Below are 115343 nucleotides of genomic sequence, written 5' to 3' on the forward strand. Positions count from 1 at the left end.
CGAGCGCTGTCTGTTCGGGGGCCGGTGTCTTCAACATGACCCAGTGAATCAAAAACCCCCGGCAAATGCCAGGGGTTTGTCAGCAGTCTGAGGGCGGGTTACCCCGCCCCATCGCCATCGTGATTAAACGCGTTCCATCGCCAGTGCGATGCCCTGGCCAACGCCGATGCACATGGTGGCAAGCGCAAGCTTGCCGCCACCCGCCTGCAACTCAAGCGCAGCCGTGCCAGAAATGCGCGCGCCCGACATGCCGAGCGGATGGCCAAGCGCGATTGCGCCGCCATTCGGGTTCACCTGCGGCGCATCTTCTGCAATCCCAAGATCGCGCAAAACGGCGATGCCCTGGGAGGCGAAAGCCTCGTTGAGCTCGATCACGTCGAAATCCGAAGGCTTCAGGCCAAGCCGCGCACAAAGGCGCTGCGTCGCCGGAGCCGGGCCGATGCCCATGATGCGCGGCGGAACGCCAGCCGTCGCACCGCCGAGAATGCGGGCAATCGGCGTCAGGCCGTATTTCTTCGCCGCTTCTTCCGAAGCGATGATGAGCGCAGCCGCACCGTCGTTGACGCCGGAGGCGTTGCCGGCGGTCACGCTGCCGCCCTCGCGGAAAGGCGTCGGCAGCTTGCCGAGCTTTTCAACCGTGGTGCCCGGACGCGGATGCTCGTCCTTGTCGACCACCACCGGGTCGCCCTTGCGCTGGGGAATGGTGACAGGGATGATTTCCTTTGCGAGACGCCCGTTCTCCTGTGCTGCGACAGCCTTGTTCTGGCTGCGCACGGCAAAGGCGTCCTGATCGGCGCGGCTGACGGAGAAATCCGCCGCCACGTTCTCGCCCGTCTCCGGCATGGAATCGATGCCATACTGTTTCTTGAGCACCCTGTTGACGAAGCGCCAGCCAATCGTGGTGTCGTAGATTTCCGCATGACGCGAGAAGGCCGTTTCGGCCTTCGGCATGACGAAGGGGGCGCGGCTCATGGATTCCACGCCGCCGGCGATCATGATCTCCGCCTCGCCCGCCTTGATGGCGCGCGCGGCAATGGTGATCGCATCCATGCCCGAACCGCACAGGCGGTTCACCGTGGAGCCCGGCACCTCAATGGGCAGGCCCGCAAGAAGCACGGCCATGCGCGCCACGTTGCGGTTGTCCTCACCGGCCTGGTTGGCGCAGCCATAGAACACATCGTCCAGCGCCGCCCAGTCGACCTTCGGGTTGCGCTCCATCAGCGCCTTGATGGGCAGGGCTGCCAGATCGTCTGCGCGAACGGAGGAAAGCGCGCCGCCGAAACGGCCGATCGGCGTGCGGATGTAATCGCAGATGAAAGCTTCAGCCATGAGTGAGGTCTCCTAACCATCAATGCCGGGCAGCGCCCGGCCGCCGCGTGCGCCACGCGGGCCAAAAAGATCATGCGCCCTTATGGGCCGCTTCAGTACGGGCTTTCAAGTCGCGCAATGTCGCAAGCTCGAGTTCGGTGGGCGGCGGCGTCTCTTCGACACCGTCTGAAAACGTCACGGTCCAGCCGCAGGTCTCCTGCACCTGATCGCGCGTGACGCCCGGATGCAGCGACACGACGGTGAACTCCTTCGTCACCGGGTCGGGCTTCCAGATCGCAAGATCGGTGATGAGCAGCGTCGGCCCCCTGGTGTCGATGCCGAGCTTCTGACGGTGGTCGCCGCCATCGCCATGTCCAAAGGAAGTGTAGAAGTCGATCTTCTCCACCATGCCCCGCTTCGACTGGGCGAGCGTGATGTAGACCTCCTGCGAGGAGGTGGCGATTTCCGGAGCGCCACCGCCGCCGGGAAGCCGCGTCTTCGGGCTGTCATAATCGCCGATGACGGTGGTGTTGATGTTGCCGTATTTGTCGATCTGGGCCGCGCCCAGAAAGCCGATGGTGATGCGCCCGCCCTGCAGCCAGTAGCGGAACATTTCCGGCACCGGCACCGTGGTCAGCGCGGTGTCGCACAGCTCGCCATCGCCAATCGAGAGCGGCAGCACATCCGGCGCGGTGCCGATGGTGCCGGATTCATAGATCAGCGTGATGTCGGGCGCATGCGTCAGGCGCGCGATGTTGCAGGCAGCCGAGGGCGCGCCGATGCCGACGAAACACACATCGTCATTCTTCAGCGCGCGCGAGGCGGCAATCGTCATCATTTCATTGGGAGTGAATTCGGGCTTGCTCATCCTGCGTCCCTCAGCTTCTCGACGCGGCCTGCGAAATCCTCGGGCGTCGCATCAAGCACATTCTTCTGCATCCAGTCGCAGAACAGCTCGCGGTCTGCGGCGATCTTGTCCCATTTCAGATATTCGGCGTTGTCACGCGCGTAATAGCCATGCGTGTAGGAGGGATGCGCGCCACCCGGCACCACGGCGATGTCGGTCACCGTCCAGTGGGGCAGAATGGTCAGATTGGGGTGCAGGTCGGAGAAATCGTCGACGACTTCTTCGACGGTCACGACAGCGCGTTTCGCTGCAAGCACCGCCTCTTTCTGAATGCCGACAATGCCCTCGACCAGAACATTGCCCTTCCGGTCCGCCTTCTGCGCATGAATGAAGACGACATCGGGCCGAAGCGCCGGCACTGCGGCCAGGCTCTCGCCCGTGAAGGGGCACTCGATGAACTTGATGTTCGGGTTCACGCGGGCAAGCTCCGCGCCGCGATAGCCACGGAAGATCGCACAGGGAAGCCCGGCCGCGCCCGCCTCATAGGCGTTGGCCATGGCGGCGTGCGAATGTTCCTCGATCTCGAGCTTGTGCGGGAAGCCGTTTTCCACCGCATCGCGCAGGCGGCGCAGAAGCCCCACCCCCGGATTGCCGGCATAGGAAAAGACCAGTTTGCGGGCGAGGCCCATGCCGATCATCTGGTCATAGACCACATCGGGGGTCATGCGGATCAGCGTGAGATCACGGAAACCCTGGCGGATCGCCTCATGGGCGGCGGCGGTGGGGATGAGGTGCGTGAACCCCTCGAAAGCGACGCTGTCGCCATTGCAGAGATTCTCCGCGACCGCTTGCGACAGCGGAACAAAACGCGCCATGGCCTTCCTCGAAAGTTCGCATTGCGAACATAAGTTTTACATGCGATACTTCTTAAATGGAGAATGAAATCAAGTCAAACAACAGTGAGACCCGCGACATCGTCGGATCATTGCAGAAGGGGCTTGGCGTTGTGGAAATTCTGGCCAATGCGCCGGACGGCATGACGCTGACGGAGGTGGCAAGCGAAGCCGGGTTGACGCGTGCAGGTGCACGGCGCCTGCTGCTCACCCTGGTGGCCAGTGGCTATGCGCGCCAGGAAGAACGTCGTTTTTTGCTGTCCGCCAGACTGCTCGGGCTGGCACGGACCTGGATGGGCGGCGCCGCGCTCTGGCATTATGCCGAGCCAATCATGCGCCGCATCTCGGAAACCCTCGGCGAATCCTGCTCCGCGGCCGTCCTTGAGGGAGAAGAAGTGGTCTATGTGGCGCGGGTGGCCGGCCGGCGCATCGTTTCGGTGGCGCTCAATGTCGGCACGCGTCTGCCTGCCTACTGCACGTCGATGGGCCGGGTTCTTCTGTCAGATCTGGACGCGTCCGAACTCACCCGTTTTCTCGCGCAGACGGCGATCAGCGCCAAGACCGAAAGAACGATGACGGACCGGGCCCGGATCACCGAAGCCGTGATGCTGGCCGGCGCGCGCGGCTACGCGATTGTCGACCAGGAACTGGAACTCGGCCTGCGGTCGATTGCGGTGCCCATTCGCAACAAGACGGGACGCATCGCGGCCGCGCTCAATGTCTCCACCCAGTCGGCGCGCTTCACTTGCGCCGAGATGGAGCAGACAATCCTGCCTCTTCTCCAGACGGGTGCGCGGGAAATCGAGGACTTTCTCGCACTGCAATAGCCCCTTGCCGTCAACAGTAGAGACATCTTTCAAGGGAAGAGCGTGGCGTGTCATGCCGCACTCCTTGATGATCCGGTTGGATGATCGGGAGATTTTTCGATGGTCTGGCGCATGCGGCGCGCAAGGCGGGCTTCCAGCCGCGCTTCGAGAACGCGTTCAAGCACGTCGCGTGTCCCCGGGGCCGCATGCCCTTTCGACATTGCAAAAAGTGAATCGACGATGGAAACCTCATCCTGTGGCGACAGGAGAGCCTCGATTTGCGCATCGGTCTGCGCGTCCGAACGGGCGTTGTGGATCGATCTGCTCATGGTCTGGAATCTTGCGCGCCGAACCTGACGGCAAAGCGGCGGCTGGGTGAAATTTTGACGACAGTTTCTAGGCATAACCACGCCGCGCAGCGAGCTGCGCGGCGTCAGGTCTGAGCGGGGGTTTATTGACGGGCCAGGCTGTGGCCCGGATAGGCGGCGGCTGGCGGCGTAAGACGGCGCAGCTCGCCTTGCAGAAGCTCGAAAATATCCATCGCCAGCCGCAGATTGAAGCGCTTGTCATCGAAGAACATGCCGTAGCGGATATCAAGACCGCCAGGGATAATCTCAATGCAATCTTCCAGCGATGAAGAATTGCCTTCGAAGACGAAACCAGGCAACGGAGAAGCGGCGACGCCGCCGACCACGAGCTTCATGGCACTGGTGATATCGTCCACTTCACCAATCACCTCGTAGGATACATTGCGCTGGCGAAGCCACTCTCTCGCCACTATCCCGAGCGGAGACTGCGGATTGGCCAGAACCACGGGTATCGTCGTCGAGCTACGCTTAATCTGCTCACCGAACTCACGCGAACCCATCCATCGCATGTTGTGATCGCAGATCAGATCAGGCCCCATTTCATTGGGATAAAGCGCGCGGAAGGCCGCATCCACCTGCCCAAGGTCGTACATCTCCTCCAGCCGTCTTGAATCAGAGATGCGCCAGCTTACGGTCTCCCTGATTTTGCCCAGACGCCCAAGACCGCCCAGAAGAAGCGGGGCCGTATAGGTGCAGATCCCGACTTTGAGTTTGGAAACGTTTTTCTCGTAACCGACTGTACGAAGGCGGCGTTCCAGGTCGAGCATCTGCCGTATCAGCCCCGAGATCTCTTCCTTGACGATAATCCGGTTGCCGAGTTTCTTGATGAGCGGCGTCCCGATTGCCCGCTCCAGACGCCCCAGATGCATACTGACCGCCGGCTGGCTGATGCCCAGCTTCTGCGCCGCGCCGGTCAGGCTGCGTGTGTCGATGACCGCTTCTGCGGCCCGCAAAGTTGCAAATGAAAGTCCATCCTGTTTGTGCATGCCCATATGCTCTACGCCTCGCTTGATAAGAGGTGGAAATCTGACCCGAAGGACGCCGCCGCGAACGCGGCACGCAACACTTTTGAAAGACGGCAATAACCGTCTGCCCGCACAACGCGTTTCATTCGCGCCATGCAGCTTTGCGGCACTTTCGGCACCGCCATGCATCAGCCGCGCAACGCGCTGCCAATGCGACGCCAACTCATCGCTTCCGAAGCCTTAATGGCGTCGGATCGCGACCTCTGCGGCGCTAAACACCTGTCCGCTGAAACACACGTTCCCCCACAACCCTCACGCCCCCCTCTGATCCATACAATGCATGAACGATAGCGGATTCTGATTACATATACAACCTATAGTAGATTATGTGGATATCTTCTCACCTTACGCGCATAATCTCGTCTGATTTTCGAGAATTATCCATATTTTTCAAATAGATATTATAATATCTCGCCAACATGCGAGCAAACAGGGAATACGGATTTTTCGATAAAATCAGCGTATCTATATACGTATACAACCATGTAAAACGCCGACCCGAAGGGCCGGCGTCCATGTGCTCCGAGGGTGTAACTGTATCGCGCGGGTCAGCGCTCCAGGCGAAAACCGAGAAGTCGCAACGCGTTCAGCGTCACAAGCACCGTAGCGCCAGTGTCGGCAAGGATGGCGATCCACAACCCCGTGATACCAAGCACCGTTGTGACCAGGAACACGGCCTTTAGACCGAGGGCGATCGTGATGTTCTGGCGGATATTGGCCATCGTCGCCCGCGCCAGACGCAGCAGTCCCGCCACATCGCCCACACGATTGCGCAACAGCGCCCCGTCTGCTGACTCCAGCGCCACGTCGGTGCCTGACCCCATCGCCACCCCCACATCGGCCGTGGCCAGCGCCGGTGCATCGTTGATCCCGTCGCCGATCATCATCACCGTATGCCCGGCAGTCAGTTCGCGAATGGCAGACACTTTGTCGTCAGGCAGAAGTTCGGCACGGTATTCCATCGACAGGCTCCCTGCGATGGCTTCGGCGGTACGGGCATTGTCTCCGGTGAGCATCACCGAGCGCACGCCAAGTTCCCTGAGATCACGCATTGCAGCAGCAGCATCCCCTCGGGGTTCGTCGCGCAGGGCGATCACGCCGGAAAGCGCACTGGCCCGGAAGACAGCCGCGACAGTCTTCCCCTCTGCTTCGAGCGCTTCAATGCGCGCTTTCGCGTCCGGGGTCATCGCTCCCCGCTCTTCGGCATACCGTGGCGAGCCGACAAATACGGTCACCCCGCCAAGCTGCGCCTCCACACCCCGACCGGGGATGGCACGCGCATCGCGCCCCGCCTCGAAAGCTATGCCCTGCCCTTCGGCATGGGCGAGCACCGCCTCCGCCAGGGGATGACTTGAACCGGCTTCGACACCGGCAGCCAGCGCCAACACCGCCTTTTCATCCCCCTCAGGCGACCACACATCCGTAACCACCGGGCGGCCGACCGTCAGCGTGCCAGTCTTGTCGAACGTCACCAGATTGACCCGCGCGGCGGCCTCGATCACCGCACCGCCTTTCAACAGCAGGCCGCGGCGCGCACCCGCCGAAAGGGAGGAAGCGATGGAAGCCGGTACGGAGATCACCAGCGCACACGGACACCCGATCAAAAGCAGCGCCAGCGCGCGGTATACCCAGACATCCCAGGCTGCACCTGCAGCCAGTGGCGGCACGATTGCAACCAGAATGGCGAGGGCCACGATTGCGGGCATATAATAGCGGCTGAACCGGTCGATAAAGCGCTCGGTGGGCGCACGCGCCTCCTGCGCCTCTTCGACAAGGCGGATGATGCGCGCGATGGTGTTGTCTTCTGGCGCGCGCGTTACACGCACCTTGATCGCCGCGTCGGTGCTGATCGATCCGGCAAAGACCTCGTCGCCTTCACCTTTTGTTTTTGGCACGGATTCACCCGTCACGGGGGCCTCATCAATACCGGCCATCCCGTCGACGATCGCGCCATCAGCGGGTATCCGGTCACCCGGGCGCACAACGACAATCTGTCCGATGGCGAGTTCCGACGCCTGCACCTTCCGGGTCTTGCCGTTTTCCTCGAGCCGCGCCGTCTTGGGAACCAGGTCCCCCAGCGCCCGGATACCCGCCCGCGCACGGTTTGCAGCCACACCCTCCAGAAGCTCGCCGACGGCAAAGAGGAAAACCACCAGCGCGGCTTCCTCGGCCGCACCGATAAAGAGCGCGCCGGCCGCCGCCACCGTCATCAGCATTTCGATTGTAAAGGGCATACCGGCACGCAGAGCGGCGAAAGCCCGGCGCGCGACCGGCGCGACGCCGATCAGACAGGCCGCCACAAATGCCCACATGCCCAGTTCACCCGGCAGCACGAACTCCGCTCCCCACGCAGCCGCCAGCAAAAGGCCGGTGAAGATGACGAGACGTCCCTTTCCGGTCCGGTACCAGCTCTTGCCACCATCGTCCGCACCATGAACGTGACCGGCTGCACCATGCCCCGGATCGGACGGTGTTGCATCGTGATCCTGCCGGCTCCCATGACCGCCACAGCACGCACCCGCAGTGGGGCCGTCGCTGTCGGACGCGCCGGGATTCTGCCGCGTGGAAACCGTATAGCCGAGCTTCTCGACCGTCCGCTCAACTTTTCCGCGTTCGGTCCTGCCCTCATCGAGCGCCAGCGCCAGCGTTTCGGACATAACCGAAACCCTCACGTCGCTCACACCGGGCAGGCGCTCAAGCGCTGTCCGGATCTTGTTCGCGCAACTTGCGCAATCCATGCCGCCCACGGTCCAGGAATGGGTGTTTGCGGCGCGATCATCCTGTTTCAAGGACACGATGATTCTCCTTGCAGTCTATCAACGACCGCAAGATAGGACCTCTAGTCACTAGAGCTTCAAGAGGGAAAAAGATGTTTTTGGTTAGACAGACGAATACACCACTTCGCCGCCGATCCAGGTCGAAACGACCCCCAGATCGTCATCGAGCACGACAAAATCGGCGTCCATGCCCGCCGCCAGACACCCCTTGGCGTGATCCAGCCCGACGGCCTGTGCAGGATAGAGGCTCACCATGCGCAACGCTTCGCCCAGTGACAGACCGACAGTACGGTGGAGGTAAGCCACGGTGGAGATCATATCGATATCCGCACCGGCCAGTGTCCCATCCTCCAGCGTCAGGCGTCCGTTCTCCCGCCTGATGGTCCGCCCGTTCAACTCGAACGACTTCATGTCCGTTCCGATGGTCGACATGGCATCCGTCACGGCAAAAATGCGCGCCGGGCCACTCTTGGCCCGCAATGCAACCCCAATCGCCACCGGATCGACATGAACACCGTCGGCAATAATACCCACCCAGAGCTGTCCGCTATCAAGCGCCGCCCCCACGACACCCGGCTCACGGTGTCCCAGCGGGCTCATCGCATTAAAAAGGTGCGTAACAAGCGACGCGCCAGCCTCCGCATAGGCGAGCGCGGTATGGCAGGTCGTGTTCGTATGACCAAGGCTGACCTTCACCCCGCCATCAACGAGCGCGCGCACCTGATCTACCGTTACGTTTTCCGGAGCAAGCGTCACCATCAACGCCGGGAGACCGCCATGCGCCTCGATCAGGGCGGCAAGGTCCGCGTCCTCCATCGGGCGGATCAGAGCCGGATCGTGTGCGCCCTTGCGCTCGATGGAAAGATGCGGGCCCTCAAGGTGCAGGCCGAGAAAGCCAGGCATCCCCGCACGCGCAGCTTCCTGCCCGGCGGCAACCGAAGTCGCAGTCGATTCGCGCGTGTCGGTAATGAGAGTGGGCAAAAGACCGGTGGTGCCGAACATTGCGTGCGCCCGGCAGATTCTCTCAAGACCCTCGACGCCACAGTCACCGTCGAACATCACACCGCCGCCGCCATTCACCTGAAGGTCTATGAACCCCGGCACGATCATGGCGCCGCCCGCTTCGCGCACTGGAAGATCGCGAGCCATTTTTCCGCGCGCTTCGAGCCCGGCGATCTTTCCGTTCTCGACAGTCAGTACATGATTGTCCAGCCAGGTCTGACCGTCAAAAATACGCGCGCCGGCGAGGGCAAAAGAAGACATGGTGCGTTCCGGTGTTTGAGAGTCTGTCAGCGTTCGGGAATTTTCAGCTCGGCAACGAAATCATAGGCATCACCGCGATAGACCGAGCGGGTGAATTCGATTACCCGCCCATTGGGCAGATAGGAAACACGTTCGATGTAGAGAGCAGCCTCCCCGGAAGCGACCTTGAGGAGCGAAGCTTCACGCTCGTCCACATTGCGGGCCGAGATGCGCTGCGTGGCACGGCAGGGCCGGGCCGAACGCCTGTCGAGGGCATCATAGAGAGAATCCGTCACCGAGGCCGGGTCGGGCAGGAAGCTGCCGATGATTGAAGCCCGCTCGATGGCCATGGGCACATCGTCAGCAATCCGCAGACGCTCAAGCCTCGAAACCGTATCCCCCACCGAAAGGCCCAGCACCATCATCTCGTCCGGTGACGGGGCAGCGACAATGCGCTCCAGCCATTCCGAACGCGACGTGAGACCCCGTCGGGCCATATCCTCGGTGAACGAGGTCAGAAGTGACAGCGATTGTTCGACGCGCGAAACCGAAGGCGCCACGAACGTTCCCGAACCGTGACGGCGGATAAGCCGCCCCTGCTTTACAAGATCGTCCACCGCACGGCGCACGGTGACACGGCTTAGTTCCGTCAGTTCGGCAATGTCGCGCTCAGTCGGAAGGGCCTCCCCTTCACCCAGAACACCGCCGGCAATCGCGTCTTCCAGCAGACGACGCAAGCGCAGATAGAGCGGCCCGGACCCCATGGCCGCGACCCTATCTGCGGTAAAGAGGCCCGGCGCGGTCATCGTCGCTCCTCCCCCGCCATTTCATGCGCAAACGCGCGCAGCGCGAGCTGAACCGCGCCTGAAAGGGCATCTCCCTGCGGCTCTTTAAGAATCGCCCGGTGTCGCGGCGCAAGCCGCCTGGCATATTCCTGCGCCAGCCCACCAAGAAGGCAAAGCCTGTCACACCCCTTAAAAACCACAGTGTCCAGCGCCATGGTGATGTCGCGCACGGCATCGAGCAGGATATCTCTGGCGATGAGATCGCCCTTGCCGTCGTGTTCGAAGATCAACGGCGCGAAGGCACCATAGTCGGCGGGCCGTGCGCTCTGCTGGGCAAATTCCACCATCGCCTCGGGATCATCGTCAAACCGCGCCATGACCGCACGGCTTAGCGGCGTGTGCTCACGAATACCGTCATGGGCGAGCAGGGTCTGCTGCAGCAATGCCCGGCCAATTACGGCGCCGCTCGCCTGATCGCCAATGGCAAATCCCCAGCCACCCACATTGCGCAGCGCGCCATTTGAACGCGACACATACACCGAGCCGGTACCGAGTATGGCCATCACGCCATCCTCGTCGCCCAGTGCGCCCTGAAGAGCAATCAGACCGTCATGAACGAAGCGGGTATCTGCGAAGGGGAGTGCTTTTGCGAGTTCCTGCTGGCGCTCGCCAACATTGATCCCCGCAAGGCCGAGAAAGGCGGGAATTTCCGACAGCCTGGCGGCATCAACCCCCGCGTCCTTCAGGGCTTCGCCAGCGGCTGCAACAATGTTTTTGCCGATTGCATCCGATGTGGTGAAGATGTTGGCGGAGCCGCGCTTGCCGCGCCCGACAACCCGGCCGTGACGGTCAGCCAACGCCGCCCTGCAACTGGTTCCTCCACCATCTATCGCTATGACGTATTCGCTCATGATTGCTCCTCCACCCAATAATACCAAAAAGATACCTCCAGGGAACAATAAAAAATCATCAACCCCAGAAATCGGCATAACTATTTGATAAAAAATAATATTTAGCGCAGCTCTCAGGAATTTGCCCCGAAAGTGGTGAAATCAGGCTGGACAAATGGTATCTTTTTGGCCTTTAATTTCCGCATTGGAGGAGGCAGAGGGGTCCGGGGAGCCGCGCGTACAAGGGACACAGAAGAACGTTCCCAGCCGCGCAGGGCAATCCGGAAACGCTGACAACGCTTCGTGGGGCTCACGAAACACATCGAATTACCTCCATGGGAAATTCAGCAGCGCCCCGGGGCGCGCTCCAGGCTTGCGCGTCAGGCCACGGAGACACCTCCCGGGCACAACAGGGAGAAGATCATGATGAAATCCACCAGACTGGCATTGCTTGCCGCGACCATGCTGGGTGCGACCGACACGGCGATGGCGCAGGATGCCGAACTCACCATCGAAAGCTGGCGCAATGACGACCTGACAATCTGGCAGGAAAAGCTCATCCCAGCCTTCGAAGCCAAGCACCCCGGCATCAAGGTGACCTTCGCGCCGAGCGCTCCGACCGAGTACAATGCGGTTCTCAACTCCAAGCTCGATGCAGGCACGGCCGGCGACCTCATCACCTGCCGCCCGTTCGACGCCTCGCTCAGCCTTTATGAAAAGGGCCACCTGACGGATCTCAAGGATCTCGAGAACATGTCGAACTTCTCCGACGTGGCAAAGGCCGCGTGGAGCACGGATGATGGTTCTGCGACGTTCTGCGTGCCCATGGCATCCGTGATCCACGGCTTCATCTACAATGCCGACGCCTTCGAAGAGCTCGGCATCGAGCCGCCGAAGACCAATGAGGAGTTCTACGCGGTCCTCGAAAAGATCAAGGAAGACGGCACCTACATTCCCATGGCCATGGGTGCCAAGGACCAGTGGGAAGCCGCCACAATGGGCTACACCAATATCGGTCCGAACTACTGGAAAGGCGAAGAAGGCCGTCTGGCGCTGATCAGCGGCGAACAGAAGCTTACGGATGAGCAGTGGGTCAAGCCACTCGGCGAGATCGCCAAATGGGCTCCGTATCTGGGCGACGGCTTTGAGGCACAGGCCTATCCCGACAGCCAGAACCTTTTCACGCTCGGCCGCGCCGCGATCTTCCCGGCCGGCTCCTGGGAAATCGCCATCTTCAACGACCAGGCGGACTTCAAGCTGGGCGCATTCCCCCCTCCGGTGCAGAATGCAGGCGACGAATGCTACATTTCCGATCACACGGATATCGGTATCGGCATGAACGCCAAGACGGAGAATGCGGAAGCCGCCCGCACCTTCCTGAACTGGGTCGGCTCGGCCGAATTCGCTTCGCTCTACGCCAACTCGCTGCCGGGCTTCTTCTCGCTTTCCAACGAGACCGTCGAGATGGAAGACCCGCTCGCCAGGGAATTCGTCTCCTGGCGTGAAAACTGCAAGTCTACCATCCGCCCCGCGCACCAGATCCTCTCGCGCGGCACGCCGAACCTGTGGAACGAGATGTGGAATGTCTCGGCCAATGTCCTGCGCGGCGCACAGACGCCGGAAGACGGTGCAAAGCAGCTTCAGGACGGTCTGGCCGGCTGGTACGAGCCCCAGCAGTAAATCCTGATCCCTGAACAGGAAGCCGGGTCCGCCCCATATGCGGGCCCGGCACCATAGAGAGACGCTCCATGGCCCAAGCGACAAAGAAGCCCCGACGCTGGCACATTGCCGTGTTTCTGGCGCCCGCCGTGCTGATCTATACGGCGATCATGATCATTCCGCTGTTCAGCACACTCCAGCTCGCCCTCTATAGCGAGGTGGAGAACAGCCAGGTCTTTGTCGGCCTTCAGAACTTCCGGGCCCTGTTCGGCGATCCGCAATGGTCGGATCAGTTCTGGAACGCACTCAGGAACAACACCTGGTTCTTCATCGTGCACATGATCGTGCAGAACCCGATCGGCATTCTACTTGCGGCCCTTCTGTCGAGCCCGCGATTGAGACTGCGTTCCTTCTATCGCACGGCCATCTTCATTCCGACGATCCTCTCCTTCGTGATTGCAGGCTTTGCCTGGAAGCTGATCCTAAGTCCGCTTTGGGGCGTGGCGCCCAACCTGCTTGATCTCGTTGGCCTCAAAAGCCTGTTCCAGCCGTGGCTTGGCAAGGAAGCCTATGCATTGACCACGCTGGCGCTGATTTCTGTCTGGCAGTTCGTCGGCATTCCGATGATGCTGATCTATGCTGCGCTTCTTTCCATTCCCGACGAGCTTCTCGAAGCCGCTGAGTGCGACGGCATCACCGGCATGTCGCAGTTCTGGAAGGTCAAGCTGCCACTGATCCTGCCCGCCATCGGCATCATCTCGATCCTGACCTTTGTCGGCAATTTCAACGCCTTCGACCTGATCTACGCCACGCAGGGCGCGCTGGCGGGACCGGATTTCTCGACCGATATTCTCGGCACTTTCATGTTCCGCACCTTCTTCGGCTTCCAGCTTCAGCTCGGCGATCCGAACCTGGGCGCGGCCATCGCAACAGCCATGTTCGCCATCATTCTCATCGGCGTGTCGATCTACCTCTTCGGCATCCAGCGGCGGCTGCGCCGCTACCAGTTCTGAGCAGGAGGCAGAAACCATGAGCACAGCCAGACACTCCCCTGCCCGCTCCATCGCCGCCCACGCGGTGCTGGCGACCTACACGATCATCGCGCTCTTTCCGGTGTTCGTGATCGTCATCAATGCCTTCAAGTCGCGCAAGGCGATCTTCCGCACGCCACTGGAGCTTCCCAATGCGGAAACCTTCAGCCTGGTCGGCTTCGAAACGGTTCTGAAACAGGGCGATTTTCTGCTCTATTTCCAGAACAGCTTCGTGGTCACCGTCGTGTCGCTGTTCATGGTGCTTCTGTTCGGCGCAATGGCTGCCTTCGCGCTTGCCGAATACCGCTTCAAGGGCAATTCTCTGATGGGCCTTTACCTGGCGCTCGGCATCATGATCCCGATCCGGCTCGGCACGGTGGCGATCCTGCAGATGATGGCCGCCTCCGGCCTCGTCAACACGCTCACCTCGCTGATCCTCGTCTACACGGCGCAGGGCCTGCCGCTCGCTGTCTTCATTCTGTCGGAGTTCATGCGGCAGGTCTCCGATGACCTGAAGAACGCCGGCCGCATCGACGGGCTCAGCGAATACCGCATCTTCTTCCGCCTCGTCCTGCCGCTGGTGCGGCCGGCCATGGCCACCGTTGCGGTCTTCACGATGATCCCGATCTGGAACGATCTCTGGTTCCCGCTGATCCTGGCGCCGGCCGAGGCAACGAAGACCATCACGCTCGGCGCGCAAGTCTTCATCGGCCAGTTCGTCACCAACTGGAACGCGGTTCTGGCGGCCCTGTCGCTCGCCATCCTGCCGGTGCTGATCCTCTATCTGATCTTCTCGCGCCAGCTGATCCGCGGCATCACTTCTGGAGCCGTGAAATGAGTGCGCAGGAGACCCCGGTGCGGGTGCTGGTCGCCGGGCTCGGCAATATGGGCATGAGCCATGCGCTCGCCTATCACGCCAATCCCGGCTTCGAGATTGTCGGCCTCGTCTCGCGCTCGAAGCCGGATCTGCCGGATGCACTGAAAGACTATCCGCATTTCACCAGCTTCGACGAAGCACTGACCGAGACAAAACCGGACCTGGCCTCGATCAACACCTATTCGGACAGCCATGCGCCCTATGCCATCGCGGCTATGGAAGCGGGCGCACATGTCTTCGTTGAGAAGCCTCTGGCGACGACTGTCGCCGATGCACGGCGCGTCGTGGAGACGGCGAAAACGCACAATCGCAAGCTCGTGGTGGGCTACATCCTGCGCCACCACCCCTCCTGGGTGAAGCTGATCGAGGAAGCGCGCCAGCTTGGCGGACCCTATGTCTTCCGGCTGAACCTGAACCAGCAGTCCTCCGGCCCCACCTGGCTGACACACAGGCAATTGATGCAGACGACGCCCCCTATCGTGGACTGCGGTGTTCACTATGTGGACGTGATGTGCCAGATCACCGACGCCAGACCGGTGAAGGTTCGCGGCATGGGCGTTCGGCTCTCAGACGAGATCGCTCCGGACATGTACAATTACGGGCATTTCCAGGTCATGTTCGAAGATGGCTCGGTCGGCTGGTACGAAGCCGGCTGGGGTCCGATGATGTCGGAGACCGCCTTCTTCGTAAAAGACATCGTCTCGCCGAAGGGTTCCGTTTCCATCGTGATGGACGACGGCGCGAAGTCGGACGATATCGACGCGCACACGCAGACCTCACGCATCCGTATCCACCGGGCCGAGACCGACGCCGGGGGCCGGTTCGCCAATGAGGATACGCTCCTCTCGATGGAAGGCGAGCCGGGGCACCAAGAGCTGTGCGACCGCGAACAGGCCTTCGTTCTGAAGGCCATTCGCGAAGACCTCGATCTCACACGGCACATGAACGATGCCGTGCAATCCCTCAACATCTGCCTCGCCGCCGACGAAAGTGTGCGAAGCGGCAAGGAAATAGAACTGTAGGACGAAACCGTGGGCTCACTCGCACTCAAGAACATCACCAAGTCGTTCGGCCAGGTCGACGTCATCAAAGGCGTGGATCTGGAGGTTGAAGACGGCGAACTCGTCATCTTTGTCGGCCCATCGGGCTGCGGAAAATCCACCCTTCTGCGCATCATCGCCGGCCTGGAAGACGCCAGTGGCGGCAGCATTGCCATCGACAGCGCCGATGTGAGCTCAACGCCCCCCTCCAGGCGCGGCATCGCCATGGTGTTCCAGACCTATGCGCTCTATCCGCACCTCACCGTACGCGACAATATGAGCCTCGGCCTGAAACAGGCAAAGCATCCTGCCGCGCACATTGCCGAGCGGGTGGATTTTGCCTCGAAAATGCTGTCGCTCGAGCCCTATCTCGACCGCCGGCCGGCCGAACTTTCAGGCGGCCAGCGCCAGCGCGTCGCGATCGGTCGCGCCGTGGTTCGCAAGCCCAAGCTCTTCCTGTTCGACGAACCGCTCTCCAATCTGGATGCTGCGCTACGCGTCAACACGCGTCTTGAGATTGCGCGCCTCCACCGCGAGCTGGGGGCGACCATGGTCTACGTTACCCATGATCAGACCGAAGCCATGACACTCGCTGACCGCATCGTGGTTCTGAATGGCGGCAGGATCGAGCAGGTCGGTACCCCGATGGAGCTCTACAACGACCCGGCCAATCTTTTCGTCGCCGGCTTCATCGGCTCTCCGCAAATGAACTTCATTGACGCCGGGCTGCTCGGCCGCGAAGACGCAAAGACCATTGGCATCCGCCCGGAGCACATCTCGATCGTTCCCGCCAACGGCGACATCAAGGGGCGCGTATCCCACATCGAGCATCTGGGCGCGGACACGAACCTCTATCTCGACTGCGGCGATGCGGGCCTTCTGTGCGCACGCCTGTTCGGCGAACACCAGTTTGAGATCGACAGTGAGTTATACGCAAAGTTCGATGAAACCCGGGTGTTCCGGTTCGATGATCAGGGCAAGGCTATCCCCCGGACAGCCTGACACGCCGGATTGAGATTTCAGCCAGCGACCCGGACCGCTGCCTCTATGCAACACTGTGCCATTTTGTAACGGAATCATGTGACATAAAGCTTCTCCTCGCCTGAAAACCTTGCATCCCAAGAAAAGCGCGCTTAGTCGATCGTTAACGGTACGCACGGAAGCTGTGCCGGTGACGGCGAGATGGACCAGGGGTGGCTCGGCAATGGAAAGTGAATTCGTTCCAGTATCCAGGCGCGTCACCATACAGGATGGTGTGTACCAGCAGCTTCGTCATGCACTCATGGTCGGTCGCTTTGACCCGGGCCAGACGCTGACCATAGCTTCGCTCGCCGACTCCTTCGGCACCAGCCACATGCCGGTGCGCGAAGCTCTGCGTCGGCTGGCGGCTGAAAACGCGCTTGAAATTGCGCCGAACGGGTCTGCCCGCGTTCCCGCCATCAGCAAGGCGCGGCTCGACGACCTGTGTCGCGCACGCATTGCCATCGAAGGTCTCGCTGCAGAGCTCGCCGTCCCCACCACCGGCGACGCGGATATCAACGCGCTTGAGGACCTGGTGAAGGCACACGAAACCTCCAGTCACGAAGAGAGCATCTACACCATGCTGGTGAAGAACCAGGAGTTTCACTTCACCCTTTATCAGGGCTCCGGTTCTGAAGTGCTGTTGCAACTGGCCGAGTCGCTCTGGCTGCGCTTCGGCCCCTACATGCGCATGCTGACGCGCCATCTGGAGCCTACGCTGCGCTCGCGCGAGGGCGAAACATACACCCGCCATCATCACGATGCGATCGCAGCGTTACGCCGACGCGACGGAGCCGGTGTGCGCCAGGCAATCAGCGAGGACATCAAATCCACACAGACCCTGCTTCGCCCTCTTTGCGACTGAAGTCGCATTTTTTTGACTGGCCCGCGCCGAAGAGCGCTCTGGAGCAAGCGCCCGGAGCTGGAACGTGAAAAACTGACGACAAATCCATTCTGCCAGAGCATTTTGCAATCAGGTGGAGGCACCTGACATCCGCACAAATGCGGAAAAACAGACAGATCGAACGGAGCGACATTTCCGTGAAACGGTGAACCGCACCAGCCGGAGATTTGCCATGAACCAGAATGACAAGGCCAGCACCTTCCACGCCCTGCATGTGAAGGGAGACCCCCTCGTTCTCTACAACATCTGGGATGCAGGTTCGGCAGCAGCGGTGGCGAGCGCGGGCGCGCAGGCTCTGGCCACGGGAAGCTGGTCGGTCGCTGCGGCCCATGGCTATGGCGACGGCGAGAAAATCCCGCTAGCGTATCTCGCCCAGGTGGCCGGGCGCATCGTGGAAACGGTGAACCTGCCCCTCTCGGTGGATTTCGAAGGCGCCTATGCCACGGACCCGAAAGGTGCGGCTGACAATGTCTCACGCATTCTCGACGCAGGCGCGGTGGGCATCAATTTCGAAGATCAGATCGTCGGTGGCGACGGTCTGCACGCGATTGCCGATCAGGCGAAACGCATCTCTGCCATCCGCGCCATGGCGGAGAAGCGGGGGATACCGCTCTTCATCAATGCCCGCACCGATCTGTTCCTCAAGGAAAGCGACCGTGGCCGGCATCCAGCGCTGCTCGCCGAGGCGAAGGAGCGCGCCAGGGCCTTTGCCGATGCCGGTGCCAGCGGCTTCTTTGCCCCCGCACTGGTGGATGAAGCTCTGATCGAAGACCTTTGCGGCGCTTCCAGCCTGCCCGTCAACATCATGGCCATGAAGACTGCGCCGGATGCCGCGACACTCGGGCGGCTCGGCGTTGCCCGCATCAGCCACGGTCCCGCCCCCTACCGCGCAGCCATGGCGTGGCTCAAAGAGGCGGCGAGCGGGATTTACGGATAGCGGACGGGTTTGCACCGGGCGCTCTGGCGCCTGGTGGTACCAGAAGGTCCAGACCGGTCAGTCGGCGGCAGGCGGCTTGTTCCAGTGGATGTGCTCCAGCGCCTGGATACGGCCACGCGCGGAATCCCAGTCCCTGTGCGTCACACGATCAACAATCGCCTCCACGAGCGCCATCAGCACCACACCGGAATCCCAGGTGCGTCCCGAATCGATGGCGCAAGGCAGAACCACCTTGGCGTAGCGTGAGATCGGTGACAGCCAGCTATCGGTGATCAATACGATACGTGCCTTGCGCTCGCACAGAAGCTCGCTCAGATGGACAAGGTCGCGCTGGTAGCGGCGAATATCGAAGAGCACCACCACATCGCCCGCCTTAACATCAAGCAACTGATCATCCCATGTGGAGGTCTGGTCCTGAAATCGGCGCACATTGGGCCGCACAATCCGCAGATGCGCCGCCATGTAGCGCGCGATGGCATCGCTGAAACGCCCTCCGAGCGTGTAGCAGGAGGCCTTCGGATCGGAGAGCAGCGCGCAGGCCGCCTCGAACTCGCTTTCGGGTATGGCCTCGAGGGTCGCCTGAATGTTGGCGGTTGCGCGCGAAAAATAAGCGCCGAGCGCAGAACCATCCAGGCTGCGCGCCGCCGAGCTATCCCCCTTCTCAAGCGGAGAAAGCAGTTCTGCCTGGATTTCGGCGCGCAGCGCCCGCTGAAATTCCGGATACCCGGAAAAGCCCAGCCGCGACACGAAACGCAGAACGGTTGGGGCACTGGTGCCGGCACGGCCGGCAAATTCGGCAACGGTCGACAGGCCACTGCTTGGATAATTGGCAAGAAACGTATGTGCCACCTTGCGCTCGGCATCGGTCATCTGACCGAGTGCCCCGTGAACCTGCTCTTTCGTGCCCAAACGCGTCTCTCCAACCACTCCGGATTTCGGTCCGTAATAAAAATTACACGATTGACAAAATCGCGGCAATGCTAATCATTATTACAAATCTGCTGCATGGTGACGTTTCACCCGGAAAATCAAAGGGGCAAGCAGATCTACAGGGAGGTTTGATGGCCAGCGCGCTGCTTGTTCCATCCGATGGAGAGCCGTTCCAGATCGAACGCATCGACGGGCAATCGCCCGTCATTCTGGTATGCGAACACGCATCGCGCATCATTCCCCGTTCGCTTTCGACACTCGGTGCGAAGCCGGACACGCTGACAAGTCATGCCGCCTGGGACATCGGCGCGCTGGCGACGGCACAAAAACTCTCGGCCCTACTCGACGCTCCGCTCATCCACCAGCGTTTCTCGCGCCTTGTCTACGATTGCAATCGACCGCCAGAGGCGCCGGATGCCATTCCGGAGATGAGCGAAGTCCATGCGATTCCCGGCAATCGCAATCTGCCGGACGAAGCGCGGCAACAGCGTATCGCGGAAATCTACGAACCCTTTCGCCAGGCGCTCGCGGACCTTGTCGCAGCGCGCACCGGTCCGCTGAATCAGCCGGTTATCGTCACGATCCACTCTTTCACACGGGTCTATTTCGGCATTGCCCGCCATCGCGCAATCGGCCTTCTGCACGATCGCGACCGGCGGCTGGCGGACGCCATGCTGCAGCTTGCCGAAAATGAGGGCATCACCAACGCGATGCGCAATTATCCCTATGGGCCCGATGACGGCGTCACGCACACGCTGCGCCTTCATGCCGTTCAGCACGGTCTGCTCAACGTCATGATCGAATACTGCAGCGACCTGATCGACACCGAACCGGGGCAGGACGAATGGGCCGGGCGCACGGCAAGACTGCTTGAAGCAGCGCTGCAGCGCTTTCACATCGACATACACGCAGCCGGACCGGAACAAGCCTGACAAGAAAAGGCCGGCGCAGAACCAGAGCGGGAAAACAGGGGAACAAAAATGGGAGACGGGAAGCGATGCCGAACGCCATAAGGCGCTATGTGCGCCTGATCGATCGAACAAACCATTATGTCGGCCTGGTGGTCATGTATATGATCTTCCTGATGATCGGCATATTGCTCTATTCGTCGATCATGAAGACCGTGGCCATTCCGCCTCTGTGGACACTGGAAATGGCACAGTTCGCCATGGTTGCCTATTACATGGTCGGCGGCGGCTGGGCATTGCAGAACGACGCGCACGTGCGCATGGATCTGATCTATGCACGCTGGTCGCCCCGCACGAAGGCGCTTGTCGATTCCATCACCGTTCTGTTCCTGATCTTCTATCTCTCGCTTCTGCTCTATGGCGGTTTTTCCTCCACCTCCTATGCACTCCAATATAGCGAGACGAGCTATTCGGCCTGGTCACCCTACATGGCACCCATCAAGATCATCATGTGCATCGGCATCGCCCTGACGCTGCTTCAGGCCGTTGCCCAGCTCTTCAGGGACATTGCGCGGGTGCGCGGGGAGGAGCTGCCATGAGCTACGAATTGACCGCGATCCTCATGTTCAGCGGCATGATGGGCCTCCTCCTGACAGGCCAGCGCGTGTTTGGCGCCATCGGTTTCATTGCGGTGGCCTTCGCGCTGCTGCTTTGGGGCACGGGTGGCTCCGAGATCGCCTTTTCCGCCGCCATGAAACTGATGAAATGGTACGCGCTGCTGACGCTGCCGCTCTTCATCTACATGGGTTACATGCTGTCGGAATCGGGTATTGCCGACGATCTCTACAAGATGTTCCATGTGTGGTTCGGCCCGGTGCGCGGCGGGCTTGCCATCGGAACGATCGCGCTCATGGTGGTTATTTCCGCCATGAACGGCCTCTCCGTCGCCGGCATGGCCATCGGCGCGACAATCGCGCTGCCGGAACTGCTCAGACGCGGCTACGACAAGATCATGGTGACCGGCGTCATCCAGGCAGGTTCATCGCTCGGCATCCTCGTGCCGCCCAGCGTGGTGCTGGTGCTCTACGCCATGATCGCGCGCCAGCCGGTCGGCCAGCTCTGGCTTGCAGGCGTGTTTCCGGGCCTGCTCATGGCCGGGCTTTTCATTCTCTACATCGCGATCCGGTGCTGGCTGCAGCCCAATCTCGGGCCTGTGCTTCCTGCCGAAGAGCGCCGCATCCCGATGTCGGAAAAGCTCAAGCTCCTGTCGGCCGGCATTCTGCCCTTCATGATCTTCTTCCTGATGACCGGGCTTTTCGTCATGGGCGTCACCAGCCTTGTCGAAAGCTCTGCCATCGGCGCGGTTTCGGCAACCGCCGCCGCCGCTATCCGTGGCCGGCTCACGTTGAAGGTGATCCACGACACGGTGCGCAAGACGCTTTCCGTCTCGTGCATGTTTATGTGGATCATCCTGGCCGCGCTCTGCTTCGGCGCGGTGTTCGACGGGCTGGGTGCGGTCAGGGCCATCGAGGGTTTCTTCCTCGATCAGCTCGGACTTTCCCCCTGGGAAGTGCTGATCCTGATGCAGCTTTCCTATCTCATCATGGGCATGTTCCTGGACGATACGGCGATGCTGGTCATCGTCGCGCCGCTCTACGTGCCACTCGTCAAGCTGCTCGGTTTCGACCTTATCTGGTACGGCGTGCTCTACACGATCACCTGCCAGATCGCCTACATGACCCCGCCCTTCGGCTACAATCTGTTCCTGATGCGGGCCATGGCGCCGCCGGAAATCAAGCTCGGAGACATATACCGATCCATTGTGCCCTTCGTGGCAGTGATGGTGTTCGCACTGATCATCGTCATGGCTTTCCCCCAGATCGCGCTATGGCTCCCGCAACACGTATATTCGCGATGAAACAGCCATGAAACCAAGGAGGTGACGACAAGAAAAGCCTGCGGCAATGCCCGGCAACAACGACCGGGACAACAACCAGAGGAGTGAACGAAGATGCAAAACAGACGCGACTTTCTCAAGAAAGCGGGCATGGCATCGGCGGCAGCAGCCGGGACCACGGCCCTTGCAACGCCCTATGTTCATGCGCAAAGCCCGATCCGCTGGCGGCTGCAGACCTATGCCGGCGCCGCCCTTGCCGAACATGTCGTCAAACCGGCCATCGACGCCTTCAACAAGGCAGCCAATGGCGAGATGGAAATCGAGCTCTACTATGCCGACCAGCTCGTACCGACGGGTGAGCTTTTCCGCGCCATGCAGAACGGCACGATCGACGCCGTGCAGTCGGACGACGATTCCATGGCAGCGCCGGTCGATGTGTCGGTCTTCGGCGGCTATTTCCCCTTTGCCACGCGCTATTCGCTCGATGTGCAGGCGCTCTTCTACAAGCATGGCCTGGCCGAGATATGGGAAGAAGCCTATGGCGAGGTCGAAGGTGTGACATGGCTTTCGGCGGGGTCATGGGACCCCTGCCACTTCAACACCAAGGAACCCATCAAGAGCCTTGAAGACCTGAAGGGCAAGCGTGTCTTCACCTTCCCGACAGCCGGCAAGTTCCTTTCCCGCTTCGGTGTCGTTCCCGTCACGCTTCCATGGGAAGACGTGGAAGTGGCCGTGCAGACGGGCGAGCTCGACGGCATCGCCTGGTCGGGCATCACGGAGGATTACACGGTGGGCTGGGCTGACGTGACGCCCTATCTGCTCACCAACAATATCTGCGGTGCCTGGGTTGGCTCCTTCTTTGCCAACTCCGACCGCTGGAACGAGGTGCCGGATCATCTCAAACAGCTCTTCCGGCTGGCGATGGACTCCTCGCACTACTACCGCCTGCACTGGTACTGGGCCGGCGAGGCGGACCTGCGCGTCAATGGCGGCAAGATGGAACTCACCACCATCCCCGACGCGGAATGGGCGACCGTGGAAGCCGAAGCGGAAAAATTCTGGGATGAGATCGCTGCCGAAGGCGGCCGCAAGGAGCGCGTGGTTCAGATCCTGCGCAACTACCGTTCCCTCATGCAGAAAGCCGGTCCGCCCTATCGCTACGGCTGATCCGGAAGAAGCGCATGGCCCCGGACCTTTCTCCGGGGCCAAACCCAAAAACACCGACAGGACGAATTGAATGGCGGGCAAACTGACTTTGGAAAGCCTCAAAGCGGCAGCGGAGGCCGGCGAGATCGACACGGTGCTCGTGGCGCTGGTCGACATGCAGGGGCGCCTGATGGGCAAGCGTTTCCACGTGGACTTCTTCCTCGAAAGCGCATTCGAGGAAACCCATAGCTGCAACTACCTGCTCGCCACCGACATGGAGATGTTCACGGTCGAGGGCTACCGCGCGACGAGCTGGTCGGCGGGCTATGGTGACTACACGATGAAGCCGGACCTTTCGACCATGCGCCGCATTCCCTGGCTGGAAGGCACGGCGCTGGTTCTGTGCGACGTGCTCGACCACCACACGCATGACGACGTGCCCCATTCGCCGCGCGCCATCCTGAAAAAGCAGGTCGCCCTGCTAGAAACCATGGGCATGAAGGCCATGATGGCCTCGGAACTGGAATTCTTCCTCTTCCGCGACACATTCGAGGAAGCGGCAGCGAAAGGCTATCGCGGGCTGGAGCGCATCAGCGCCTACAACGAGGATTACCACATCTTCCAGACCACCAAGGAGGAGGATGTGATGCGGGCAATCCGCAACGGCCTCAACGGCGCGGATGTGCCGGTGGAGAACTCCAAGGGCGAGGCCGATGCCGGTCAGGAGGAGATCAACGTCCGCTACACGGATGCGCTCACCATGGCCGACCGCCACGCCATCGTGAAAAACGGCTGCAAGGAGATCGCCTGGAAGGCCGGTCGCGCCATCAGCTTCATGGCCAAGTGGGACGACAGGGCAGCCGGCAATTCCTCGCATGTCCATCAATCGCTCTGGACGCTGGATGGCAAGCCGCTCTTCTTCGACCCCTCGGGCGAACACGGCATGTCGGACATGATGAAACACTATATGGCGGGCCTGCTCGCCCATGCCGGCGAAATCACCTATTTCCTCGCGCCCTACATCAATTCCTACAAGCGCTTCGCGGCCGGCACCTTCGCCCCCACCAAGGCGATCTGGTCGTTCGACAACCGCACGGCGGGCTACCGCGTCTGCGGCGAGGACACGAAAGCGGTGCGCGTGGAATGCCGGGTCGGCGGCGCCGACCTGAACCCCTATCTTGCCTTCGCGGCCCTGATCGCGGCAGGCATTGATGGCATCGAAAACAAGAGAGAGCTGGAGCCGGCCTTTGTCGGCGACGCGTATGAGGGCGAAGGGATCCGCGAGATCCCCAAAACCCTGCGCGACGCGGCAACCGCCCTTGACGGTTCAAAAATGCTGCGTGTGGCCTTTGGTGACGACGTTGTCGATCACTATGTCCATGCAGCCCGCTGGGAACAATCCGAATATGACCGCCGCGTCACCGACTGGGAGGTCAGGCGCGGTTTTGAGAGAGCATGACATGACGAAAACCCTGCAATGCATTTCCCCCATCGACGGATCGGTTTTTGCCGAGCGACCCGTGATGGACCCCGACAAGGCGGCCAAGCTTCTCGCCAATGCCCGCCAGGCGCAGAAAGCGTGGGCGGCGCGCGCCCTCGATGAACGCATCGCGCTCGTGAACGCCGGTGTATCCCGCCTCAACGAGATGAAAGACGAGGTGGTGCCGGAACTCGCCCACATGATGGGCCGCCCGGTGCGCTATGGCGGCGAGTTCGGCGGCATGAACGAGCGCTCCGCCTATATGGCCGAGATTGCCGAGCGTGCCCTCGCACCCATCGTTCTGGAAGATTCGGAAAGCTTCGCGCGCCGCATCGAACGCGTACCCCACGGGCTGGTCGGCGTCATCGCGCCGTGGAACTATCCCTACATGACGGCGATGAACACCATCGTTCCGGCCCTCATCGCCGGCAACGCCGTCGCGGTCAAGCACGCCACGCAGACGCTGCTCGTGGGCGAGCGCATCGTGCGCGCCTTCCATGAGGCGGGCATTCCCGAAGAACTGTTCGTCAACCTGTTCCTCGACCATGCCGGCACGGAGAAGCTGATCGGCGCGCGCTCCTTCGACTTCATCAATTTCACCGGCTCCGTCGGCGGTGGACGCGCCATCGAACGGGCGGCTGCCGGCACCTTCACCGGGCTCGGGCTCGAACTCGGCGGCAAGGACCCCGCCTATGTGATGGACGATGCCGACATTGACTGGGCGGTCGATGTGCTGATGGACGGCGCGATGTTCAATGCCGGCCAGTGCTGCTGCGGCATCGAGCGCATCTATGTCGCGGAGAAGCATTTCGACGGTTTTGTCGAGAAATCCGTCGACTGGGTGGGCAAGCTGAAACTCGGTAATCCGCTGGACGAGGACACCACCATCGGTCCGATGGCCAACAAGCGGTTTGCAGCCGAAGTGCGCAGCCAGACCGAAGATGCGCTGGCGCAGGGCGCAAAGGCGCTGGTCGATCCGAAAGCCTTCCCGGAAGATGATGGCGGCACCTATCTGATGCCGCAGATACTGGTGGACGTGAACCACCAGATGCGGGTGATGCGCGAGGAGAGCTTTGGCCCCGTCGTCGGCATCATGCCGGTGAAGAACGATGCCGAAGCGCTCGACCTCATGAACGATTGCGAGTTCGGCCTCACCGCCTCGCTCTGGACCGCCGATCCCGACCGCGCGGCGGCTATCGGTGCAGACATCGAAACGGGCACCGTTTTCATGAACCGTGCCGACTATCTCGACCCGGCCCTTTGCTGGACCGGCTGCAAGAACACCGGGCGCGGTGGTGCGCTTTCCGAAATCGGCTACCACAATCTGACCCGCCCAAAATCCTACCACATGAGAAAGAAACAGGCATGAAGCTCGAAGGAAACTGGTCCTATCCCACCGCTATACGGTTTGGCGCGGGGCGCATCAGGGAGCTGGCCAAGGCTTGCAAGGCAGCCGGCATTTCAAAACCGCTGCTGGTGACCGATCGCGGCCTTGCCGGCATGGACATCACGAAGAACGCGCTCGACATTCTGGAGGCTGCGGGCCTCGGGCGGGCCATGTTCTCGGAAGTCGATCCCAACCCGAATGACAAGAACCTCGAAGCCGGCGTGAAGGTTTTCAGGGATGGCGGTCATGATGGCGTCGTCGCCTTTGGCGGCGGTTCGGGGCTCGATCTCGGCAAGCTGATCGCCTTCATGGCGGGCCAGACACGTCCGGTCTGGGACTTTGAGGACATTGGCGACTGGTGGACGCGGGCGGATGCGTCGAAAATCGCACCGAATGTGGCCGTCCCCACAACTGCCGGCACCGGCTCGGAAGTGGGCCGCGCCGGCGTCCTCACCAATTCAGAAACCCATGTGAAGAAGATCATCTTCCACCCGAAGATTCTGCCCTCGGTGGTGATCTGCGATCCTGAACTGACCGTCGGCATGCCCAAGGCCATCACCGCCGGCACGGGGATGGACGCGTTTGCGCATTGTCTGGAGGCTTATTCCTCGCCCTTCTACCACCCGATGAGCCAGGGCATCGCTCTTGAAGGGCTTCGGCTCGTGAAGGAATATCTCCCCCGTGCCTACCGCGATGGAAGCGACCTCGAGGCCCGCGCGCAGATGATGAGCGCTGCCGCCATGGGCGCGGTCGCCTTTCAGAAGGGGCTCGGCGCCATCCACGCGGTCTCGCACCCGGTCGGCGCAATCTACAACACACACCATGGAACCACCAATGCGGTGGTAATGCCGGCTGTGCTGAAACTCAACCGACCGGAGATCGAGGAGCGCATCGCTGCCGCTGCCGCCTATCTCGGCATTGCAGGCGGATTCGATGGCTTCTTCGATTTCGTCATGAGCCTGCGCGCAGAGCTTGGCATTCCCGACCGGCTCGGCGACATGGGCGTCGGATCAGACCGCATTGACGAGATGGTGGAAATGGCTCTGGAAGACCCGAGTGCCGGCGGCAACCCGGTCAAGCTGACCGTTGCCAACACGAAGACGCTGTTCGAAGCCTGCATCTGAGGCGTGGCGCACCCGCCCCTCATCCGCCTGCCGGCACCTTCTCCCCGCTTGCGGGGAGAAGGACAGCGCGGCGATGACGGCTGAACAATTTCACCGATGCAGTGAAGGGCGCAAGTACCGAAACTTCCTCCTTCTCCCCGCGCGCGGGGAGAAGGTGCCGGCAGGCGGATGAGGGGCCTGCGCCGATGTTAAAAGATAGCGCACTCCGTCCCGCCCTCGCCCTTCGCCTTTCGGCAAACTCAAGAAGCTCAGGATGAGGGCTGTGGTGGCGCGGCAAGCAGCATCCTATGCTGCGGATCTCCGGCCGCTCCCATAAACAGGAGCTTTCCAGCAGGATCCTCCCAGAGCGTCCTACCCTTTTACCAGTAACGAAGAGCGATACGGCTCACCCTTTGCTCACTGTCGCTTCGACCGCGTTGCCTTGCCTTTCCCTCATCCTGAGCTTCTTGAGCTTGCCGAAAGGCGAAGGGCGAGGGAAAGGGCACGCACCGCACGCATCATCACCTCCGCAGCCGCCCGCCTAAAGCTTCAGCAAAACGGTAATGATCCCAGCCTCGCCGCTATCCTTCACCACGAAACCGAAATCGCGGCACATGGCGAGCATCTTGGTGTTGTCGCTCAGAACGATGCCCTCAATGGCGCCAATGCCCTCTTCCCTGCCATAGTCGATGAGCTGCTTCAGCAGCGCAAACCCGAGACCGTGCCCCTGCAGGTCCGTGCGCACAAGCAGGCCATACTCGGCGATCTCCTTGTCAGGATCGGCAGAAAGACGGCCAATGCCCGCCATTTCCCCATCCTCTTCCCTGAGCGCGATGAAGGCCATGTCACGCTCGTAGTCGAGCTGGGTCAGCCGTTCCAGCATTTCATCTGGAAAGTGCTTGCGCGGGGCGAGGAAGCGGAACCGGATATCCTCCGGCGAAACGCGCGCCAGGAAATCCGGAAACAGCGCCACATCCGCCGGCTTGATCGGGCGCAGGTGGTAGCGGTGCCCCTCGAGGTTTACATCCTTTTCCCAGCCATCCGGATAAGGGCGGATGGCAAGATCCGGGTTCGGACCCTTGCGGTCGATTTCCGCCGGCTCGATCTCTATGCGCGCATCGAGCGCCACGACACCGTCGGCATCGGCCAGCAGCGGGTTGATGTCCATGCCCTTGATGCAGGGGAAATCGACGATCATCTGCGACACGGCGTTGAGGGCGCCAGCAATCGCATCGCTGTCGGCGGGCGCACGATCGCGGTATCCGGCCAGCAGTTTGCCTATGCGGGTCGACGCCATCAGGTCGCCGGCCAGCACATCGTCGAGCGGCGGCAGCGCAATGGCCGTATCCTCCATCACCTCCACCGCCGTGCCGCCCGCACCAAACATCACCACCGGCCCGAAAATCGGATCCTGACTGACACCGAGGATAAGCTCATGGGCGTGTTTGCGCACCACCATGGGCTGAACCGCAAAGCCTTCAAGCCCGTCGGCCATGCCCGCGTCGTCCAGCCGCTTCATGATGTTCTCGGCGGCCTTCTGCGCCGCTTCCGGCGTCTTGAGGCCAAGCACCACGCCGCCGACATCCGATTTGTGCGTGATGGTTCTGGAAAGAAGCTTGACGACAACCTTTTCCGAACTTTCGAGCAAGCGTGCAGTGGCCTCACTCACCGCTTCTGGTGTCTCGACAATCACAGTTTCAGGCACGGGAATCCCGTAGGCGGCAATGGCCGCCTTGGCTTCGGGTTCCGTCAACATGCGACGGCCTTCGGCAGCAACCTTTTCAAGGATGGCGCGCAGGCTTTCGCGGTCTCCCTGCACATCCTCGCTGCGGCTCGAAGGCACACGTGTCAACGCCTTCTGGGCACGTGACCATTCACCGAGATAGGAAAGCGCCGCAGTGGCACTCGACGGGGTGCTGAAATTTGCAATGCCCGCCTCCTGCAGGATGCGACGCCCCTCCCGCGCGGTCTCTTCGCCGAGCCAGCAGGTGATGAGCGGTTTGCCGTTCACCCGGCCCTTGTCGGCATGGGCCGCAACCGCGCGGGCGGCATCGGAGGGGGAGGCAAGGCCGGTCGGGCAATTGAAAACGAGAACGGCATCCGTGTCGGGGTCGTCTGCCACCGCCAAAAGCGCCTCGCTATAGCGCTCCGGCGGCGCATCGCCGATAATGTCGGCCGGGTTTGAATGCGACCAGTTGGGCGGCAGCGCCCGGTCCAGGCGGGCGATGGTTTCTGACGAAAACTCCGCCATCGTGCCGCCGAGATCATTGAGCCGGTCCACCGCCAGAACTCCGGCCCCGCCGCCATTGCTGACAATGCCCACATGGGCACGCTGCAGAGGGCGGAAGCGGGCGAGCACTTCCGCGGCATCGAACAGTTCGCCAAGATCGAGCACCCGCAGAATGCCGGCACGGCGCAGCGCCGCCTCGACCACGCGGTCTGCACCCGAAAGCGCGCCGGTGTGCGTTGCTGCTGCCTGAGCGGCCTGCGCGTGACGGCCTGCCTTGATGGCGATCACCGGTTTCAGCCGCGCCGCCGCCCGGGCGGCGGTCATGAATTTGCGCGGATTGGGGATTGTTTCGAGATACATGAGAATGCCGCGCGTGCGCCCGTCGCCAGCGAGCATTTCCAGATAGTCGCCCACATCCACGTCTGCCATGTCGCCCAGCGAGACGATGTGCGAGAAGCCAACGCCCTCCGCCGCCGCCCAGTCCACAAGCGACGTGGCAATCGCACCTGACTGCGACAGCAGAGCAAGCCCGCCGGGCCTGGCCTGCATATGCGCGAAGCTGGCGTTGAAATTCATCGGTGGGACGATCAGCCCCACCGTGTTCGGACCGATGATGCGGAAAAGATAGGGTTTTGCCGCATCGAGCATGGCCTGGCGCAGCCCGTTCTCCCGTGTCAGCCCGGCGGTGATCACAACCGCCGCGCGGGTGCCTTTCTCGCCTAAATCGCGAATGATTCCGGGCACGGTTTCCGGCGGAGTGACGATCACCGCAATGTCCGGGACGCCAGGAATATCGATGGCGCGCTTATAGCAGCGCCGGCCCGCCACTTCCCTGTATTTCGGATTGACGGGCCAGATCTCGCCTTCGAACCCGCCTTCCTGCAAATTTTGCATCACGATATGGCCAACGGCGCCGGCCCTCTTTGATGCCCCAATCACGGCAACGGAGCGTGGACGGGCGGCGAATTCAAGATTGCGGATCGTCATGAACGATGACTCCGGGTTCGCGCGGGTTGTGCGTTTCGGCATCACTATAGCGGCATGGCGCAACAACTGCGCAACCCGCGACATGCGGTTGCCCTCAGCCTATTGAGCGCGAGGAAACTCCAGACGCGGTACAGCGGCCACGAGCGCCTTGCCAGCCGGCGATTGCGGGCTGTCGATGATTTGCGAAGTCGGTCCCGTCTCGACAATACGGCCGCTCTCCATGATCGCCACCCGGTGGGAAACAAGACGCACGACCGCGAGATCATGCGCGATGAAGACGTAGGAGAGGCCTTCGCTTTTCTGCAAATCAGCAATGAGTTTCAGGATTTGGCCGCGTATCGACTGGTCGAGCGCGGAGACAGGCTCATCGAACACGATCAGCGACGGGTGCGCAGCCAAAGCGCGGGCGATGGCGACACGCTGGCGCTCGCCGCCCGACACTTCATGGACGCCACGCGCGGCATAGCTCGCGGGAAGCCCGACCCGCTCCAGAAGCGCGCCCACCCGCGCCGGGCGCGCTGCACGATCCGCAAGGCCATGGATGCGCAGCGGGTCCGCCAGCACACCGCCGATCGTCGCGCGCGGATTGAAGGCGGCAAGCGGATCCTGAAACACCATCTGGATTGCCCGGCGGCGCGCACGCAGCGCCCGCCCGCGAAGCCGGAGCCAGTCTTCACCCTGAAGCCGCACCGCCCCCGCATCCGCCGGCAAAAGCCTGAGCAGCACCCGCGCGAGCGTCGACTTGCCGCTGCCGGACGCGCCCACCAGACCCAGCGTTTCGCCCGGAGCAAGCGTCAGGTTCACATCGTCAAGCGCGGTCACCCTGCGCCCCCGGCTGATGAAGGTCTTGCAGAGGTTCTGCGCAACGAGAAGCGGCTCAGGCATCGGCCACCCCGTCGATCAGGCGCGGTGTGGAAAAATCAATCTGCGCGGCAAGAAGGCGCTCCGTACAGGCGTGCGCCGGCTGTGCGAGAACCGCCTGCGCCGCACCCTTTTCCACCAGATACGCCCGCTGAAAAACGGCAATGTCGTCGGCAAAGCCCGAGGCGAGCGCAATGTCATGCGTGATGAAGATCAGCGTCATGCCCGCCTCGCGCACCAGTTCGTCGAGCAGCGCCACGATCTCGGCCTGCACCACCATGTCGAGCGCGCTTGTGGGCTCGTCGGCGATCAGCAGCCCCGGCTTTGCCGCAATGGCGGCAGCGATGGCGATGCGCTGGCGCTGGCCGCCGGAAAACTGATGCGGATAGGCCCCAAGTGCGACCTGCGGATCTGGAATGCGCACCCGCTCAAGCAGAGCCAGCGCATGCGACCGCGCCGCGCGCCAGTCGAGCCCCAGATGCCGCACCGCGCCTTCCGCAACCTGTTCGCCAATGGTCAGAACGGGGTTGAGGCTGCCGCCGGGATCCTGAAACACCATGCCGATGTCGCGCCCCGCCACAGGCGGATGCGCAAGACCCGACCAGCCGATGCTCCCCTCGACCCGCGCCTGCGGCGCGAGCAAACCGGCAAGCGCCAGCGCCAACGTGCTCTTGCCCGATCCGCTTTCGCCGATCACCGCCAGCCTGCGGCCTTTCGCAATGTCGAGATCGACGCCCTGAAGCGCGAAGCTTCGCGCTTCATCACGTTCGTAGGAAACCGAGAGACCCCGGATTTCGGCCAGCGGCGCGCTCATCCGCGCGCCTCACGGCCCGCCATCGCGTCGGCCAGCCCCTCGCCCAGCAGATTGACGCCGAGCACGGTGGCCACGAGGCCCAGCCCCGGCACGATGGAAAGATGCGGCGCGGTGCGCAGCACATTGCGCCCCTCGGCGATCATCGAGCCCCAGGTCACCACATTGGGATCGCCAAGCCCGAGAAACGAAAGCGCCGCCTCCACCAGAACCGCCGTGGCGACAATCACCGCCGTCAGCGCCAAAACCGGCGGCAGCGCATTGGGCAGCACTTCGCGCAAAGCGATCTCGGCCGGATGCATGCCGATCACCCGCGCCGCCGCCACATAATCGCGCTCGCGGATCGTCAGGACTTCCGCCCGCACCAGCCGCGCCGGCCCGGTCCACGCACCAAGGGCAATGGCGAAAATGATGACCGGAAGCGATGCCCCGGTGACGCTGACAAAAGCCAGCGCCAGAAGGAAGCCCGGCACGATCTGAAACGCATCGACCACGCGCATGAGCGCCTCGTCCACCAGCCCGCCGGCAAGCCCCGCAACCGTGCCGACGAGCGCCCCGGCGGTGAGCGCGACCAGCGCCGTGGCGAGCCCGACCAGGAGCGATGTCCGCGCGCCATGCATCAGGCCCGCAGCCACATCGCGCCCCAGACGGTCCGTGCCAAGCGGAAGCGCCGCATCGGTGAAGGGCGCAGTCAGCGGCCGCCCGACAATCGCCAGCGGATCGCCCGGAAAAAGAAGCGGCGCTGCAAGCGCCATGGCGGCAAGCAGCACCAGGAGACAAAGCCCCGCCACCCCTTCAGGCGAGCGCAGAAGACGCCCTGCAACGCGGTTCACGACGACGCCTCCCCGCTGCCCACGCGCGGGTCGAGCAACGCATAAGCGATGTCCACCAGAAGATTGACGGCGATCACGAGCACCGCGCTGACGATGATGATGCCGGTCAGAAGCGGCGCATCGCGGCCGGAAACCGCTTCATGCGCAAGCCGCCCCAACCCCGGAATGGCGAACACGCTTTCCACCACAACACTGCCGCCCAGCATGGCCGCCGCCTGCAGGCCAAGCATGGTGACCAGTGGCAGAAGCGCATTGCGCGCCACATGACGCAGCACGATGCGCCGCCGCGCCAGCCCCTTGGCGCGCGCAAAAAGCACGAAATCCTGCCGCCAGGCCTCCGCCATGCCGGTCCGCATCATGCGCAGAAAAAGAGCCAGGTAAATGAAACCGAGCGCGGAGACCGGCAGCACCAGGTGCCAGGCAATGTCGGCCACGCGCGCCAGACCCGTCTTGCCGGAGGCGATGGTTTCGATGCCGGCTGTGGGAAACCAGCGCAGATCGACCGCGAACACCAGAACCAGCACAAGGCCAAGCCAGAAGCTCGGAACCGCGTAGAGCGCCAGCGATCCGATGGAAAGCGCCCGGTCCGTCAGGCTGCCGGGCCGTGCGCCGGCAACAATGCCCAGAAGCGAACCGAGCGAGAAGGCAAGCGCCGTCGCCGCGCCCATGAGCCAGAGCGTGTTGGGCAAGCGCTCCGCGATGAGGTCGAGAACCGGCCGGTCGAAGGCCACCGACCAGCCGAGATCGAACCGCAGAAGCGCGCCCACATAAAGCGTCAGCCGTTTCACAAGCGACTGGTCGAGCCCATAGCTCTGGCGAAGCTCCGCAACGAGGCCCGCATCGCCCCCGCCCAGCGAAAGCAGATAGGCGTCCACCGCATCGCCAGGTGCTGCTTCCAGAAGCAGAAACGTGCCAATAATGACGATGAGCAGCACCGGAATGCTGCTGACGATACGCCGCCGCGTCAAAGTCAGGGCCCGGTGCATGCCAGTGCGTGTTCCTTGCGTTCTCAGGAAGCGAGTGCAGTATCAGCCCAGCTGGAAACGGGCCAGCGCGGATTGTTGCCCACATTGAGAACGGTGTCACTGGCAACCGTGGTAAAGCCCCATTCGGCGACGTTTATCAGCGGCAGGTCTTCCACCACGATGCGCTGGAAATCGTTGTAAAGCGCGGTGCGCGCTTCCGTGTCGATGGTCTCGGCCGCCTGATCGATGATCGTGTCGAGCTCGGCATTGGCATAGCCGCCCTGATTGGAAAACGGCACACCATCGGGAATGCCCGACTGCACGAGGATCGTGGTCGAGATGGCCGGATCGCCACGAAACACGGGCGAGCCAACGGCGATATCGAAATCATGATCCGTGTAGACCGCCTTCAGATGCGCCGGCGTGTCGTTGTTCACCAGCGTCACGTCGATGCCCACCTTGCCGAGCGCCTGCCGCAGATAATCGCCGAACTGGCGTGTTTCGCTGAAGAAGGGCGCGGGCAGGAGGCGCAGCGAGAAGCGCTTGCCATCCTCGCCACGCGGATAGCCAGCCTCGTCAAGCAGCCTGTCCGCCCGCTCGATGTCGAAGGAATAGGGCTTCACATCGGGATTGTAGAATTGCGGCGCGTTCTGCGGCACCGGGCCGGTGGCCGCCTGCGCATAGCCAAGAAACACCGTATCGACCACGAAATCCCGGTCGATGGCGTGCGACATGGCCTGCCGCACCTTCCGGTCGGCGAGGATTTCGTTGCGGTGGTTGATCTCCACCACAAGCTGATAGGTCAGCGCCTCATAGCCTTCCGTCACCACTTTCAGCCCCGGCACGCTGGCGATGCGTTCCAGATCCACCAGCGGCACCTGCGAGAAGGCTGCAAGCTGGATTTCGCCTGCCTCCAGCGCGGAAGCCGCCGCCGCCCGGTCGGGCAGAACGCGGAAGATGATCTCGTCCAGCTTCGGCAGGCCCTCGCCCCAGTAGGCGTCATTGCGGCTAAGGCGATAATATTCGCCGGGCCTGTGCTCGGCGAATTTGAACGGTCCCGTTCCCACCGGCGCCTTGTTGGCCGGGTTGGCGGCAATGTCCATGCCCTCATAGAGATGTTTTGGCAAAACGCTCGTCACCACCGGCAGCGCATTGCGAATGAGCTGGATCGGCGTGGGCGCGGAAAAGCGGAAAATGGCGGTGTGCGCATCGGGCGTTTCCACCGTGTCGAGATTGGCAAACACCACGCGGCCGAGATTTTGCATAGGCTTCCAGACCTCCATCGCGGAGAAGGCCACATCCGCAGAGGTGAACGGCTCACCATCGTGCCAGGTCACGCCCTCGCGCAGTCTGAAGGTGATGGAAAGCCCGTCTTCGGAGCCTTCCCAGCTCGTGGCCAAGCGTGGCGCAAGCCCGCCCTCGCCATCCATCATGGCTTCCGCAAGCGGCTCGATCACCTTGCTGGCGATGAAAAACACGCCATTCGACGCGACAATTGCCGGGTTCAGCGTGCGCGGCTCGGAATCAGCCGCCACCACCAGCCGCCCGCCGCGTGGCGCTTCCTCGGCCCATGCCATGCGCAGTGGCCAGCCGACCGCCGCCAGCGCGCCCGCGCCAAGAAGGAGATTGCGTCTCGAGATCAAAAGACCGGCCATTGGAAATCCTCGCGCCTTAAAGCCAAAGAAAGTGTAAGATCCGCCGCCGGGAGGAACAGGGCCATAACGGCGTTGCGTTGGTCCAGCCTGTTGAAGATGTCTTCCTTAGAGATAAGGCGGCGTGCAGGCGGAAACGACAATGGTGCGCCTGTCGGAGAGATTCTGGAAACGATGCGGCTGGCGGCTGTCGAACAGATAGGCTTCGCCGGCCTTCAGAATGCGCATTTCGTCACCCACGGTCAGCGCCAGCTCACCCTCCACCACATAGCCGCCCTCGCTTGAGGCGTGCTGCAGCATGGTCTCTCCCGTGTCCGCCCCCGGCTCATAGACCTCGTGCAGTATCTGGAGATTGTGCAGGCGCGCATCGCCGATCTGCCGCAGGACCAGAAGCCCGCTCTCGGGCGCTTTTGCATTGATCGCCACCCGCGATGTGAGGTCGATCAGATCGTCCCTGCCAAAAAACGGACCGGGATTGTCCTCCCGCTCTGGCTCGAAGAAATCCGCCATGCTGACGCCCATCCCTCCAAGCACCTTGCGCAGGGTTGAGATGGAGGGGCTGATCTTGTTCTTCTCAATGTTGGAAATCTGTGCATGAGGAACACCGGCCTGTTCGGCAAGCTGTCGCTGCGAAAGATTGCCTGCGGTGCGCATGGCCCTGAGGCGCGATCCGATGTCGAAATCGTCCATATGTCCTTCGCTCGTTTCGTCTTGCGCCAACCTGCTCATGTTTTGCGCAGCGCGATATATCGCTCAAGATATTGCCCTTGAAATCAATATACAACGCAAAAACATCGGAAATTCCTGGAATTTGGAGCCCGGACTTTTAAATGACGCTCAAAATATTGAACGCATAATTGCCTCGTCGAAAAATGAGTGCTACCGCTAGAGGACATGGGAAGAGATCCGAAAACCGGATCGTCCAACAACGATAACCGCATTCACACGCAGGACAAGCCGATGACCGACAAGCCCAATTCACCCGAAGCGCGCGATATCGCCTATCACCTGCATCCCTACACGAATGCGAAAAAACATCTTGAAGCCGGCCCGCTGATCATCGATCGGGGTGAAGGTGTCCATGTCTACGACAACAATGGCAAGCAGTATATCGAGGCTATGGCCGGCCTGTGGAGCGTCGCGCTCGGCTTCAACGAGAAGCGCCTTGTGAAGGCCGCGACCGAGCAGATGGAGAAGCTGCCCTACTACCACACCTTCACGCACAAATCGCACGGGCCGGTGATCGAGCTTTCCGAAAAGCTGATCGGCATGGCCCCGGTGCCGATGAGCAAGGCGTTCTTCACCAATTCCGGCTCGGAAGCCATCGACACGGCGCTGAAGCTGATCTGGTACCGCTCCAACGCGCTTGGAAAGCCGGAAAAGAAGAAGATCATCGTCCGCAACCGCGCCTATCACGGCGTGACCATCGCCGGCGCATGCCTCACCAGCCTGCCGGCAAACCACAAATCCTTCGACCTGATCGTGCCGAACGTGCTGCGCATGACCGCGCCGCATCACTGGCGCGAGGCAATGCCGGGCGAGAGCGAGGAAGAATTCGCAACCCGCCTTGCAAAGGAACTGGAAGACACGATCCTGGCTGAAGGTCCGGAAACGATTGCCGCCTTCTTCGGCGAGCCGGTGCAGGGCGCCGGCGGCGTGGTCGTCCCGCCGGCCACCTACTGGGAAAAGGTGCAGGCCGTCCTGAACAAGTACGACATCCTGCTGGTCGCCGACGAAGTGATCTGTGGCTTCGGCCGCACGGGCACCATGTTCGGCTCCACCACCTACGACATCAAGCCGGACATCATGGTCATGTCCAAGCAGCTTTCGTCGTCCTACCTGCCGGCCTCGGCCCTGATGATCAACGACCGGGTGTTCGAGCCGATCATGGAAGAAAGCGGCCGCATCGGCACGCTCGGCCATGGCTATACGGCCAGCGGCCATCCGGTTGTCGCAGCCGTTGCGCTTGAAAACCTCAAGATCATCGAGGAGCGCGACCTGGTGGGCAATGCCGCACGCATGGGCGACCGCCTGCGCAACGGGCTTGCCGCGCTGGCCGATCATCCGCTGGTTGGCGAAGTGCGCGGCGTCGGCCTCATCGCCGCCGTCGAGCTCGTCACCGACAAGGCAAACAAGACGGCGCTCGAGACGCCCGGCGCGCTTGGCGCACTGGTCAACGCGCATCTTCAGGAAGCCGGCCTCATCAGCCGCGCCATGGCCGATGCCGTCGCCTTCTGCCCGCCGCTCATCATCACCGAGGGCGAGGTCGACGACCTGCTCGCCCGCTTCAAAACCGGCCTCGACAAGGCGCTCGCCGAACTGCCCAGAGAGGCATTGCCGGCATAGGCACGGCTTTCCCGGGGCATCCAGCCCCGGCCGATAACCGAACCACCATGAAAGGCATCGCGTCCAGCTTCTGGACGCGATGCTTTTTTGCGCCGAAACAGGGTTATGTCATTTCGTTATAACAGAGTCTGAAATTGCGATAGGACAGCGCACCTCCTGCGCTATAGGGTCGCGGAAAGCGTTCCCTATTGAGGTCCAACAGTGACAGATCAAGTTCAGGAGACGCGGGAGGGTACAGGTGTGCCGATGTCCGCGCCCCAGGAAAATACTGAAAAATCAAGCCATATCAAATTCTTGATATGGGGCTTCGTGGTCGCGGCCATTGTCGCCGTCTTTTTGCCGGCTCCATTGTTTGCCAGCAATCTCTCTTTCCTCTTCTACATGATGCTGTGGATCACCATGGCAACGTCTTTCAACTTCGTCGCAGGCCTGGCCGGATATATGCCTTTTGGTTATGTGGCGTTCTACGGCATCGGCGCTTACGCCACCGGCGTTCTATACAAGACCTTCGGCCTGCCCATTCCCGTGGCGCTTGCCGGTGCGGCGCTGGCCGGTGTCACCATCGGCCTTCTGGTCGCGCCCACGCTGCGGCTCAAGGGCGTTTATTTCGGCATTGTCAGCCTCGCGCTCGCCATGGCCATGAAGCTCGTGATCTCGCTCATGCCGAGCGACATCACCGGCGGCAGCCTCGGCCTTATCCTTTCGGCGGCAAACGATCCCGTGGCCGCCTATTACGCCATGTTCGTGGTGCTGATGGGCGCTCTGGCGGCCGGCACCTGGCTCACCATGTCGCGCCTCGGCACGGCGCTGCGCGCCATCCGCGATGACAGCGAGGCCGCAGAGGTGGTCGGCGTCAATGTGGTGGGCACCCGCCTCAAGGCCTGGATCATGGCCACCATGTTCCCTGCCCTCGTGGGCGGCGTCGAGGCCTGGTACACCAACGCCATCGACCTCGATTCCTCCTTCAACCTGCTGGTGACGGCAAAGAGCATCGTCTACGCCATGGCCGGCGGCCTCGGCTTTCTGGTCGGCCCGATCATCGGCGCATCCACGCTCTACGGCATCGACCAGCTGATCTGGCGGCATTTCCCGACCCTCAACCTGCTCATTCTCGGCGTGGTCATCATCGCACTGATGCTGCTCCTGCCGCGTGGCATCGTCGGGGCCTTCGCCCAGCGCTTCTCGCGCTTCCGGCGCTTCATTCCGTAAGACGTACAGGATTGAAACAAAGATGAACGAACTTCTCCTTCAAGGCCTCGTCAACGGCATCGTCGTCGGGCTGATCTACGCGCTGATCGGCGTCAGCCTCAACGTGATCTTCGGCGTCCTGCGCGTCGTCAACTTCGCCCATGGCGAATTCATCGTGCTGGGTGCCTATGGCGCCTATTTCGCCCAGGCCTGGCTCGGCCTGTCCCCGCTGCTCGCAATGCCGCTGATCTTTGTCGTCTTCGGCATGATGGGTTACGGCCTCTACTTCGTGCTGGTGAAGCGTCTTGCGCGCTCCAACGATCCCGAGCACGCCTCGCTTCTGGTCATGTTCGGCCTGTCGCTCGTACTGGGTGCACTCATGCTGCTCGCCTTCGAGGCGGATGCACGCTCGCTCAACTTCACGCTCGACCCGCCCTTCCTGATGTTCGGCAACATCATCCTGCCGACCACCAAGCTGCTTGGCCTTGCGGTTGCGGTCGTCGTCACCGGTGCGCTGGCGTTCTTCCTCTACCGCACGCTGCCGGGCAAGGCACTGCGCGCCATCATCATGAACCGTGACGCGATCCAGATCGTCGGCGTGGACCTGAACCATCTTTCGGCCCTGACCTTCGGTCTCGGCCTCGGTCTGGCGGGTATCACCGGCATCCTCGTGTCGATGATCTTCCCCTCCTTCTCCCCCTTCATCGGCCAGGACTACACCCTGATCGGCTTCATCGTGATCGTTCTGGGCGGCCTCGGCCATCCGATCGGCGCAGTCGCCGGCGGCATCCTGTTCGGCCTCGCCGAGCAGACGGCCATGGTGTTCTTCAGCGGAACCGTGGCGATGCTCCTCGGCTTCGTGCTCCTGATCGCCGTCATTCTCATTCGCCCCGCCGGCCTGTTCGGCGTGCAGAACTCGCGGTGACGTCATGCTGAAAGTCGAAAACCTCATAAAGAAATTCGGTGGTGTCACAGCGCTCGACGGCGTCAGCCTCACCCTCCCCGACCGGTCGATCCTTGGCGTTCTGGGCATGAACGGCTCCGGCAAGACCACGATGCTCAACTGCATCAACGGTCTCTATGACGCGACCGCCGGCGAAATCACGCTCGATGGCGTCAGCCTCATCGGCAAGGCCCCGCATGCGGTGTTCTCCGAAGGCGTGGGCCGCACCTTCCAGGTGCCGCGCATCTTCCCGCAGATGTCGCTCCTGGAAAATCTCTCGGTCGCGCTCCTCAACAAGGGGATGAGCAATGCCGAGATCGCGAAGGTCAGCGCCTACTGGCTGCAAAAGGTGGAGCTCTACCGGCTGCGCCACAATTATGCGGAAGAGCTTTCCGGCGGCCAGCAGAAGCTTCTCGAACTTGCCCGCATCATGGTGGCCAATCCGAAGCTGGTGCTGCTCGACGAGCCGTTCGCCGGCGTCAATCCGAGCCTCGCGCTGCTGCTCATCAACATCATCCGCGAAATGCCGAAGGAACTGGGCTGCTCGGTGCTTCTCGTCAGCCACGACCTCACCTCCGTCTACGAACTGTCCGACAACATTCTGGTCATGCATGAAGGCCATGTCCTCGCAGAGGGCGACGCCGAAGCGATCCAGAAGAATCCGGACGTCATCGAAGCCTATCTGGGAGCCTGACCATGCATGGCGTTGAACTGAGCATGGAGAACATCTCCGTCGCCTATAACGGAGACATCACGGTTCTCAAGGAAGTGGCGCTGCGGGCAAAGCCCGGCGAGGTCACCGGCATCATCGGGCCGAACGGCGCGGGCAAGTCGACCGTTCTGAAGACCATCTTCGGCCTTCTGTCCACCAAGACCGGCACCATCACCATGGGTGGCCGCGACATCACCAATCTCAAGGCGTTCCAGCGCGCACTCGAAGGCGTGTCCTTCGTGCCGCAGAACCGCAGCGCCTTTGCGGGCCTGTCGGTCTACGACAACCTGCTTCTGGGCTGCTGGCCCTTCCGCAAGGACAAGGCCCGCATCGAACGCGCCATTGACGGCATTTTCGAGCGGTTCCCGATCCTGAAGGAAAAGCGCTCCACGCTCGCCGGCTCCATGAGCGGCGGACAGCAGCGTTTTCTGGAAATCGCCCGCGCGCTCGTCACCGAGCCCAAGGTGATCCTGCTCGATGAGCCCACGGCCATGATCGCGCCGAAGATCTCCAAGGACATCTACGCGCTCACCCGCGATCTCGCAGACCAGGGCGCCACCATCATTCTGGTGGACCAGAACGTGCGCCAGTGCGCCACGATTTCGGACCGCCTCTACATTCTGGAGCTTGGCCGCAACAAGGCGGAAGGCACCAGGGAGGACTTCGCCACCGATGGCCAGCTCAAGGAGATGGTCGCCGAGTGGATGAACTACAAGATCGACGTGTGAGGCGTCGTTTATCCAAGATCAACAAAAGGGGAATGCCCATGTGGAATATGACCAAACGAAGCTTCATGGCGGGCACGCTGCTTGCCTGCTTTGCGCTGCCGGTCGCCGGCCAGGCGCAGGAAAAGATCCGGATCGGCATGACGGTTTCGTCGTCCGGCAACTTCGCGCTCGCCTCGCAGTCGGGTGTGCGCGGCGTGGAAATCTGGGTCGATGAAGTCAACGCCAATGGCGGCCTGGAAGTGAATGGCGAGAAGCGCCTCGTCGAGCTCGTCAAGCGCGACGACCGCTCCGACAAACAGATGGTTGCCCGCGTCTATGAAGACCTGATCGCCAATGAGGATGTCGACGTGCTGATGGCTCCGTTCGGCTCCACCCTGACGGCAGCCGCCGCCACGGTGACCGAGCGCCTCGGCAAGTTCATGGTCATCTGGTCCGCGGCTTCCGACGCGCTTTACGACCAGGGCTTCAAGAACATCGCCTCGGCAACCCAGATGCCGGTGTCGCGCATGCCGTCGGCCGGTCTCGAAGCCGCTGCAGCACTTGGCAACAAGAAGGTCGCCATCGTCAATGTGGACGAGCCCTTCCCGGCCGGTCTCGCCGATGGCGCGGAAGCCATTGCCGAAAAGCTCGGCATGGAAGTGGTCCTGAAGGAAGACTATCCGAAGGGCACGAAGGATTTCAGCCTGCTCCTGCAGAAGGCGCGCGCGGCTGGCGCCGACGTGTTCTTCCCCACCAGCTATGAGGGCGACCTGATCTCCATGGTGCGGCAGATGCACCAGATGAACGTGAACTTCCCGTTCTCGTTCATGGTCTACGCCTCGACGCCGCAGTTCATCGAGATCGGCGACGATGCGCAGTACATCTACAGCCACACCAATTTCCACCCGACCATCAACTGGGAGGTCAATGCCGGCCTCGACCGTGAAGGCTTCCTGGCAGCTTATGAAAAGCTCTTCCCGGACGTCTCCTACGAGCCGGACTTCCAGACCGTTCTCGCCTATGGCGCCGCCGTCATCGCCGGCGAAATCATCGAGAACGCAGACAGCTTCGACGCCGCCGACATGAAGAAGGCGGCAATGGAACTCAGCGACAACCTGACGGTTCTCGCCGGTCCCTACGCGATCGACGAAACCGGCAAGCAGCTGAAAATGCCTTTCCCGGTCGTGCAGTTGCAGCCGGGCAAGGGGCTCGTGACCGTGTGGCCTGAAGAAGTCGCCGTTGCCGAGCCTGTGTACCCGATCCCCGGTTGGGATCAACGAGACTAGCGACCTTGCGCCCGGCTTCCGAAACGTCTCCCTCGGGGCCGGGCGCATTTTTCTCAAGAAAAGAACATCATGGATCCGTCATTCGCGTCCCTCGCGGACCTCTCGAAAGCGCTGAGCGAAGGCTCGCTCACGTCCAGCACCATCACCCGACATTTCCTGGAGCGCATCGCCAGCCATGACAAGGCCCTCGGCGCCTTCGTGCATGTCGATGCCGAGCGGGCAATGTCCATGGCGGAGGGGCTCGACAAGCTGCGCGCGTCTGGCGTGGTCTACGGCCCGCTTCACGGCCTGCCAATTGCCGTGAAGGACCTGGTCGACTGGCAGGACGAAACCTGTACGGTGGGCAGCGCCGCCTGGAAAGACCGGCGCTCAACCAGCGACGCCACCGTCATGCGCAAACTGCTTGCCGCCGGCATGATTCCGATCGGCCGCGCAGCAATGGTCGAATTCGCATTCGGAGGCTGGGGCACGAATCCGATATGCGGAACACCGCGCAACCCCTGGGACATGCAGACACACCGCATTCCCGGAGGCTCCTCCAGCGGCTCGGGCGTGGCCGTTGCCGCCGGCCTTGCGCCGGCGGCCATCGGCAGCGACACGGGCGGTTCCGTGCGCATTCCCGCCGCACTCAACGGCATTGTGGGCCTGAAACCCACCTATGGACGGATCAGCCTGAAAGGCTGCTTTCCGCTTTCCAGCACGCTCGATTCCATCGGCCCGATGACGCGCACCGTCGCCGACGCGGCCCTTCTGCTCGACGCGCTTTCCGGGCCTGACGCCAGCGATCCGGCCACCCGTCTTGCACCGGCGCTGAAGCCCGGCGCATGGCAGGGCATGCGCACGCAGGGCATGCGGGTCGCGGTCATGCGCGAAGAGGATTTCCCGATCCCGCTCGATGCCGAAAGCCAGGCCGCCTACGATCAGGCAAAGGAAGCGCTCATCAGCCTCGGCGTGACGCTGGTTCCCGCCGACCTGCCCTTCGCCTTCAACGATCTGACGGAGAGCAATGGCCGCATCATCGCCGCCGAAGCCTATGCGGTTCATCGCGATTACATCCACGACGAGAGCGTCCCCATCGGCCCCTATGTGCGCCAGCGCGTGCTCGCCGGGGCCAATGTCAGCGCCAACGACTATATCGAGACGCTCGCCGGCCACAGGCGCATGAAGGCGGTCTATGCCGATTTCATGAAGCCCTTCGACGCGCTGCTCACGCCGACGGTGCCCTTCCCCGCCATCCCCGTCGCGGAGGTGGACGAGGGTGCGGTTCCGATGGCCGCCTATGGCCGCCCGGCAAACTATGTCGGTGCCTGCGGTCTGGCGCTGCCCGCAGGCTTCACCGAAACCGGCCTGCCGCTCTCGGTGCAGCTCATGGGCGCAGCCTTCGCCGAGGAGCCGCTGCTTGCGCTCGGCGCAGCGCTTGAACAGCGCATCTCGACAACAGACCGGCAACCGGACCTCACGGCGGCCTGAATCAATACGGACAGCAAGGAGTTTCCGATGACGCAATCCACCTGCGACACGCTTTTGACAAACGCTTTGCTGTTCGATGGCCTGGGGGGGCAACCGACCCGCGGCGGCGTGGCACTCTGCAATGGCCGCATCGCCGCGGTCGGTGATGTTTCCGGCTGGCAGGCAAAAGAGACGATCGACCTCGACGGTCTCAGCCTCGCGCCCGGCTTCATCGACGTTCACACCCATGACGATCTCGCCGTTTTGAACGACAGTGCGATGGAGCCCAAGATCACGCAGGGCGTGACCAGCGTGATCGTCGGCAATTGCGGCATCAGCCTCGCGCCTTACGAAAAGCCCGTGGAACTGGTGCCGCCGCTCGGCCTTCTCGGCACGGCGGAAGATTATCGTTTCGGTTCCTTTGCCGCCTACCGCAAGGCGGTGGATGCAGCCGGCGTCGCCGTCAATGTGGCCGCCCTTGCCGGCCATGGCACGCTGCGCGCCATGACGCTCGAAGACACGGATGCGCCCGCTTCCGCAGGCCAGATCGCGGCCATGCGCGTCCTGCTCGAAGAAGCGCTGGAGGCAGGCGTTCTGGGCCTCAGCACCGGCCTTGCCTATCCGGTCGCCCGCCACGCGCCGACCGACGAGGTGGTGGCGCTATCGCAGACACTCGCCGCCTTCCCCGGCGCGCTCTACGTCACCCATATGCGCGATGAACGCGACCGGGTGGAAGAATCCGTCGGCGAGACCATCGCCATCGGTCGGCGCGCCGGCGTCCCGGTGGTGATCTCGCACCACAAATGCATCGGCCGCCACAATTACGGGCGCTCGAAGAAAACACTGTCGATGATCGACAGCGCGCTTCGCCATCAGGACATCGCCATGGATGTCTATCCCTATGAGGCAAGCTCGACCGTGCTCCTGCCGGAGCTGACCCGTCATGCGGAGCGCATTCTGGTCATCGATTCCGCCGCCCATCCCGAGTTCAACGGGCTGGAGCTTTCCAAAGTCGCGGAGAAAATGGGTTGCAATCAGGAAGAAGCGGCCCGCAGGCTTTCGCCCGCGCGCGGCATCTACTTCCAGATGTCGCCGGAAGACATCAACCGCATCATGCAGCACCCGCGCACCATGATCGGCTCAGACGGCATTCCCGGCCCGCAGGCCCATCCGCGCCTCTGGGGCACCTTCCCCCGCGTGCTGGGCCGCTATGTGCGCGAAGACGGCGTGCTGCCGCTGGAAGAAGCCATCCGCAAGATGACTTCCCTGCCCGCCCAGATCTTCGGCTTCGCCCGGCGCGGCAGGCTGCAGGAAGGCTTCCATGCCGATCTCGTCGCTTTCGATGCCGACACGGTTCTGGATCTTGCCGACTACGACACGCCAGACCGCCCGTCGGCCGGCATCGAGCATGTCTTCGTCAATGGCGTCGCGGTGCTCGCCAATGGCGCGGTCACCGGCGCGCGCGGCGGGCGTTTCGTGGCGCGTGGCGAGGCCTGAGCGGCGGGAAAAGCGTCACCCCTCCCGGTGCAGTTCCTGGCAGGCCGATTTCAGGATCCTGATGAACATTTCCTCGGCGTTGGAGATCGCACGGTTCTCCGATGTCAGCGCCGTGATCGAGAATTTCAGGTCGGGTACAAGCGGGCGCAGCCGCACGCCGCGCGTGAACCGCGCTGAGAATTCGTCCACGATGGCGCAGCCCACCCCCTGGCTGACACAGGCCGCCGCCACCGAATAGGTGTGTACCGAAATCCGTGGCTCATAGGGCAGTCCCTCCTCGTCGAAGGCCGCCTTCAGGAACACGCCCACGGGCGATTCCTTCTCAAGCCCGACAAAGGACTGCATGTCGATTTCGCTCAGATGCACCGGCGAAGGATCGAACGGTTTTGCGGGATCGTCCGTCTCCAGATAGGTCAGGCTCATCGTGCCTACCGTGGTGGAGCTGATGCCCGGTGTCTCCACAAGGTTGAACGCCACCGCCAGATCGAGATCAAGCGCGTGAAGGCGCCTCAAAAGCACATCGTAGTGATGGGTGAACAGCTCGACCTTGAAACCTTCCCAGTGCCTGGGCAGGTTCGACACCACTTTCGGCGCAAGCCCCACACCGAGGCTCGGCAGAAAGCCCACACGCAGCACGTCGTCGGGATTGCGCCCCAGATTGCGGGCGAGCGTGCGGAAACGCTCCAGCGCGCCATGCACATCCACCGCTTCGGCAAACAGAAGCTCCGCCTCGCGCGTCGGCACAAGGCGCTGCTTCACGCGGTCGAACAGCTTGAAGCCGAGAAGCGATTCCGCGTGTTTGAGCGTCCGGCTGAGCGCCGGCTGCGAGACATTCAGCCTTTCAGCCGCAGCATTGATCGATCCGGCCAGACGGATCGCGTGAAAAACCTCTATGTGCCGAAGATTCATTAAGCCCGATTTTGCTTTCGCATGTTCCCATCCGCAGTCTTGTGGCTGCGCTTGCCGGCAATCATACACGCTCACCGGAATGCCATGCACAAAAACTTTCCGGCGCAAAAGAATTCATAAACAACTTTAGGTCACACATTGGCCCCGAGAGTATTCGTATTCAACCGGGGCGCGTAATTGTCCGTGAGTGAAATCCGTCCATTGGAGCGTGGTGACATTTCCGCCATTGCGGAGATGTTCCAGCGCATACTGCGCAAGGGACACGGCCCCGCGCCGCTTGGCGCGCACGAATATCTAGAGGCGCTTTTTCTCGACCCACCCCACCGCGACGGCGACATCCAGTCACTTGTACATCTGCGCGAAGACGGCACGGTCAACGGCTTCATGGGCGTGCTTCCCATGCCCTTCGTCTATCAGGGCAAGACCCTGAAGAGCGCCATCGGCGGCAGCTTCATGGTGGATGGTCACGAACAGGATCCCTATGCCGGCGCGCGCCTTCTGCGCGCCTTCCAGTCCGGTCCGCAGGATCTCTCGCTGACCGAGACCGCCAATGATGTTTCCACGACCATGTGGCGCAAGCTGCGCGGCACGATCCTGCCGGATTACAGTCTCGAATGGCTGCGCGTCCTGCGCCCGGCCGGCTTCATCGCCGCCATGGCCGCGTCCGCCTTCGCGCCTGCCGCCATCGCAAAACCCCTTGTGCGCCCCTTCGATGCCCTTCTACGCCGCCGGGGCGCATCGCCCCAGTGGACCCATGTGTCGGATGCGGAATTTGCGGGCAAGACACTTGCCACAGAGGACGCCGACGCGGCTGAAACGGTGTCGCTGTTCCAGCAATTCGTCTCCGCCTTCGCCCTGCATCCTCAATGGACGGAGAGCCAGCTTCAACGCATGGTGGATGAATCGCAGCGCAAGGCGGATTACGGCGCGATGGTGCGCCGCAAGGTGCTCTCGCGCGGCGGCAAGCCGGTTGGCCTCTTCCTCTACTACGGCAATCAGGGCGGCATTGGACGCGTGATCCAGATCCTGTCGCTCCCCGGCCAGGAAGGCGCGGTCATTGATGCGATGCTGGCGGACGCGACCGAACGCGGGCTGGTGGCTCTGCGCGGGCGCGGACAGCCGCCCCTCATCAACGCCATGCTCGGTCGCCGCTTCGCTTTCGTCCATGCGTCCTCCAGCATTGTTCATGCGAAGGACAGGACGCTGCTCGAACCGTTCATCACGGGACAGGCTTTTTTCAACGGTTTTGCAGGAGAATCTTGGACGCGGCTTCTCGGCGACCGTTTCGACTAGAGCAATTCCAGGAAAAGCGAACGCGCAGCCAGAGCGAGACAGGGCCGAATGGCCTTCAGGGGTGATTTGTAAATGTGCGGAATAGCGGGTTATTGCGGAGCGGGTCTTCACCCGCAGGAAGCTGAAGCGCTTCTTGCGGCCATGTCCGCCACAATCGCTCATCGCGGCCCGGACGAAGCCGGCATCCACGTGACGGACGATGTGGGCCTTGCCCATCGCCGTCTTTCCATTGTCGATCTGGCGGACGGCCAGCAGCCCATGACGAGCGCCGACGGGCAGCTCCACATCACCTATAATGGCGAGATCTTCAATCACGTCGAACTGCGCCGGGATCTTGAAAGCCGTGGTCATCGCTTTCGCACATCGAGCGACACCGAGGTCATTCTGCACCTCTATGACGAGCTTGGGCCGGACTGCGTTGAGCAGCTCAATGGCGACTTCGCCTTCGCGATCCACGATGCGCGCCGCAAGCGCCTTTTCCTCGCCCGCGACCGCATGGGCGTGCGCCCGCTTTACCACACATGGCGTCAGGGCCGGTTCCATTTCGCGTCCGAGATCAAGGCGCTCCTGACCGTTCCCGGCATGGAGGCGCGGCTCGACCCCTTCGCGCTCGACCAGATTTTTACGCTCTGGGCTCCCATTCCACCGCGCACGGCTTTTGAGGGCGTCAGCGAACTGCCGCCGGCGCACTGGATGATCGTCGAGAACGGCACAGCCCGCACGCAGCGCTACTGGGATCTGGATTTCTCCAATGTCCGGCACGACCGTTCCGAGGCACAGCTGGCGGAGGAGACCCGCGCGCTTCTGGAAGACGCGACGCGCATTCGCCTGCGCGCCGATGTGGAGGTGGGAACCTACCTGTCGGGCGGGCTCGATTCCTCCATCATCGCAGCGCTCGCCAAACGCATGGCGCCCGCTGGCCTGACCAGTTTCGCCGTCACCTTTTCCGATCCCGCCTTCGACGAAAGCGCGTTTCAGAACGAGATGGTGCAAGCGCTCGGCACGGCACACCACACGGTCGATTGCGATATGGACGAGATCGCCACCGTGTTTCCGCAGGTCATCCGCCACACGGAGCAGCCGATCCTGCGCACCGGTCCCGCACCACTCTACCGGCTGTCCGGTCTGGTGCGCTCGAAAGGCATCAAGGCGGTCCTTTCCGGCGAAGGGGCAGACGAGGTCTTTGCCGGTTACGACATTTTCAAGGAGGCGCGCATCCGGCGCTTCTGCGCGCGCCAGCCGGGCTCGCAATTGCGGCCGCACCTGTTCCGCCGCATCTACCCCTATCTCTCCAATCTGAAGCGCCAGACACCGGATTATCTCGCCGCCTTTTTCGGCGTTGCCAGCGACGATCTGAACGATCCGCTGTTCTCGCATCGTCCGCGCATGCGCAGCACTGCCGGCACGAAGCTCTTCTTCTCCGATGCGCTCAAGGCAACGCTCGGCGATTATGATGCGGCAGACGAACTCGCCGCCACACTTCCCGACGCCTTCAGCGAATGGCATCCCCTGCATCAGGCGCAGTATCTGGAGACCCGCTTTCTCCTGCCCGGCTACATTCTCTCAAGCCAGGGCGACCGCATGGCGATGGCGCACGGGATCGAGACACGCTTTCCCTTCCTCGACCACCGGCTGGTCATGCATGCCGCGCAGACCCCGGCAAACATCAAGCTCAAAGGGCTCCGGGAGAAACATCTTCTGCGCGAGGCGATGCGCGATGTCGTGCCGCCACAGATCGCCGACCGGCCCAAACAGCCCTATCGCGCGCCGGAGGCAAGCGCCTTCACCGATCACGCGCAGGCCTATGTGGAAGAAGCATTCGAGAAATCGGCGCTGGAAGAAAACGGAAACTTCCACGTTGAAAAAACAGCCAGATTGTATAAAAAAAGCCGGCTAAATAGTTTCACCGGTTTTCGAGACAACGCAGCATTCGTCGGCATTCTGTCGACACAGCTTTGGTCCCAGCAGTTCGCCAGGCCGGTTCGAATAACGGATCAACCTCTGGCGGTTCGTGCCTGACCGTGAAAGGAAGCACCATGCCCCAGTCCATCAATGCCGATATCCGCGCCTTCATTATCGAGAACTTCCTGTTCGGCGATGAAGCGGACGCCCCGGAAGACGATGCATCTCTGATCGAGAACGACATTGTCGATTCCACCGGCATTCTGGAGATGGTGTCGTTTCTCGAGGAGCACTTCGCCATCGATGTCGCCGACCCGGAGATCGTGCCGGAAAACTTCGACACGATTGCCCGCTTAAGCGCCTTTGTCGCGGGCAAGAAGAAGGCCAGGGAGACCGCGCCAGCCGGCGCATAGGAGCGACGCAATGCGCGTTGAGACCTTACTGAAAGACCGTGCAGGGCTTGCCCCCTCCGCCACCGCGCTTGTCACGGGGCCGGACCGGTTAAGCTACGCCGATTTCGACCGTCTGGCCGACCGTCTGGCCGGGGCCTTATGCGCCCACGGGGTCGAGCCCGGCGACCGGGTTGCGCTTTGCATGGACAATAGCCGGGAGATGGCCATCGCCGTCTTTGCCGGTCTCAGGGCCGGCGCGACGGTCGTTCCGGTCAACCCCGGCGTCAGGGCCGAGGGCCTCGCCCAGATCTTAATGGACTGCACGCCAAGAGCCCTCATTCATGAGGCCAGGCATGGCGGCCTCGTGAATGAGGCGATTGCTGCGGCGGGCCACACGCCCCTTTCCATCGTCGCCCGGACGGACATCGTCACCCGGACGGACAGGGCCACGCTCAGCGACGCCATCGCCTTCGACGCCTGCCTCGATTTAGAGGCGCCCTTACCCGCCCGGCAGGAAAACGACCGGGATCTCGCCTTTCTGATCTACACCTCCGGCTCATCCGGCAGGCCGAAGGGCGTGATGATGAGCCACCGCAATGTCGATGCGGCAGCGGCGATGATCGCCGATTATCTGGAAAACGACGACAGGGACGTGGTGCTTTCCGCACTGCCGCTTTCCTTCACCTACGGGCTGTATCAGCTCCTCGTGGCCGTGCGCAGCGGCGCGACGCTCGTTCTGGAAAAGAGCTTCGCCTTCCCCCACGCGGTTCTGGAAAAGGCGCATGCCGAAGGCGTTACCGGGTTTCCCCTCGTGCCAACCATGGCGGCCATGCTCGCCACGCTCGAAGGGCTCACGCCCGACCGGCTACCGCCGCTGCGCTACATCACCAATGCCGCAGCCCATCTGCCGCCCGCCCACATTCAGGCGCTGCGTGCGCTTTTCCCGGCAGCCCGCATCTACTCCATGTACGGTCTCACCGAATGCGCGCGGGCAACCTTTCTCGCGCCGGAAGATCTCGACCGGCATCCTACCTCCGTCGGCAAGGCCCTGCCGGGCACCGAGGCCCTTGTCATCGATGAAGATGGCAACGAAGCCGAGACGGACGTCACGGGCGAACTTGTCATCCGCGGACCACATGTCATGCAGGGCTACTGGAACAATCCGGAGGCAACCGCGCTTGCGCTGCGCGATGCGCCCGATGGCAGCGGTCGAAGGCTCCACACGGGCGACCTCTTCAAACGCGATGCGGAAGGCTTTCTCCATTTCGTCGGCCGCCGGGACGAGGTGGTGAAGATCCGCGGCGAAAAGGTCTCGCCCAGACAGGTGGACGCCGTGCTCGCCGCCTGCCCCGGCGTGCGCGAGGCGCTTTCGTTCACCACGCCCGACCCGCTCTTCGGCCACCGGCTCGACGCGCTCATCGTTGCCGACGATCCCGGCCTCACCGGGCGCATGCTCGCCCGGCACTGCAAACACCGCTTACCGGACACGATGGTCCCGAAGTCATTCATTTTCCAGGCGGAACTGCCGAAAACGGCAAACGGAAAACCCAGCCGCCGCCTCGCCGCCACGGAGGCCCTGAAAGCATCATGAACGACATGAACATCAGCTTTTCCATCGACGATCTGAAGATCGATCCCGCCGCCGAGACCCAGCGCATCGTCACCGCGCTGCGCACCCAGCTGCGCAGCAGACTGCGCAAGCGGGGATTAGTGCTCGGCCTGTCCGGCGGCATCGATTCCAGCGTCTGCGCGGCGCTTGCCGCCCGTGCGCTCGGGCCCGAGCGCGTCTTCTGCCTGTTCATGCCGGAATATGATTCCGACCCGGAGAGCCTGCGGCTCGGCCAGGAAGTCGCAACGACGTTCGGTCTCTCCAGCGTGATCGAGGATATCGGCCCGTCGCTCGCCGCCATGGGCTGCTATGAGCGCCGCGACGCCTTCATTCGCCAGGTCGTACCGGACTATGGCGCAGGCTGGTCGATGAAGATCGCCATCGCCAATGCGCTCACCACAAAAGCCTACAACATTTCCTATCTGGTGGTGCGGCGGCCCGACGGCACGGTCGAGAAGCACCGGCTCCCGCCAGAAGTCTATCTCGGCATCGTCGCCGCCACCAACATGAAGCAGCGCACCCGCAAACAGCTCGAATATTACCATGCCGACCGGCTGAACTATGCGGTCATCGGCACGCCCAACCGGCTGGAATATGATCAGGGTTTCTTCGTGAAGAATGGCGACGGCGCAGCCGATGTGAAGCCCATCGCCCACCTCTACAAGTCGCAGGTCTACCAGCTCGCGAAATATCTCGGCGTGCCCGCCGAAATCCGCCGCCGCATGCCGACAACAGACACCTATTCGCTCGCCCAGTCACAGGAGGAGTTTTATTTCGCGCTCCCCTATCGCGAGATGGATCTGTGCCTCTACGGGCTCGACCACGCCATTCCGGCCAAGAAGGTCGCCTGCGCCACCGGCCTCAGCGAGCGGCAGGTGGGGCTTGTGTGGCGCGACATTGCCGCAAAACGCAAAGTCGCCCACTATCTGCACCTGCCGCCGCAGTTGGTCGAGGAGATCGACGCCCCCTGATCAGCCAGCCTTCTTGGCCGCGAGCAGCGAAGAGCCGGGGAAACGCAGAAGCATCCCGAAGAGGTCGCGCGGTTCATCGGGGTCGGCCAGAAGGTCGAGCTCGATAAAGTGATCGGTCTCGCGCACGCGGTCATAGACATAGCGCAGCGCCGAGAAATCCTCCGTCGCGAAACCGACGGAATCGAACAGCGTGATCTGGCGCGCATTGCGACGCCCCTTCACCTTTCCGGCGATCACCTGCCACAGCTCTTCCACCGGGTGATCCTCCGCAAGCTGCTGAATCTCGCCCTCGATGCGCGTCTGCGGCGGATATTCCACGAAAATGTCGGAGCGGGTGAGAATGTCGCGATGCAGCTCGGTCTTGCCGGGGCAGTCGCCGCCCACCGCGTTGATGTGCACGCCGGAGCCGACCATGTTGTCCGTCAGGATCGTCGCATATTGCTTGTCGGCGGTTGCGGTGGTGATGATGTCCGCGCCTTCCACCGCCTCTTCCGGCGTCTTGCAGGCGGTCAGCTCGAAACCCAGCCCTGAGAGATTGCGCAGGCACTTTTCCGTCGCGCCGCCATCGATGTCATAGAGCCGAAGGCGGTCGACGCCGAGTGCGGCCTTGAACGCCATTGCCTGAAATTCAGACTGCGCGCCATTGCCAATGAGCGCCATGGTGCGCGAGCCCTCGGGCGCAAGATATTTCGCCGCCAGAGCAGATGTCGCCGCCGTGCGCAGCGCCGTCAGGATCGTCATTTCCGTGATCAGCAGCGGATAGCCATTGCCCACATCGGCATAGACTCCGAATGCCGTCACCGTCTGCCGCCCCTCGCGGGTATTCTTGGGATGACCGTTCACATATTTGAAGCCGTAATGCTTGCCGTCACTCGTCGGCATCAGCTCGATCACGCCTTCGCGGCTGTGCGCGGCCACACGCGGCGTCTTGTCGAAATCCTCCCAGCGGAGGAAATCTTCCTCGATGTAGTCCGTCAGCTCCGCCAGAAAGCGCTCCACACCGATTTCCAGCACCAGCTCCATCATGTGATGCACACTGACGAAGGGAACGAGGTTCAGCTTGTCGATCGAAGGGGTGTAGGTCATCGTCAATGGCTCCTGGTAGGCCGATCCATGATGCGCCGGCCAAGCAGACTGGCTGTGAGGTCGACAAGCAGGGTCGCCGTGCGACCGCGCTCATCGAGAAAAGGGTTGAGTTCCACGAGGTCGAGGCTGGTGACGAGGCCGCTGTCATGCAGCATCTCCATCGCCAGATGCGCCTCGCGGAAGGTTGCGCCGCCGGGCACGGTGGTGCCCACCGCCGGCGCAATGGCGGGATCGAGAAAGTCCACATCGAGGCTCACATGCAGGCGTCCACCCTCGGCGGCCACACGCTCGAGAAAAGCGCGCAGCAGCGGCGCTATCCCATGCTCATCGATGGCGCGCATGTCATGAACGGTCACGCCCGCCCCGCGCAGCGCCGTGTGCTCTGCCGGGTCCACGCTGCGCAGCCCAAGCGCGCAGATGCGCGTGGGATCGATCGGTGTGTGAAGGCGCGGAAAGAAGCCGTCGAAACCCGCCTGCCCGCTGGCATAGGCGAGCGGCACGCCATGCAGATTGCCGCTGGCGGTGGTGTCGAGCGTGTGAAAATCCGGATGCGCATCAAGCCACAGAACGAAAAGCGGCCTGTCGGCTTCCGCCGCCCGGCGCGCCATCCCGGCAAGGGTGCCCGCCGCCATGCTGTGGTCGCCGCCAAGAAAGATCGGCATGCCGTCTTCTCCCGCAGCGTAAGCCGCCTCGCTGATCGCATCCGTCCAGGCGACGATCTCCGGCAACGCCTTCAGCGCGGGGTTGCCATGCGGCTTCACATCCTGCGGTTTTGGAACAACGGTTCCGAGATCGGAAACCTGATGGCCCAGCTCGCCAAGCGCCGCCACGAGACCGGCCGTGCGCAAGGCGCTCGGTCCCATCTCGCATCCCATGCGCCCGGCGCCATCCTGCACCGGAATACCCAAGATCTTGCAATGCATAGCGCCACCGACCCATCGAACAGTTCCCGTTATTCGACCCCGGATCGTCGGCAGAATGAACAAACCAAATTGCCAAAAATTCCATAAGCATTTATCATTTTGCTAATTATGGATTTCATTTTGAACAATCATGGATGAACTCGACGAACGCCTGATCACCCTTCTGCGCCATGATGCGCGCCGCAGCATCTCGGATCTGGCGATGGATCTGGGCGTGTCGCGCGCCACGGTGCGCGCCCGTATGGAGCGGCTGGAGAAGGGCGGCCACATAGTCGGATACACGGTCATCCTGCGGGCCGACACGGTGGAAGCGCCCGTGCGCGGCATCACCATGGTGGAGATCGAAGGGCGTTCCGCCGACCGGGTGATCCACGCGCTGGAGGGGTTTCCGGAAGTTTCCGCCGTCCACACCACGAATGGTCGCTGGGACATCGTGGTGGAGATCGGCGCGTCCACACTGACCGACCTCGACGCGGTGCTGCGCCGCATCCGCCTCATTCCCGGCATCATGAACAGCGAAACAAGCCTGCTTCTGGCCACGCCCCACAGCACCCGCGCGCGGCTGTGAGCGCCATTTATGGCTGCGTTAACCTGAAGGCCCTAGCCTAAAAGGCCCCTGCCCCACCGCAAACCGACGAGCGAACCACGATGCCAGACAGAAGCTCTGAACCCATTCGCTGGGGAATTGTCGGCACAGGAACCATGGCCGGGCAGTTCGCCGAAGACCTGCGCCTGTCGGAGGGCGCCGAGCTTGCCGCCGTTTCTTCGAGAAACGCAGACAAGGCAAAGGCCTTCGCTGCACGCCACGGCGACCACGTGACGGCCCACACCGCGCACACGGACCTGCTGGGCGACAGCACGGTGGATGCCGTCTATATCGCCACGCCCAATGACACGCACTTTCCCATCGCCTGCGCGGCCATCGAAAGCGGCAAGGATGTCCTGGTGGAAAAACCGCTTGTCACCACGAGCGCGCAGGCCGTCCGCCTGGCCACGCTCGCTGCGGAACAGGGCGTCTTTCTGATGGAGGCCATGTGGACGCGCTTCCTGCCGGCCATCGCCAAAGCGAGGTCGCTGATCGAGGAAGGCGCAATCGGAGAAGTCACACGCCTGCGCGGAAGCCTCGCCTTCCACCACCCCTATGATCCCGAAAGCCGCTTCTACGCGAAAGAGCATGGCGGCGGCGCGATGCTGGATCTAGGAGTGTACGGCATCTCGCTTGCCCGGCTTTTGATGGGTGAACCCATTGAAGTTGCGGGAGAATGGCGCGCAGCGCCGACAGGTGTCGATATGTCGGCATCCCTGACCCTCAACTTCTCTGGCGACGTGAAGGCGCATCTTTCCTGCGCGTTCGATCACGAGGGCGAAAACTGCTTCATCATCGAAGGCAGCAGAGGCACTCTGTTGCTTCCCGCCCCGTTCATCGCGGCACGGGCCGTTCTGCAATGCTCAAACGGACTTGCCGCAAGGCTCGCGGCGTTTCCGGGTCGTTCCGTCCCGTCGCGTACGATCCGCAAACTCGCCGCCCGCCTGCCATTGCCGGGGGTCCGGCAACATGTTTTTCCCTATGCGGGATATGGCCTCGGCTTTGAAATTGAAGCGGCTTCAGAAGCCATGCGCTCGGGCAACACCCATCATCGCCTCATGTCCCCGCTGGACAGCGCACGCACTCTGGAGATCGTGGAAACCGTTCTCGACGAGGCAAATCGCCTGACCTGACCTGTCAGCCTTCGCTCCAGCGCGGGCTGAAATCGAAACGGGTCTTCGGCGTGTAATCGTGTTCACCGGCATTGAGCGCGAGAACCAGCTCGGTCAGGTGCAACGCCACATCTCCCGAAAAGAAGGGTGTGGTTCCATCCTCGAGCGCCCTTGCCTGCTCTGCAATACCGCGCATGAAGTCGATCTGCGAGGGATAGGACGGCAGCGTCTTCTTCCTGCCTGTCCCATGGCTGGACACCCGCTTTCCCGGAAATACGCTCACCGGCAGGGTTCGGCCGATCCGATGTTCGATTGCGTTCAGCGCCCGTTCCAGAAAAGACCTTTCACGTCCCGGCGCGGACAGATGAATGGGCGAATTGTCATCCCAGAGATCACGCAGGGTCAGACTGCCCCTGTCTCCGAGCACGGTGAGCGAGCGATCGCGCGGTGCGGCGAGCCCGCAGGTCAGCCGCGCCCTGACGCCGCTCTCGAAGGTCAGGAGACCTACGGAAAAATCGGGCGCGAGCACCTCGTCACCCCCGACACCCTTGTCCGGAAAGCACAGCGCAGAAGACGCTGAAAGATGCACAACCGGGCCGAAGAGGTCGACCAGCCAGCTCAGCGCATAGCCTGCATGCTCCAGCGTGCAGCCGATCTTGAACTCTTCCGCGCCGGGCCAGCGCGCGCCCGAACGGCTTCGCCAGTTCTGCCAGTCGGCACGGAAGACGGGGCCGTCCTCCATCTCGGCATAGACGAGGCGCGGGCGACCGATCTCGCCTTTGGCCATGAGGCGGACAAAAGCCTCATGCGCGGTGCTGAGCGCATTGGCGGGGGCGCAACAGACGGTCAGGCCGCGTTCGGCGGCAAGCTTCGCCAGCGCTTCCGCTTCATCGACAGTCATGGCCAGCGGCTTCTCGCAATAGACATGCTTGCCGGCTTCGAGAGACGCCCTGTTGACCGCGTAATGGCTCTCCGGGTTTGTCAGATTGACGACGATCCGGACATCCCCGTCATCGAGAAGGGACTGCATGTCCGCATAGGGACGCGCACCATGAAAATCGCAGAACTGGCTGAGCCTTGCAGCGTCGCGATCCCAGACACCCGCCAGCTGGAGACCGGGGTGGTTCTGGAGCGTCGTCATGTAATAGTCGGCAACAAAGCCCGTGCCGACAAAAGCGATTTTCGTCATTGGAAGCCTCAAACAGGTCCTGACCTTACTTCTTCAGTGAGCGGATCATGCGCAGCACATCGTCCTCGGCAGGATTGCCGCCAAATTCCTCGACAATGCCGAAAGCCCCGCCATAGCCCCAGATGGACCAGGCAAAACCGCGTTGCTCTGCCTTTTCGATCATGTCTCGAATATAGGCTGCGCGCCACGCGCCGGGGATCACGTCGGGATTCCCGTATTCCTGGCGGATCATGCCGAACTCGCCGAGCAGGATGTTCTGCGGGTCGACGCCATATCGCGCAGCCCAGTCCGCCACCGTCTTGAAGGGCGCGTCCATCTGCGCATCCAGTTTCTCCTCGGTGCCGATGCCCGCGATCTGCTCATCCAGATAATCAAGCATGCCCGAGCGGCGCATAAAGGGTGCGTCAGCGCGAATGCGTGCGCGCGCCTTTGAAACCGCGGCTTCCAGCTCGGCCTTGTGCTCGTAGGGAGGGTAAGGAACGCCCGTCACATAGCGAATGAAGTCGCCCGCCCAGAGGGCGCCCTGCGTGGTCAGGATGAAAGGATCATAGGAATGAAAGCCCCACAGGATGTTCTCGTCCGGGATGGTGTTGGGGTTGAGTGCGGCAAGCCCGCTGGCCGATCCCCAGCACGCACCGGACAGAATGAGCGTGGTGCGCGGCGCAGAAGATCGGGCCGCTGCGAAAAGCCGGCCAAGCTGATCGTCCCAGGCTGCAGCCTCCGCGCCTTCGCAGCCCGTCACGGGCTCATTCAACAGTTCGAAGGCAACGCGCTCGGGGTCCTCTGCGGCCAGCGTGCGGCCCATGTCACGCACGAGATCCAGATAGCGCTCGAACAGCGCATCGTCGCGCAGAAGCTCTTCAATACCGGCAAACCGGTCGGCACCACGCGGGATGGGGTGGAGATCGACGATCGCCTTCAGCCCGGCGGCGTTGATGGTGCGCACGCCCTCCAGAACCGACATCAGAAGGCGCTCGCGCAAATGGTCTGCCTTCGGAGAGAGAAATGGAATGGGATCGACCGGCATGCGCAGGAAATCGAATCCAACATCTCTCAGAAGTGCCAGATCTTGCGCATCCAGCCTGCGCCGCCATTCGGGATATGGCAGGAGCACGCCGTCGCGCGACCACTCCGCCTCGTTCGGCCAGGTATCCCACAGATCGAGATTGAGGCCGCGCTCAGGTGCGAATGTCGCTGCCTCGAGCGGCCCGGAAGCCAGCGCCAAAAGGCCGGCCGCGGCCAGCCCGCGCTTCAACCATGCCGTTCTGCTCGCCATTCAGCGGCTCCCGTTTCCTCATCCGAGCGGCAAACACCGCACCTTCCGGATACCAGCCGCGGATTAACGAAACATGGTGATGGACGTCGGCAAGCTGTGCTTCAGGGCGCCTTTATAAATTTGGGAAATTCCGGTTTGAAATTCTGAAATTCGCTCTGGAATGACGGAAAACCGGTCAAATTCCAAAATTCGGGCGGCTCTGCGCCGCCCGGAAAATCGTCGCGTCATCTAGGCGCGCAGTGCCTCGGCGTGACCGCTCTCTCCAGCCTGCGCATCCGTCTCGCTTGCCAGCCCGGCCGCGACGACAGAGACGCGGAAAACGCCTTCCAGCTTGTCATCGAAGATGGCACCGACGATGATCTCGGCATCGTCGCCGACTTCCTCGCGGATGCGGGTGGCTGCTTCGTCCACCTCGAACAGTGTCATGTCGCGGCCACCGGAAATGGAGACCAGAACGCCGCGTGCGCCCCTCATGTTGGCTTCGTCCAGAAGCGGGTTGGCGATGGCCGCTTCCGCAGCCTTCATCGCGCGCGCGTCGCCCGTCGCCTCGCCCGTGCCCATCATGGCGCGGCCCATGTCGCGCATGACCGAACGGACATCGGCAAAGTCCAGATTGATCAGACCTTCCTTGACGATCAGATCGGTGATGCAGCGAACGCCCGAGTAAAGAACCTTGTCGGCCAGTTCGAACGCTTCGGCAAAGGTGGTCTTGGCATCGGCGATGCGGAACAGATTCTGGTTGGGAATGACAATGACCGTATCGGCCGCCTGCCGCAGAAGTTCTATCCCCTGCTCGGCGATGGCCATGCGGCGATTGCCCTCGAAGGTGAACGGCTTGGTCACCACGGCGACGGTCAGGATGCCGGCATTGCGGGCCGCGGCGGCGATGATCGGCGCGGCACCCGTGCCCGTGCCTCCGCCCATACCGGCCGTGACGAAGCACATATGCGTGCCCGACAGGTGATCCATGATCTCGTCGATGGTCTCTTCGGCGGCGGCCTGGCCGATCTCCGGCAGCGACCCCGCACCCAGCCCCTCAGTCGAGTTCGCGCCAAGCTGGATCAGCCGCTCGGCCTTCGACATGGTGAGCGCCTGCGCATCCGTGTTTGCGGCGATGAAGTCCACGCCCTGCAGATTTTGCGTGATCATGTTGTTGACGGCGTTGCCGCCGCCGCCGCCGACACCGACAATGGTGATCTTGGGGCGCATTTCAGAGATTTCGGGCTTCTTTTCGTCCGTCATGGGGCCTTGGTCCTTCCTGGGGGCAGGCGGCGACAGCGAATCGCTCCGCCCGCGCGTCCGCATCAGGGAATCAGAGTGCGCACGCTAGTTCAAGTGCGCGCTACGCCACGAATGCCGCCACAATACGGCTCGACTACAAATCTGATGACGCCCTGTAACGCTCGACCGGCAACGTCAGGACGGAACCTCGGCATTGTCGGCAATGACGCTTTCACGCAGGAGCCTCAACACATCCGGATCGGCCGACTGCACACGGCTCCAATTGGCGATGAAAGGCGTTTCCATCGGGTGCTCCAGAAAGGTGTGCCCCGCCTCGACGATATTCGCGGCAAAGAGTTCCACCGCCTTTTCCTCCTTGTGGCGATCCACATGCAGGCCGTTCATGATGGCGTCGTTGTAGTAACGCTCGATAAGATCGAGAGCGAGCCGGTAGTAGGTGGCCTTGAGGGTCCGGAAATGCTCCTGACTGAACACCATGCCGTCGGTCGCGAGTTTGCGGAAAATCGCCTTGGAAATGTCAATAGACATGCGCGAAAGCCCGCGTGCGGCATCTTCTGCCGAAAGCGGCTGGTGCTTGTGGTCGTAGCGGTCGCAGATATCTACCTGGCAGACGGAGTGGCGACCGAGATTGCGCCATACTTCTGAAAGAACGCCGATCTCCAGCCCCCAGTCGGAGGGAATGCGGATGTCCGGGAGGATGGAGGTGCGCATGGCGAATTCGCCCGCCAGCGGATATCGGAAAGCCTGCAGATATTCGACATAATCGCTGTGGCCGAACGTGCGCTGCAGCGCCTGTAGAAGTGGCGCGATCAACAGCCGGCTAACCCGGCCGTTCAGTTTCCCGTCTGCGATACGCGGATAGTATCCCTTGCAGAACTGATAGGGAAAGGAAGGATTAGCCAGCGGATAGACAAGCCGCATCAGCATTTCGCGCGAATAGGTGGTGATGTCGCAATCATGCAGGGCCACCACGTCGCTATCCTGGCAGGCAATCGTGTAGCCCATGCAATACCAGACATTGCGCCCCTTGCCGGGCTCTTCCGGCGCGAGCCCAAGAGAGGCGAGGCGCTCCTGAACAGCTTTGAGGCGCGGGCCGTCGTTCCACAGGATCGAGTGCTTTTGCGGTAAACGGGAGAAATAATCCCGGGCGAAGCGAAATTGCTCTTCGTCTGCGCGGTCCAGACCTATGACGATGTGATTGATGTAATCCACCTGGCAAAGCTCATCGACGATCTTGCCAAGTGCAGGAGCTTCGAGCTCTGAAAACAGCGACGGCAGGATGAGCGTGATCTTGCGGCGGCCGGCGAAGAGGTTGAGCTGCCGCTCCATCTCTTGCGGCGCGACGGTGCCGAGATTGTGCAGCGTGGCGACGCTTCCGCTCTGCTGAAAATCCGACATGATGTTCCTCTCCGCTATTCGATCTCTTCCAGCACTGCGAGCATTTCTTCGTTCCAGCCTGCCGGCCCCGCAAGACGCGCCCTTCTCAGCACCTGGCTTCCACCACGGGCAATCTTGCCGATACCCGCATGGGCAGGGTTGGGAATTTCAATCGCAATGTCCACGCTTTCCAGCATGTCGCGGTCGTTTGGCGCATCGCCAAGTGCGACGCTGACCACCGGAGTGTGTTTGCCTTCCAGCCCCGCAAGCAGTTCGCGGACCCTCTCTCCCTTTGTGCCGCCGAACGAAAGCGTAGCGAACCGCCCGCCCTTTTGAACAAGCACACCCTTGTCGTTGAGCGCCTGACAGAACGCCGCGAACTCCTCTTCCGTCCCGCTCCAGATTCCGGGTTCGGAATAGTCCCGTTGCCGGGCCAGTTGCGCTGCCTCGAGGCTCAGGCCGGTGCAGGCCGCCACCTCCCCTGCGTCCCAGTCCGAGAAGCCGGAATATCTGCGCCTAAGTTCACCCGGCAGCGTGTCGACAAGCCGGACAATTTCCTCATACCGGCTTTCGGACTTTCGCAGATTTCCGGTTTTCGGTGGAAGAATGCCGGCACCATTCTCGATGATGGCCGGGCAATGGGCAAATCCCATGGCCTCACGCAAAGGCGCGATCTCGGCTGCGGTCTTGCTGGAAGCCAGGATGAGCACGCCATCCCGCGCACGCAGCGCCTTCAGCGCAGGACGCGCCGGTGCGAATTCATAGGTCTCATGGTCGAGCAGCGTACCATCCAGGTCGCTGAACACGACGAGGCGCGGCCTGATGATCATGAAACCGTTTGCCGGTTGGAGATCCAGCGTGTCTGATACGGAGCAAAGGCTATCTCGCCGGAAAGCTGTGCGATCGGCTCGCCCGTCAGAAGATCGCACCACAGATCGCCCTCGATGAGGTTGAGAGCCATGGAGGGTATGGAACGTGTGTCACTGGTCAGGTTCGATACTGCGAAAATGCTCTGCGACCTGTCGAGGCTCTGGCGCCAGAAACCGAAAAAGGCCTCGCCGAGCTGAAGCGTGAATTGCGTGGCGTTGGGATGGAAGGCGGGTTGCCCCGAGCGCACGCGCACCATCTCCTTCAGCCGCGAAAGCACACGGGCGGAGAGCGTGTTTGGGTCATCAAGCTCCTTGCGCAGCATCGCGTAGTCCAGTCGCTTCCGGTTGATGGCGCGATTGTAGCCCAGCTTTTCGACACCGTCATAGTCGTTGCGCGTTGCGAGCAGGGAGTGGATGTAAAATGCGGGAATGCCCTCCAGCCCCATGACAATGGCCTGGCTGCAAAGAAAGCGCTCGACCTGCAGATCGTCGGTCCCTTCATGGGTTCCGGCAAAGGCGTCAAACAGCGCCACATTCAGCTCATAGGGCCTGTCGCCATCCGGGCGGGCATAATAGGAAACCCGGCCGCCAAAGCCCTGCACCGTGTCGATGACCTGCAGGATCTCTTCTTCAGGAATGAGACCTTCGGCGGGTCGCAGGCCAATGCCATCATGCGAGGCGGAAAAATTGAAATAGGCACAGCCGAGCTGCGCCGGCGGCATCGCCATCTGCCAGGCGTTAAGATATTTCGACGTACCGCCAAGCAGCGCGTGCAGGAGAAGCGGCGGCAGCGCGAAATTGTAGATCATGTGCGCTTCGTTGCGATTGCCGAAATAACTGAGATTTTCGACATTCGGAACATTGGTCTCGGTGATGAGTACAATCGGTTCCTCGCGATAATCGCACAAGAGCCGGATAAGGCGGATGATCTCATGCGTCTGGCGCAGATGGATGCAACGAGTCCCGATCTCCTTCCAGAGGAAGGCCACCGCATCGAGGCGAATGGTGCGCACGCCACGCTCGATATGCTCGCGGATGATGTCGAGAAACTCGAACAGGACACGCGGATTGGAAAAATCGAAATCCACCTGATCGTGGCTGAAAGTGCACCAGACATGCTTGATGCCGCTTTCCGTCTCGAAGGCGCGCAAGAGCGGGTGGGTGCGGGGTCGCACCACCGCACTCAGATCATCTTCAGGGTTTGCCACCTTGAAGAACCGATCCCAGGGTTCGTGGCCCTGCAGGAAATCCGAGAACATGCGGCTCTGGCTGGAGCAGTGGTTCATCACCAGATCGGACATGAGACGGAAATGGCCGGCGATGCGCGAAATATCGGCCCAGTCGCCCAACTGGCTGTTCACCTCGCGATAGTCGGTGACGGCGAACCCGTCATCCGAGGTGAACGGAAAGAAGGGCAGGATGTGAATGCCTGTGAAGACGCCCGTCAGATAGCGCTCGGAGAAATCGTACAGCAGATCGAGCGGCTTGTGTTCGCCATCCACCAGCGTGTTGCCATAGGTGATGACGTAGTTGTCCTTTTCGCTCCAAAGCGAATTTGCCGGGACCCGGCCACGCCTGCGCGGCTTTCCCTTCTCTCCGAAGAACACGGCCAGCGCCTGTTCTGCAAGCGTGGCGGGGCCCTGGTCAGGATATATGGAACCGAGGAGCTGGCTGAGACCATTGTGCAGCCTGGTGGGCGTCGTCGCTGGCGCCCTGCGCTCTGCTCCCGTTACCGTCATGTGCCGAACCGGTCATGCTGCATTGCAACATGATGGCGTGGGACGGCGACAATGGCAAGGGGTCATCAGATTTCCGGCAGCCACCCGCCTTCGGGCGTCGGCGCAAGGGCCGGCGTTTCGAACACACCGACAACGCGGTCGCAGATGCCCTCGCTCTCGGCCGAAAGCGCCTCGCGCCAGCGACTCGTCTGCAACATGGCCGCACCGACGGCGACGGGCTCGATGTTGCACAGTTTGAGGAGTTTCAGACCGGCGAGAATGGAGCTGCCAGTGCTGATGACATCGTCCACCAGAAGCACGCGGCGCCCCTCGATGAGAGGCAGCATGCGGGGGTCCACATAAAGGCGCTTCTGCTGATCGGGGCTGGTGACGGAGCGCAGCGGAACCGAACGCTCTTCCTCATACCAGAACTTGCGCGATGTACTGAGCGGCACATAGCGGCTGTGACCGAGCGCGCGGGCGACCTGAGAGGCAAGCGTCAGGCCGAGGGTGGGCAGGCCGACGACGACATCCGGCCTGAAGGCGTACGCCTTTTCAGCGAGCGCCTTCGCCAGCGCATCGGAGACGGAGAAGCTTGCCTGGTTGACGATGAGCGACGCAAGCGCCCGCTCGCCACCTGAAAGAACGCGGATCGGGAGGCCGAGCTGACGCCCATCGGGCAGCTCTGCGGGGAAGAACCCCTTGTGGCCGCCGCGCGGGGCGCGCTCGAAGGTTCCTGCCGGTTCGAGCACCTGCCAGAATGCCTGGGGATCGATCTGGAAATCGGAATGCGTCATTGTCTGCCGAAAGGCCCCGCGTTAAGAATGAGCTGTTTTCACCTTGGATTTCTGTTTCCGGACAGAGCAACGATCTCCACGCCGGCCGCCTTGCTGCGGAAGGCACCTTTTATCCGGGCAGACGCATGAATGGAAAGGGCGTATTGATGGCTGTTAACGAGGATGTTCGTGCGGAGCTCGATTTTCTCGTCGCATTGCGACGCGACCTGCACGCCCATCCCGAGCTGGGCTTCGAGGAAGAGCGGACCAGCCAGATTGTCGCCGAACATCTGACAGAGACCGGCCTGAAGGTGCATCGCGGCCTTGGCGGCACCGGCGTGGTGGGCACGCTGACGGTGGGCAACGGCCCGCGCACCATCGGCCTGCGCGCCGACATGGACGCGCTCGCCATGCCCGAAACCGCCGACCGCCCCTATAAATCCACCGTGCCCGGCAAGATGCATGCCTGCGGACATGACGGACACACGACGCTGCTTCTGGGCGCGGCGCGCGAGCTGGCGCGGACGCGCAATTTCTCCGGCACGGTGCACTTCATCTTCCAGCCGGCGGAAGAAGGCCGTGGCGGCGCAAAGCGCATGGTGGAAGACGGGCTGTTCGAGCTGTTTCCCTGCGATGCGGTCTATGGCCTGCACAACATGCCCGGCCTCGACACCGACGAGATGGCCGTTGTGGCCGGACCGCAGCTTGCCTCTTCCGATAGCTGGCAGGTGCGGTTTCGCGGCGTCGGCACCCATGGCGCAAAGCCGCATCTGGGCAAGGACCCGGTGACGGCGGGCGGGCATTTTCTTGCGAGCCTGCAGACGATTGTCGGCCGTGTGGTGGACCCGTTGCAGCCAGCCGTGGTGAGCGCCTGCTCGGTGCAGGCGGGCGATCCCAACGCGCTCAACGTGATCCCCGATTTCATGGACATTGCAGGAACCGCCCGCGCCTACACGCCGCGTGTGCGCGACCAGCTGGAAGAAGAGATCGGCCGGCTGGCGAATGGTGTTGCTGCGATGTTCGGCATCGAGGCGGAATACCGCTTCATCCGCCGCATTCCGCCCGTGGTGAACGATGCGGACGCGACGGCGCGTGCGCTGGCGGCGGCGAAGGCCGTGTGCGGCGACAAGGTGCGCACCGACTTTCCGCCTTCGACGGCGGGCGACGACTTCGCGTTCTTCTCGCAGGACGTGCCGGGGGCCTATGTGTGGCTCGGCAATGGCCCGGCCGTGGATGGCGCGCTGCACCACAACACGGCTTATGACTTCAACGACGAGGCGATCGGCACCGGCGTAAAATTCTGGACGACGCTGGTGGAGCAGGAACTGGCGGCCTGATTTTGGATGTGGGGCGCTCGCCCCTCATCCGCCTGCCGGCACCTTCTCCCCGCCTGCGGGGAGAAGGAAGAAGTGGCACCGTCTATGCCCCCTTCTCCCCGTTCACGGGGAGAAGGTGAGGATGAGGGGCGAGCGCTGACCTGAAAACTCAGGCTGGGCCTACTCCAGAATTTCGAGAACCGGCGTTTCCAGAACAGCGGGGCGTGCGTTGTCGGCAATGCCGAGATCGGTCTGGTGCGGGCCGGCATTGCAGGCGAGCGTTGCGCCGAAACAGGCCTTGAACACCAGATAGGGCGGCTCCCAGTCGACAATGTCGTCCATGGCGGAGCGCAGGGACGCAAAGCCCGCCGCCACATCGGCCAGCGGTTCATCGGAGACGAGGCCCGACAGGGGTAGCGCCAGAGAGGCGACGATGCGACCGCCCCGCGCAACGGCCATGCCGCCGCCAGCCTCGATCACCCAGTTTGCCGCAACCGCCACATCTTCTTCATTGCCGCCGAAGACCGTGACGTTGTGGCTGTCGTGGGAGACCGTCGTGCAAAACGCGCCGCGCCAGGAGCCCCAACCGGTGAGATAGCCCACGCGCGGAATGGCCGGCGCGCGGCCATGACGGTGAATGACGCTGATCAGCGTCGCGCCCTCAGGCGGCACGACGAAGCCGTTACGCACCGTCGCTTCCGCCTCGCCCCACTCTGTGAAGCGGGGGCGGTGAATGGTGGCGACGCGGACACGCTCCCCTTCCGCCCGGACGCGGAAATCATCGGGCGTGAAGGTGGGGCATTTGATGGAGCCTTTGAGCGGCGCGGTGGGATGCGCCTTCACCGGGGCGGTCAAAGCGCCATCGCGCGCGACCACGACGCCATTGGCGATGACGGCGGCGGCGCGGAAATTCTCCAGATCGTCAAACAGCGCGATGTCGGCGCGGCGACCGGCGGCGACAAGACCGAGATCGGGCCGCGCGAGCCGGTGCGCAGCGTTGAGCGTTGCGGCCTGAATGGCCCAGGGAGCCTGCATGCCGTAGCGCACCAGACGGCGCACCACATCGTCAAGCCCGCCTTCGTTGAGAAGCGAATCGGGAAACACGTCGTCGGTGCACAGCGTAACCGTGGAAGGCAGCCGCCCGAGCGCGTTCAGCGCTTCGACGAATTCCGGCAGGAGATGATCGTGCGAGCCACGCATCTCGATGGCGAGACCGGCGCGCAGCTTGGCCATCAGATCATCCCCGGAGACGAGTTCGTGATCGGAGCTGACGCCGGCGGCCATGAAGGCGTTGAGATCTGCGCCTTTGAGGCTGCGGGCGTGGCCGAAGACGGGCTTGCCGCTTTCAAGGCCGGCCTGCACCACATCGCGCATGGGCGCGGTGCGGTCGATGACGCCGCGCATGTTCATGACCTCGGCAACGCCGCCAATGCCGGGACGCGACAGCATGTCGGCTAGCTCGGCCCCGCCAAAATCCGCACCGGACATTTCGAGACCGGGGGCTGCGGGAACGCAGGACGGCGCGAGCACGATCATGCGCAGCGGCAGATCGGCTGCCGCCTCCAGCGCCCAGGTGACGCCGTCGAGCCCGTGCACATTGGCGAATTCATGCGGATCCCACTGAACGGTGGTGACGCCGCGCGGCAGCACGGCCTGCGCATAAGCGGCAGGCGTGATCATGGAGCTTTCCACATGCATGTGCATGTCGATCAGGCCGGGCGTGATGGTGAGCCCTTCCGCCTTGATGATCTCGGCTGCGTCGTCGCGCGCGCGCCGCTCGTGGACGCTGGCGATGAGCGCGCCGACAATGCCGATATCGGCGGGGCGCAGTTCGCCGGTCACCGCATCGAGCAGCGTGCCGCCGCGAATGAGAAGATCAAACGGCGCGTCGCCGCGTGCTGCGGCAACGGCGCGGTCGCGCTGGGGGGCATTGTCGAGATCGCGGGGTTCGACGGTCATGAGCGGGCAGCCTCCACGAGGGCGTCGAGCGCCAGCGCACGAACGCGGGCGGCATCGGCGCGCATGCCCCACAGGGCGTTGGGTTTCACATGCGGGCGCTGGTCGACAATGGTGCGGCCACGCGTGTGCGCGCCGGCAAGCTCCATCGTCACCTCCGCGTCTTCGAAGACGAAGGCGTCGGGCGCGACAAAGGCGGCGGCGGCGGTGGGATCGTAAAGCGCCATGGCGGGACGGCCGCGCGTGAGCGCGATGTCGACATAGGCGCCAAGAAGGTCGGCGAGGATTTCGGCGTTCGGCGTGCCGGCGGCGCGCACGACATCGACATCTTCGGGACCGACAAGCACCTGACGGCACAGGTCGAGATCGGCGACGCGCAGCGAAATGCCGCCTGCCAGAACGATGGCGACGGCCTCGGGATCAGCGAAGGCGTTGAACTCGGCAGACGCCGTGTGGTTGCCACGGGTTGCGCCGCCGCCCATCCAGGTCACGCTGTCGATCTTTGAAAGCAGGTCCGGGCGGGCGAGCGACAGGATCGCGATGTTGGTAAGCGGGCCGAGCGCCAGGATTTCGCCCGGCGCATCGAGCCCTTCAAGCCATGCGGTCAGGGCCGCAAGCGCATCGGTGCGCGGCAGCGCCTCGGCTTGGGGAAGGCTGCGCCCACGGGTCGGAATGCCGGTGGGGCCGAGAACATGGGCGGGTGTTTCCACCCCGCCCAGGATCGCCCGTTCCGCGCCGGTGTGGATCGGGAACCGCCAGCCAAGCAGCGATGCGGCTCCGGCGGCATTGGCGCGCACCGCATCCATCGGCGCGTTGCCGAACACCAGCGAGACGCCAGCGACCGGCTTCGACGAGGCGGCGACCATCATCACCGCCAGAATGTCGTCGAAGCCCATATCCGTGTCGATCCAGACCAAGGCGGACACTCCCTTTCTACATGCGTTCGAGAACGGCAGCGCGCTCCGGCGGCAGGTCGAAGGCAACTGTGCTGCCCGGTTCAAAGGCGGGGGCGGATGCATCCATCTCGGCCTTGATGGGGCCGAGCGGGCTCTTCAGCAGGTATTCGCGCGAGCCACCGGCAAAGGCCGCGCCAAGCACCTCGCCTTGAAAGCGCCCCTCCCCGAGGGTCACCATATGCGGACGCCAGGCAAGCCCCGGCGCATTGACGGCAGACGCACCGGCGAGATCCACTGCGCCGTTGTCTGTAACGATCTTCCCGTCCTTGACGGCAAAGATGTTTTCAAAGCCGACGAAATCGGCAACGAAGCGCGAACGAGGACGGTTGTAGACATCCTCGGGCGAACCGACCTGCTCGATTGCGCCTTCCTTCATGACGACGATGCGGTCGGCCAGCGCCAGCGCCTCGTTCTGGTCGTGCGTGACGAAGACCATGGTGACGCCGCTCTCGCGCTGGACGCGCTGCAGCTCGGTGCGCATTTCCAGACGCAAGCGCGCATCGAGGTTGGACAGCGGCTCGTCGAGCAGCAGCACCTTGGGCTCCATGACCAGCGAGCGGGCAAGCGCGACGCGCTGCTGCTGACCGCCGGAGAGTTCCGCCGGCTTTCGGCTGTGGAACTTGGAAAGCCCGACCATGGCGAGGCCGGCCTCGACCCGCTGGTTGATCTCGGCGGAAGGGAGCTTCTTCAGGCGCAGGCCGAAGGCGACATTCTCGAACACGGTCAGGTGCGGGAACAGCGCATAGGACTGGAACACCAGACCGACATGGCGCTTGTTGGCCGGCACATAGGTGATGTCGGCGCCATCCAGCGTGATCTTGCCGGACGCCGGACGCAGAAGGCCGGTGATGGCGCGCATGGTGGTGGTCTTGCCGCAACCGGAGGGGCCGAGCAACGCAATCAGCTCTCCCTTGCGGATGGACAGGTTGAGGCTTTCGACCGCGACGGTCTTGCCATAGGCGAGCGTCAGATTGCTCAGATCGAGATAGGTTTCATCAGACATAGCGGGAGAACCCCAGGAAACGTTCCGCGAGGAAAACGATGGAAATGGAAAGGAAGGCGAGCAGCGCGGCAAGAGCAGCCACCGACGGATCATAGGTAATTTCCATGTACCAGATCATGTCGATGGGCAGCGTGCGCACGCCCGGTCCTGAAAGGAAGAGCGACACCGGCACCTGATTGAAGCTGGTGACGAAGCCCAGAATGAAGGCCGCCAGAATGCCGCTCTGAATGTTGGGCAGCACGATCCGGAAGAAGGTGGCGACCCGCGAAGAGCCTAGGATGACCGCAGCCTCCTCGATGTCACTGCGCAGATTGTCGAGCGAGGCCGAAACCACGCGCACCGCATAGGGCAGGATCAGCGCCGTGTGGGCGATGAACAGGGCCACGCCAACGCTGACATCAAGCGGGATCACCAGATAGCGCAGAAGCGCCAGACCGACGATGATGCCCGGCACGATGATCGGCGCGGAGACGATGGTGCGGATGGTCTCGCCGAAGGGCAGACGATAGCGTGAGGCGGCATAGGCCACCGGCACGCCAAGCACGAGTGCAGCGAGCGTGCCGAAGATGGCGAGGAACATGGAAAGCGCAAAGCTTGCCCTGAAACTCTCCACCTCGAACACTTTCATCACCCATTTGAGCGACAGGCCCTGCGGCGGGAAGGCGAGCGTTTCGCCGCCCGAAAGGGCCGCCGCAACGATGATGACGAACGGCCCGAGCAGGAAGATGAGGACGAGCGTCAGCGTGACGTAGGACAGAAGGCGGGAGGTCATCGCTTGTTCCTCGCGGTGGCCAGGCGTTTCAGAAGCAGGTTGGCGGAGAAGCTCATGACCATGAGGATCATGGCGATGATGCTTGCCGAGGCGAAATCGTTGGCGACGGTGACGCGCTGATAGAGCAGCGTTTCCAGCATCAAGACCTTGGAGCCGCCGAGAATGGCGGGGGTGATGTAGGCCGTGAGCGAGCCGGTGAAGACCAGCGTGCCGCCGATGACGAGCCCTTCCTTGGTCAGCGGAAGGATGACCTTGACGAAGACCTGCAACCAGTTTGCCCCCAGAACACGCGCGGCGGGCACGGCATCCTTGGGCATGTTTTCCAGCGCACTGATGAGCGACAGGATCATGAGCGGCAGGAAGAGCTGCAGGAGACCGATGAAAACGGCCGTCTCGGTGAACAGGAACCGGATGGGCGTGTCGGAAAGACCGAGCCAGACAATGGTTTCGTTGACGAAGCCGGTGCGGCCCAGAATGACGATCCAGGCATAGGTGCGGGCGACGGGCGAAATCATCAGCGGCATGACGACGAGGCCGATCATACGGCCGCGCGCGGTGGGCGGCAGCGTGACGATGGAATAGGCCGTGGCATAGCCGATGACCGCCGACACGGCAGTCACGATCGCGCCGAGCTTCAGCGTGCGCCAGAAGACGGTGCGGTTGAGCTCGCTTTCAAAGAAGCCGGCATAGGACGCCAGGGTCCAGCTTCCCTCGGCGCGAAAGCCCTCGGAAAGCAGGATGCCCACGGGAACGAGAAAAACGATCGCCGCGAAGACCGCCGCAGGCAACGCCAGCGCCAGTCCTTCCATCCGATTCTGAAACATGTGTTGGAACCTTGTGTTGGGTTCGGGGGCGGACCCTCCGCCCGCCCCCGAGCCATCGCATCAGCTTAACGGCTTACTGGCCGATCTGAGCATTCCACTCCGAGAGCCAGGTCTCGCGGTTGTCGAGAATGACGGCCGGGTCGAGCAGCTGCAGGCTCTCAACGGTCTCGGCGCCATAGGTGAGGTTTTCGGCGATCTCGTCGGAGACCTTCACTTCCGCGTTGGCAGGGCTGTCCACCAGCGCCTCGGCAAGCTTGGTCTGGATATCGGTGGAGAGCCAGAAATCCATGAACTCATAGGCGAGATCTTCGTTCTTCGCGCCCTTGGTCAGGATCATGACGTTCATGCCGCCAGTCTGGCCTTCCTTCGGGGTGGCCCAGGCCATGTCGAAGCCCATCTTGGAGTATGCGCCCCAGGCGAAACGGCCAATGGGTGCAGCCAGTATCTCTTCCTGCTGCATGAGCTGCGCCACCTGCGAGGAACGCTCGTAGAAGGTGACGATATCGTCCTTGTGCTTTGCGACCTCACCGATGGCGGCCTTCAGGTCTGCCGCATCGTCGCCGATGGCCTTGCCGACCATGTAGAGCGCGGGCGGACCCTGATTGGTGCTGACATTCGGGAATGCAACGCGGCCCTTCAGCTTGTCCTGGAACAGGTCGGCCCAGCTCTCAATCGTCACCTCGTCAGCGCGGTAGGCGATGGAGGTGGCGTAGAAGGTGTAGCCGACAGCCAGATTGTCGCCGAGCGGATCCTTGGCGATGTCGTAGAGCTTGTCATAGTTCGACAGGCGGCTGACGTCGATGGCCTGGGTGATGCCCTTGCGCGATGCCGAAAGCGCGTCGTGCGTGGACATGACGGCCATGTCGATTTCCGGATCGTCCTTGCGTGCTTCCAGCTTTGCGAGACGCTCCACGGAGTTGCCGGTCTCGACCACCAGTTCACAGCCGCACTGGGCCTCGAACGGGTCGTAGACGATCTCTTTGAAAGCGTCCTGGGCGAAACCGTAGACGGAGATGACGAGGGTCTTGTCGGCTGCCTGTGCCGCGCCGCTGAGTGCGGCCAGCGCAACGCCGGAGGCCATGAGTTTCTTGAACATGTCTAATCGCTTCCTTCTCTGGTGGTGCTTCTTAGGGGCAGGACCTGGCTCATGTTGGATGACGCCGGCCCGGTGAGGGCCGGCGCCGTCTCGCCAGAAGCGGGGAGCCCCAACGCCGGCCCGCTTGACTGGCGAACGATAAGCTCCATCGGAATGGAGCTCTGGCCCTGAGAGGCCGGCAGATCGGACGGCGCATCGCGCGCACCGCCTTGCTCGATCTGGGAAATGAGTTCGGCAATGGCGATCTCGGCAATGCGCTCCATATCCATACGCATCGTGGTGAGGCTCGGCGCGATGACGCCGGCCCAGATGAGATCGTCAAAACCGGTGACGCTGACATCGCCCGGAATGGAAATACCGCCCTGTTGCAGCTCGGTGATGGCGCGCAGGGCATGGAGATCCGACACGGCGGCGAACGCCGTAACACCCTCCTCCACCAGACGCACGAGACCGAGCGGGCAGCCCGAGCCATGGCTGCGCTCCATCTCGCCAATCCAGATCAGGCGGATTTCGCCCTTGCCTGCAAAGGCTTCGCGAATGCCGGCGATGCGATCGTTCTGGACGCTGGAATCGGAATGGAGGCCGATGATCGCCACGGAGCGGTGGCCGAGCTCCAGCAGATGCCGGCCAATTTCCAGGCCGCCATTGCGGTGATCGGCGGCAACCGTGTTGCCCGGCGTGGAGGGGGAATCGATGACCGCAACGGGACGGCCGATATCGCCGATGCGCGTGCCATGGCGTGGAACGACGACGATGCCATCCGCGCCACGCTCGATCAGCCGGTTGATGGCGCGGGACTGGGCTTCGATATCGCCGCGACTGTCGCCGATGAGAACGCCATAGCCCGCCTCGGAAGCCGCATGCTCGATGGCCTGCGCGAATTGCGGAAAGAGCGGGTGACCGATGTCAGCAAGAACGAGGCCAAGCACATGGCTGCGCCCGGTGCTCAGCGCCCGGCCCGCGAGGCTGGGCACATAGCCCAGCTCTTTTGCCTTTTCGCGGATCGTCCGGCCGAGCTCCTTCGACACGCGGCCCTTTCCGGACATCGCGTTTGAAACGGTCGCAACCGATACGCCAAGCGCTTTGGCAATATCGGATAGATTGGCACGAGAAGCCATCAAAGCCCGATTCACATGAAGGTTAAGCGTTTAAGCATTATGCCCGGCAAGAACCATCATGTCGAATCGGTTTTTGAAAATCCCCAGAATTGGAGTCAGGCGGACGCCGTGACCGCCCTCGCCTCACCGAGCTGCGCTCCCTCCTGCCCGGCAGACCGGGCAGGAAGAGGCGCTTGAAAGCGCTTGAGCCGCAGGGCGTTGCCCAGCACGAACACACTGGAGAGCGCCATCGCACCGGCAGCGAGCATGGGTGACAGGAGCGTTCCCGTGGTCGGGTAGAGCACACCGGCGGCAACCGGAATGAGGCTCACATTGTAGGCGAATGCCCAGAACAGGTTCTGCCGGATGTTCTTCATGGTCGCCTGCGAGAGGCCGATGGCATTGGCAACGCCGGTCACATCGCCCGCCATGAGAACCACGTCGGCGCTCTCGATGGCGACATCCGTGCCGGTGCCGATGGCAATGCCGACATCGGCTTCAGCCAGTGCAGGAGCATCGTTAATGCCGTCGCCGACGAAGGAAACCGGGCCAGCCAGAGTGCGCAGACGCTTGAGCGCCTCGACCTTGCCCTCTGGCAGCACTTCTGCCTCGACCCGGTCGATGCCCAGCTTTGCGGCAATGGCTTCGGCGGTGTGGCGGTTGTCGCCGGTGATCATGGCCACTTCGAGCCCCAGCGCGTGGAGCGCTGCAATGGCGCGCGGTGTCGATTCCTTGATGGGGTCGGCGACCGCGATGACGGCCGCAAGCCGTCCGTCCACCGCAGCGTAAAGCGGCGTCTTGGCATCGGCGGCGAGCCTGTCGGCGGCGGTGGATGCACTGCCGATCTCGACGCCCTGCTGGCGCATGTAGCGGTCCGCACCGATGTGAAGACTGCGACCGCCAACGGTGGCGGCAATGCCGAAACCCGGAACCGCATCGAACGCATCGACCGGCTTGAGGGTGAGCCCCTCGGCGCGCGCGGCCTCGACGATGGCTTCGGCCACCGGATGTTCGGACATGGCTTCCGCCGATGCGACGAGCGAAAGGATTTCGGCGCGCTCGAAACCGTCCTGCATCACGAAATCGGTGAGCGCGGGGCGACCGAGCGTCAGCGTGCCGGTCTTGTCGAACGCGACGACGTGTGTGTTGCGCAGGCTCTGCAGCGCCTCGCCATTGCGGAACAGAACGCCGAGCTGTGCTGCGCGGCCGGTGCCGACCATGATGGAGGTGGGCGTGGCAAGCCCCATGGCGCACGGGCAGGCGATGATGAGCACCGCGACCGCATTGACCAGCGCGAAAGCGAATGCGGGATCGGGCCCGAACACCATCCACACGACGAAGGTGAGTGCTGCGGCAAGCATCACCGCCGGGACGAACCAGGCCGTGACCCGGTCCACCACCGCCTGGATCGGCAGTTTGGCCCCTTGCGCGTTTTCGACCATGCGGATGATCTGCGCCAGCACCGTGTCGGAGCCGACCTTGGTGGCGCGGTAAACGAAGCTGCCAGTCTTGTTGATCGTGCCGCCGATGACCTCGTCGCCTTCGGACTTGGAAACCGGGACGGGCTCGCCGGAGATCATGGCTTCATCCACATAGGAAGAACCGCTTTCGACCAGACCGTCGACCGGCACCTTGTCGCCGGGGCGCACCTGAAGCCGGTCACCCACAACCACCTCTTCAAGCGGCACCTCGACAAAGGCATCGTCGCGGAGAACGCGCGCGCTCTTGGCGCGCAGGCCCATCAGCCGCTTGATGGCCTCGCCGGTGCGGCCCTTGGCGCGCGCCTCCAGAAGCCGACCGAGCAGGATGAGCGTGACGATGACGGCGGAGGCCTCGAAATAGACGTTGACCGTGCCGGAGGGCAGAATGCCGGGCGCGAAGGTGGCCACGACCGAATAGGCCCACGCAGCGCTGGAACCGAGCATGACAAGCGAGTTCATGTCCGGCGCAAAGCGCATCAGCGCGGGGAAGCCCTTGCGATAAAAGCGCAGGCCCGGCCCGAACTGCACGATGGTCGCCAGCACGAAGTAGAGGAGGTAGAGCGTCTTGCGGTCTGCGATCCCCATCAGCCAGGCATGCATGCCCGGGATGAAATGGCTCCCCATTTCGAGAATGAAGATCGGAAGGGTGAAGATTGCAGCCAGCGTGAAATCGCGCTTGAGCGAACGAAACTCGGCGGCCTTGGCCTCCTCATGCGCATCGCGGGCGGCAGCGCCATCGGAACGGGCAACCGGCGTGTAACCGGATTTGCGGATCGCCGCTTCCACGCCGCTGCGCGCTTCATCATTCAGAAGTTCGACGGATGCGCTTTCGGTGGCGAGGTTGACCGCAACCTTTGAAACGCCGGGCACGGCGGCAATCGCCTGCTCCACACGCCGCACGCAGGATGCGCAGGTCATGCCCTCGATGCCGATATCGAGATGGCTCTCCGGCACGGCATAGCCGGCACGTTCCACCGCGCTGACGATGCTGGAGAAATCAACGCCGGGCCGCACCGCGACATCGGCCGTCTCGGTCGCCAGATTGACCGAGGCGCTTTCAACGCCATCGACGGCGGCAATCGCCTTTTCCGCGCGTTTGACGCAGGAAGCGCAGCTCAGCCCCTCGATGCGGAAGCGTTTTACATTGGCCGAAGACGTATCGGCAGGAAGGGTATTCATCGCTTTCACCCTGAATGACTATTGTTCAGGATTGCGCTTCTAAACCTTCCAGTCAATGGAAGGTCAAGCGAGAAAATCACTGCATCGTTTCCGAGCCGGAAAAGGCGCTGAGCAGCAGGCGCAGATACTGCACTTCCGGGTGGTTCGGCAGCCGCCTGTCGATCTCGGCAAGCTGGCGGCGCGCCGCATATTCGACATCGGCATCGCCCGGCAGGCTCAAAAGCCACTCCGTGAAAGCGCGTTGCTGCGCGGGGATCGACCCCGCCCGCAACAGCTTCATTCTGGTTGCGTCATACGCCATGGATCAGTCCCAGCTCAGCGCGCCGCCGCTCTGATACTCGATGACGCGGGTTTCGAAGAAGTTCTTCTCCTTCTTCAGGTCCATCGCCTCGCTCATCCACGGGAACGGGTTTTCGGTTTCGGCGAAGACCGGAGCCAGGCCAATCTGGGCGCAGCGGCGGTTTGCGATGAAGTGCATGTACTGTTCGCACAGCGCCGCGTTGAGACCGGGAAAGCCCGTTTATACCATGCGGTTTCTGTGTTTCCAGTGGAATGCGGAACCGTGGCGGTTCCATTGGTGTGTTTTGCTTCAGTCGCCGGCATATAGACCCCCGTGGCGGTTGGACAGGGGCGCGGAGACATGCGGCGCGACGGCAGACCCGTGGCGACACACGCACCACCGGGACACCCCGCCCGTGGACGTTTATCTCGTCATGGCAGGTCTCCTGGCTCGCAGGTCATCGCCGCTTTCGGCCTTCCCGATGCGCTGGGGCATCAGTGACTCAAAGTGAAAGCGGCTCGCTGCTTACAGTTGCGGGGGCAGCGCCGGACTTGCCCAAAGGCGCACCGGCTTCCCTTTTCACTTCCGACCCGCGAGGAATCGGAAGAACCATAACCCCTATAGTTGGTATCCAACGGACCCATGAAGTCAACATATTGTTTTCGGAGAAAGCAGAAACAAACTGCTGGATAATCCGCAAAACCGCGTCGGACATGGCTCTACGGCGCGCGTGTGATCTCCTCCAGAACGGAAAAAATCCGTTCATCATCGCATTGAGCAACGTTGAAACGCAGGAACCCGCTGGCCGAGCCTGACAGGCTGAAGGCGTTTCCGGGCGCGAGCACCACGTCCCTTTCAAGCGCATGGCGGGCAAGCGTGGCCGCATCCAGCCCGTCGGGCAGACGACACCACAGGAACATGCCCGCGCTCGGCTCGATCCACGGTTCGATGCCGAGATTGCGCAGGCGCGCGCCCACCGTTTCGCGGGAGCGGGACAGACGCTGGCGAACGGTTTCCATATGCTTGCGGTAGCTGCCGTCGCTCAAAAGGCCGAGCACAAGCTCCGCCGCCATGGCGGGGCCGCCGAAACAGGTGGCGATGCGCAGATCCGTGAGGCCTTCGATCCAGTCGGCAGGCGCTGCAACGAAACCGCAACGCATCGACGCGGAAAGCGACTTGGAGAAACTGCCGATATAGACGACGCGCGACAGCCCGTCGAAGGCGGCAAGCCGGGGCGCTGGCTCGACCTCGAAGTCGGCAAAAATGTCGTCTTCGATGATGGTCAGGTCGGCCTTTTCGGCAAGCAGCAAAAGCCGATGGGCAACCGCCGGCGAAAGCACCGCTCCGGTCGGATTGTGAAGCGCGGAATTGGTGATGTAGAGACGCGGCGAATGCCGGTCCAGCGCGTCGGCGAACCGCTCGATATCAGGCCCCGACGGGGTGTAGGGCACGCCGACGATCTTCACCTGATGCGCCCGCAGGAGCGCATGAAAATTGAAATAGCAGGGATCGTCCACCAGCACCGTGTCGCCCGGCTTCAGAAGGAAGCGGCAAAGAAGATCGATGGCCTGCGTGCCGGAATCGGTGAGCATGATCTGGCCCGGAGCCGCCTCGACGCCATGGCTGGCCATGCGGCGTGCAAGCAGTGTGCGCAGCGCCAGCGAGCCGAGCGGCGCTCCGTAATCGGCAAGCTTCTGCGGGGTCGCGCGGGAGAGCCGGCGCAGCGCACGGCGCAAGGCGTCTTCCGGCATCCATGAGGCAGGCAGCCAGCCGCAACCGGGCATCGACATGCGCGAACCGGAGGCAAGCGCCTGACGCGAGATCCATAAGGGGTCGACCTCGCGGTCGAGCGCCGGGCCGATTTCGGCCAGCGCCAGCGGCGCAAGCGGCGCGGTGACGAAGAAGCCGGCCCCCGGCCGCGAGCGGATCACGCCTTCGGCGGCAAGCCGGTCATAGGCCTCGACAACGGTGGATTTCGAAACTCCCATGGCGCGCGCGCAACTGCGGATCGACGGCAGCTTCGCCCCCGGCGTGAGCGTGCGATTGGCGATGCGCCCACGAATGGCGGACATGACGCCCTCAAGGCGTGTTTCATCGGCATTGCGCATGGATGTCAGCATCGCTGTACTGTCCGTTCGACCATTACAGTTTATTGAAATTGTACTGCATCGTCTCTGGCGCCGCCATGCCCCCTGCCCCACACAGGCAGGAGAAAAGGAGCATGGCATGAACAAGACGACGATCGGCTGGGCAAGCGGCTGGGCAAGCGGCCTACTGGGTGTGATCATCTTCAGCGGGTCGCTGCCGGCGACACGGGTGGCGGTGCTGGGTTTCGATCCGGTGTTTCTGACCGTAGCGCGCGCGTCGATTGCCGGGCTTCTGGGCGGGTTTCTTCTGCTGGCGTTTCGGGAAAACCTGCCCAAGCGAAGCGAGTTGAAAGGGCTGTTCATCGTCGCCATCGGCGTGGTGGTTGGTTTTCCCCTGCTGACGGCGCTGGCGCTCGAGCACATCACCTCAGCGCATTCCATCGTGTTCATCGGCCTTCTGCCGCTTGCGACCGCCATTTTCGGCGTCGTGCGCGGCGGCGAGCGCCCACGCCCGGCATTCTGGCTGTTCTCGGTGATGGGGAGCGCGCTTGTCGTGGGCTATGCGGCGAGCCAGGGCATGACCGCCTCCCCAAAGGGCGACCTCCTGATGCTGGCAGCCATCATCGTGTGCGGGCTCGGCTATGCGGAAGGCGCATCGCTTTCACGGAGAATGGGCGGCTGGCAGGTGATCTCGTGGGCGCTGGTTCTGTCGCTCCCGCTCATGCTGCCGCTGGCGCTCTACACCCTGCCGGCAGGGTTTGAAACGGTTGATAATGAGGCATGGTTGGGGTTTGGCTATGTGTCCGTCTTCAGCATGCTGATCGGCTTCATATTCTGGTATCGAGGGCTGGCGCTGGGCGGCACGGCGACGGTTGGGCAATTGCAGCTTTTGCAGCCCTTCTTCGGCTTCGCGCTGGCGGCGATGCTGCTGCACGAACCCGTAACGGCCGGCATGATGGCGGTCACCGCCGCCATCATTCTGTGCGTGGCCGGGGCCAGATTTTCCGCTGGGCGCTCATTTTCCGCCGGGCGCTCGGGCGCACCGGCGGCAGTTGGTCAAGATCTCAGGCGAAGCTCGACGTCTTGAGGAATTCGGCAAGGCGTTCGGTCTGCGGCTTCAGGAACATCACCTTCGGATCTCCCTCCTCGCCGATCACACCCTGGTTCATGAAGATGACGCGGGAGGAAACCTCGAAAGCGAAGCGCATTTCGTGGGTGACAAGGAGCATGCTCATGCCATCGGCGGCCAGATCCTTGATCACCTGCAGCACTTCGCCCACCAGTTCGGGATCAAGCGCGGACGTGACCTCGTCGAAGAGCATGAGGCGCGGGTTCATGGCGATGGCGCGGGCGATGGCAACACGCTGCTGCTGACCACCGGAGAGCTGGCCGGGGTAATGATCCGCGCGTTGTCCGAGACCCACACGGTCGAGCCATTTTTCCGCGACACTGCGCGCCTCGTCGCGCGCCATCTTCTTCACCTTGATCAGACCAAGCATGACATTGGAAGCGGCGGTCATGTGCGGGAACAGGTTGAACTGCTGGAAGGCCATGCCCGTCAGCGCGCGCTGGCGGGCGATTTCCTTCTCGCTCTTGCGGACGCGCACGCCGTTGCGCTCTTCGTAGCCGATGGGTTCGCCATCGATGAGGATGCGGCCGCCCTGAAAATCCTCCAGCATGTTGATGCAGCGCAGCATGGTTGTCTTGCCGGAGCCCGACGAACCGATGATCGAGATCACCTCGCCCTGCTGCATGGTGCAGTCGACGCCCTTGAGCACCTCCACCGAACCGTAGCGCTTGCGCAGGGCCTGAATTTCAAGAAGGTTCTTCGTCATGTCGGGTACTCTCAGGATGGAACAGACACCTTGCGCTCGACATATTTGCCGAAGCGCTCGATGGCGTAATTGATGGCGAAGTAGAGAAGGCCGGCCAGGAAATAGAACTCCAGGCTCATGAAATTGCGGGAGATGATCTCCTGCGTGCGGAGCAGAAGCTCGGCCACGCCGATGACGGACAGAAGCGTGGACGCCTTGACCATCTCCGCAGCCGTGTTCACCCAGGTGGGCAGCATCTGGCGCAGCGCCTGCGGCCACAGAACCGATGTGAAGGTCTGGCGGAAGGTGAGCCCGATGGCCCGGGCCGCTTCTGTCTGCCCGGCCGGAATAGCCTGCAGCGCGCCGCGCACGATTTCACCCACATGCGAGGAGCAGAAGACCGCCAGCGCAAACACACCCGCCTGAAACGCGTTCAGCTCAATGCCGATGGTGGACAGGATGTAGAAACTGGCGAGCACCAGAACGAGCACGGGCGTGCCACGGATGAAGTCCGTATAGGCGCGCACGACGAAGCGCAGCGGCCTGTTTCCATAGGTCAGCGCAAGCCCGACCAGAACGCCCAGCACGGAGCCAAGCGCGATGGCCAGAAGCGAGATTGAAACAGTCAGGCCAAGACCGCGCAGGAGCACGAAACGGGCAAGCCAGACCTGATCGAGAAATGCGAGAAACTCGTTCATCGGCTCACCTCGAAATCACGAGACGGCGCTCGACCATGCGCATGAGCGCGGCCAGCACCGTGCAGGTGGCGACATAGAGACAGGAAGCGACGATCCAGGTCTCGACCACACGGAAGGTTTCGACATTGATCTTGCGCGCCTCGAAGGTGAGTTCCGGCACCGCGATGGCTGCGGCCAGAGACGTGTCCTTGAAAAGCGAGATCAGCGTGGAAGAGAGCGACGGCAGCACATTTCTGAACATCAGCGGTATGACGATGGAGGTGCGGATCTGCATCGGCGTCAGCCCGATGGCGAGGCCCGCCTCCTTCAGACCGTTGGGGATGGACAGAAGGCCCGCGCGAAACACCTCCGCCAGATAGGCGCCGGAATAGATGGCGAGCGTTGCCACGAAGCTTTCGATCTTGCCCAGACGGACACCCATCTGCGGCAGCGCGAAATAGGAAAACAGGATCAGAACGAGGATCGGCAGATTGCGGATCATCGTGACGTAAAGCGCTGCCGGACGGCGCGCCCAGCCGCTTGTGGAGATGAGGCCAAAGGCCGTTACGAGGCCGATGACGGCGCCGATCAGGATCGCGCCAATCGCCAGTTCAAGGCTGAGCAGAAGCCCCCAGAGAAGCTGATCGAAACTGCGCCAGACGGCGGAAAAATTGAGTGTATAGCCCATATTGGTTCCCAGCCATGCAACAGGAACGAAGCAGGCGGCGATGTGCCGCCGCCTGCTCCCGTCCAGACGCGATGGTTATTTGTACTCTACGGGGAAACCGATCTGCGGCGGCTGAAGCTCCTTGCCGAACCAGGTCTTGAACGATTCAGCGTAAAAATTGAACTCGACCCCGGTCATCGCTTCGTGAAGCGCCGTGTTGACGAAGTGGAGCCAGTCAGAATCGCCCTGCGCCACGGCACAGGAATAGGACTGCGGGTTCCAGCCATAGCCGGCATCCGTATAGCGGCCCGGATTCTGCGTCATGTACCACGCCAGCGAAGACTGGTCTGTGGCAACCGCATCGGCCCGGCCGGATTCCAGCGCCTGATAGATAAGGTCGACGGATTCGTACTGATCGACCGAGGCCTCCGGCAAGGCCGCGTGAACCATGTCTTCGGCATAAACGTTCTGAAGCACGGAGACCGTAACGGACGAGCCGGCTTCCTTCAGCGCATCATAATCCGCATAGTCGCCATCGGCCTTCAGCATAAGGCCCACACCCTCACGATAATAGGGAATGGTGAAGGCAACCTGTTGGGCGCGCTCACCCGTTACCGTCATGAATTGGCAGGTGACATCGACTTTGCCGGTGGTGATGTTCGGGATGCGCGCATCCGAGGACTGCGTCACATATTCGATCTTGTCGGGATCACCGAACAGCGCCTTGGCGATGATCCGCCCCATGTCGACGTCGAAACCCTGGAGCTTGTCGTCCACACTCTTGAAATGCCAGGGCGCGTTGGTGCTGCCGGTGCCCAGAATGAGGTGACCGCGCTCCAGAACCTCATTAAGCTTGCCTTGATCCTGAGCGACCGCCGGTGCAGCGGCAGCCACCACTGCCACGGTGAGTAACAGTGATTTCGCATGCGATGAAATAGACATAGTGTGCTCCCCTGCTGATTGCCGTTAGTCCATTATTATGTAATAGTATCCATATTAATGGACTTCCGTATCAAGCCGTATCGTCGGCACCTTGTCAAGTCATCGGCGGCCCGGCTCCAATTGCGCGGCAAGCTGGCGGGACCACGCTGAGCGTTTTTGAGACGCAGGGCGACCGCTCGACCGAACCCATGCGGTCGGCATTGGTCGCAGGCCTTGAAAATTCACCGCTTCTGTCGTTTTCTCCATGCGACGATGCCTGCCGGCATGCCCCTGCCGACATCCAGACGCGGAAGAACAGCCTGTGACCTCCACCACACTCACAACCTTTGTCGGTGTTGCCCATCCCTGGATGTGTGACACGATGGGGCACATGAATGTGCGCCACTATGCGGCGATGTTCGATGACGCCAGCTTTCAGCTGCTCGGCCATCTGGCCGGTCCCGAGGCTATCAAGAACCGCGATCTTGGCTGGGCCGATGTGCGCAGCGAGACAGAATACAAGCACGAGACCGAAGCCGGCGCGCTTTTGACGATCCACTCCCATGTGACGCGTCTGGGGCGCTCGTCGGTGAGTTTCGAGCAGGTCATGACGGGAACGATCGATGGCATCGTGCGCGCCGTGAACCGCACGACGACGGTGCGCTTCGACCTGAAGGCGCGCCGCTCTGCCGAACTCGAAGCCGGCCTGCGCGCCCGCGGCGAAGCGCTGCTCGTCGCATCAGAATGAGGCCTTAGCGGTCGTAGACGCGTTCCTCGAACGCGGTTTCGGCAATCAGCGTCTGAAGCCCGGCGATCAACGCCTTCTCCGCCCGGTTCAGAACCTTTTCCGGATTGGTCAGCATGAAGATGTCGATCTGTGGCGGCCGGTCATAGGGCGGCAGACGCCAGAGCAGCCCGTCATCGACGTCGCGCCGCGCGACGTGCAGCGGCAGCGGGCCGATGCCGAGCCCGGCAAGGATCATGCGCCGCACCTCCTCAAGGCTTGAGGAAACGCCGACCACGCTGCTGTCCAGCTTGGCCTCGCTGCGCAACAGCGCCACCGGGCGCAGCGCATCGGATATGTGGTCCGTCTGGAACGAAACGGACGATTCGCCTTTCAGGTCGGCAAGAGTGAGTGCATCGCGCCCATAAAGGCGGTGGCCGGGGCCGCAGAAGAAGCCGAAGAACTCCCGATAGACCATCGTGTAGTCAAGCGCCGGATCGCGCTGGCTCACAAGGCACACACCGAATGAGGCACGCCGCTCGCGCACCTGTTTGGCCACATCCATGCTCGTCGAAACCGTGAGTGTGATGCTGGCGCGCGGATAGTTTTTGTGAAACTCGGCAAGCGCACGGTCGAAAAGGGGCGACACCACATGGCTTGCAAGGGCGATGTTCACATGCCCCGTCACCTCGTCCCTGATCCCGCGCATCAAGAGTGGCAATTGCGAGATAGCGCCAAAGGCCTCAATGCTCTGCTCATAGAGGAGTTCTCCTACCTCCGTCAGCTCAAAACGTGCAGCATCGCGTTCGACAAGCCGCCGGCCGACACGATCCTCGAGCCGTTTCAGCGCATTGCTGACACTGGGCTGCTTGAGTTTGAGCTGTTCGGCGGCGCGCGTGATGCTCTTCAACTCCGCGATCACCACGAAGGTGCGCAGGAGGTTCCAGTCGAGTTCCCAAACCAGTCTTTCGGCGCGCTGATCAACCATTCTCGAAATCTATGATTACCATTCCCATTATCTATTTGCGTAATGTTTCGGCAAACGCAATCATGAATCGGAACAACACGCCAAAAAAACAGAACAGCATTCGTCCAGAGGAACGGAGGATCCATTCTCATGTCCAAGCTATTGTCGCGTCTTTTTGCAGCCGCTCTCGGCTTCGCCGCCTGCTTCGGCGCGCTCCCAGCAAACGCCGGCGACCTGGAAGCGATCAAGGAAGCCGGCGAGATGAAAATCGCCATGTCGGGCCAGTATCCGCCCTTCAACTTCGTCAACGACCAGAACCAGGTGGTTGGCTTCGATGCCTCCATCGGCATGGAAATCGCAAAGCGCCTCGGCGTTCAGGGTGAGATCGTCACCACCGCCTGGGACGGCATCATCGCCGGCCTTCTGGCCAGCAAATACGACACCATTGTCGGCTCCATGACCATCACGCCGGAGCGCGAGAAGGTCGTGGACTTCGTCGGCCCGTACTACCATGCCGGCCGCGCCGTCTTCGTGATGGAAGATTCCGAGGTTCAGGCGCTCGATGATCTCAAAGGAAAGACGCTCGGCGTGACGCTGGGCGAAACCCACGAGAAGTGGGCACGCGAACAGGGTGGCTGGGACATCCGCACCTACAAGGGCCTGCCCGAGCTTCTGCTTGAGCTGAAGTCCGGCCGCCTCGACGCCATCGTCGTCGATAACATCCCCGTGCGTGTGGCCATCAAGGAAACCGGCGACAAGCTGCGCATGCTCGACACGCCGGACATTGAGGGCGGCGCAGTGGCCATCGGCATCGCCATCCGCAAGAACAGCCCCGAGCTGAAAGCCGCCATGCAGGAAGCGCTCGACGCGATGATGGAAGACGGCACCTACGAGAAGATCTCGATGGAATGGATCGGCAGCGACATCCGCTGATCCCGCAGTGACCATCCGGCCGGCGCGTTCCAGCGCCGGTCACCCCGCCTGCCCCTTTCCGGAGCTTCCGTATGGATTTCTCCCTGATGGTGCGCGTCTTCCCGTTCTTTCTGGAAGCCGCACTGGTCACCGTTCAGATTTCAGCGCTGGCGCTCGTTCTGGGCCTTGCCGCCGGTTCGCTTGGCGCCGCCGCCAAACTGTCCCGCTCGCGCACCCTTCGCATGATCGGCACGGTCTATGTCAGCATTTTTCGCGGCACGCCCTGCCTGATCCAGCTCTTCATTCTCTATTTCGGCGGTCCGCAGATCGGCATTCATCTCGACGCCTTTGCCGCCGGCGTCATCGGTCTTGGCCTCAACATCGGCGCCTATATGGCTGAATCGATCCGTGGCGCGATCCTCTCCGTGGACAAGGGCCAGACGGAAGCCGCGCGCACCATCGGCTTCGGCCGGGCGCAGACCATGCGCAAAGTGGTGCTGCCGCAGGCCGCCCGTCTGATGATCCGCCCGCTCGGCGTCAACACGGTCGCGCTGGTGAAGGGCTCCGCCCTGGTCTCGACCATCTCCGTGGTGGAACTCACCTACACCGCGCAGCGCTTCATCGGCTCCACCTACAAGCCGTTCGAGATCTTCGGCGTCGCCGCCCTTCTCTACATGATCATCGTCTATGCCGTTGCGCGTGTCGTCGACCCGCTCGACCGCCGCTACGCGCTGAGCTGAGGGAGCGACCAATGCAAGGTTTGGATTTCAGCGTCGTCACTCCCTATCTCGGCCTCCTGTGGATGGGTGTCTGGTGGACCATCGTTCTCACCGTCACATCGTCCATACTGAGCTTCTTCAGCGGCATTCTGTTTGCCGTCGCCGTGCTCTACGCCCCGGCGGTCATCGCCTATCCCGTGCGCTTCTTCATGTGGCTGTTCATGGGCACGCCGCTGCTTCTGCAGCTCTTCCTGATCTATTTCGGCCTCGTGCAGATCGGCATCGACATTCCCGCGCTTGGCGCAGGCATTATCGGCCTTGGCCTGCACTTCGCGGTCTACAATGCCGACATTCTGCGCGCCGGCATCACCGCCGTCGATCCGGGGCAGTCAGAAGGCGCGCGCAGCATCGGCTTCGGCCGCTGGCAGACGCTGCGCTACGTCGTCATCCCGCAGGCCGTGCGCAACACCGCGCCGCCCATCGGCAACAACATGATCGCCCTCCTGAAGGAATCCTCGCTGGTCTCGGTCATCGGCATCGCCGAACTGGTCCACGCCGCCCAGCTCGCCATCAGCGAAACCTTCCGTCCGTTCGAATTCTACATCACGGCCGCCGCGCTCTACTACATCCTGAACCTCGTTCTGGAAGCGGGCCTGCGGCAGGTCGAAAAGAAAGTGGAGGTCTCTCGATGAGCACCCGCAACCCCATGGTCGAGGTCAAGGACGCCCGCAAGGCCTATGGCTCCTTCGAGGTTCTGAAAGGCATCGACCTTTCCGTCGAGCGCGGCCAGATCGTCGCCATCATCGGCCCCAGCGGCTCCGGCAAGAGCACGCTCCTGCGCTCCATCAACCATCTCGAAACGCTCAATGGCGGCGAGGTCTGGCTCGATGGCGTTCAGGTCAACCAGCCGCTCACCGGACGCGCCTTCGAGCGCCACATCAATGCGGTGCGCCAGCAGATGGGCATGGTGTTCCAGCACTTCAACCTGTTCCCGCACCTCACCGTGTACGACAACATCGCCATGGGGCCGATCATCCTCAAGGGGATGAGCAAGGCCGCAGCGCGCGAACTCACGCTGGAGCTTCTTTCCAAGGTCGGCCTCGCCGACAAGATCGACGCCTATCCCTCCCGCCTGTCTGGCGGCCAGAAGCAGCGCGTGGCCATCGCCCGTGCGCTGGCCATGCAGCCCAAGGTGATGCTGTTCGATGAAGCCACCTCCGCGCTCGATCCCGAGCTGGTCGACGAGGTGAACATGGTGATGAAGCAGCTCGCCGCCGAGCACATGACCATGCTGATCGTCACCCATGAAATGCGCTTTGCCGGCGAGGTCGCCGACCGCGTCCTGTTCATGGATGGCGGCGTCGTGGTGGAGGAAGGCCCGCCCGGCGAGATCTTCACCGCCCCCAAGCAGGAGCGCACCCGTTCCTTCCTCAAGAAGTATCTTGCCGCCTGAGACCATGCATATCATCGAAACCGAGTTCCCCGATTTCGGGCTGACGCCAGAGCAACGCCGCGAGGCGGTTCTGGGCCACTATTACGAAATTCCAGGCATGGACGGCGCACGCGGCGAAATCTGGTGCTACACCGATGCCTATGCCTATCCGCCCGGCGCGACGGTCAATCTGCATGTCAGCGCGACCGCTTCCCGATACCGGCTGGAGATCGTGCGCGACGGCGCGACCGAAACCCCTGTCCTGTCGCAGGACGGCCTTGCCGCCGCCTGGCAGGACACGCCCGACCAGTGCTCCGTCATCGGTTGCGGCTGGTCCGTCTCCCATGCGTTCCGCATCGGTGAGGACTGGCCGTCGGGCGCTTATCGCATCGCGCTGACGGCAGAGGGCCGCGACGGCAACGCCATCACCTGCCACCATGTGTTCATCGTGCGCCCGCTTGCCGGTCGCAAGCCCGGCCGCGTCCTGCAGGTCGCCGCCACCGGCACCTGGACCGCCTACAACACCTGGGGCGGCTCCAACCACTATCAGGGCATCACCGGCCCCGGACGCAATCAGTATGCGCCCATGGTCAGCACCGAGCGCCCGTTTTGCCGTGGCTTCGCAGTTCTGCCGGAGAGTGCGCCACGCGTGCCGCTGGAGATCTACACCCCGCCGGCTGCACCCCCGCGCTATCCGCACATGGAATGGGCCTATGCCAATGGCTATTCCAAGAAATACGCCTCCGCCGGCTGGGCGAGCTATGACAGCCACTTCTTCCGCTGGGCGGAACGCACCGGCTACGCGGTCGATCTGGCGAGCCAGCACGAGCTGCACTTCACGCCGGAAATCCTCGACGGCTATGACTGCGTGGTCTTCGTCGGCCATGACGAATACTGGACATGGGAGATGCGCGATGCTGTCGATGCCTATGTCGAGAACGGCGGCAGGGCGGCCCGTTTCGCCGGCAACTTCATGTGGCAGACGCGGTTTGAAGACGATGGCAAGAAGCAGGTCTGCTACAAATACCGCGCGCGTGCGGAAGACCCGGTCTATCAGTCGGAAGACAAACGCCGCACCTCCGGCTGCTGGGAAGCGGAAGAGACCGGGCGGCCAGCCGCACGCACATTCGGCCTCAACGCCCTGCGCGGCCTTTATGTGGGCTGGGGCGGCTGCGCGCCGCGCGGCGTGCGCGGGTTCCCCGTCTACCGGCCCGAGCACTGGGCCTTCGCCGGAACCGGCATCTATTACGGCGACCTGCTGGGCGCGGATGGTCACGCCTTCGGCTACGAAGTGGACGGGCTCGACTATGTGATCCGCGGCGGCCTGCCTGAGCCGACGGAGGATTCCGGTGCGCCCGAAGGGCTCGAGATCCTGGCGCTCGGCATGTCCTCCCTCAAGGAGGAGAGCGCCGACATTCCCGCCGACGACCAGTTTCTCTCCGACGCAGACGCAAAGTTCGTCGCCGAAACGCTGGTCGGCAACCAGTCCGACGAGGCCGTGAACCGCATCAAGCGCGGCTCGGGCATGATCGTCAATTTCCCGCGCGGCCGTGGCGAGGTGTTCCACGCCGGAAGCTGCGAATGGGTGGCCGCGCTGAAACGCGGTGACGCGATGGTCGAGCGCGTCACATCGAATGTCCTCGACCGTTACCTCTCCCGCTGAGCGAGACACGCCATGCAGAACACATCTTCGACACAACGCCCCCCGTCTCACCTCTTCTACCAGTCGCGCCTGCGCAGGCCGCTGGTGGACCGCGCCGAGGGCATCTATCTGTGGGATCAGGAAGGCCGCCGCATGATCGACGGGTCGAGCGGCGCGATGGTCGTCAATATCGGCCACGGCAACCGCAACGTGCTCGACGCGATGAAGCGCCAGATGGACCGCGTGACCTTCGCCTATCGCCTGCATTTCGAGAATGAGCCGGCGGAAGAGCTCGCCCGTATGGCGGCGGAACGCCTGCCGGAAGGCATGGACCGCATCTTCTTCGTTTCCGGTGGTTCCGAAGCAGTGGAATCCTGCATCAAGCTTGCCCGCCAGTGGGCGCTTGCCGTGGGCCAGAGCGAACGCTGGAAGGTGATCTCGCGCTTCCCCTCCTATCATGGCGGAACGCTGGGCGCGCTTGGCGTGACCGGCTATGCGGCACTCAGCGACCCGTTCTCGCCGATGATGCGCGAGATGCCGAAAATCCCCGCCCCCACCGCCTATCTCGACCGCGACAATCTCACGATGGAGCAGCGCGGCATCAAATATGCCGACATGCTGGAAGAGAAGATTCTGGCCGAAGGCCCGGAAAGCGTGCTGGCCTTCATCATGGAGCCCATCGGCGGCGCTTCGACTGGCGCGCTGGTTGCGCCGGACAGCTATTTCCCGCGCATCCGCGAGATCTGCGACCGCTACGGCATTCTCCTCATCCATGACGAGGTGATGAGCGGCGTGGGGCGCACGGGCAAATTCCTCGGCGGCGATCACTGGAACTGCAAGCCGGACCTGATCGCCCTCTCCAAGGGCTTTGCCTCCGGCTATTGTCCGCTAGGCGCGATGGCCGCCCCTTCCCGCCTCGTGAAGCCCGTTCTGGATGCCGGCGGTTTCCAGCACGGTTTCACCTATGCCGGCAATCCGCTCGCCTGCGCAGCCGGTGTCGCAGTGCTCAACGAGATCGACCGTCTCGGCCTGATCGACAATGCGGCCCGGATGGGCGAGGTTCTGAAGGGCGAGCTCGAACGGCTCTCCGAGCGCTTCCCCTTCATCGGCGACGTGCGCGGCAAGGGGCTTCTGCTCGCTGCAGAGTTCGTCTCCGACCGGGAGACGATGAAGCCCCTGCCCAAGGAGCTGAACGCACATCAGCGCATGGTCGACATGGCCTATGAGCGCGGGCTCATCATTTATTCCAGGCGCACGCGCGGCGGGGTCGAGGGCGATCACTTCCTCGTCTGCCCGCCCATGATCGTCACCAGCGAGGAGATCGGCTCCATCACGGCCATTCTGGGCGACACGCTCGAAGCGCTGGCCGCCGAACTCGATCTCCCCATCAACCGCTGAGCTGCACCATGACCAAAGACACAAAGACCGATGGCATGAAGAAAAAGCCGGGCCGCAAGGTCGTCGTGACCTGCGCGGTCACCGGCTCCGTGCACACGCCCTCCATGTCGCCCCATCTGCCGATCACGCCCGACCAGATCGCCTCCGAGGCCATCGCGGCGGCAGAGGCCGGTGCGTCGATCCTGCATCTGCATGCCCGCGACCCCGAGGATGGCCGCCCCTCCGCCGACCCGGCGCTGTTCATGCAGTTTCTCCCGCGCATCAAGCAGTCGACCGATGCGGTGGTGAACATCTCCACCGGCGGCTCCTCGCTGATGAAGCTGGAAGACCGCATCGCCGCAGCGCTGCGCGCCGAGCCCGAAATGTGCTCGCTCAACATGGGCTCGATGAATTTCGGCCTCTTTCCGGCGCTGGAAAAGAAGACCGACTGGCAGCACGACTGGGAGCCGCAGCTTCTGGAGGCGACGCGCAGCTCCATCTTCCAGAACACCTTCGCCGACATGGAGAACATCCTGACCCGGCTCGGACAGGGCTGCGGCACGCGGTTCGAGTTTGAGTGCTACGATGTCGGCCACCTCTATTCGCTGGCCTATTTCCGCGATCGCGGGCTGGTCTCCGGGCACCTCTTCATTCAGTTCGTTTTCGGCGTTCTGGGCGGCATCGGCCCGGACCCGGAAAACCTCACGCACATGAAGCGCATTGCCGACAAGCTTTTCGGCGATGATTACAGCTTCTCGGTTCTGGCCGCCGGCCGGCACCAGATGCCGATGATCACCATGTCGGCGGCCATGGGCGGCAATGTGCGTGTCGGACTGGAGGACAGCCTGTACAATGGACGTGGCGAACTGGCGCGTTCCAACGCGGATCAGGTAAAACGCATCCGAACCGTTCTGGAGGCCCTTTCACTGGAGATCGCCTCTCCTGCCGAGGCGCGCGACCTGCTTGGCCTCAAGGGAGGCGACCGGGTCGCATTCTAGAGCAATTCCAGGAAAAGTGGGAACCGGTTTTCCGTCCGGAACTGCGCAGAAACGCTCCAAGGAGTACCCCATGCCGAATCACGCCACCCCCTCCACCAGCGTCTCGATCCGCCTCGCAACGGAGGATGACGCAGAGACAATCCATCAGGCCATCATGGACCTCGCCGTTTATGTCGGCGAACAGGACCACGCGGTCGCGCAGATGGAAGATTTCCGCCGCTTCGGCTTCGGGCCGGACGCCGCCTTCTCCTGCCTGATCGCAGAGAGCGACGGGACATTTGCAGGCCTCAGCCTTTTCTTCCCCGTGTTCTCCACCTGGCTCGGCAAACCCGGCGTCTATGTGCAGGATCTCTACGTCTCGCCAGAAGCGCGCGGGCGCGGCGTGGGCGAGGCCCTGCTGGCCGCCACGGCAACCTGGTCGCGCGAACGTGGCGGGGTCTATCTGCGGCTCTCGGTATACGCAGACAACCACAACGCAAAGGCATTCTATGCCCGACTGGGCATCGGCTGGAATGAGAACGAGCACGCGCACGCTGCCTATGGGGCAACCTTTGAAGCGCTGGCCAGCCGACAGGCAAGACAGGAGTGATGATGAAAGCCTTCTACGCCGTAGAGCAGAAACAGCACAATCCGAAAGCCTTCCTCTCCAGCGGTGCGCCGCAGCCGAACCCGGAGCAGCCCGAGCGGACCGAACGTCTTCTTCTGGGTGCGAAGGCCGCGGGCTGCGCCATCGAGCGTCCCCGCGAGCATGGGCGCGGTCCCATCGCCGCCATCCACACGCCGGAATATCTGGACTTTCTGGAGCACATCTACACACGCTGGCAGCGCATTGAGGGCGCATCCGAAGAGGTGATCCCGAACATCCACCCGCTTGGCCGCAATGGCCGCTACCCGGCCTCCGCCGTGGGACAGGCCGGCTACCACATGGCCGACACCGCCTGCCCCATCTCCGCCGAGACCTGGGACAGCGCCTGCTGGAGCGCGTGGAGTGCGGCGGAAGCCGCCGAAGCCGTGATGAGCGGCGCGCCCGCCGCCTATGCGCTCTCGCGCCCGCCCGGCCACCACGCCTTTGCCGATGCCGCCGGCGGCTTCTGCTTCTTCAACAATTCGGCAATCGCCGCGCAGCATCTTCGGAAACAGGCTGCCCGCGTCGCCATTCTCGATGTCGACCTGCACCACGGCAATGGCACGCAGGGCATTTTCTATGCCCGGCCCGACGTGCTCACCGTCTCCATCCATGCCGACCCGGTGCGCTTCTACCCCTTCTTCTGGGGACACGCCGACGAGCGCGGCGAAGGACCGGGCCTTGGCTACAATCTCAACCTGCCGCTGCCCCGCAAATCGGGCGATGAAGCCTTTCTGGAAGCGCTTCAGCCCGCCTTCCGCCGCATCCGCGCTTTTGCGCCGGACGCGCTGGTCGTGGCGCTCGGCCTTGATGCGTTCGAGGGCGACCCCTTCGGCGGACTGTCCGTCAGCACGCCGGGCTTCGCCCGCATGGCGGAGGCGATCTCCAGCCTCGGCCTGCCGAGCGTGATCGTCCAGGAAGGCGGCTATCTCTGCGATGCGCTATCAGACAATCTGACTGCATTCCTCACTGGCTTCGCGTCGCAATAGCGAAAAAAGCATCGAGCTGCCCTTCGCATAGGCAGCATGGCGGACTTCCGTTTCGGTTCACGCTAATATGATTGGGATCACGCAGGAGCGATACCTACATCAGGCTCCGCGGGCGTGGAGTTTCCCTTCCATCGCCCGATATGAACACAGAACGAACGATCAGGAAGCCGGAGCTGCCAATGAACTACAAGAAGACCGACGAAGCCTTGGCCCGCCTCACCCCGGAGCAGTATCACGTGACGCAGAAGAGCGGCACGGAACGCCCAGGAACGGGCGAATACCTGAACAACAAGGAACCGGGAATCTATGTCGACATCGTTTCCGGAGAACCCCTCTTTGCAAGCAGCGACAAATATGAGTCAGGCTGCGGCTGGCCGAGCTTCACAAAACCCATCGTGCCCGCCAATGTGAACGAACTGCGGGATACATCCCATGGTATGATCCGCACGGAAGTGCGTTCCACGCATGGCGACAGCCATCTCGGGCATGTCTTTGAAGACGGACCGAGAGACCGCGGCGGCCTGCGCTACTGCATCAATTCAGCGGCGCTGCGCTTTGTTCATCGTGATGCGATGGAGGCAGAGGGCTACGGTGACTATCTGGACCAGGTGGAGGATGTAGAATGACGGAACGCGCTGTATTGGCCGGTGGCTGCTTCTGGGGCATGCAGGACCTCATCCGCAGACTGCCCGGCGTCGTGAGCACACGTGTCGGTTATACCGGAGGCGACGTGCCGAACGCCACATATCGCAACCATGGAACCCACGCGGAAGGGATCGAGATCATTTTCGATCCCGAGAAGACGAGCTATCGCCACCTGCTGGAGTTCTTCTTTCAGATCCACGATCCGACAACGGTGAACCGCCAGGGCAATGATGTCGGCATGTCGTACCGCTCGGCGATCTACTATGAGAACGACGAGCAGAAGCGCGTGGCGGAAGAGACCATCGCCGACGTGAATGCGTCGGGCCTCTGGCCGGGCCAGGTGGTTACGGAGCTGGAGCCGGTCGGTGACTTCTGGGAAGCCGAGCCCGAGCATCAGGACTATCTGGAGCGCTATCCCAATGGCTATACATGCCACTTTCCGCGGCCAGGCTGGGTTCTGCCCAGACGCGACGCGGCCGAATAGCTTTACGAGAGCCCGCCCTCAAGGCCAAAATCACTCACTCCTCCGGTGTTCGCCGGGGGAGTTTTTTTATGTGCTGCAGCTGGCGTTCCAGTCAATGTCAGTTCAGGGCCGCCGATAAGGCACTGTCCATTCCGGCGCGGTGTGAGGCGTTGCCCAGGAAGACGGTCGGGCTGGACTTCTCCCGGCCGGAAAACCAACTGACAATGCCTATACTGAAACGTTCAAAAATCGTCTGCACCAGGATCGACAATAAAAGGTTGGACTACAATGAACGGCCACACAGCTCGATTGGCAACAAGACCCCGAACGAGTTCATGAAATCCATCGGAGCAACCCCTCACCCGGGTTAGCGCTGCCGCGCTGCTATGCTTTCCAGTGAGAGCATCGGATGACTGAACAGAAATTGCCGCAACGGAAGTCCGGATCTTTATCCGCAATCACGTCAGCTTTGACGTTTCCGAAGGTGGTGTTCGGCTTGTGTTTGATCCCGTCGTAGAACGCCTGAATTATATCTTCCTTGAACTGTGAAGTTCGCGGAAAAGCCGCGACAACCGCATCTCGAATGGCATCGGGATACTGATCGTAGGTCAGGCCAAGCACATCCATCTCCACGCCGGCGGTGGTCAGGGCAATTACGGGATGCATAAATTCGGGCACGCCCGGCGTGGTGTGCAGCGCAATGCCTGCCCAGACTTTCTCAATGTCCGAGGCATCCACATTATAGCTTTGAAGAAAATCCCGGGCCGCGTTCGCGCCATCGACTTCAAAGCGAAGATTATCGCTGCTGTGAGATGGCATGAGGCCAACATCGTGGAACATAGCGGCCGCATAAAGCAGTTCGGGGTTAAAGGTGAGGCCACGCTGTTGGCCGGCAAGAGCACCGAAAAAGAAGACGCGGCTGGAATGGTTGAACAAAAGCTCGCTTTCGGTGTCGCGAATAAACTCCCTGATGGCACAGCCAAGACGGCTGTCAGGTACTGATATTCCGTTTACGCTGACAGGGTGAGAAATGTCCGTCATCATCTGTCCTCCTTCGAGACAGCGCGCCTGGCGATCCACGGTCCATGCGGCCAGGGATGCAAAGCGTCGTCCTTTCTGTTGCTTGCTCAGTTATCGAGCCGAGTTTGATTGGCTGCAATCACCACGATCATGGATTTTCTGCCAGTTTGGCCGTATAATCTGCCTGGCCCTCGTCTTTTGGGGACTGCGAAGACAGAGTGCGGGCTATGCCGACAAGAGATGTAGCGTTGGTCATCCACGAGGGAGTGCAGTGCCTCGATGCTGCTGGCCCGCTTGATGTTTTCGCCGAAGCAAATGGCTTTCTGGAAGAGGGAGATGGCTACCGTTGCCTGATCCTGGCCGAGACGACCGCGCCCCTCCGTGCTTCCAACGGAATGTCCTTGGCTGCACATCTCAGTTTTGAAGAGGCCGGCCGAGCTTTTCACACTGTGCTCGTCGCCGGAGGGCCGGGATTACCGGAACATCCACCGGATGAGGCCATGTCGATGTGGCTGCGGGAGTGGGGTACAAAAGCAGAGCGATATGGCTCGATCTGCACAGGCGCGTTCGCTCTTGGCCACGCCGGATTGCTCGATGGAAGGCTCGTCACAACTCATTGGCAGAATGCCGACAATCTAGCGAACAAATTTCCTGCCGCGCGCGTAGAGCATGACCGCATCTTTGCCCGCGATGGTCGTCTTGTGACATCGGCCGGCGTAACGGCCGGCATCGACCTTGCGCTGGCGCTCGTTGGAGAAGATCACGGCGAGCAGATAGCTCTTGCTTGCGCAAAGCGCCTGGTGGTCGTGGCACAGCGTCAGGGCGGCCAATCCCAATTCAGCCCGTTTCTATTGCCATCGAGCGATCCAATGACACCACTGGGTAAAGTCCAGGCCTATGTCATGGAGAATTTGAACGAGCCATTTCCGGTGGAGCGCCTCGCCATCATTGCCGGAACAAGCACACGCACCATCGCCCGGCTTTTTGTGAAAGAACTTGGGGTCACGCCGCGCGATTTCATCGAAAGCATCCGCCTGGATCAGGCCCGCAATCTACTCGAGGCAACCAATCTTGCACTCAAGGCGATAGCATTTGACTGTGGCTTCGGCACCCCGGAGCAGATGCGCAGCGTCTTCCAGCGCAGGCTGGGATTAAGCCCGCTGCGTTATCGTGAAAACTTCCAGCCAGCGCGGCCTTCGGGAGCCCCATAGCATGGAAAATCCGCCACGCCGAAAATCCGTTGTCACCGATCCCATTGAATCGGCGATTTGCACGTTTGGTGCATGTAAAACAAAACCCCGCGAACCGTTTGGTTTAGCGGGGTTTTGTTTTGATATTGGTTGCGGGAGCGCGCAGCCGTCGATACCAGCAGGGCCTTTTCCAAGCGGCAGCATATCCGGCCAGGATAGTCCAGGTTTGCTTTCAACAGCGCGCTGAGTGGATAGGCACTATCCCCGGTCCCAGCGATGGCACGAAAAGACTACGGGCCTCACACTCGGATCGACATAGAGAGCCGTCCAACTGAGGAAGCAATCACCAGGTTTTGAAATAGGTCGTCCTTGTCGAGCCAGTCTGCGAACGGCCTGGCCCTCATCGGACTGGTGCATGCAGGCTGAGGTGGCATCATTGCAACGTCCCGGAGACGCGCCGGCCGCTCGTGGCGCGCCCTTCGGTTCGACGGCCGGAATCAAGGTAAGACGGGCAGATCGGGATGGTTCTTTAGCAGCTGTTTGCGAACACACCGAATCATTGGCAGGATGATCTCGGGCGGGGCTCAACGTCTGCTTCACACCGACAGAACAGCTGAGAAGATCTCGACACTGACAGCTCTACGCTGCGCTGATCATGGCGCCAACGGCCCGCTCGCCGAAAACCCAGCCGATGCCGATCAGGACCGGGCGGCCGGTTGCAGGGCTATGGTCTTCCGACGCGAGCCGAGCGAGATCGATGGTCATTAGCGACTGCTCTGGGCCGCCGACGGCGAAGGCGATCACCACGGGCGTCCCGGGAGCAAGCCCGAGTTCGATCAGACGCCTGGCGATCTCTCCTCCAGTCCGCCCGCCCATATAGAAGATCGTCGTGGCGGAAGGATCGGCCAGCGCCCTCCAGTCCAGATCGTCCGGCAGCCCGCCATGGCGTGAATGCCCGGTGACAAGACGCACCGACCTGGCGTGGTCGCGATGGGTCAGGGATACGGCCAGGGCAGCGGCCATGGCACTGGCGGCCGTGATGCCGGGCACGACGTCGACTGCGATTCCGTGCGCCCGCAGCATGGCGATCTCTTCTCCGGCGCGGCCAAAGATCATGGGATCCCCCGATTTCAGCCGCACCACGCGCTTGCCTTTCCCGGCAAGGCTGAGCATCAGGGCATTGATGTCATCCTGTCGGCAACTCGCCTTTCCGCCGCGCTTGCCGACAAGGATGCGCTTCGCCTCCCGGCGCGCCAGCTCCAGCACATCGTCCGAAACAAGATCGTCGAACAGGATCACATCCGCCGCTTGCAGCGCGCGCACGGCCTTGAGCGTGAGAAATTCCGCATCGCCGGGCCCCGCCCCCACAAGGGTGACCGTACCGGTCGAAGCCCGCCCGGCACCGGCAAGTCGCTCGATTTCGCCGGCAATCTCTCCGATGTCGTGTCCCGCAGGAGGCGCGTGGAAGGCGCGGTCGACGAAGGCTTCCCAGAAGGCGCGGCGCGGCGTGCCGGGTGCGAGCCTTTGCATCACGATGGCGCGCAGACCTGCAGCAAGCTCCGCCCAGACAGCGACAAAAGGCGGAAGCAGGGTCTCTATGCGTCGCCTGATCGCCTGTCCCAGAACCGGTGCCGCCCCGGCGGTGGAGACGCCGACGACAACGGGCGAACGATTAACGATGGTGCCGAACTGGAACTGACAGAAGCGCGGCCGGTCGATCACGTTCGCCGGCACTCCCGCGGCTTGCGCGACGTCAGCAAATTCGGCGGCTTCTCCATCGTCCTCGGCATCGCAAATAGCCACGGCCGCATCGAGGAGGTCGTCCTCCACCCAGCGCCGGCGGTGAAGGATGAAGGACCCGGCGGCGGCGCCCTCTCGCAAAAGATGCTCGAACGTATCGCAAAGGGTTTCCGCATGGACATGGACCACCGCGCCACTTGCCGCCAGAAGTTCCGCTTTCCAGGCGGCCGCCGCCGTGCCGCCCGCCACGACCGCCCGTTTTCCCGAAAGATCGAAGAAGACTGGGAGAACTGCGAGCGGCGCCATACGCGCCGGAGATTGCTCACTCGGCTGCCTGGAGGCGATGTGCATCGATAATCCCCTTGATTTCCGCGCGGCAGGAGCCGCAGTTTGTTCCCGCCGACAGCGACCTGCCGACGGCCTCGACCGTGGTGCAGCCCGATCGCACCGCTGTGGCGATCTGATTGATGCCGATCCCGAAGCACGAGCAGACCATGGCACCTGCGTCCGGACGGTCCGTCCCGCCCCTGCCCGCGACCACGCGGGAGCGGGAATGCGGGTCCGCATGGCTTTCGGAAAATTGCCCGCTCACCCATTCCCGGGCGACGGCGACAGGTTTCCGGGAAAGATAGAGCGCACCGAGAAGCCTCGCATTTTCGAAGGCCGCCATGCGATGGTCGCCCCGCCGGGCATCGCAATAGGCAAGAATCTCGACATCATCGTCGTGGCCGCTCAGCACCAGCAGGCGGCGGAAGAAGGCTTCTTGCTCCGGCGTGTCATTCCTGACCGCAAGCTCGACCCGCCAGCCGCCATCGACCCGCGCGAGCGCCCAGTAGTCCAGGCCCTCAGTGTTCGGACGCCGCACGCAGATGGCGAAGCCGTAGCAACCCGCCTCAAATCGTTCGAGGCGTACGGGGACATTCTTGGAAGCCGGCTGCCCCGAAAGTGGATCCGTCACCGGAGCGACCAGCGCACACACGCGGGCGAGCGCCGCGAACTCAGCGGTCCAGTGCATCGGCACGAAAACCGAACCCGGCCTTTGCCTTGGCGTGACGAGCGCCCGCACCACCGCTGCGCCATGCCGGCTCTCGACGCGGACCAGGTCGGCATCGCCGATGGACAACCGGGCGGCGTCCCGAGGGTGGATCTCGGCGAAGGGCTCGGCCATATGCGCCGAAAGGCGTGCGCTCTTTCCGGTGCGCGTCATCGTATGCCAGTGATCACGTACGCGGCCCGTGTTGAGGGTCAGGGGAAACGCCTCGTCGGTCATGGCGGCACGGGACGGACGGGGCGCGACGAAGCGCGCCCTGCCATCACCGGTGAAAAACCCTCCGTTCGCGAAGAAACGCCTTTGCGCCGGCTGCCCTCGCCGCTCCTGGGGGCCCTGGGGCCATTGGAAGGGCCGCAGATCCTGATAGTCCGCGTCTGACACGTCCTGATAGGCGCCGATGTCGAAATCGCGCTTGCCACCGTTTTCGAAAGCAGAAAGCGCGGCGTGTTCCCGGAAGATCTCGGCCGCAGTATCATAGGCGAATGCCTCGCCAAACCCCATCCGCCGGGCCACCTCCGCAATCTGCCACCAGTCCGCACACGCCTCGCCGGGAGCCGGGAGGAAGGCGCGCTGGCGCGAAATGCGCCGCTCGGAATTGGTGACCGTGCCGTCTTTTTCGCCCCAGGCCGTGGACGGCAGTTTCACGTTGGCATGGCGGATCGTGTCCGTCTTTTCAGCCACGTCCGAAACGACGACGAAGGGACAATCCCGCAACGCCTTCGCCACCGCATCGGCATCCGGAAGACTGTCTACGGGGTTGGTCGCCATGATCCAGATGGCCTTGATCCGGCCGTCGGCGACGGCCCTGAACATCTCCACGGCCTTGAGGCCGGGTTTGTCCGCCATATGCGGCGCGTTCCAGAAACGCTGGACGAGGGCCCGATGCCCAGCATCTTCGAGCGCCATGTGCGCGGCCAGCATGTTGGCGAGCCCGCCCACTTCCCGCCCACCCATGGCATTGGGCTGTCCGGTAACCGAGAACGGGCCCGTGCCCGGCCGCCCGAGACGTCCCGTGGCCAGATGGCAATTGATGATCGCATTGACCTTGTCGGTTCCACACACGGACTGGTTGACGCCCTGGCTGTAGACCGTGACGACTTTTTCCGTGGTGGCGAAAAGACGATAGAAGGTCTCCAAATCTTCCGGGGCAAGCCCTGTTTCTGCTGCAACCCACGCATTGTCGAAGCCTGCCGCCGCTGCAAGCGCTTCATCGAAGCCGCTCGTATGCCGGTCGATGTACTCCCGGTCCGTCGCGCCAACCGCAGCAAGGTAACACAGCAGACCGGTGAAGAGAGCCGCGTCACCATCCGGTGCGATTGCGAGATGCAGATCTGCGATGCCGGCGGTCGCCGTGCGGCGGGGATCGATCAGAACGACCTTCATCGAAGGCCGCTTGTCCCTGGCTGCGGCCAGCCGCTGATAGAGGACCGGATGGCACCAGGCGAGATTGGAGCCCACCAGCACGACGAGGTCGGCAAGCTCCAGATCCTCATAGGTGCCGGGCACGGTATCGGACCCGAACGCTCGTTTGTGGCCTGCAACCGACGAGGCCATGCACAGGCGGGAGTTGGTGTCGATATTGGCGGCGCCGATGAAGCCTTTCATCAGCTTGTTGGCGACGTAATAGTCCTCGGTGAGGATCTGTCCGGAAACGTAGAGGGCGACCGAGTCCGGGCCGTGCCGCTCAATGGTCTCGCGAAAACGATCAGCGACCGTGCTGAGCGCCTCGTCCCATGAGGCTCGCCGCCCGCCGATCTCGGGATGGAGGAGTCTGTCGTCGAGCGCCAGCGTTTCGCCCAGCGCGGATCCCTTGGAGCACAACCGGCCGAAATTCGCCGGATGGTCGGGATCGCCGGCGATCGCCACCGAGCCATCCGGCTGCGGCGTCGCCAGGACCCCGCAGCCGACACCGCAATAGGCGCAGGTCGTGCGGACAGTGTCAGCCATGGTCGCAGCTTTCCGCAACCGCTGCTGCGGAGCCGCAGGGCAGCGCCAGAAGGATCCGCTGGCCTTCCAACCGCACCGCAAACGTCGCCGTGCCACCCTCGTCTGCGCCCTGCGCCCTGCCCGTTTCCAGCGAGATGATCCAATTGTGCAGCGGGCAGGTGACACAGCCATCGTGCACGATCCCCTGGCTGAGCGGCCCTGCCCTGTGGGGACACTTGTCCTCCATGGCAAACACCCGGTCGTCGGCCGTGCGGAACACGGCGATGGTCATGTCCCCGTTCCTGACGCAGCGTGCGCCGCGCTGCGGGATGTCGTGCAGCGTGCCGATCGAAACCCATTCCTGTCCGGTCATCCTCATCACTCAGCCGCCTCCAGAGAAAGCGTCGCCATCGGCCTGAACTCGTGCTTGTCCTTGCCGGATACGCGCTCCGACCAGGGATCGACCTGAGCGAATCTCTGGGAGAAAACGAAGCGGTCGAAATAGGCCTTGCGCCTGTCCGCATCATCCATGATCTGGCTGCGCACCTCGTCGTAACCGATGCGCTTGGCCCACTTGTAGATGCGCTCCAGATAGTGACCTTGCTCGCGATACATCTGGACGAGCGCAACGATGTGCTCCAGAGCCTCGTCCTCGCTCCTTACGAGGCCGAGCTTCTCGGTGCCCTTGATGTCCAGACCGGCCGCCCCGGCAAAGTGGATCTCGAAGCCGGACTCCACGCAGATGACACCGACATCCTTGCAGGTGGCTTCAGCGCAGTTGCGCGGGCATCCCGAGACCGCCATCTTCACCTTGGCCGGCGTCCAGGATCCCCACATGAATTTCTCGATGCGAATGCCAAGGCCCGTCGAATCCTGCGTGCCGAAGCGGCACCAGTCGGAGCCGACACAGGTCTTCACGGTGCGCAGACCCTTTGCATAGGCATGTCCGGACACGAAGCCCGCCTTGCCCAGCTCGGCCCAGACCGCAGGCAGGTCCTGCTTGCGGATGCCCAGCATGTCGATCCTTTGTCCTCCGGTGACCTTCACCGCCGGGATATCGAACCTGTCGACCACATCGGCGATCGCCCGCAATTCGGCGGACGACGTCACCCCGCCCCACATGCGCGGCACCACCGAATAGGTGCCATCCTTCTGGATATTGGCATGCACACGTTCATTGATGAAACGCGACTGGTAGTCGTCGGCGTATTCGTCGGGCCAGTCGCTGACGAGATAGTAATTGAGTGCCGGGCGGCATTTGGCGCAGCCACACGAGGTCTTCCACTCCAGTTCCTGCATGACGGCGGGTATGGTCTTCAGCCTCTTCGCCCTGATAAGCCGGCGAACCTCGTCATGCCCGAGATCCGTACAACCGCACACCGGCGTCACGGCAGCGGGATTGTAGGTGTCGCCGAGCGTGAGGGAGAGAAGCTGTTCCACAAGCCCCGTGCAGGTTCCGCAAGAGGCGGACGCCTTGGTGTGAGCGCGGACATCGTCCAGCGAAGCCAGTCCCTTCCCGGTGATTGCGCCGGTGATCTTGCCCTTGCATACGCCGTTGCAGCCGCAGATTTCCGCATCATCCGGCAAGGCTGCAACGGCCGCCATAGGGTCCAGCTGGCCTCCTCCCTGATAGGCCTGGCCGAAGATCAGCGTTTCACGCATATCGGAAACGTCCGTGCCCCTCCTGAGCATGTCGAAGAACCAGCCGCCATCCGAAGTCTCACCATAGAGCACTGCGCCCATGATGCGGTTGTCCTTCAGAACGAGGCGCTTGTAGACGCCCGCGCTGGCATCGCGCAGGACGATCTCTTCCCGATCATCGGCCTCGGCGAAATCGCCTGCGGAATAGAGGCTGACACCGGTCACCTTGAGCTGGGTGGCTGTCTCCACCGGCCGGAAGGCCGCTTCCTCTCCGACCAGCGTCCTGGCCGCAACCTTCGCCATATCGTAGAGCGGCGCGACAAGGCCGTAGCAGATGCCCTCATGCTCCACGCATTCGCCAATGGCTAGAATGTCCGGATCCGAGGACATCATGCGATCGTCAACGACAATCCCCCGTTCCACATGCAGGCCGGCATCGGTTGCGATGCGCGTTTCCGGGCGGATGCCGACAGCCATGACCACGATATCGGCCGGGTAGATCGTGCCGTCGTCCAGAAGCACCGCCTCCGCCCGCTCATCGCCGAGGATGGCCTTGGTCTGCGCTTCGGTGTGGATCCTGATGCCGCGGTCCTCGAGCTCCTTCTTAAGGAGATATCCTGCGGCGGGATCGAGCTGACGTTCCATGAGGTGCCCCATGAGGTGCAGCACCACCACCTCCATGCCGCGACCGCGCAAGGCGGCGGCGGCTTCCAGGCCAAGAAGGCCGCCGCCAATGACCACTGCCCTGGCGTTCGGCTTTTTCGCCGCTGCAATCATGGCGTTGACGTCGTCGAGGTCGCGGAAGGCCATCACACCGGGCAGGTCCCTGCCCGCCACGGGAATGATGAAGGGCGCGGAGCCGGTAGCGACCACCAGCTTGTCATAGCGCGCTTCTCCGCCGGCGGTCAGGACCACCTTGCGCTTGCGGTCGATCCTGGTGACCGTTTCGCCGAAGCGGCAGGTCACGCGGTTTGCCGCGTACCAGTCCGTATCGTGGGTGACGATCTGCTCGAACGCCTTTTCCCCGGCCAGCACAGGCGAGAGCATGATGCGATTGTAGTTTCCGCGCGGCTCGGCGCCGAAGAGGGTCACGTCGAAGGCATTTGGTTCAGCTTCGAACAGATGCTCGAGCATGCGGCCCGAGGCCATTCCAGCGCCAACCACGACAAGTTTCTCAGTCATGATGTTCTTTCCGGTTTCTCAGGAGGTGCTTTCAGGCCGGCTGCAGGGCGGCCTGGCGTTCCATCCTCCGGATGGCCAAGTGCATCCAGCCGATGGAAAAGGCGACGATGACGAAGAGAGCCATGAAACAGCTTGTCCAGAGGCCGGTGACATCGTTCAGGTAGCCGAACAGCAACGGCAGGATGAAGCCACCGAGACCGCCGATCATGCCCACCATGCCGCCGACCGCGCCCACATTCTCGGGGTAATAGACCGGGATGTGCTTGTAGACGGCGGCCTTGCCGAGGCTCATGAAGAAACCAAGGATGAAGACCAGCGCTATGAAGGCCCACGGGCCGACCGCGAATTGAAAGGTCTTTGGACCTTCGATGCCCTGCACGACGTAATCGGCCGCCGGTATAGACAGGATGAGCGTGCATGCTGCGGAGACCGCGAAGGTCCAGTACATCACCGTGCGCGCGCCGGCCCTGTCGGAGAGAGCGCCGCCATAGGCGCGAAATACCGAGGCGGGCAGCGAATAGGCAGCGCCGATGAGGCCGGCGGTCTTGATATCAAAGCCATAGACTCCGATCACGTAGCGCGGCAGCCAGAGGGCGAGCGCCACGAATGCACCGAAGACAAAGAAGTAGTATAGCGAGAAGCGCCAGACCTGAACGTTCTTCAGCGGCTCGAATTCGGAGGCGAAGCTGCGGCGCTTGATCTGCCCCGAGCGTTGAGCCCGGGTCACCGGATCGTCGCTCGTGGTGAACCAGAACACCAGCGCCATGACCACGAGGGCCGCTGCCCACAACTGCGCGACGGTCTCCCAGCCCCAGGCCACCATCACGATTGGCGCGACGAATTTCGTCAGCGCCGCGCCGACATTTCCGACGCCGAAGATGCCAAGCGCCGTACCCTGCTTTTCAGCCGGGAAAAAACGCGAGACATATGCCACGCCGACGGCGAAGGAGCCGCCCGCCACGCCCACGCCCAGCGCTGCAAGCAGAACCATCGTATAGGTGTGCGCGAACGACAGGAGGACGGTCGCGGCCGCCGCCGTCAGCATGGTTGCCATGTAAACGAGGCGACCGCCGTAGCGATCCGTCCAGATCCCGAGGATCATGCGGACGAGCGATCCGGTCAGGATCGGCGTACCGACGAGCAGGCCGAACTGGGTTTCGCTCAGTCCCAGTTCCTCCTTGAGGCGGATGCCGATGATGGAAAAGATCGTCCACACGGCAAAGCAGACCGTGAAAGCTATGGTGGACATGGTGAGCGCGCGGCGCGGTGTCGTCTCTTGCGTCGGCGTGGCTGGCTGCAATGCGGTCATCGGCTTTTCCAATCCAACTGCTTGAGCCTCATGAGAGGCATGGCTTTCGATAGAGAAGACACAAAAGAAAAAGGCTGCCCGACTGTCCGTCACGCCCCGCTAAGCGGGTGCGAACCGACCGTCTGGCAGCCTTGCCTCAAGCGCCCGTCGTTGGACGCATTCTTATCTTTGGTGTCCCCTCTGGACCCGCTTACCGCAATGCATCATCCATGCCAGTTTCACTAAAAACGATCTTTTCTCTTTATTTCTAGATAGTTATGAAAAATCAGAAAGAGAGCACCCCTTCGCACGTGCAGCAGAATCCTGTCTAATTCAGCGTCGCGATGCACTCAAATTAGGCAAACAAGGAATGTGCCTAAATTATAATCCATCCTCTGAGAGGCTATCGAAAGGCAGGTCGCTGGCTGGCGATATAGGCGTCGAGACGCGTGGGATCGAAGACGGCGCCATCGAAAAAGCCATCCGGGCCAAGAACAAGCTGTCCGGCCGAAACGCCGACGGGAGTGGGCGCGGTCAGCGCCCCTTCCACCTTCATGCTGGCGGAGGGCAGCGGCACGCCGAGCGGCCTGAGCGCGGCACGGTAGATGTCGGGTCGGAACGACCGCCGCGCCGTCTCAGCGTTTTCAGCGCTGTGCGGCACCTGCCCCCAGCGCACCATCTGAGAGTAGAACCAGAGCGCGTGGCTCTGCCAGGGGAAGATCGCCGCCTTCTGCGCGGGCACGAAAAAATCGGGAAACCGCCGCGTCCCGCCACCGGTTTCCAGCTCTCCATCGAGCGCCCCGCGCAGCAGCGCGGCGGGCTGGTTGAGATAGGCCGGGGCCGACAGGAGATCGGCGAGCTCTTCATGGTTGTCGGCTGCGCCGCACCAGATGGACGCGCGGTGCAACGCCCGCAGAAGCCGCGCGAGCACCGAACCATGCTCCCGCGCCCAGTCCTGGCGCACACCCAGAACCTTTTCGGGGCTCGACCGCCAGATCGCCGCCTTCGTCGTGGCGATGTGCCCAAGGCCGGCGGACACAGCCACGCTGTTCCACGGCTCCCCCACACAGAAGCCGTCGATGCGGCCGGCAGCCATCGCATCCGCCGTCAAAGGAGGCGGAACGATGAGGAGCTCCATATCCCGCTCGGGATCGATGCCGCAGGCAGCAAGCCAGTAGCGAAGTTCGAAATTGTGCCCTGAATGGGGATGGACCACACCGAAGCGAAGCGTGTCTTCGCCTTTTCTGCGCCGGCGTTCGATCACCGCGCGCAGGGCAGCACCGGCCGCTGCCGGATCGTCGGGCCCTGTCGCCCCTTCCCCGGCCATCGCCGCCCACAGCTTTGCGCTGACGGTGACCGCATTGCCGCCGAGGCCGAGCGACATCGGCGCGAGCAGATCGAGCCGCATGGGCGTCAGGCCGAGATTGGCGGCGATGGGCATCGGCGCCAGCATATGCGCCATCTCGAAATGCCCGACGGCTATACGGTCGCGGATGTTCGCCCAGGACGTCTCGCGCACCAGCGTCAGTGCAATGCCCTCTTCCTCCGTAAATCCCTTCTCGCGCGCGGCAACGAGAATGGCGCTGTCGAGGAGCGGGAGGAAGCCGGCTGTTATGGAATCGCGGGCGCTCACGTCCTATCCTCCTCCAAGCAGTTCGGATGCGGTGATCAGGCTCTGCGCGATCTCCGAAATCTTGCGGTTCTGGTCCATCGCCGCGCGGCGCAGACGCTGGTAGGCCTCGTCCTCCGAAAGCCCCTTGGAGCGCATGAGGATTCCCTTGGCCTTTTCGACGATCTTGCGGGATTCGAGCTCGTTGCGGGCATCCTCCAGCTCGCGCTCCATGCGCGAGAACGCGTTGAACCGGCTGATTGCCATATCGAGGATCGGCTTCACCCTTTCCTGCCTCAGCCCGTCGACCACATAGGCCGACACGCCGGCATCGACCGCCGCCTCGATGGCGGCCTGGTCGGACCGGTCGACGAACATCGCAATCGGCCGCTTCACGGCGCGCGAGAGGTTGAACATGTTTTCGAGCATGTCGCGATTGGGATTTTCCAGGTCGATGACGATGACGTCCGGCTGCACTTCACTGACCCGGCGGGCGATGGCGTGGACATCATGAACCAGGGTCACCTGCTCATGACCGGCCTCACGCAGTCCCGCCTCAATGATCGAGGCGCGGATCGTGTTCTCGTCAATGACCAGGATCGATAGCTGCTTGGCCGTCATGCTGCATTTTTCGCGTATGCGTTCGAATTGTGCAATGCAAGATACGAGGGAAATCACGACCCGCCTTCGGGCCCCGACCTGCCAGGCCGTCGGCAGATCGATGGCGGGGGCAGGAGGGACAGTAGGAATTTCAGAGCAGGACTAATCCTTAAGGCCACCCACCGGTGCGCTCGTAGAGCGCTTCGGATCTCCTCCGCCAGGTTGCGTCACATCGAAGTCGAACCGGTCGGGAAGAAGGAGTCCCTGTTGCAGATGGTGCGACACCGCACGAACTGAAACGCCGTCGCGAAAGAGCCATGCGTCGCCCGTCTCCCGCTGCCAGCGTTCCATGCGCGTGCGCAGGTCGGAGAGGCGTTCCATGTGATCGGGATCGTTTGCGAGATTGTGAACCTCGTCGGGATCGGCCTCCAGATCGTAAAGCTCTTCCGCTGGGCGACGAATATAGTTCTCCAGTGAACGCTGCCCGATCATAACCGGTGACCGGTTTCGCATGCCTTCCCAGGACAGCGATCCATACAGATCGCCCGAAAAGGGAAAGTCCAGTTTCCAGGCGACATTGCGGTGATATTTGTAGCGGGGGGTGCGCAGGAAGCGCGTCGGCCAGTAATTGGTGATCTCATGGAATGTGTGCGAACCGAACACGATCTGCCAGTCCGGCAGGAGCGCTGTTTCTTCGAGAATGGGCAGCACCGAGCGGCCACGGCGCGCACCCTCCCCACCCTGCCAGCCCGCCCAGTCCAGAAAGGTCGGCAGCACATCGGCGAAGGACACAAGGTTTGGATTGGCCACCCCGCCCAGGCGACCTGGAACGCGCATGATCAGCGGCAGATGAACGCCCGCGTCGTATAAGGTCGTTTTGGAATTCAGAAACGGGGCACCATTGTCGCTCAGAAAACAAACGAGCGTGTCATCGGCGAGACCCGCCGCCTGGAGGGCGGCAAGCACGCGTCCCACCCCCTGATCGAGCCTGTGCACCGAGCTGTAATAGGCCGATAATTCCCGGCGAACCTCTTCGATATCCGGCAGGAAAGGTGGCACTGTGACCTTCTCCGGCGCGTATTGCCGCCGCTCGACGTCCGGATCGAGTTCCTCCTCATTGCCAAAACCGCCGCGGGTCATGTCGCGGTGCGGGTCAACAAACCCAATTGTCAGGAAAAAGGGCCGGTCCTCGCGCTTGGCCCGCTGGAAAAACGCCTCTGACTGGCGGGCCACCCATCCGATGTTTCGGGTCGCGCTCTCTTCGCGCACCGCCCAGGGATAGACGGACGGCGGCCCCACATGAACTTTGCCGATAATGCCTGTCAGATGACCGAGCCGGTTGAAGAGAGCCGGTGCCGTTTCGACATGATCGAAGGTCATGAAGTGATGATTGTCATGATGCAGGCCGTATTGACCGTTCTCATGGGTGTGAAGGCCCGTATAGATCACTGAACGGCTGGCGCTGCAGGACGCCGTCGAGGTGAACGCCATGTCAAAGCGTGTTCCGGCGGCTGCCAGCGCATCGATGTACGGCGTAGTGACCGCCTTCTCGCCATAGCAGCCGAGCATGCGACCGAGGTCGTCGGCGATGAGGAGCAGAACATTCCGCGCCATGGTTATGCCGCAGGCGCCAGAGGAGAAGAAGAGCGGGGAAACTCCGAAATGACCCGGCCGGCCACATCAATGCCGCAGGCAAGCGCTGAGCGAATGGAAGCGCCACCCGCGACGGCATGCAGATAACCGGCGTTGAATGCGTCCCCTGCTCCGACCGTATCGAAGACGGAAAGGTCACGCGCGCCACATTCCATGACCGCCCCATCGCACAGACAAAGGGCGCCTTCCGCCCCACGCTTGACGATGAGTCGGGTTGCTGGTCGCAACCGCGCTGTGAACCAGGGCAATGCCTGCGCCAGCGTATCCGCGGCGGCGAGGCCGATGGTTTCTTTCTCATTGAGAAGGATATGATCGGAATGTTGGAGCCATTCCTTGGCATGGTTGCGCGCCTCTGGGGTCCAACCCTCCCCGGGCCAGCCGGGATCGATCGCGGTTTCTGCCCCCCGGCCCTTTAGAGATCGAAGCAATGCGTCGTGGTCAGGCAACAATGCGGGCATGGTGAAAGCACCACTGACCAGCGCCAGAGCGGTTGATACATCCACATTCTCCGTCACCTGCTTAAAAAACGGCAGGTCGAGGTGGTCCAGATGGCCGTTTGTGGAAAAGAAGGTGCGTTCGGCACCGGCATGCAAGATGCCCACGGAAATGCTGGTGCGGACCGGCAATGCCCTCACCCGGTCCAGCGGACCGTCAAACTGCTGTGCGATCATCTGACCTGCAGGATCACTGCCGACCGCGGAGAGAAACCCGCACGGGTGTTGCAGCCGCTTCAGGGCCAGTGCGGTGTTGGCCGCCGACCCCCCGGTTCGAAAATCCGACTGCGGCAGAAAGATCTCCGTCCCCGGCTCCGGCCATTCATCGATGCAGCCTGTGACGAGATCGAGATTTGCGTTGCCGATGACAAATATCGTACGCGCGCTCATTCCAGTTCCCCTTGCACCAATTGCCGGTCGATTGGCTTGCCGTCTTTGTTGAAGAGATGGATGCTGCCTGCCCGCGGCGTGAGAAAGACCGTGTCGCCAGCCTGAAAGCCGTGATTGCCGACCGCTCTGGCGTTGATCATGCCCGACTTTTCAGTGGCGACGTGGATGAAGGTGTCGCTGCCGAGCTTCTCCACCAATACGACAGTCCCCTTCCATCGGCCCTCGGTGTGTGAGACATCCAGATGCTCCGGACGAACGCCAAATGCGTGGGCGCCGGCAGCAATCGGTTCATCTCCTTCTATGAAATTCATTCTCGGCGAGCCTATGAACCCGGCGACGAACCGGCTGGCGGGGTTTTCATAAAGCTCGAGCGGCGTGCCAACCTGCTCAACCCGCCCGGCATTGAGGACAACAATGCGGTCAGCCAGCGTCATCGCCTCGACCTGGTCATGGGTGACGTACACCATCGTCGTGCCGGCGAGACGCTCGTGCAGACGGGCGATTTCGATGCGCGTATCGACCCGCAGAGCCGCGTCGAGATTCGACAATGGTTCGTCGAACAGAAACACTTTCGGCTGACGGGTGATGGCACGGCCGATCGCGACGCGCTGGCGTTGCCCGCCGGATAGCTGCTTGGGCTTGCGGTCAAGATACTGCTCGATCTGAAGCATGCTCGCCGCTTCCCGAACGCGGCGGTCGATCTCCTGTTTGGAAAGCCGTGCCTGCTCCAGACCGAACGCCATGTTGTCGTAAACGTTCATGTGCGGATAGAGCGCATAGGACTGGAAAACCATGGAGATGCCGCGCTTGGCCGGCACCACGGAATTCACACATGTCCCATCGATGAAAAGCTCGCCGCTGGTGATGTCTTCCAGACCGGCAATCAGACGCAAAAGGGTGGATTTGCCGCAGCCGGAGGGGCCAACGAATACGATGAACTCGCCTTTTTCCAGCGACAGATTGATATCGTGCAGAACTTCGACACTGCCGAAGGATTTTTCAACCGATCTGAGTTCGACAGAAGCCATGGTTTACCCCTTGACCGCCCCGGCGGTGAGGCCGGAAACGATCTTTCGCTGAAAAATGAGAACGAGCACCACAAGCGGCAGGGTAACGATGACCGATGCCGCCATGATGTTGCCCCAGGGAATTTCGAATTCGCTGAGGCCGGAAATGAGTGCGATGGCGACCGGGACCGTGCGCTGGGAATCGGTCGACAGGAATGTGAGCGCGAACAAGAACTCGTTCCACGCGTGGATGAAGGCCAGCAGGCCGGTGGTGACCATGGCAGGCCACATGAGCGGCAGGAAAATGCGCCAGATGATCGTGAACGAGGACGCTCCGTCGACGATGGCCGCCTCCTCGATCTCCACCGGCATCTTGCGCATGAAAGTGGTAAGCACCCAGACCGTGAATGGAAGCGTGAAGATCATATAGGAGAAAACGAGCGACCAGAGCGAGTTGAACAGGCCAAGGGCCCGGATCACCTCGAACAGGCCCGAAAGAACCGCGATTTGCGGAAACATGGAAACCGAGAGGATCGTCAAAAGCAGCAGCCCGCGACCGCGGAAGCGGATACGGCTCAACGCAAAAGCGGCAGTGACGGCCAGAAAGAGGGAAATGAACACCACGACCGTCGCGACGAAAACGGAGTTCAGTATCTGCTTTCCGAAGACGCCGTCTGAGATCATGCTCCAGTAGTTCGCCAGAGAAGCTGCCTCTGGCAGATAGTTGACCTCAAAAATCGATTGTCCCGATTCCAGCGAAGTGAGGATCGCGTAGTAGAAAGGAAAAACCGCCTGCAGGACGATCACGCCCACCAGCCCATAGAATGCGGCTGTCTTTATCCATCCGGACCAGGTCATCGCTCGTCAGCCTCCACATTCATGCGCGTCGCCCAGATGAAGCTGATGGTCAGAAGGGCAATGATGAGAAAAAGCAGCGTCGAAGCGGCCGACCCGTAAGCGAACTTGTCAAAGTCGAACAGATTGTCGCGCGCAAAGACCGACATGGTGCGCGTGCGCTCATTGTTTGGCGTCAGCACATAGATGATGTCGAAGACGCGCAATGCGTCGAGGGCGCGGAAAACGATGGCGACCAGGACGGCGGGCATGATGAGCGGCCAGGTAACGCGGAGGAACAGCCTTACAGGACCGACGCCATCCAGGCGCGCGGCCTCATAGATGTCGCCAGGCACCATCTGCAACCCGGCCAGAATGAGCAACGCCATGAAGGGCGTGGTCTTCCACACATCCACGATGAGAACGGCGAGCATGGCCGTGTCAGGCGATGCCGTCCAGGCAATCGGCTCGGCGATGATGTGCAGGCGGAGCAGCATATCGTTGAGGATGCCGAACTGATCATGCATCATCCACGCCCACATTTTCGCCGAAACGATGGTTGGAATTGCCCAGGGGATGAGAACCGCCGCGCGGACGAGGCTTCGTCCGCGAAATTCGCGATTGAGAACCAGTGCGATCACCAGTCCGAAAACGGTTTCGAAGAAAACGGAAATGATGGTGAAGCGCAGTGTATTCCAGACGGCGCGCCACCAGTCGGCATCCACCAGGAGACCGAAATACTCACCTTCCCCGTCACCATAGTCCAGATACTCGAGATAGTTGCGGAACCCGACCCATTGCGCCTGCCCGATAAGGTCGATCGATGCATCGGTGAAACCGAAATAGATGGTGCGGATGAGCGGATAGGCCGCAACGGACGCCAGTACGAGCAGCATCGGCGTGAGAAACAACCAGGCCGAAAGAATCCGTTGCCTGGAAAGCGTTGATATGCCGGCATTGCTCGCCACGTGTTCCGATCCTCCATTTCGGAAACCGCGCTACGCCTGCCCAAGCGGGATGACGCAGCGCGGATTGCTTCTTACCAGGCGGAACCGCGCAGGCGGTTGAGCCGGGCTTCAAGCTTGCGCAGGTTCTGCTCAGCCGATCCGTCGCCGGACAACGTGTTGTGAACCGCCGTCCAGAACTCCGAAGACACTTCGTTGTATTTGCGCTTGGTTGCAGCAGACGGGCGCGGCAGAGCGTTGTCGACGACCGGTTTCCACAGCGGGATGAACTCCTGTGCTTCGCCCACTTCTGTATCGGCATAGACCGCGTTAAGCGTTGGCGGTCGCGAGGTGATGATCGCACGCTCTTTCTGATTGTCGTAATTGTTCAGAAAGCGCACCAGTTCGATGGCTTCTTCGGGGTATTTTGAATATTTGGAGACCCCCAAATGCCAGCCACCCAGGGTGGCAGCCGACTTCTCACCTTCTGCGCCGACCGGCAGCGTGGTTACCGCGAACTTGTCCTTGACGGGTGAGTCATCGCCGGCAGCCAGCGCATAAGCATAGTTCCAGTTGCGCATGAACACGGCATTGCCGGACTGGAACAGGCCACGGGCATCTTCTTCCTTGTAATTCAGCACGCCCTCAGGCGCGATGCTGCCGATCCACGATTTGGCAAGCTCAAGTGCTTGGACCGCTTTGGGGTTGTTGATCCCGACGGAACCATCCGTTTCGACAATCCGGCCCCCGCCAAAGCTGGCGATCCACTCTTGCGCGTTGCAGGTGAGCCCCTCATAGGCGGCACCCTGAAACACGAAACCCCAGATGTCGGAATTCCCGGCCTCGCGCTCGGCATTCATGATGCGCTTGGCGGTGTCTGTCATTTGCTGCCAGGTCTCCGGCACGGGCTCGTTGTATTTCTCCAAAAGATCCTTGCGGTAGTAAAGCGCCGGTGCGCCCAGGAACATGGGCAGTGCAACCAGCTTGTCGTCGACGGTCTGCGATTCCACCGCGGCAGGGACGAAATCCCCGATAATGTCCTTGGTGTGCTCTTTCAGGTCGATGAAATGTTCCGCAATCTGCGGCGCACCGATGACGTCAATGCGGTAAACGTCGATGTCGCTCGACTGAGCGGCAAGCCATAGCTTGTATTGGCCAAACTGATCGGTGGTGGATTCGGGCATCGAGACGATATTGACCGTGTGGCCAGTCTGCTCCTCGAACCGGTCGAGTTCCGCGCGCAAAACCTCATTGTCCTTGCCGATGGCACCGTGGACGATGTTGAGTTCTGCGGCACTGGCCGAATACATCAGCAGCGAACTGCCTATGATGGCCGTCGCCAATGTCTTCAATGACTTCATGGTATCTCTCCCTTGATTTGTTCCCACCTGTCTTCTTGCTTTCCGGCTGGTGTGCACCGGTCGGACGAAACGCCTCCTCATGCACTGCCGCGCATTCGGCAAAACACGGGCGACGCCCAGGCCATCTGCCCGTTGGCCTGACGCAATCGCACATAGACATTTTCGCCATCCGTGAATTCTCCAAGCTCCACCGTGCCACCCCATTGCCATTCATGAGGCCGCGGTAGGGCGTGAAAGCGATAGGCCGGGCTGTCGATGGCGCCGAGGTTGCCGCTGAGCGCACCCTCAAGAAGGCGCTCGACACGAACCGCGATATCCTGTCCCGCCAACCGGGCGCGGATATTTGCATCGGGTGCGGAGCGAATATGCAGGGCGACCCCTTGCGTGGCCGGCGTAACGTTGTTGGGATTCGCCTCGGCAGTAACCTCAAAGCGAACAACACCCCCTTCTAACGAAATATGCGGCAGGGGGTGCGCGGCGTCTTCACCTTCCAGAGGCGAAACGATCTCCTGTCCGCGAAAACGGGGCTCCACCCTGAGAATATCACCGCCCTCGAGCGCTACTTCGCCTAGCCAGCGATGCGATGTCCCGCGCGCGCCCCAGCCCAATTCGAGATGCAGAATGGTTTCCATGACGCCATCGCGCTCGGGCACGATCGGCGCTGGCGCAAGCGACGGTGTAATGCGCTGCCAGAGCCTTCCATTGCGGACGATATCTATGCTATCCACCGCGCCGCCGCCAACCGCTTCGATGGCAAGTTGCGCATCGTCCTGAGGGGCCGCGATACCGCCCTGGATGGTATTGCCGACGGCCGTGAGCAAATGGATGCTGTCTCCG

At 62.4% G+C, this 115343-nt stretch carries 102 protein-coding genes, 1 pseudogene and 1 riboswitch (1 of these 104 running past the window's edge); of the genes and pseudogenes, 45 read left to right on the plus strand and 58 right to left on the minus strand.

All coding sequences use genetic code 11. From position 1 onward, the window contains the following. Window positions 1-123: 123 nt before the first annotated feature. The 3 genes from pcaF to AC07E3_RS13840 form a co-directional block, all read right to left on the minus strand. The gene (gene pcaF, locus AC07E3_RS13830; RefSeq protein WP_478362669.1) at window positions 124-1329 is read right to left on the minus strand and encodes a 3-oxoadipyl-CoA thiolase; all 1206 of its coding nucleotides are present in this window, start codon (window positions 1327-1329) and stop codon (window positions 124-126) included. Between the two features lie 70 nt (window positions 1330-1399). After that, window positions 1400-2176, minus strand: a complete 777-nt coding sequence (locus AC07E3_RS13835) for a CoA-transferase subunit beta (protein WP_478362671.1) — start codon at window positions 2174-2176, stop codon at window positions 1400-1402. After that, the gene (locus AC07E3_RS13840) at window positions 2173-3030 is read right to left on the minus strand and encodes a CoA transferase subunit A (protein WP_478362673.1); all 858 of its coding nucleotides are present in this window, start codon (window positions 3028-3030) and stop codon (window positions 2173-2175) included. The genes AC07E3_RS13835 and AC07E3_RS13840 overlap by 4 nt, the downstream gene beginning before the upstream one ends. Before the next feature lie 56 nt (window positions 3031-3086). On the opposite strand from AC07E3_RS13840, the gene AC07E3_RS13845 reads away from it, so the two are divergent. Continuing rightward, the gene (locus AC07E3_RS13845) at window positions 3087-3875 is read left to right on the plus strand and encodes an IclR family transcriptional regulator domain-containing protein (RefSeq protein WP_336069066.1); all 789 of its coding nucleotides are present in this window, start codon (window positions 3087-3089) and stop codon (window positions 3873-3875) included. A 50-nt stretch (window positions 3876-3925) separates the two neighbouring features. On the opposite strand, the gene AC07E3_RS13850 is transcribed toward AC07E3_RS13845, so the two are convergent. The 6 genes from AC07E3_RS13850 to AC07E3_RS13875 all read right to left on the minus strand — a co-directional run bounded on the left by AC07E3_RS13850 (window position 3926) and on the right by AC07E3_RS13875 (window position 10962). After that, window positions 3926-4183, minus strand: a complete 258-nt coding sequence (locus AC07E3_RS13850) for a hypothetical protein (protein WP_223006248.1) — start codon at window positions 4181-4183, stop codon at window positions 3926-3928. Between the two features lie 122 nt (window positions 4184-4305). Further along, on the minus strand, window positions 4306-5214 hold the full coding sequence (locus AC07E3_RS13855) for a LysR family transcriptional regulator (protein ID WP_478362677.1): 909 nt from the start codon (window positions 5212-5214) through the stop codon (window positions 4306-4308). A gap of 581 nt (window positions 5215-5795) precedes the next feature. Continuing rightward, a complete protein-coding gene (locus AC07E3_RS13860; protein ID WP_478362679.1) occupies window positions 5796-8042 on the minus strand; it encodes a heavy metal translocating P-type ATPase in 2247 nt (748 codons plus the stop codon). An 84-nt stretch (window positions 8043-8126) separates the two neighbouring features. After that, window positions 8127-9287, minus strand: coding sequence for an N-acetylglucosamine-6-phosphate deacetylase (gene nagA, locus AC07E3_RS13865; RefSeq protein ID WP_478362681.1), 1161 nt, complete (start codon window positions 9285-9287; stop codon window positions 8127-8129). A gap of 26 nt (window positions 9288-9313) precedes the next feature. Beyond that, the gene (locus AC07E3_RS13870; protein ID WP_336069056.1) at window positions 9314-10072 is read right to left on the minus strand and encodes a GntR family transcriptional regulator; all 759 of its coding nucleotides are present in this window, start codon (window positions 10070-10072) and stop codon (window positions 9314-9316) included. Beyond that, window positions 10069-10962, minus strand: a complete 894-nt coding sequence (locus tag AC07E3_RS13875) for a glucosamine kinase nucleotide-binding domain-containing protein (RefSeq protein ID WP_478362683.1) — start codon at window positions 10960-10962, stop codon at window positions 10069-10071. Before AC07E3_RS13875 ends, AC07E3_RS13870 begins: the two co-directional genes overlap by 4 nt. A 402-nt stretch (window positions 10963-11364) precedes the next feature. Here AC07E3_RS13875 and AC07E3_RS13880 point away from each other — a divergent pair, with 402 nt between their 5' ends. From AC07E3_RS13880 to AC07E3_RS13910, 7 genes are all read left to right on the plus strand, one after another. After that, complete coding sequence (locus AC07E3_RS13880; RefSeq protein WP_478362685.1) at window positions 11365-12621, plus strand: ABC transporter substrate-binding protein; 1257 nt, start codon at window positions 11365-11367, stop codon at window positions 12619-12621. Between the two features lie 68 nt (window positions 12622-12689). Further along, entirely contained in the window at window positions 12690-13613 is a 924-nt protein-coding gene (locus AC07E3_RS13885) for a carbohydrate ABC transporter permease (RefSeq protein WP_478362687.1), read from the plus strand. 16 nt (window positions 13614-13629) lie between these two features. Then, complete coding sequence (locus AC07E3_RS13890; RefSeq protein ID WP_478362689.1) at window positions 13630-14469, plus strand: carbohydrate ABC transporter permease; 840 nt, start codon at window positions 13630-13632, stop codon at window positions 14467-14469. Beyond that, entirely contained in the window at window positions 14466-15530 is a 1065-nt protein-coding gene (locus tag AC07E3_RS13895; protein WP_478362691.1) for a Gfo/Idh/MocA family protein, read from the plus strand. The genes AC07E3_RS13890 and AC07E3_RS13895 overlap by 4 nt, the downstream gene beginning before the upstream one ends. A gap of 9 nt (window positions 15531-15539) precedes the next feature. Next, a complete protein-coding gene (locus AC07E3_RS13900; RefSeq protein ID WP_478362693.1) occupies window positions 15540-16550 on the plus strand; it encodes an ABC transporter ATP-binding protein in 1011 nt (336 codons plus the stop codon). 202 nt (window positions 16551-16752) lie between these two features. Beyond that, a complete protein-coding gene (locus AC07E3_RS13905) occupies window positions 16753-17433 on the plus strand; it encodes a GntR family transcriptional regulator (RefSeq protein ID WP_478362695.1) in 681 nt (226 codons plus the stop codon). A 211-nt stretch (window positions 17434-17644) separates the two neighbouring features. Then, window positions 17645-18409, plus strand: coding sequence for an isocitrate lyase/PEP mutase family protein (locus AC07E3_RS13910; RefSeq protein ID WP_478362697.1), 765 nt, complete (start codon window positions 17645-17647; stop codon window positions 18407-18409). 57 nt (window positions 18410-18466) lie between these two features. Here AC07E3_RS13910 and AC07E3_RS13915 read toward each other — a convergent pair whose 3' ends face one another. Continuing rightward, on the minus strand, window positions 18467-19318 hold the full coding sequence (locus AC07E3_RS13915; protein WP_223006258.1) for a MurR/RpiR family transcriptional regulator: 852 nt from the start codon (window positions 19316-19318) through the stop codon (window positions 18467-18469). 152 nt (window positions 19319-19470) lie between these two features. Between AC07E3_RS13915 and AC07E3_RS13920 the strand changes: the two genes are divergently transcribed. The 7 genes from AC07E3_RS13920 to AC07E3_RS13950 all read left to right on the plus strand — a co-directional run bounded on the left by AC07E3_RS13920 (window position 19471) and on the right by AC07E3_RS13950 (window position 27281). Further along, window positions 19471-20271: an N-formylglutamate amidohydrolase gene (locus tag AC07E3_RS13920; RefSeq protein WP_478362699.1), complete on the plus strand. Its 801-nt coding sequence runs from the start codon at window positions 19471-19473 to the stop codon at window positions 20269-20271. Between the two features lie 65 nt (window positions 20272-20336). Continuing rightward, window positions 20337-20846 carry a TRAP transporter small permease subunit gene (locus AC07E3_RS13925; RefSeq protein WP_478362701.1) on the plus strand — a complete coding sequence of 170 codons (510 nt, stop codon included), beginning with the start codon at window positions 20337-20339 and terminating at the stop codon, window positions 20844-20846. Then, entirely contained in the window at window positions 20843-22165 is a 1323-nt protein-coding gene (locus AC07E3_RS13930; protein WP_336069032.1) for a TRAP transporter large permease, read from the plus strand. Before AC07E3_RS13925 ends, AC07E3_RS13930 begins: the two co-directional genes overlap by 4 nt. 93 nt (window positions 22166-22258) lie before the next feature. Next, window positions 22259-23311 carry a TRAP transporter substrate-binding protein gene (locus AC07E3_RS13935; protein ID WP_025030459.1) on the plus strand — a complete coding sequence of 351 codons (1053 nt, stop codon included), beginning with the start codon at window positions 22259-22261 and terminating at the stop codon, window positions 23309-23311. Window positions 23312-23381: 70 nt separating this feature from the next. Further along, the gene (locus AC07E3_RS13940; RefSeq protein ID WP_478362704.1) at window positions 23382-24749 is read left to right on the plus strand and encodes a glutamine synthetase family protein; all 1368 of its coding nucleotides are present in this window, start codon (window positions 23382-23384) and stop codon (window positions 24747-24749) included. Window position 24750: 1 nt separating this feature from the next. Beyond that, on the plus strand, window positions 24751-26139 hold the full coding sequence (locus tag AC07E3_RS13945; RefSeq protein ID WP_478362706.1) for an aldehyde dehydrogenase family protein: 1389 nt from the start codon (window positions 24751-24753) through the stop codon (window positions 26137-26139). Continuing rightward, window positions 26136-27281, plus strand: a complete 1146-nt coding sequence (locus AC07E3_RS13950) for an iron-containing alcohol dehydrogenase (protein WP_478362708.1) — start codon at window positions 26136-26138, stop codon at window positions 27279-27281. Before AC07E3_RS13945 ends, AC07E3_RS13950 begins: the two co-directional genes overlap by 4 nt. A 520-nt stretch (window positions 27282-27801) precedes the next feature. On the opposite strand, the gene AC07E3_RS13955 is transcribed toward AC07E3_RS13950, so the two are convergent. The 7 genes from AC07E3_RS13955 to AC07E3_RS13985 form a co-directional block, all read right to left on the minus strand. Further along, on the minus strand, window positions 27802-30477 hold the full coding sequence (locus tag AC07E3_RS13955) for a bifunctional acetate--CoA ligase family protein/GNAT family N-acetyltransferase (RefSeq protein ID WP_478362710.1): 2676 nt from the start codon (window positions 30475-30477) through the stop codon (window positions 27802-27804). 99 nt (window positions 30478-30576) lie between these two features. Next, complete coding sequence (locus AC07E3_RS13960; protein WP_478362712.1) at window positions 30577-31362, minus strand: ABC transporter ATP-binding protein; 786 nt, start codon at window positions 31360-31362, stop codon at window positions 30577-30579. Then, a complete protein-coding gene (locus AC07E3_RS13965; RefSeq protein ID WP_478362714.1) occupies window positions 31355-32152 on the minus strand; it encodes an ATP-binding cassette domain-containing protein in 798 nt (265 codons plus the stop codon). The genes AC07E3_RS13960 and AC07E3_RS13965 overlap by 8 nt, the downstream gene beginning before the upstream one ends. After that, window positions 32149-32982: an ABC transporter permease gene (locus AC07E3_RS13970; protein ID WP_478362716.1), complete on the minus strand. Its 834-nt coding sequence runs from the start codon at window positions 32980-32982 to the stop codon at window positions 32149-32151. The genes AC07E3_RS13965 and AC07E3_RS13970 overlap by 4 nt, the downstream gene beginning before the upstream one ends. Beyond that, window positions 32979-33968 carry an ABC transporter permease gene (locus AC07E3_RS13975; protein WP_478362718.1) on the minus strand — a complete coding sequence of 330 codons (990 nt, stop codon included), beginning with the start codon at window positions 33966-33968 and terminating at the stop codon, window positions 32979-32981. The genes AC07E3_RS13970 and AC07E3_RS13975 overlap by 4 nt, the downstream gene beginning before the upstream one ends. Before the next feature lie 23 nt (window positions 33969-33991). After that, window positions 33992-35602 carry an ABC transporter substrate-binding protein gene (locus AC07E3_RS13980; RefSeq protein WP_478362720.1) on the minus strand — a complete coding sequence of 537 codons (1611 nt, stop codon included), beginning with the start codon at window positions 35600-35602 and terminating at the stop codon, window positions 33992-33994. 105 nt (window positions 35603-35707) lie between these two features. Further along, the gene (locus AC07E3_RS13985; protein ID WP_229448301.1) at window positions 35708-36289 is read right to left on the minus strand and encodes a cupin domain-containing protein; all 582 of its coding nucleotides are present in this window, start codon (window positions 36287-36289) and stop codon (window positions 35708-35710) included. A 270-nt stretch (window positions 36290-36559) separates the two neighbouring features. Here AC07E3_RS13985 and AC07E3_RS13990 point away from each other — a divergent pair, with 270 nt between their 5' ends. From AC07E3_RS13990 to AC07E3_RS14025, 8 genes are all read left to right on the plus strand, one after another. Continuing rightward, complete coding sequence (locus AC07E3_RS13990) at window positions 36560-37945, plus strand: aspartate aminotransferase family protein (protein ID WP_336069003.1); 1386 nt, start codon at window positions 36560-36562, stop codon at window positions 37943-37945. 246 nt (window positions 37946-38191) lie between these two features. Further along, the gene (locus tag AC07E3_RS13995; RefSeq protein ID WP_478362723.1) at window positions 38192-39154 is read left to right on the plus strand and encodes a branched-chain amino acid ABC transporter permease; all 963 of its coding nucleotides are present in this window, start codon (window positions 38192-38194) and stop codon (window positions 39152-39154) included. Between the two features lie 22 nt (window positions 39155-39176). After that, window positions 39177-40058 (plus strand): branched-chain amino acid ABC transporter permease, encoded by an 882-nt coding sequence (locus tag AC07E3_RS14000; RefSeq protein WP_007008912.1) that lies wholly within the window; start codon window positions 39177-39179, stop codon window positions 40056-40058. Between the two features lie 4 nt (window positions 40059-40062). Next, window positions 40063-40770, plus strand: coding sequence for an ABC transporter ATP-binding protein (locus AC07E3_RS14005; RefSeq protein ID WP_478362725.1), 708 nt, complete (start codon window positions 40063-40065; stop codon window positions 40768-40770). Between the two features lie 2 nt (window positions 40771-40772). Further along, window positions 40773-41516 (plus strand): ABC transporter ATP-binding protein, encoded by a 744-nt coding sequence (locus AC07E3_RS14010; protein ID WP_065815876.1) that lies wholly within the window; start codon window positions 40773-40775, stop codon window positions 41514-41516. 47 nt (window positions 41517-41563) lie between these two features. Next, window positions 41564-42781, plus strand: coding sequence for an amino acid ABC transporter substrate-binding protein (locus tag AC07E3_RS14015; RefSeq protein ID WP_478362727.1), 1218 nt, complete (start codon window positions 41564-41566; stop codon window positions 42779-42781). A gap of 69 nt (window positions 42782-42850) precedes the next feature. After that, window positions 42851-44251, plus strand: coding sequence for an amidase (locus tag AC07E3_RS14020; protein ID WP_478362729.1), 1401 nt, complete (start codon window positions 42851-42853; stop codon window positions 44249-44251). A gap of 27 nt (window positions 44252-44278) precedes the next feature. Next, the gene (locus AC07E3_RS14025; RefSeq protein WP_478362731.1) at window positions 44279-45727 is read left to right on the plus strand and encodes an N-acyl-D-amino-acid deacylase family protein; all 1449 of its coding nucleotides are present in this window, start codon (window positions 44279-44281) and stop codon (window positions 45725-45727) included. Between the two features lie 15 nt (window positions 45728-45742). On the opposite strand, the gene AC07E3_RS14030 is transcribed toward AC07E3_RS14025, so the two are convergent. Then, complete coding sequence (locus tag AC07E3_RS14030; RefSeq protein ID WP_478362733.1) at window positions 45743-46636, minus strand: LysR family transcriptional regulator; 894 nt, start codon at window positions 46634-46636, stop codon at window positions 45743-45745. Between the two features lie 183 nt (window positions 46637-46819). Here AC07E3_RS14030 and AC07E3_RS14035 point away from each other — a divergent pair, with 183 nt between their 5' ends. The 5 genes from AC07E3_RS14035 (at window position 46820) to nadE (ending at window position 52803) form a co-directional block, all read left to right on the plus strand. Continuing rightward, on the plus strand, window positions 46820-47929 hold the full coding sequence (locus AC07E3_RS14035) for a hypothetical protein (RefSeq protein ID WP_478362736.1): 1110 nt from the start codon (window positions 46820-46822) through the stop codon (window positions 47927-47929). Between the two features lie 72 nt (window positions 47930-48001). After that, window positions 48002-49948, plus strand: coding sequence for an asparagine synthase (glutamine-hydrolyzing) (gene asnB, locus AC07E3_RS14040; protein ID WP_478362738.1), 1947 nt, complete (start codon window positions 48002-48004; stop codon window positions 49946-49948). A 17-nt stretch (window positions 49949-49965) separates the two neighbouring features. Beyond that, window positions 49966-50244 carry an acyl carrier protein gene (locus AC07E3_RS14045; RefSeq protein ID WP_007008922.1) on the plus strand — a complete coding sequence of 93 codons (279 nt, stop codon included), beginning with the start codon at window positions 49966-49968 and terminating at the stop codon, window positions 50242-50244. 10 nt (window positions 50245-50254) lie between these two features. Further along, window positions 50255-51814 (plus strand): class I adenylate-forming enzyme family protein, encoded by a 1560-nt coding sequence (locus AC07E3_RS14050; RefSeq protein ID WP_478362740.1) that lies wholly within the window; start codon window positions 50255-50257, stop codon window positions 51812-51814. Further along, on the plus strand, window positions 51811-52803 hold the full coding sequence (gene nadE, locus AC07E3_RS14055; RefSeq protein ID WP_478362742.1) for an NAD(+) synthase: 993 nt from the start codon (window positions 51811-51813) through the stop codon (window positions 52801-52803). Before AC07E3_RS14050 ends, nadE begins: the two co-directional genes overlap by 4 nt. On the opposite strand, the gene AC07E3_RS14060 is transcribed toward nadE, so the two are convergent. Both AC07E3_RS14060 and rocF read right to left on the minus strand, forming a co-directional pair. Continuing rightward, the gene (locus AC07E3_RS14060; RefSeq protein ID WP_478362744.1) at window positions 52804-53889 is read right to left on the minus strand and encodes an ornithine cyclodeaminase; all 1086 of its coding nucleotides are present in this window, start codon (window positions 53887-53889) and stop codon (window positions 52804-52806) included. It lies immediately after the preceding gene. A 2-nt stretch (window positions 53890-53891) separates the two neighbouring features. Next, window positions 53892-54812: an arginase gene (rocF, locus tag AC07E3_RS14065; RefSeq protein WP_065815883.1), complete on the minus strand. Its 921-nt coding sequence runs from the start codon at window positions 54810-54812 to the stop codon at window positions 53892-53894. A gap of 130 nt (window positions 54813-54942) precedes the next feature. On the opposite strand from rocF, the gene AC07E3_RS14070 reads away from it, so the two are divergent. Together AC07E3_RS14070 and AC07E3_RS14075 are read left to right on the plus strand one after the other, a co-directional pair. Beyond that, entirely contained in the window at window positions 54943-55380 is a 438-nt protein-coding gene (locus AC07E3_RS14070; protein ID WP_336068962.1) for an Lrp/AsnC family transcriptional regulator, read from the plus strand. 80 nt (window positions 55381-55460) lie between these two features. Beyond that, window positions 55461-56531: a Gfo/Idh/MocA family protein gene (locus AC07E3_RS14075; RefSeq protein WP_478362746.1), complete on the plus strand. Its 1071-nt coding sequence runs from the start codon at window positions 55461-55463 to the stop codon at window positions 56529-56531. 4 nt (window positions 56532-56535) lie between these two features. Here the strand turns inward: AC07E3_RS14075 and AC07E3_RS14080 are convergent, their stop codons facing one another. From AC07E3_RS14080 to AC07E3_RS14110, 7 genes are all read right to left on the minus strand, one after another. Beyond that, window positions 56536-57699: a Gfo/Idh/MocA family protein gene (locus tag AC07E3_RS14080; protein WP_478362748.1), complete on the minus strand. Its 1164-nt coding sequence runs from the start codon at window positions 57697-57699 to the stop codon at window positions 56536-56538. A gap of 25 nt (window positions 57700-57724) precedes the next feature. Beyond that, window positions 57725-58975: a glycoside hydrolase family 5 protein gene (locus AC07E3_RS14085; RefSeq protein WP_478362750.1), complete on the minus strand. Its 1251-nt coding sequence runs from the start codon at window positions 58973-58975 to the stop codon at window positions 57725-57727. 228 nt (window positions 58976-59203) lie between these two features. Further along, complete coding sequence (ftsZ, locus tag AC07E3_RS14090) at window positions 59204-60217, minus strand: cell division protein FtsZ (protein ID WP_478362752.1); 1014 nt, start codon at window positions 60215-60217, stop codon at window positions 59204-59206. Window positions 60218-60391: 174 nt separating this feature from the next. Beyond that, entirely contained in the window at window positions 60392-61615 is a 1224-nt protein-coding gene (locus tag AC07E3_RS14095) for a glycosyltransferase family protein (RefSeq protein ID WP_478362754.1), read from the minus strand. Window positions 61616-61629: 14 nt separating this feature from the next. After that, window positions 61630-62424 carry an HAD-IIB family hydrolase gene (locus AC07E3_RS14100; protein WP_478362756.1) on the minus strand — a complete coding sequence of 265 codons (795 nt, stop codon included), beginning with the start codon at window positions 62422-62424 and terminating at the stop codon, window positions 61630-61632. Beyond that, the gene (locus AC07E3_RS14105; RefSeq protein WP_478362758.1) at window positions 62421-64202 is read right to left on the minus strand and encodes a sugar phosphorylase; all 1782 of its coding nucleotides are present in this window, start codon (window positions 64200-64202) and stop codon (window positions 62421-62423) included. The genes AC07E3_RS14100 and AC07E3_RS14105 overlap by 4 nt, the downstream gene beginning before the upstream one ends. Window positions 64203-64267: 65 nt before the next feature. Next, window positions 64268-64978, minus strand: coding sequence for a phosphoribosyltransferase (locus AC07E3_RS14110; protein ID WP_478362760.1), 711 nt, complete (start codon window positions 64976-64978; stop codon window positions 64268-64270). A 146-nt stretch (window positions 64979-65124) separates the two neighbouring features. On the opposite strand from AC07E3_RS14110, the gene AC07E3_RS14115 reads away from it, so the two are divergent. Continuing rightward, window positions 65125-66294, plus strand: a complete 1170-nt coding sequence (locus tag AC07E3_RS14115; RefSeq protein ID WP_478362762.1) for a M20 aminoacylase family protein — start codon at window positions 65125-65127, stop codon at window positions 66292-66294. A gap of 159 nt (window positions 66295-66453) precedes the next feature. Here AC07E3_RS14115 and AC07E3_RS14120 read toward each other — a convergent pair whose 3' ends face one another. From AC07E3_RS14120 to AC07E3_RS14170, 11 genes and pseudogenes are all read right to left on the minus strand, one after another. Beyond that, window positions 66454-68232, minus strand: a complete 1779-nt coding sequence (locus AC07E3_RS14120) for an adenine deaminase (RefSeq protein ID WP_478362764.1) — start codon at window positions 68230-68232, stop codon at window positions 66454-66456. Beyond that, on the minus strand, window positions 68229-69146 hold the full coding sequence (locus tag AC07E3_RS14125; protein WP_478362766.1) for a nucleoside hydrolase: 918 nt from the start codon (window positions 69144-69146) through the stop codon (window positions 68229-68231). Before AC07E3_RS14125 ends, AC07E3_RS14120 begins: the two co-directional genes overlap by 4 nt. A 16-nt stretch (window positions 69147-69162) precedes the next feature. Continuing rightward, window positions 69163-70188, minus strand: a complete 1026-nt coding sequence (locus tag AC07E3_RS14130) for an ABC transporter ATP-binding protein (protein WP_478362769.1) — start codon at window positions 70186-70188, stop codon at window positions 69163-69165. After that, window positions 70181-70960: an ABC transporter permease gene (locus AC07E3_RS14135; RefSeq protein ID WP_025030355.1), complete on the minus strand. Its 780-nt coding sequence runs from the start codon at window positions 70958-70960 to the stop codon at window positions 70181-70183. The genes AC07E3_RS14130 and AC07E3_RS14135 overlap by 8 nt, the downstream gene beginning before the upstream one ends. After that, window positions 70957-71784, minus strand: a complete 828-nt coding sequence (locus AC07E3_RS14140; protein WP_090328023.1) for an ABC transporter permease — start codon at window positions 71782-71784, stop codon at window positions 70957-70959. The genes AC07E3_RS14135 and AC07E3_RS14140 overlap by 4 nt, the downstream gene beginning before the upstream one ends. A 73-nt stretch (window positions 71785-71857) precedes the next feature. Then, window positions 71858-72880, minus strand: coding sequence for an ABC transporter substrate-binding protein (locus tag AC07E3_RS14145; RefSeq protein WP_478362772.1), 1023 nt, complete (start codon window positions 72878-72880; stop codon window positions 71858-71860). A gap of 2 nt (window positions 72881-72882) precedes the next feature. Further along, complete coding sequence (locus tag AC07E3_RS14150; RefSeq protein ID WP_478362774.1) at window positions 72883-73998, minus strand: LacI family DNA-binding transcriptional regulator; 1116 nt, start codon at window positions 73996-73998, stop codon at window positions 72883-72885. A gap of 95 nt (window positions 73999-74093) precedes the next feature. Then, a complete protein-coding gene (locus AC07E3_RS14155; RefSeq protein ID WP_478362776.1) occupies window positions 74094-76637 on the minus strand; it encodes a heavy metal translocating P-type ATPase in 2544 nt (847 codons plus the stop codon). 76 nt (window positions 76638-76713) lie between these two features. Next, window positions 76714-76938: a hypothetical protein gene (locus AC07E3_RS14160; RefSeq protein ID WP_336068920.1), complete on the minus strand. Its 225-nt coding sequence runs from the start codon at window positions 76936-76938 to the stop codon at window positions 76714-76716. Between the two features lie 3 nt (window positions 76939-76941). Next, window positions 76942-77154 (minus strand): annotated as a pseudogene (locus AC07E3_RS14165) (ribonucleotide-diphosphate reductase subunit beta); the annotation flags it as partial. A 181-nt stretch (window positions 77155-77335) separates the two neighbouring features. Next, window positions 77336-77546: riboswitch (cobalamin riboswitch) on the minus strand. 90 nt (window positions 77547-77636) lie between these two features. Then, window positions 77637-79025, minus strand: coding sequence for an aminotransferase-like domain-containing protein (locus AC07E3_RS14170; protein WP_478362854.1), 1389 nt, complete (start codon window positions 79023-79025; stop codon window positions 77637-77639). 118 nt (window positions 79026-79143) lie between these two features. On the opposite strand from AC07E3_RS14170, the gene AC07E3_RS14175 reads away from it, so the two are divergent. Then, window positions 79144-80091 carry a DMT family transporter gene (locus AC07E3_RS14175; protein WP_478362778.1) on the plus strand — a complete coding sequence of 316 codons (948 nt, stop codon included), beginning with the start codon at window positions 79144-79146 and terminating at the stop codon, window positions 80089-80091. Here AC07E3_RS14175 and AC07E3_RS14180 read toward each other — a convergent pair. The 4 genes from AC07E3_RS14180 to AC07E3_RS14195 all read right to left on the minus strand — a co-directional run bounded on the left by AC07E3_RS14180 (window position 80069) and on the right by AC07E3_RS14195 (window position 83104). Next, complete coding sequence (locus tag AC07E3_RS14180) at window positions 80069-80839, minus strand: amino acid ABC transporter ATP-binding protein (RefSeq protein WP_007008948.1); 771 nt, start codon at window positions 80837-80839, stop codon at window positions 80069-80071. The genes AC07E3_RS14175 and AC07E3_RS14180 overlap by 23 nt on opposite strands. Before the next feature lie 11 nt (window positions 80840-80850). Beyond that, the gene (locus AC07E3_RS14185; RefSeq protein WP_478362780.1) at window positions 80851-81516 is read right to left on the minus strand and encodes an amino acid ABC transporter permease; all 666 of its coding nucleotides are present in this window, start codon (window positions 81514-81516) and stop codon (window positions 80851-80853) included. 4 nt (window positions 81517-81520) lie between these two features. Further along, on the minus strand, window positions 81521-82183 hold the full coding sequence (locus AC07E3_RS14190) for an amino acid ABC transporter permease (RefSeq protein WP_322338448.1): 663 nt from the start codon (window positions 82181-82183) through the stop codon (window positions 81521-81523). 75 nt (window positions 82184-82258) lie between these two features. Continuing rightward, window positions 82259-83104 carry a transporter substrate-binding domain-containing protein gene (locus AC07E3_RS14195; RefSeq protein ID WP_007008951.1) on the minus strand — a complete coding sequence of 282 codons (846 nt, stop codon included), beginning with the start codon at window positions 83102-83104 and terminating at the stop codon, window positions 82259-82261. Window positions 83105-83405: 301 nt separating this feature from the next. On the opposite strand from AC07E3_RS14195, the gene AC07E3_RS14200 reads away from it, so the two are divergent. Then, window positions 83406-83831, plus strand: coding sequence for an acyl-CoA thioesterase (locus AC07E3_RS14200; protein WP_336068901.1), 426 nt, complete (start codon window positions 83406-83408; stop codon window positions 83829-83831). A 4-nt stretch (window positions 83832-83835) separates the two neighbouring features. Here the strand turns inward: AC07E3_RS14200 and AC07E3_RS14205 are convergent, their stop codons facing one another. Further along, window positions 83836-84795, minus strand: a complete 960-nt coding sequence (locus AC07E3_RS14205; RefSeq protein WP_478362784.1) for a LysR family transcriptional regulator — start codon at window positions 84793-84795, stop codon at window positions 83836-83838. A gap of 129 nt (window positions 84796-84924) precedes the next feature. Between AC07E3_RS14205 and AC07E3_RS14210 the strand changes: the two genes are divergently transcribed. The 11 genes from AC07E3_RS14210 (at window position 84925) to msrA (ending at window position 94597) form a co-directional block, all read left to right on the plus strand. Further along, on the plus strand, window positions 84925-85707 hold the full coding sequence (locus tag AC07E3_RS14210) for an ABC transporter substrate-binding protein (protein ID WP_478362786.1): 783 nt from the start codon (window positions 84925-84927) through the stop codon (window positions 85705-85707). 71 nt (window positions 85708-85778) lie between these two features. Then, window positions 85779-86426, plus strand: coding sequence for an amino acid ABC transporter permease (locus tag AC07E3_RS14215; RefSeq protein ID WP_478362788.1), 648 nt, complete (start codon window positions 85779-85781; stop codon window positions 86424-86426). An 11-nt stretch (window positions 86427-86437) separates the two neighbouring features. Then, window positions 86438-87097 (plus strand): amino acid ABC transporter permease, encoded by a 660-nt coding sequence (locus tag AC07E3_RS14220; protein WP_065815904.1) that lies wholly within the window; start codon window positions 86438-86440, stop codon window positions 87095-87097. Continuing rightward, complete coding sequence (locus AC07E3_RS14225; RefSeq protein ID WP_478362791.1) at window positions 87094-87858, plus strand: amino acid ABC transporter ATP-binding protein; 765 nt, start codon at window positions 87094-87096, stop codon at window positions 87856-87858. Before AC07E3_RS14220 ends, AC07E3_RS14225 begins: the two co-directional genes overlap by 4 nt. Window positions 87859-87862: 4 nt before the next feature. Beyond that, a complete protein-coding gene (locus AC07E3_RS14230; RefSeq protein WP_478362793.1) occupies window positions 87863-89500 on the plus strand; it encodes a N,N-dimethylformamidase beta subunit family domain-containing protein in 1638 nt (545 codons plus the stop codon). Window positions 89501-89512: 12 nt separating this feature from the next. Then, a complete protein-coding gene (locus AC07E3_RS14235) occupies window positions 89513-90877 on the plus strand; it encodes an aminotransferase family protein (protein WP_478362795.1) in 1365 nt (454 codons plus the stop codon). Between the two features lie 8 nt (window positions 90878-90885). Further along, on the plus strand, window positions 90886-91854 hold the full coding sequence (gene kce / locus AC07E3_RS14240; RefSeq protein WP_065815906.1) for a 3,5-dioxohexanoate:acetyl-CoA acetone transferase: 969 nt from the start codon (window positions 90886-90888) through the stop codon (window positions 91852-91854). Between the two features lie 70 nt (window positions 91855-91924). Next, window positions 91925-92443, plus strand: coding sequence for an N-acetyltransferase family protein (locus AC07E3_RS14245; protein ID WP_478362798.1), 519 nt, complete (start codon window positions 91925-91927; stop codon window positions 92441-92443). A 2-nt stretch (window positions 92444-92445) separates the two neighbouring features. Beyond that, window positions 92446-93468 carry a histone deacetylase family protein gene (locus AC07E3_RS14250; RefSeq protein WP_478362800.1) on the plus strand — a complete coding sequence of 341 codons (1023 nt, stop codon included), beginning with the start codon at window positions 92446-92448 and terminating at the stop codon, window positions 93466-93468. 179 nt (window positions 93469-93647) lie between these two features. Continuing rightward, entirely contained in the window at window positions 93648-94094 is a 447-nt protein-coding gene (msrB, locus tag AC07E3_RS14255; RefSeq protein ID WP_478362802.1) for a peptide-methionine (R)-S-oxide reductase MsrB, read from the plus strand. Beyond that, window positions 94091-94597, plus strand: coding sequence for a peptide-methionine (S)-S-oxide reductase MsrA (msrA, locus tag AC07E3_RS14260; protein ID WP_065815909.1), 507 nt, complete (start codon window positions 94091-94093; stop codon window positions 94595-94597). The genes msrB and msrA overlap by 4 nt, the downstream gene beginning before the upstream one ends. Before the next feature lie 363 nt (window positions 94598-94960). On the opposite strand, the gene AC07E3_RS14265 is transcribed toward msrA, so the two are convergent. Then, window positions 94961-95617 carry an HD domain-containing protein gene (locus tag AC07E3_RS14265; protein WP_478362856.1) on the minus strand — a complete coding sequence of 219 codons (657 nt, stop codon included), beginning with the start codon at window positions 95615-95617 and terminating at the stop codon, window positions 94961-94963. Between the two features lie 227 nt (window positions 95618-95844). On the opposite strand from AC07E3_RS14265, the gene AC07E3_RS14270 reads away from it, so the two are divergent. Next, window positions 95845-96807, plus strand: a complete 963-nt coding sequence (locus AC07E3_RS14270) for a GlxA family transcriptional regulator (RefSeq protein ID WP_336068872.1) — start codon at window positions 95845-95847, stop codon at window positions 96805-96807. Between the two features lie 618 nt (window positions 96808-97425). On the opposite strand, the gene cysG is transcribed toward AC07E3_RS14270, so the two are convergent. The 14 genes from cysG to AC07E3_RS14340 all read right to left on the minus strand — a co-directional run. Next, complete coding sequence (gene cysG, locus AC07E3_RS14275) at window positions 97426-98877, minus strand: siroheme synthase CysG (RefSeq protein ID WP_478362804.1); 1452 nt, start codon at window positions 98875-98877, stop codon at window positions 97426-97428. Then, complete coding sequence (locus AC07E3_RS14280; protein WP_478362806.1) at window positions 98849-101524, minus strand: nitrate reductase; 2676 nt, start codon at window positions 101522-101524, stop codon at window positions 98849-98851. Before AC07E3_RS14280 ends, cysG begins: the two co-directional genes overlap by 29 nt. Beyond that, window positions 101517-101882, minus strand: coding sequence for a nitrite reductase small subunit NirD (nirD, locus tag AC07E3_RS14285; RefSeq protein ID WP_083212908.1), 366 nt, complete (start codon window positions 101880-101882; stop codon window positions 101517-101519). The genes AC07E3_RS14280 and nirD overlap by 8 nt, the downstream gene beginning before the upstream one ends. Then, entirely contained in the window at window positions 101882-104326 is a 2445-nt protein-coding gene (nirB, locus tag AC07E3_RS14290; RefSeq protein ID WP_478362808.1) for a nitrite reductase large subunit NirB, read from the minus strand. The genes nirD and nirB overlap by 1 nt, the downstream gene beginning before the upstream one ends. A 31-nt stretch (window positions 104327-104357) precedes the next feature. Next, complete coding sequence (locus tag AC07E3_RS14295) at window positions 104358-105635, minus strand: MFS transporter (RefSeq protein ID WP_478362810.1); 1278 nt, start codon at window positions 105633-105635, stop codon at window positions 104358-104360. A gap of 382 nt (window positions 105636-106017) precedes the next feature. Next, on the minus strand, window positions 106018-107247 hold the full coding sequence (locus AC07E3_RS14300; protein ID WP_478362812.1) for a CmpA/NrtA family ABC transporter substrate-binding protein: 1230 nt from the start codon (window positions 107245-107247) through the stop codon (window positions 106018-106020). A 3-nt stretch (window positions 107248-107250) separates the two neighbouring features. After that, on the minus strand, window positions 107251-107844 hold the full coding sequence (locus AC07E3_RS14305) for an ANTAR domain-containing response regulator (RefSeq protein WP_065815935.1): 594 nt from the start codon (window positions 107842-107844) through the stop codon (window positions 107251-107253). Window positions 107845-107985: 141 nt separating this feature from the next. Continuing rightward, window positions 107986-109437: a sulfatase family protein gene (locus AC07E3_RS14310; RefSeq protein WP_478362815.1), complete on the minus strand. Its 1452-nt coding sequence runs from the start codon at window positions 109435-109437 to the stop codon at window positions 107986-107988. A 2-nt stretch (window positions 109438-109439) separates the two neighbouring features. Further along, window positions 109440-110360 carry a carbohydrate kinase family protein gene (locus AC07E3_RS14315; protein WP_478362817.1) on the minus strand — a complete coding sequence of 307 codons (921 nt, stop codon included), beginning with the start codon at window positions 110358-110360 and terminating at the stop codon, window positions 109440-109442. Further along, the gene (locus tag AC07E3_RS14320) at window positions 110357-111388 is read right to left on the minus strand and encodes an ABC transporter ATP-binding protein (RefSeq protein WP_478362819.1); all 1032 of its coding nucleotides are present in this window, start codon (window positions 111386-111388) and stop codon (window positions 110357-110359) included. The genes AC07E3_RS14315 and AC07E3_RS14320 overlap by 4 nt, the downstream gene beginning before the upstream one ends. Window positions 111389-111391: 3 nt before the next feature. Further along, window positions 111392-112225, minus strand: a complete 834-nt coding sequence (locus tag AC07E3_RS14325; protein ID WP_478362821.1) for a carbohydrate ABC transporter permease — start codon at window positions 112223-112225, stop codon at window positions 111392-111394. Then, complete coding sequence (locus AC07E3_RS14330; protein ID WP_322340546.1) at window positions 112222-113097, minus strand: carbohydrate ABC transporter permease; 876 nt, start codon at window positions 113095-113097, stop codon at window positions 112222-112224. The genes AC07E3_RS14325 and AC07E3_RS14330 overlap by 4 nt, the downstream gene beginning before the upstream one ends. A 143-nt stretch (window positions 113098-113240) precedes the next feature. Further along, window positions 113241-114506 carry an ABC transporter substrate-binding protein gene (locus AC07E3_RS14335; RefSeq protein ID WP_478362822.1) on the minus strand — a complete coding sequence of 422 codons (1266 nt, stop codon included), beginning with the start codon at window positions 114504-114506 and terminating at the stop codon, window positions 113241-113243. Window positions 114507-114583: 77 nt separating this feature from the next. Continuing rightward, window positions 114584-115343 carry the final stretch of a hypothetical protein gene (locus tag AC07E3_RS14340; protein ID WP_478362824.1) on the minus strand. The gene runs 803 nt beyond the window's last position, so 760 of the gene's 1563 nt are visible here — the last part of the coding sequence; its start codon lies beyond the right edge, outside the window; it ends in the stop codon at window positions 114584-114586.

This window comes from Nitratireductor lacus, from assembly GCF_056431025.1.

Excerpts from the sequence above, each read along its gene's own strand:
- AC07E3_RS14195 (WP_007008951.1), bottom strand. The coding sequence starts at position 83,104 with ATGTCTATTTCATCGCATGCGAAATCACTGTTACTCACCGTGGCAGTG.
- AC07E3_RS13850 (WP_223006248.1), bottom strand. The coding sequence starts at position 4,183 with ATGAGCAGATCGATCCACAACGCCCGTTCGGACGCGCAGACCGATGCG.
- AC07E3_RS14170 (WP_478362854.1), bottom strand. The coding sequence starts at position 79,025 with ATGCGCAATGCCGATGAAACACGCCTTGAGGGCGTCATGTCCGCCATT.
- AC07E3_RS14135 (WP_025030355.1), bottom strand. The coding sequence starts at position 70,960 with ATGACCTCCCGCCTTCTGTCCTACGTCACGCTGACGCTCGTCCTCATC.
- AC07E3_RS14320 (WP_478362819.1), bottom strand. The coding sequence starts at position 111,388 with ATGGCTTCTGTCGAACTCAGATCGGTTGAAAAATCCTTCGGCAGTGTC.
- AC07E3_RS13880 (WP_478362685.1), top strand. The coding sequence starts at position 11,365 with ATGATGAAATCCACCAGACTGGCATTGCTTGCCGCGACCATGCTGGGT.
- AC07E3_RS13835 (WP_478362671.1), bottom strand. The coding sequence starts at position 2,176 with ATGAGCAAGCCCGAATTCACTCCCAATGAAATGATGACGATTGCCGCC.
- AC07E3_RS13960 (WP_478362712.1), bottom strand. The coding sequence starts at position 31,362 with ATGCCTGAGCCGCTTCTCGTTGCGCAGAACCTCTGCAAGACCTTCATC.
- AC07E3_RS13980 (WP_478362720.1), bottom strand. The coding sequence starts at position 35,602 with ATGGCCGGTCTTTTGATCTCGAGACGCAATCTCCTTCTTGGCGCGGGC.
- AC07E3_RS14185 (WP_478362780.1), bottom strand. The coding sequence starts at position 81,516 with ATGAACGAGTTTCTCGCATTTCTCGATCAGGTCTGGCTTGCCCGTTTC.
- AC07E3_RS14025 (WP_478362731.1), top strand. The coding sequence starts at position 44,279 with ATGACGCAATCCACCTGCGACACGCTTTTGACAAACGCTTTGCTGTTC.
- AC07E3_RS13990 (WP_336069003.1), top strand. The coding sequence starts at position 36,560 with ATGACCGACAAGCCCAATTCACCCGAAGCGCGCGATATCGCCTATCAC.
- AC07E3_RS14175 (WP_478362778.1), top strand. The coding sequence starts at position 79,144 with ATGAACAAGACGACGATCGGCTGGGCAAGCGGCTGGGCAAGCGGCCTA.
- cysG (WP_478362804.1), bottom strand. The coding sequence starts at position 98,877 with ATGCACATCGCCTCCAGGCAGCCGAGTGAGCAATCTCCGGCGCGTATG.
- asnB (WP_478362738.1), top strand. The coding sequence starts at position 48,002 with ATGTGCGGAATAGCGGGTTATTGCGGAGCGGGTCTTCACCCGCAGGAA.
- AC07E3_RS13910 (WP_478362697.1), top strand. The coding sequence starts at position 17,645 with ATGAACCAGAATGACAAGGCCAGCACCTTCCACGCCCTGCATGTGAAG.
- AC07E3_RS14155 (WP_478362776.1), bottom strand. The coding sequence starts at position 76,637 with ATGAATACCCTTCCTGCCGATACGTCTTCGGCCAATGTAAAACGCTTC.
- AC07E3_RS13925 (WP_478362701.1), top strand. The coding sequence starts at position 20,337 with ATGCCGAACGCCATAAGGCGCTATGTGCGCCTGATCGATCGAACAAAC.
- AC07E3_RS13985 (WP_229448301.1), bottom strand. The coding sequence starts at position 36,289 with ATGGACGATTTCGACATCGGATCGCGCCTCAGGGCCATGCGCACCGCA.
- AC07E3_RS14235 (WP_478362795.1), top strand. The coding sequence starts at position 89,513 with ATGCAGAACACATCTTCGACACAACGCCCCCCGTCTCACCTCTTCTAC.
- AC07E3_RS14295 (WP_478362810.1), bottom strand. The coding sequence starts at position 105,635 with ATGACCGCATTGCAGCCAGCCACGCCGACGCAAGAGACGACACCGCGC.
- AC07E3_RS14250 (WP_478362800.1), top strand. The coding sequence starts at position 92,446 with ATGAAAGCCTTCTACGCCGTAGAGCAGAAACAGCACAATCCGAAAGCC.
- AC07E3_RS14215 (WP_478362788.1), top strand. The coding sequence starts at position 85,779 with ATGGATTTCTCCCTGATGGTGCGCGTCTTCCCGTTCTTTCTGGAAGCC.
- AC07E3_RS14110 (WP_478362760.1), bottom strand. The coding sequence starts at position 64,978 with ATGACGCATTCCGATTTCCAGATCGATCCCCAGGCATTCTGGCAGGTG.
- AC07E3_RS13855 (WP_478362677.1), bottom strand. The coding sequence starts at position 5,214 with ATGGGCATGCACAAACAGGATGGACTTTCATTTGCAACTTTGCGGGCC.
- AC07E3_RS13905 (WP_478362695.1), top strand. The coding sequence starts at position 16,753 with ATGGAAAGTGAATTCGTTCCAGTATCCAGGCGCGTCACCATACAGGAT.
- AC07E3_RS13890 (WP_478362689.1), top strand. The coding sequence starts at position 13,630 with ATGAGCACAGCCAGACACTCCCCTGCCCGCTCCATCGCCGCCCACGCG.
- AC07E3_RS14280 (WP_478362806.1), bottom strand. The coding sequence starts at position 101,524 with ATGGCTGACACTGTCCGCACGACCTGCGCCTATTGCGGTGTCGGCTGC.
- AC07E3_RS14130 (WP_478362769.1), bottom strand. The coding sequence starts at position 70,188 with ATGTCTGATGAAACCTATCTCGATCTGAGCAATCTGACGCTCGCCTAT.
- pcaF (WP_478362669.1), bottom strand. The coding sequence starts at position 1,329 with ATGGCTGAAGCTTTCATCTGCGATTACATCCGCACGCCGATCGGCCGT.
- kce (WP_065815906.1), top strand. The coding sequence starts at position 90,886 with ATGACCAAAGACACAAAGACCGATGGCATGAAGAAAAAGCCGGGCCGC.
- AC07E3_RS14120 (WP_478362764.1), bottom strand. The coding sequence starts at position 68,232 with ATGACCGTCGAACCCCGCGATCTCGACAATGCCCCCCAGCGCGACCGC.
- msrA (WP_065815909.1), top strand. The coding sequence starts at position 94,091 with ATGACGGAACGCGCTGTATTGGCCGGTGGCTGCTTCTGGGGCATGCAG.
- nagA (WP_478362681.1), bottom strand. The coding sequence starts at position 9,287 with ATGTCTTCTTTTGCCCTCGCCGGCGCGCGTATTTTTGACGGTCAGACC.
- AC07E3_RS13875 (WP_478362683.1), bottom strand. The coding sequence starts at position 10,962 with ATGAGCGAATACGTCATAGCGATAGATGGTGGAGGAACCAGTTGCAGG.
- AC07E3_RS14210 (WP_478362786.1), top strand. The coding sequence starts at position 84,925 with ATGTCCAAGCTATTGTCGCGTCTTTTTGCAGCCGCTCTCGGCTTCGCC.
- AC07E3_RS14180 (WP_007008948.1), bottom strand. The coding sequence starts at position 80,839 with ATGACGAAGAACCTTCTTGAAATTCAGGCCCTGCGCAAGCGCTACGGT.
- AC07E3_RS13940 (WP_478362704.1), top strand. The coding sequence starts at position 23,382 with ATGGCGGGCAAACTGACTTTGGAAAGCCTCAAAGCGGCAGCGGAGGCC.
- AC07E3_RS14045 (WP_007008922.1), top strand. The coding sequence starts at position 49,966 with ATGCCCCAGTCCATCAATGCCGATATCCGCGCCTTCATTATCGAGAAC.
- ftsZ (WP_478362752.1), bottom strand. The coding sequence starts at position 60,217 with ATGACGGACGAAAAGAAGCCCGAAATCTCTGAAATGCGCCCCAAGATC.
- AC07E3_RS14030 (WP_478362733.1), bottom strand. The coding sequence starts at position 46,636 with ATGAATCTTCGGCACATAGAGGTTTTTCACGCGATCCGTCTGGCCGGA.
- msrB (WP_478362802.1), top strand. The coding sequence starts at position 93,648 with ATGAACTACAAGAAGACCGACGAAGCCTTGGCCCGCCTCACCCCGGAG.
- AC07E3_RS14070 (WP_336068962.1), top strand. The coding sequence starts at position 54,943 with ATGGATGAACTCGACGAACGCCTGATCACCCTTCTGCGCCATGATGCG.
- AC07E3_RS14095 (WP_478362754.1), bottom strand. The coding sequence starts at position 61,615 with ATGTCGGATTTTCAGCAGAGCGGAAGCGTCGCCACGCTGCACAATCTC.
- AC07E3_RS14005 (WP_478362725.1), top strand. The coding sequence starts at position 40,063 with ATGCTGAAAGTCGAAAACCTCATAAAGAAATTCGGTGGTGTCACAGCG.
- AC07E3_RS13920 (WP_478362699.1), top strand. The coding sequence starts at position 19,471 with ATGGCCAGCGCGCTGCTTGTTCCATCCGATGGAGAGCCGTTCCAGATC.
- rocF (WP_065815883.1), bottom strand. The coding sequence starts at position 54,812 with ATGCATTGCAAGATCTTGGGTATTCCGGTGCAGGATGGCGCCGGGCGC.
- AC07E3_RS13955 (WP_478362710.1), bottom strand. The coding sequence starts at position 30,477 with ATGACGATCCGCAATCTTGAATTCGCCGCCCGTCCACGCTCCGTTGCC.
- nadE (WP_478362742.1), top strand. The coding sequence starts at position 51,811 with ATGAACGACATGAACATCAGCTTTTCCATCGACGATCTGAAGATCGAT.
- AC07E3_RS13975 (WP_478362718.1), bottom strand. The coding sequence starts at position 33,968 with ATGCACCGGGCCCTGACTTTGACGCGGCGGCGTATCGTCAGCAGCATT.
- AC07E3_RS13870 (WP_336069056.1), bottom strand. The coding sequence starts at position 10,072 with ATGACCGCGCCGGGCCTCTTTACCGCAGATAGGGTCGCGGCCATGGGG.
- AC07E3_RS14220 (WP_065815904.1), top strand. The coding sequence starts at position 86,438 with ATGCAAGGTTTGGATTTCAGCGTCGTCACTCCCTATCTCGGCCTCCTG.
- AC07E3_RS13950 (WP_478362708.1), top strand. The coding sequence starts at position 26,136 with ATGAAGCTCGAAGGAAACTGGTCCTATCCCACCGCTATACGGTTTGGC.
- AC07E3_RS14080 (WP_478362748.1), bottom strand. The coding sequence starts at position 57,699 with ATGACGAAAATCGCTTTTGTCGGCACGGGCTTTGTTGCCGACTATTAC.
- AC07E3_RS13895 (WP_478362691.1), top strand. The coding sequence starts at position 14,466 with ATGAGTGCGCAGGAGACCCCGGTGCGGGTGCTGGTCGCCGGGCTCGGC.
- AC07E3_RS14225 (WP_478362791.1), top strand. The coding sequence starts at position 87,094 with ATGAGCACCCGCAACCCCATGGTCGAGGTCAAGGACGCCCGCAAGGCC.
- AC07E3_RS14020 (WP_478362729.1), top strand. The coding sequence starts at position 42,851 with ATGGATCCGTCATTCGCGTCCCTCGCGGACCTCTCGAAAGCGCTGAGC.
- AC07E3_RS13945 (WP_478362706.1), top strand. The coding sequence starts at position 24,751 with ATGACGAAAACCCTGCAATGCATTTCCCCCATCGACGGATCGGTTTTT.
- AC07E3_RS14325 (WP_478362821.1), bottom strand. The coding sequence starts at position 112,225 with ATGACCTGGTCCGGATGGATAAAGACAGCCGCATTCTATGGGCTGGTG.
- AC07E3_RS13935 (WP_025030459.1), top strand. The coding sequence starts at position 22,259 with ATGCAAAACAGACGCGACTTTCTCAAGAAAGCGGGCATGGCATCGGCG.
- AC07E3_RS14310 (WP_478362815.1), bottom strand. The coding sequence starts at position 109,437 with ATGGCGCGGAATGTTCTGCTCCTCATCGCCGACGACCTCGGTCGCATG.
- AC07E3_RS13965 (WP_478362714.1), bottom strand. The coding sequence starts at position 32,152 with ATGAGCGCGCCGCTGGCCGAAATCCGGGGTCTCTCGGTTTCCTACGAA.
- AC07E3_RS14265 (WP_478362856.1), bottom strand. The coding sequence starts at position 95,617 with ATGACGGACATTTCTCACCCTGTCAGCGTAAACGGAATATCAGTACCT.
- AC07E3_RS14245 (WP_478362798.1), top strand. The coding sequence starts at position 91,925 with ATGCCGAATCACGCCACCCCCTCCACCAGCGTCTCGATCCGCCTCGCA.
- AC07E3_RS14000 (WP_007008912.1), top strand. The coding sequence starts at position 39,177 with ATGAACGAACTTCTCCTTCAAGGCCTCGTCAACGGCATCGTCGTCGGG.
- AC07E3_RS13885 (WP_478362687.1), top strand. The coding sequence starts at position 12,690 with ATGGCCCAAGCGACAAAGAAGCCCCGACGCTGGCACATTGCCGTGTTT.
- AC07E3_RS14190 (WP_322338448.1), bottom strand. The coding sequence starts at position 82,183 with ATGGGCTATACACTCAATTTTTCCGCCGTCTGGCGCAGTTTCGATCAG.
- AC07E3_RS14335 (WP_478362822.1), bottom strand. The coding sequence starts at position 114,506 with ATGAAGTCATTGAAGACATTGGCGACGGCCATCATAGGCAGTTCGCTG.
- AC07E3_RS14315 (WP_478362817.1), bottom strand. The coding sequence starts at position 110,360 with ATGAGCGCGCGTACGATATTTGTCATCGGCAACGCAAATCTCGATCTC.
- nirD (WP_083212908.1), bottom strand. The coding sequence starts at position 101,882 with ATGAGGATGACCGGACAGGAATGGGTTTCGATCGGCACGCTGCACGAC.
- AC07E3_RS14085 (WP_478362750.1), bottom strand. The coding sequence starts at position 58,975 with ATGGCGAGCAGAACGGCATGGTTGAAGCGCGGGCTGGCCGCGGCCGGC.
- AC07E3_RS14230 (WP_478362793.1), top strand. The coding sequence starts at position 87,863 with ATGCATATCATCGAAACCGAGTTCCCCGATTTCGGGCTGACGCCAGAG.
- AC07E3_RS14160 (WP_336068920.1), bottom strand. The coding sequence starts at position 76,938 with ATGGCGTATGACGCAACCAGAATGAAGCTGTTGCGGGCGGGGTCGATC.
- AC07E3_RS14105 (WP_478362758.1), bottom strand. The coding sequence starts at position 64,202 with ATGACGGTAACGGGAGCAGAGCGCAGGGCGCCAGCGACGACGCCCACC.
- AC07E3_RS14140 (WP_090328023.1), bottom strand. The coding sequence starts at position 71,784 with ATGTTTCAGAATCGGATGGAAGGACTGGCGCTGGCGTTGCCTGCGGCG.
- AC07E3_RS14145 (WP_478362772.1), bottom strand. The coding sequence starts at position 72,880 with ATGTTCAAGAAACTCATGGCCTCCGGCGTTGCGCTGGCCGCACTCAGC.
- AC07E3_RS14100 (WP_478362756.1), bottom strand. The coding sequence starts at position 62,424 with ATGATCATCAGGCCGCGCCTCGTCGTGTTCAGCGACCTGGATGGTACG.
- AC07E3_RS13930 (WP_336069032.1), top strand. The coding sequence starts at position 20,843 with ATGAGCTACGAATTGACCGCGATCCTCATGTTCAGCGGCATGATGGGC.
- AC07E3_RS13995 (WP_478362723.1), top strand. The coding sequence starts at position 38,192 with ATGTCCGCGCCCCAGGAAAATACTGAAAAATCAAGCCATATCAAATTC.
- AC07E3_RS14205 (WP_478362784.1), bottom strand. The coding sequence starts at position 84,795 with ATGGTTGATCAGCGCGCCGAAAGACTGGTTTGGGAACTCGACTGGAAC.
- AC07E3_RS14305 (WP_065815935.1), bottom strand. The coding sequence starts at position 107,844 with ATGACGGCCAAGCAGCTATCGATCCTGGTCATTGACGAGAACACGATC.
- AC07E3_RS14115 (WP_478362762.1), top strand. The coding sequence starts at position 65,125 with ATGGCTGTTAACGAGGATGTTCGTGCGGAGCTCGATTTTCTCGTCGCA.
- AC07E3_RS14010 (WP_065815876.1), top strand. The coding sequence starts at position 40,773 with ATGCATGGCGTTGAACTGAGCATGGAGAACATCTCCGTCGCCTATAAC.
- AC07E3_RS14075 (WP_478362746.1), top strand. The coding sequence starts at position 55,461 with ATGCCAGACAGAAGCTCTGAACCCATTCGCTGGGGAATTGTCGGCACA.
- AC07E3_RS14015 (WP_478362727.1), top strand. The coding sequence starts at position 41,564 with ATGACCAAACGAAGCTTCATGGCGGGCACGCTGCTTGCCTGCTTTGCG.
- AC07E3_RS14330 (WP_322340546.1), bottom strand. The coding sequence starts at position 113,097 with ATGCTGCTCGTACTGGCGTCCGTTGCGGCCTATCCGCTCATCCGCACC.
- nirB (WP_478362808.1), bottom strand. The coding sequence starts at position 104,326 with ATGACTGAGAAACTTGTCGTGGTTGGCGCTGGAATGGCCTCGGGCCGC.
- AC07E3_RS13840 (WP_478362673.1), bottom strand. The coding sequence starts at position 3,030 with ATGGCGCGTTTTGTTCCGCTGTCGCAAGCGGTCGCGGAGAATCTCTGC.
- AC07E3_RS14050 (WP_478362740.1), top strand. The coding sequence starts at position 50,255 with ATGCGCGTTGAGACCTTACTGAAAGACCGTGCAGGGCTTGCCCCCTCC.
- AC07E3_RS14060 (WP_478362744.1), bottom strand. The coding sequence starts at position 53,889 with ATGACCTACACCCCTTCGATCGACAAGCTGAACCTCGTTCCCTTCGTC.
- AC07E3_RS14150 (WP_478362774.1), bottom strand. The coding sequence starts at position 73,998 with ATGGCTTCTCGTGCCAATCTATCCGATATTGCCAAAGCGCTTGGCGTA.
- AC07E3_RS13845 (WP_336069066.1), top strand. The coding sequence starts at position 3,087 with ATGGAGAATGAAATCAAGTCAAACAACAGTGAGACCCGCGACATCGTC.